Source organism: Streptomyces sp. NPDC100445, from assembly GCF_044759735.1.
In the GTDB taxonomy this organism is placed as follows: domain Bacteria; phylum Actinomycetota; class Actinomycetes; order Streptomycetales; family Streptomycetaceae; genus Streptomyces.
In genome coordinates, this window is the sequence record NZ_JBIVZV010000001.1 from 172,044 (window position 1) to 287,386 (window position 115,343).

The 115,343-nt window shown below is 71.5% G+C and carries 90 protein-coding genes and 7 pseudogenes (2 of these 97 cut by a window edge); 35 read left to right on the forward strand and 62 right to left on the reverse strand.

The features are described 5' to 3' along the window. Window positions 1–55: the 5' portion of a hypothetical protein gene (locus ACIQVT_RS00725; RefSeq protein WP_403745603.1), read on the reverse strand. The gene continues 284 nt to the left of window position 1, outside the view; only the first 55 of its 339 coding nucleotides appear in the window; the start codon lies at window positions 53–55; the stop codon falls past the left edge of the window. Window positions 56–228: 173 nt separating this feature from the next. On the opposite strand from ACIQVT_RS00725, the pseudogene ACIQVT_RS00730 reads away from it, so the two are divergent. Further along, window positions 229–546, forward strand: a pseudogene (locus ACIQVT_RS00730) (transposase); the annotation flags it as partial. A gap of 13 nt (window positions 547–559) precedes the next feature. Here ACIQVT_RS00730 and ACIQVT_RS00735 read toward each other — a convergent pair. From ACIQVT_RS00735 to ACIQVT_RS00765, 7 genes and pseudogenes are all read right to left on the reverse strand, one after another. Then, window positions 560–1,299, reverse strand: a pseudogene (locus ACIQVT_RS00735) (inositol monophosphatase family protein). A 151-nt stretch (window positions 1,300–1,450) separates the two neighbouring features. Then, window positions 1,451–1,819: an STAS domain-containing protein gene (locus ACIQVT_RS00740; protein ID WP_403745604.1), complete on the reverse strand. Its 369-nt coding sequence runs from the start codon at window positions 1,817–1,819 to the stop codon at window positions 1,451–1,453. Beyond that, complete coding sequence (locus ACIQVT_RS00745; RefSeq protein WP_403745605.1) at window positions 1,816–3,261, reverse strand: PP2C family protein-serine/threonine phosphatase; 1,446 nt, start codon at window positions 3,259–3,261, stop codon at window positions 1,816–1,818. The genes ACIQVT_RS00740 and ACIQVT_RS00745 overlap by 4 nt, the downstream gene beginning before the upstream one ends. A gap of 322 nt (window positions 3,262–3,583) precedes the next feature. Then, a complete protein-coding gene (locus ACIQVT_RS00750) occupies window positions 3,584–3,931 on the reverse strand; it encodes a hypothetical protein (protein ID WP_403745607.1) in 348 nt (115 codons plus the stop codon). After that, window positions 3,928–4,608 (reverse strand): annotated as a pseudogene (locus tag ACIQVT_RS00755) (DUF5753 domain-containing protein); the annotation flags it as partial. The gene ACIQVT_RS00750 and the pseudogene ACIQVT_RS00755, both read right to left, overlap by 4 nt. A 92-nt stretch (window positions 4,609–4,700) precedes the next feature. Next, entirely contained in the window at window positions 4,701–5,633 is a 933-nt protein-coding gene (locus tag ACIQVT_RS00760) for an anti-sigma factor RsbA family regulatory protein (RefSeq protein ID WP_403745608.1), read from the reverse strand. Further along, window positions 5,633–5,875, reverse strand: coding sequence for an STAS domain-containing protein (locus ACIQVT_RS00765; protein ID WP_403745610.1), 243 nt, complete (start codon window positions 5,873–5,875; stop codon window positions 5,633–5,635). Before ACIQVT_RS00765 ends, ACIQVT_RS00760 begins: the two co-directional genes overlap by 1 nt. 976 nt (window positions 5,876–6,851) lie before the next feature. Between ACIQVT_RS00765 and ACIQVT_RS00770 the strand changes: the two genes are divergently transcribed. Continuing rightward, a complete protein-coding gene (locus ACIQVT_RS00770) occupies window positions 6,852–7,013 on the forward strand; it encodes a hypothetical protein (protein WP_403745611.1) in 162 nt (53 codons plus the stop codon). A 478-nt stretch (window positions 7,014–7,491) separates the two neighbouring features. Here ACIQVT_RS00770 and mscL read toward each other — a convergent pair whose 3' ends face one another. Continuing rightward, window positions 7,492–7,935, reverse strand: a complete 444-nt coding sequence (gene mscL, locus ACIQVT_RS00775) for a large conductance mechanosensitive channel protein MscL (RefSeq protein WP_403745613.1) — start codon at window positions 7,933–7,935, stop codon at window positions 7,492–7,494. A 73-nt stretch (window positions 7,936–8,008) separates the two neighbouring features. Beyond that, entirely contained in the window at window positions 8,009–8,152 is a 144-nt protein-coding gene (locus ACIQVT_RS00780) for a hypothetical protein (RefSeq protein ID WP_403745615.1), read from the reverse strand. Between the two features lie 1,224 nt (window positions 8,153–9,376). Between ACIQVT_RS00780 and ACIQVT_RS00785 the strand changes: the two genes are divergently transcribed. Beyond that, window positions 9,377–9,904 carry a hypothetical protein gene (locus ACIQVT_RS00785; RefSeq protein WP_403745617.1) on the forward strand — a complete coding sequence of 176 codons (528 nt, stop codon included), beginning with the start codon at window positions 9,377–9,379 and terminating at the stop codon, window positions 9,902–9,904. A 396-nt stretch (window positions 9,905–10,300) separates the two neighbouring features. Here the strand turns inward: ACIQVT_RS00785 and ACIQVT_RS00790 are convergent, their stop codons facing one another. The 3 genes from ACIQVT_RS00790 to ACIQVT_RS00800 all read right to left on the reverse strand — a co-directional run bounded on the left by ACIQVT_RS00790 (window position 10,301) and on the right by ACIQVT_RS00800 (window position 11,569). Next, complete coding sequence (locus ACIQVT_RS00790; RefSeq protein ID WP_403745619.1) at window positions 10,301–10,507, reverse strand: hypothetical protein; 207 nt, start codon at window positions 10,505–10,507, stop codon at window positions 10,301–10,303. 19 nt (window positions 10,508–10,526) lie between these two features. Beyond that, on the reverse strand, window positions 10,527–10,730 hold the full coding sequence (locus ACIQVT_RS00795) for a hypothetical protein (RefSeq protein ID WP_403745620.1): 204 nt from the start codon (window positions 10,728–10,730) through the stop codon (window positions 10,527–10,529). A gap of 215 nt (window positions 10,731–10,945) precedes the next feature. Beyond that, window positions 10,946–11,569, reverse strand: a complete 624-nt coding sequence (locus ACIQVT_RS00800; protein ID WP_403745622.1) for a TetR/AcrR family transcriptional regulator — start codon at window positions 11,567–11,569, stop codon at window positions 10,946–10,948. Window positions 11,570–11,773: 204 nt separating this feature from the next. Between ACIQVT_RS00800 and ACIQVT_RS00805 the strand changes: the two genes are divergently transcribed. The 6 genes from ACIQVT_RS00805 (at window position 11,774) to ACIQVT_RS00830 (ending at window position 17,158) form a co-directional block, all read left to right on the forward strand. After that, window positions 11,774–12,589 (forward strand): oxidoreductase, encoded by an 816-nt coding sequence (locus tag ACIQVT_RS00805; protein WP_403745624.1) that lies wholly within the window; start codon window positions 11,774–11,776, stop codon window positions 12,587–12,589. 213 nt (window positions 12,590–12,802) lie between these two features. Further along, complete coding sequence (locus ACIQVT_RS00810) at window positions 12,803–13,825, forward strand: NAD(P)/FAD-dependent oxidoreductase (protein ID WP_403747816.1); 1,023 nt, start codon at window positions 12,803–12,805, stop codon at window positions 13,823–13,825. Window positions 13,826–13,919: 94 nt separating this feature from the next. After that, window positions 13,920–15,551, forward strand: coding sequence for an MFS transporter (locus ACIQVT_RS00815; protein ID WP_403745626.1), 1,632 nt, complete (start codon window positions 13,920–13,922; stop codon window positions 15,549–15,551). Between the two features lie 718 nt (window positions 15,552–16,269). Further along, entirely contained in the window at window positions 16,270–16,644 is a 375-nt protein-coding gene (locus tag ACIQVT_RS00820; protein WP_403745627.1) for a hypothetical protein, read from the forward strand. 20 nt (window positions 16,645–16,664) lie between these two features. Next, window positions 16,665–16,949, forward strand: a complete 285-nt coding sequence (locus ACIQVT_RS00825) for a hypothetical protein (protein WP_403745628.1) — start codon at window positions 16,665–16,667, stop codon at window positions 16,947–16,949. Continuing rightward, window positions 16,946–17,158, forward strand: a complete 213-nt coding sequence (locus ACIQVT_RS00830) for a hypothetical protein (RefSeq protein WP_403745629.1) — start codon at window positions 16,946–16,948, stop codon at window positions 17,156–17,158. Before ACIQVT_RS00825 ends, ACIQVT_RS00830 begins: the two co-directional genes overlap by 4 nt. 79 nt (window positions 17,159–17,237) lie before the next feature. Here the strand turns inward: ACIQVT_RS00830 and ACIQVT_RS00835 are convergent, their stop codons facing one another. After that, window positions 17,238–18,743: a SulP family inorganic anion transporter gene (locus ACIQVT_RS00835; protein ID WP_403745631.1), complete on the reverse strand. Its 1,506-nt coding sequence runs from the start codon at window positions 18,741–18,743 to the stop codon at window positions 17,238–17,240. A 403-nt stretch (window positions 18,744–19,146) separates the two neighbouring features. Here ACIQVT_RS00835 and ACIQVT_RS00840 point away from each other — a divergent pair, with 403 nt between their 5' ends. Then, complete coding sequence (locus tag ACIQVT_RS00840; RefSeq protein WP_403745633.1) at window positions 19,147–19,554, forward strand: MerR family transcriptional regulator; 408 nt, start codon at window positions 19,147–19,149, stop codon at window positions 19,552–19,554. A 265-nt stretch (window positions 19,555–19,819) separates the two neighbouring features. Here the strand turns inward: ACIQVT_RS00840 and ACIQVT_RS00845 are convergent. Then, window positions 19,820–20,610 (reverse strand): annotated as a pseudogene (locus tag ACIQVT_RS00845) (transposase); the annotation flags it as partial. 688 nt (window positions 20,611–21,298) lie between these two features. Here ACIQVT_RS00845 and ACIQVT_RS00850 point away from each other — a divergent pair. Together ACIQVT_RS00850 and ACIQVT_RS00855 are read left to right on the forward strand one after the other, a co-directional pair. Then, window positions 21,299–23,482 carry a SpoIIE family protein phosphatase gene (locus ACIQVT_RS00850; protein WP_403745635.1) on the forward strand — a complete coding sequence of 728 codons (2,184 nt, stop codon included), beginning with the start codon at window positions 21,299–21,301 and terminating at the stop codon, window positions 23,480–23,482. 82 nt (window positions 23,483–23,564) lie between these two features. Beyond that, window positions 23,565–23,987, forward strand: coding sequence for an STAS domain-containing protein (locus ACIQVT_RS00855; protein ID WP_403745637.1), 423 nt, complete (start codon window positions 23,565–23,567; stop codon window positions 23,985–23,987). 302 nt (window positions 23,988–24,289) lie between these two features. On the opposite strand, the gene ACIQVT_RS00860 is transcribed toward ACIQVT_RS00855, so the two are convergent. From ACIQVT_RS00860 to ACIQVT_RS00870, 3 genes are all read right to left on the reverse strand, one after another. Continuing rightward, window positions 24,290–24,658: an STAS domain-containing protein gene (locus ACIQVT_RS00860; RefSeq protein WP_403745639.1), complete on the reverse strand. Its 369-nt coding sequence runs from the start codon at window positions 24,656–24,658 to the stop codon at window positions 24,290–24,292. A gap of 5 nt (window positions 24,659–24,663) precedes the next feature. Continuing rightward, window positions 24,664–26,124: a PP2C family protein-serine/threonine phosphatase gene (locus ACIQVT_RS00865; protein ID WP_403745641.1), complete on the reverse strand. Its 1,461-nt coding sequence runs from the start codon at window positions 26,122–26,124 to the stop codon at window positions 24,664–24,666. Window positions 26,125–27,026: 902 nt separating this feature from the next. Next, on the reverse strand, window positions 27,027–27,467 hold the full coding sequence (locus ACIQVT_RS00870) for an ATP-binding protein (RefSeq protein ID WP_403745642.1): 441 nt from the start codon (window positions 27,465–27,467) through the stop codon (window positions 27,027–27,029). A 226-nt stretch (window positions 27,468–27,693) separates the two neighbouring features. Here ACIQVT_RS00870 and ACIQVT_RS00875 point away from each other — a divergent pair, with 226 nt between their 5' ends. The 3 genes from ACIQVT_RS00875 to ACIQVT_RS00885 all read left to right on the forward strand — a co-directional run bounded on the left by ACIQVT_RS00875 (window position 27,694) and on the right by ACIQVT_RS00885 (window position 31,827). Continuing rightward, window positions 27,694–28,074 (forward strand): STAS domain-containing protein, encoded by a 381-nt coding sequence (locus ACIQVT_RS00875; protein ID WP_403745644.1) that lies wholly within the window; start codon window positions 27,694–27,696, stop codon window positions 28,072–28,074. Between the two features lie 1,325 nt (window positions 28,075–29,399). After that, on the forward strand, window positions 29,400–30,518 hold the full coding sequence (locus tag ACIQVT_RS00880) for a YncE family protein (RefSeq protein ID WP_403745646.1): 1,119 nt from the start codon (window positions 29,400–29,402) through the stop codon (window positions 30,516–30,518). 391 nt (window positions 30,519–30,909) lie between these two features. Then, window positions 30,910–31,827: a hypothetical protein gene (locus ACIQVT_RS00885; protein WP_403745648.1), complete on the forward strand. Its 918-nt coding sequence runs from the start codon at window positions 30,910–30,912 to the stop codon at window positions 31,825–31,827. A gap of 197 nt (window positions 31,828–32,024) precedes the next feature. On the opposite strand, the gene ACIQVT_RS00890 is transcribed toward ACIQVT_RS00885, so the two are convergent. From ACIQVT_RS00890 to ACIQVT_RS00955, 14 genes and pseudogenes are all read right to left on the reverse strand, one after another. After that, window positions 32,025–32,207 carry a hypothetical protein gene (locus ACIQVT_RS00890; RefSeq protein WP_403745650.1) on the reverse strand — a complete coding sequence of 61 codons (183 nt, stop codon included), beginning with the start codon at window positions 32,205–32,207 and terminating at the stop codon, window positions 32,025–32,027. Between the two features lie 222 nt (window positions 32,208–32,429). Further along, window positions 32,430–33,293: a hypothetical protein gene (locus ACIQVT_RS00895; RefSeq protein ID WP_403745651.1), complete on the reverse strand. Its 864-nt coding sequence runs from the start codon at window positions 33,291–33,293 to the stop codon at window positions 32,430–32,432. A 212-nt stretch (window positions 33,294–33,505) separates the two neighbouring features. Further along, a complete protein-coding gene (locus tag ACIQVT_RS00900) occupies window positions 33,506–34,486 on the reverse strand; it encodes a polyprenyl synthetase family protein (RefSeq protein ID WP_403745653.1) in 981 nt (326 codons plus the stop codon). 18 nt (window positions 34,487–34,504) lie between these two features. Further along, a complete protein-coding gene (locus ACIQVT_RS00905) occupies window positions 34,505–35,512 on the reverse strand; it encodes a phytoene/squalene synthase family protein (RefSeq protein ID WP_403745655.1) in 1,008 nt (335 codons plus the stop codon). Window positions 35,513–35,682: 170 nt separating this feature from the next. Continuing rightward, entirely contained in the window at window positions 35,683–36,576 is an 894-nt protein-coding gene (locus ACIQVT_RS00910) for a phytoene/squalene synthase family protein (RefSeq protein WP_403745656.1), read from the reverse strand. Between the two features lie 119 nt (window positions 36,577–36,695). Further along, window positions 36,696–37,538 carry an ABC transporter permease gene (locus tag ACIQVT_RS00915; RefSeq protein ID WP_403745658.1) on the reverse strand — a complete coding sequence of 281 codons (843 nt, stop codon included), beginning with the start codon at window positions 37,536–37,538 and terminating at the stop codon, window positions 36,696–36,698. Further along, complete coding sequence (locus ACIQVT_RS00920; RefSeq protein WP_403747818.1) at window positions 37,535–38,140, reverse strand: ABC transporter ATP-binding protein; 606 nt, start codon at window positions 38,138–38,140, stop codon at window positions 37,535–37,537. The genes ACIQVT_RS00915 and ACIQVT_RS00920 overlap by 4 nt, the downstream gene beginning before the upstream one ends. Before the next feature lie 518 nt (window positions 38,141–38,658). Beyond that, a pseudogene (locus tag ACIQVT_RS00925) lies at window positions 38,659–38,763 on the reverse strand (ATP-binding protein); the annotation flags it as partial. Window positions 38,764–38,966: 203 nt separating this feature from the next. Beyond that, complete coding sequence (locus tag ACIQVT_RS00930; protein WP_403745660.1) at window positions 38,967–39,515, reverse strand: hypothetical protein; 549 nt, start codon at window positions 39,513–39,515, stop codon at window positions 38,967–38,969. A gap of 509 nt (window positions 39,516–40,024) precedes the next feature. Then, window positions 40,025–40,160, reverse strand: a pseudogene (locus tag ACIQVT_RS00935) (IS701 family transposase); the annotation flags it as partial. A 134-nt stretch (window positions 40,161–40,294) separates the two neighbouring features. Continuing rightward, window positions 40,295–41,503 carry a serine hydrolase domain-containing protein gene (locus ACIQVT_RS00940; protein WP_403747821.1) on the reverse strand — a complete coding sequence of 403 codons (1,209 nt, stop codon included), beginning with the start codon at window positions 41,501–41,503 and terminating at the stop codon, window positions 40,295–40,297. 263 nt (window positions 41,504–41,766) lie between these two features. Beyond that, window positions 41,767–42,432: a response regulator gene (locus ACIQVT_RS00945; RefSeq protein ID WP_403745661.1), complete on the reverse strand. Its 666-nt coding sequence runs from the start codon at window positions 42,430–42,432 to the stop codon at window positions 41,767–41,769. Beyond that, a complete protein-coding gene (locus tag ACIQVT_RS00950; protein ID WP_403747824.1) occupies window positions 42,425–43,609 on the reverse strand; it encodes a sensor histidine kinase in 1,185 nt (394 codons plus the stop codon). The genes ACIQVT_RS00945 and ACIQVT_RS00950 overlap by 8 nt, the downstream gene beginning before the upstream one ends. A gap of 357 nt (window positions 43,610–43,966) precedes the next feature. Beyond that, window positions 43,967–44,647: a TetR/AcrR family transcriptional regulator gene (locus tag ACIQVT_RS00955; protein WP_403745662.1), complete on the reverse strand. Its 681-nt coding sequence runs from the start codon at window positions 44,645–44,647 to the stop codon at window positions 43,967–43,969. 138 nt (window positions 44,648–44,785) lie between these two features. Between ACIQVT_RS00955 and ACIQVT_RS00960 the strand changes: the two genes are divergently transcribed. After that, window positions 44,786–45,427 (forward strand): NAD(P)H-binding protein, encoded by a 642-nt coding sequence (locus ACIQVT_RS00960; RefSeq protein ID WP_403745663.1) that lies wholly within the window; start codon window positions 44,786–44,788, stop codon window positions 45,425–45,427. Further along, the gene (locus ACIQVT_RS00965; protein WP_403745664.1) at window positions 45,427–46,392 is read left to right on the forward strand and encodes an amidohydrolase family protein; all 966 of its coding nucleotides are present in this window, start codon (window positions 45,427–45,429) and stop codon (window positions 46,390–46,392) included. The genes ACIQVT_RS00960 and ACIQVT_RS00965 overlap by 1 nt, the downstream gene beginning before the upstream one ends. Window positions 46,393–46,516: 124 nt before the next feature. Here ACIQVT_RS00965 and ACIQVT_RS00970 read toward each other — a convergent pair. Then, window positions 46,517–46,886 (reverse strand): annotated as a pseudogene (locus ACIQVT_RS00970) (hypothetical protein); the annotation flags it as partial. A 275-nt stretch (window positions 46,887–47,161) separates the two neighbouring features. Next, complete coding sequence (locus ACIQVT_RS00975; protein WP_403745665.1) at window positions 47,162–48,100, reverse strand: LysR family transcriptional regulator; 939 nt, start codon at window positions 48,098–48,100, stop codon at window positions 47,162–47,164. Window positions 48,101–48,192: 92 nt separating this feature from the next. Here ACIQVT_RS00975 and ACIQVT_RS00980 point away from each other — a divergent pair, with 92 nt between their 5' ends. From ACIQVT_RS00980 to ACIQVT_RS00995, 4 genes are all read left to right on the forward strand, one after another. Beyond that, window positions 48,193–49,038, forward strand: coding sequence for an alpha/beta hydrolase (locus ACIQVT_RS00980; RefSeq protein ID WP_403745666.1), 846 nt, complete (start codon window positions 48,193–48,195; stop codon window positions 49,036–49,038). Continuing rightward, window positions 49,035–50,432, forward strand: a complete 1,398-nt coding sequence (locus ACIQVT_RS00985; RefSeq protein ID WP_403745667.1) for an MFS transporter — start codon at window positions 49,035–49,037, stop codon at window positions 50,430–50,432. Before ACIQVT_RS00980 ends, ACIQVT_RS00985 begins: the two co-directional genes overlap by 4 nt. Before the next feature lie 152 nt (window positions 50,433–50,584). Then, window positions 50,585–50,845 (forward strand): hypothetical protein, encoded by a 261-nt coding sequence (locus ACIQVT_RS00990; protein ID WP_403745668.1) that lies wholly within the window; start codon window positions 50,585–50,587, stop codon window positions 50,843–50,845. A 247-nt stretch (window positions 50,846–51,092) separates the two neighbouring features. Then, a complete protein-coding gene (locus tag ACIQVT_RS00995) occupies window positions 51,093–51,305 on the forward strand; it encodes a hypothetical protein (protein ID WP_403745669.1) in 213 nt (70 codons plus the stop codon). Window positions 51,306–51,478: 173 nt separating this feature from the next. On the opposite strand, the gene ACIQVT_RS01000 is transcribed toward ACIQVT_RS00995, so the two are convergent. The 4 genes from ACIQVT_RS01000 to ACIQVT_RS01015 all read right to left on the reverse strand — a co-directional run bounded on the left by ACIQVT_RS01000 (window position 51,479) and on the right by ACIQVT_RS01015 (window position 54,574). Beyond that, window positions 51,479–51,730 carry a hypothetical protein gene (locus ACIQVT_RS01000; RefSeq protein ID WP_403745670.1) on the reverse strand — a complete coding sequence of 84 codons (252 nt, stop codon included), beginning with the start codon at window positions 51,728–51,730 and terminating at the stop codon, window positions 51,479–51,481. 224 nt (window positions 51,731–51,954) lie between these two features. Then, window positions 51,955–53,034, reverse strand: coding sequence for a hypothetical protein (locus ACIQVT_RS01005; protein WP_403745671.1), 1,080 nt, complete (start codon window positions 53,032–53,034; stop codon window positions 51,955–51,957). Window positions 53,035–53,429: 395 nt separating this feature from the next. Further along, on the reverse strand, window positions 53,430–53,561 hold the full coding sequence (locus ACIQVT_RS01010; RefSeq protein ID WP_403745672.1) for a hypothetical protein: 132 nt from the start codon (window positions 53,559–53,561) through the stop codon (window positions 53,430–53,432). 23 nt (window positions 53,562–53,584) lie between these two features. Beyond that, window positions 53,585–54,574, reverse strand: coding sequence for a helix-turn-helix transcriptional regulator (locus ACIQVT_RS01015; RefSeq protein ID WP_403745673.1), 990 nt, complete (start codon window positions 54,572–54,574; stop codon window positions 53,585–53,587). Between the two features lie 93 nt (window positions 54,575–54,667). Between ACIQVT_RS01015 and ACIQVT_RS01020 the strand changes: the two genes are divergently transcribed. After that, complete coding sequence (locus ACIQVT_RS01020) at window positions 54,668–55,066, forward strand: glyoxalase/bleomycin resistance/extradiol dioxygenase family protein (RefSeq protein ID WP_090932844.1); 399 nt, start codon at window positions 54,668–54,670, stop codon at window positions 55,064–55,066. 397 nt (window positions 55,067–55,463) lie between these two features. Here the strand turns inward: ACIQVT_RS01020 and ACIQVT_RS01025 are convergent, their stop codons facing one another. Next, window positions 55,464–56,741: an MFS transporter gene (locus ACIQVT_RS01025; protein WP_403745674.1), complete on the reverse strand. Its 1,278-nt coding sequence runs from the start codon at window positions 56,739–56,741 to the stop codon at window positions 55,464–55,466. A gap of 231 nt (window positions 56,742–56,972) precedes the next feature. On the opposite strand from ACIQVT_RS01025, the gene ACIQVT_RS01030 reads away from it, so the two are divergent. The 3 genes from ACIQVT_RS01030 (at window position 56,973) to ACIQVT_RS01040 (ending at window position 60,475) form a co-directional block, all read left to right on the forward strand. Continuing rightward, a complete protein-coding gene (locus ACIQVT_RS01030) occupies window positions 56,973–58,907 on the forward strand; it encodes a prolyl oligopeptidase family serine peptidase (RefSeq protein ID WP_403745675.1) in 1,935 nt (644 codons plus the stop codon). Then, on the forward strand, window positions 58,904–59,086 hold the full coding sequence (locus ACIQVT_RS01035) for a hypothetical protein (protein WP_403745676.1): 183 nt from the start codon (window positions 58,904–58,906) through the stop codon (window positions 59,084–59,086). Before ACIQVT_RS01030 ends, ACIQVT_RS01035 begins: the two co-directional genes overlap by 4 nt. 81 nt (window positions 59,087–59,167) lie before the next feature. Next, window positions 59,168–60,475 (forward strand): cytochrome P450, encoded by a 1,308-nt coding sequence (locus ACIQVT_RS01040; RefSeq protein ID WP_403745677.1) that lies wholly within the window; start codon window positions 59,168–59,170, stop codon window positions 60,473–60,475. 320 nt (window positions 60,476–60,795) lie between these two features. On the opposite strand, the gene ACIQVT_RS01045 is transcribed toward ACIQVT_RS01040, so the two are convergent. Beyond that, window positions 60,796–61,305, reverse strand: coding sequence for a transglycosylase SLT domain-containing protein (locus ACIQVT_RS01045; RefSeq protein WP_403745679.1), 510 nt, complete (start codon window positions 61,303–61,305; stop codon window positions 60,796–60,798). 844 nt (window positions 61,306–62,149) lie between these two features. Here ACIQVT_RS01045 and ACIQVT_RS01050 point away from each other — a divergent pair. Beyond that, on the forward strand, window positions 62,150–63,094 hold the full coding sequence (locus tag ACIQVT_RS01050) for a type II toxin-antitoxin system PemK/MazF family toxin (RefSeq protein WP_403745680.1): 945 nt from the start codon (window positions 62,150–62,152) through the stop codon (window positions 63,092–63,094). Window positions 63,095–64,102: 1,008 nt separating this feature from the next. Here the strand turns inward: ACIQVT_RS01050 and ACIQVT_RS01055 are convergent. Next, on the reverse strand, window positions 64,103–64,606 hold the full coding sequence (locus tag ACIQVT_RS01055) for a hypothetical protein (RefSeq protein ID WP_403745681.1): 504 nt from the start codon (window positions 64,604–64,606) through the stop codon (window positions 64,103–64,105). A 135-nt stretch (window positions 64,607–64,741) separates the two neighbouring features. On the opposite strand from ACIQVT_RS01055, the gene ACIQVT_RS01060 reads away from it, so the two are divergent. After that, window positions 64,742–66,016, forward strand: coding sequence for a sensor histidine kinase (locus tag ACIQVT_RS01060; RefSeq protein ID WP_403745682.1), 1,275 nt, complete (start codon window positions 64,742–64,744; stop codon window positions 66,014–66,016). Then, window positions 66,004–66,654: a LuxR C-terminal-related transcriptional regulator gene (locus ACIQVT_RS01065; protein ID WP_403745683.1), complete on the forward strand. Its 651-nt coding sequence runs from the start codon at window positions 66,004–66,006 to the stop codon at window positions 66,652–66,654. Before ACIQVT_RS01060 ends, ACIQVT_RS01065 begins: the two co-directional genes overlap by 13 nt. A gap of 263 nt (window positions 66,655–66,917) precedes the next feature. Here the strand turns inward: ACIQVT_RS01065 and ACIQVT_RS01070 are convergent, their stop codons facing one another. The 5 genes from ACIQVT_RS01070 to hemA form a co-directional block, all read right to left on the reverse strand. Beyond that, complete coding sequence (locus tag ACIQVT_RS01070) at window positions 66,918–67,226, reverse strand: hypothetical protein (protein ID WP_403745684.1); 309 nt, start codon at window positions 67,224–67,226, stop codon at window positions 66,918–66,920. Between the two features lie 22 nt (window positions 67,227–67,248). Beyond that, the gene (locus ACIQVT_RS01075) at window positions 67,249–67,434 is read right to left on the reverse strand and encodes a hypothetical protein (RefSeq protein WP_403747955.1); all 186 of its coding nucleotides are present in this window, start codon (window positions 67,432–67,434) and stop codon (window positions 67,249–67,251) included. Between the two features lie 75 nt (window positions 67,435–67,509). Further along, window positions 67,510–68,784 carry an acetyl-CoA hydrolase/transferase family protein gene (locus ACIQVT_RS01080; protein WP_403745685.1) on the reverse strand — a complete coding sequence of 425 codons (1,275 nt, stop codon included), beginning with the start codon at window positions 68,782–68,784 and terminating at the stop codon, window positions 67,510–67,512. A gap of 451 nt (window positions 68,785–69,235) precedes the next feature. Then, on the reverse strand, window positions 69,236–70,792 hold the full coding sequence (locus tag ACIQVT_RS01085) for a long-chain fatty acid--CoA ligase (RefSeq protein WP_403745686.1): 1,557 nt from the start codon (window positions 70,790–70,792) through the stop codon (window positions 69,236–69,238). Then, window positions 70,789–72,030, reverse strand: a complete 1,242-nt coding sequence (gene hemA, locus ACIQVT_RS01090) for a 5-aminolevulinate synthase (RefSeq protein WP_403745687.1) — start codon at window positions 72,028–72,030, stop codon at window positions 70,789–70,791. Before hemA ends, ACIQVT_RS01085 begins: the two co-directional genes overlap by 4 nt. An 80-nt stretch (window positions 72,031–72,110) precedes the next feature. Between hemA and ACIQVT_RS01095 the strand changes: the two genes are divergently transcribed. Beyond that, window positions 72,111–72,323 (forward strand): hypothetical protein, encoded by a 213-nt coding sequence (locus tag ACIQVT_RS01095; RefSeq protein ID WP_403745688.1) that lies wholly within the window; start codon window positions 72,111–72,113, stop codon window positions 72,321–72,323. A gap of 89 nt (window positions 72,324–72,412) precedes the next feature. Here the strand turns inward: ACIQVT_RS01095 and ACIQVT_RS01100 are convergent, their stop codons facing one another. The 3 genes from ACIQVT_RS01100 to ACIQVT_RS01110 all read right to left on the reverse strand — a co-directional run bounded on the left by ACIQVT_RS01100 (window position 72,413) and on the right by ACIQVT_RS01110 (window position 76,479). Next, the gene (locus ACIQVT_RS01100) at window positions 72,413–73,381 is read right to left on the reverse strand and encodes a zinc-binding dehydrogenase (protein WP_403745689.1); all 969 of its coding nucleotides are present in this window, start codon (window positions 73,379–73,381) and stop codon (window positions 72,413–72,415) included. A 156-nt stretch (window positions 73,382–73,537) separates the two neighbouring features. After that, window positions 73,538–74,671 (reverse strand): acyl-CoA dehydrogenase family protein, encoded by a 1,134-nt coding sequence (locus tag ACIQVT_RS01105; protein WP_403747827.1) that lies wholly within the window; start codon window positions 74,669–74,671, stop codon window positions 73,538–73,540. Window positions 74,672–74,844: 173 nt separating this feature from the next. Further along, window positions 74,845–76,479 (reverse strand): acyl-CoA carboxylase subunit beta, encoded by a 1,635-nt coding sequence (locus ACIQVT_RS01110; RefSeq protein ID WP_403745690.1) that lies wholly within the window; start codon window positions 76,477–76,479, stop codon window positions 74,845–74,847. A 231-nt stretch (window positions 76,480–76,710) separates the two neighbouring features. Here ACIQVT_RS01110 and ACIQVT_RS01115 point away from each other — a divergent pair, with 231 nt between their 5' ends. Then, complete coding sequence (locus ACIQVT_RS01115) at window positions 76,711–77,502, forward strand: putative protein N(5)-glutamine methyltransferase (RefSeq protein WP_403745691.1); 792 nt, start codon at window positions 76,711–76,713, stop codon at window positions 77,500–77,502. 198 nt (window positions 77,503–77,700) lie between these two features. On the opposite strand, the gene ACIQVT_RS01120 is transcribed toward ACIQVT_RS01115, so the two are convergent. The 10 genes from ACIQVT_RS01120 to ACIQVT_RS01165 all read right to left on the reverse strand — a co-directional run bounded on the left by ACIQVT_RS01120 (window position 77,701) and on the right by ACIQVT_RS01165 (window position 104,078). Continuing rightward, the gene (locus ACIQVT_RS01120; RefSeq protein WP_403745693.1) at window positions 77,701–78,987 is read right to left on the reverse strand and encodes a condensation domain-containing protein; all 1,287 of its coding nucleotides are present in this window, start codon (window positions 78,985–78,987) and stop codon (window positions 77,701–77,703) included. A gap of 85 nt (window positions 78,988–79,072) precedes the next feature. Beyond that, complete coding sequence (locus ACIQVT_RS01125; protein ID WP_403745694.1) at window positions 79,073–79,891, reverse strand: arylamine N-acetyltransferase; 819 nt, start codon at window positions 79,889–79,891, stop codon at window positions 79,073–79,075. 60 nt (window positions 79,892–79,951) lie between these two features. Beyond that, window positions 79,952–95,572 carry an SDR family NAD(P)-dependent oxidoreductase gene (locus tag ACIQVT_RS01130; RefSeq protein ID WP_403745696.1) on the reverse strand — a complete coding sequence of 5,207 codons (15,621 nt, stop codon included), beginning with the start codon at window positions 95,570–95,572 and terminating at the stop codon, window positions 79,952–79,954. A 727-nt stretch (window positions 95,573–96,299) separates the two neighbouring features. After that, window positions 96,300–97,010: an O-methyltransferase gene (locus ACIQVT_RS01135; RefSeq protein WP_403745697.1), complete on the reverse strand. Its 711-nt coding sequence runs from the start codon at window positions 97,008–97,010 to the stop codon at window positions 96,300–96,302. A gap of 172 nt (window positions 97,011–97,182) precedes the next feature. After that, the gene (locus tag ACIQVT_RS01140) at window positions 97,183–98,424 is read right to left on the reverse strand and encodes a cytochrome P450 (protein ID WP_403745699.1); all 1,242 of its coding nucleotides are present in this window, start codon (window positions 98,422–98,424) and stop codon (window positions 97,183–97,185) included. Beyond that, window positions 98,421–98,744, reverse strand: a complete 324-nt coding sequence (locus tag ACIQVT_RS01145) for a hypothetical protein (protein WP_403745700.1) — start codon at window positions 98,742–98,744, stop codon at window positions 98,421–98,423. Before ACIQVT_RS01145 ends, ACIQVT_RS01140 begins: the two co-directional genes overlap by 4 nt. Before the next feature lies 1 nt (window position 98,745). Beyond that, on the reverse strand, window positions 98,746–100,308 hold the full coding sequence (locus ACIQVT_RS01150) for a class I adenylate-forming enzyme family protein (protein WP_403745702.1): 1,563 nt from the start codon (window positions 100,306–100,308) through the stop codon (window positions 98,746–98,748). Between the two features lie 878 nt (window positions 100,309–101,186). Beyond that, window positions 101,187–102,206, reverse strand: coding sequence for an LLM class flavin-dependent oxidoreductase (locus tag ACIQVT_RS01155; protein WP_403745704.1), 1,020 nt, complete (start codon window positions 102,204–102,206; stop codon window positions 101,187–101,189). Window positions 102,207–102,218: 12 nt separating this feature from the next. After that, complete coding sequence (locus ACIQVT_RS01160; protein ID WP_403745706.1) at window positions 102,219–103,457, reverse strand: 3-deoxy-7-phosphoheptulonate synthase class II; 1,239 nt, start codon at window positions 103,455–103,457, stop codon at window positions 102,219–102,221. 168 nt (window positions 103,458–103,625) lie between these two features. Next, window positions 103,626–104,078 carry a type II 3-dehydroquinate dehydratase gene (locus ACIQVT_RS01165; RefSeq protein ID WP_403745708.1) on the reverse strand — a complete coding sequence of 151 codons (453 nt, stop codon included), beginning with the start codon at window positions 104,076–104,078 and terminating at the stop codon, window positions 103,626–103,628. Between the two features lie 395 nt (window positions 104,079–104,473). On the opposite strand from ACIQVT_RS01165, the gene ACIQVT_RS01170 reads away from it, so the two are divergent. Then, the gene (locus ACIQVT_RS01170; RefSeq protein WP_403745710.1) at window positions 104,474–105,808 is read left to right on the forward strand and encodes a LuxR C-terminal-related transcriptional regulator; all 1,335 of its coding nucleotides are present in this window, start codon (window positions 104,474–104,476) and stop codon (window positions 105,806–105,808) included. A gap of 250 nt (window positions 105,809–106,058) precedes the next feature. Here the strand turns inward: ACIQVT_RS01170 and ACIQVT_RS01175 are convergent, their stop codons facing one another. Together ACIQVT_RS01175 and ACIQVT_RS01180 are read right to left on the reverse strand one after the other, a co-directional pair. Next, window positions 106,059–107,294: a CaiB/BaiF CoA transferase family protein gene (locus ACIQVT_RS01175; RefSeq protein WP_403745711.1), complete on the reverse strand. Its 1,236-nt coding sequence runs from the start codon at window positions 107,292–107,294 to the stop codon at window positions 106,059–106,061. Window positions 107,295–107,300: 6 nt separating this feature from the next. Next, a complete protein-coding gene (locus tag ACIQVT_RS01180; RefSeq protein WP_403745712.1) occupies window positions 107,301–107,798 on the reverse strand; it encodes a hypothetical protein in 498 nt (165 codons plus the stop codon). 414 nt (window positions 107,799–108,212) lie between these two features. Between ACIQVT_RS01180 and ACIQVT_RS01185 the strand changes: the two genes are divergently transcribed. The 3 genes from ACIQVT_RS01185 to ACIQVT_RS01195 are packed head-to-tail and all read left to right on the forward strand — an operon-like array spanning window position 108,213 to window position 111,129. Further along, window positions 108,213–109,373 carry a DegT/DnrJ/EryC1/StrS family aminotransferase gene (locus ACIQVT_RS01185; RefSeq protein ID WP_403745713.1) on the forward strand — a complete coding sequence of 387 codons (1,161 nt, stop codon included), beginning with the start codon at window positions 108,213–108,215 and terminating at the stop codon, window positions 109,371–109,373. Continuing rightward, complete coding sequence (locus tag ACIQVT_RS01190) at window positions 109,370–110,467, forward strand: Gfo/Idh/MocA family protein (RefSeq protein ID WP_403745714.1); 1,098 nt, start codon at window positions 109,370–109,372, stop codon at window positions 110,465–110,467. The genes ACIQVT_RS01185 and ACIQVT_RS01190 overlap by 4 nt, the downstream gene beginning before the upstream one ends. Next, window positions 110,464–111,129, forward strand: coding sequence for an HAD-IA family hydrolase (locus ACIQVT_RS01195; protein WP_403745715.1), 666 nt, complete (start codon window positions 110,464–110,466; stop codon window positions 111,127–111,129). The genes ACIQVT_RS01190 and ACIQVT_RS01195 overlap by 4 nt, the downstream gene beginning before the upstream one ends. A gap of 881 nt (window positions 111,130–112,010) precedes the next feature. Here the strand turns inward: ACIQVT_RS01195 and ACIQVT_RS01200 are convergent. Next, window positions 112,011–113,336, reverse strand: coding sequence for a LuxR C-terminal-related transcriptional regulator (locus tag ACIQVT_RS01200; RefSeq protein WP_403745716.1), 1,326 nt, complete (start codon window positions 113,334–113,336; stop codon window positions 112,011–112,013). Between the two features lie 563 nt (window positions 113,337–113,899). On the opposite strand from ACIQVT_RS01200, the gene ACIQVT_RS01205 reads away from it, so the two are divergent. Beyond that, window positions 113,900–115,343, forward strand: partial view of a bifunctional 3-(3-hydroxy-phenyl)propionate/3-hydroxycinnamic acid hydroxylase gene (locus tag ACIQVT_RS01205; protein WP_403745718.1) — the 5' portion only. Its footprint extends 164 nt past the window's final position; only the first 1,444 of its 1,608 coding nucleotides appear in the window; it begins with the start codon at window positions 113,900–113,902; its stop codon lies beyond the right edge, outside the window.

Genomic DNA, 115,343 nt, shown 5'->3' on the forward strand with positions numbered 1-115,343 from the left:
GCCTCGGTTGGTCCGATGCCTGCGCCGCGCTGTCGAGCAGGTCGTGCCGCCACATGAGTTCGAACAGCGGGAAACGTAGACAGTGTCTACTCGCTTGGGTAAGTGATCATTCTCCTCAGCAGGTCGGCCGCACGCACGCGTACGACAGCGGTGGTGTGCAGCTGTTTCGGCGGCCCCGCCGGTGTTGCAGGCCCGGGGCTCGTGCGGTGCGACTGCCGCGGGGATCGCTACGTCATCCTCGACAATTTCTCCGCCCACAAGGGCGAGCAGATCCGCCGCTGGGGGAAGAAAAGCCGCGTCGAGCTGTGCTTCACCCCGACCTACGCGTCCTGGGCCAACCCGATCGAGGCCCACTTCGGACCCTTGCGGCAGTTCACCATCGCCAACTCCCACCAACGCAACCACACGGTCCGGACCCGGGCCCTGCACGCCCACCTCCGCTGGCGCAGCACCAACGCCCGCCACCCCGACGTCCTCGCCGCCCAGCGGAAGGAGCGTGCCCGTATCCGCAGCGGGGAAGGCATCCGCTGCGGCGGACGCCCACTTGCCTGGCAGCCCGTCACAGTTCATTGCGGGCCCAGCCTCGGCCGCGGATCACCGACATCAGCATCCCGTGAGTCTCCTCGTCGGCGGCGGCCACAAGCCCGCGGCCTGCTTCACCTATCGGGCCGCCGTCGATGCCTGTGACAACACAGCCGGCAGCACGGCACAAGGCGATGCAAGCGGCGAAGTGAACGCTCCCGGAAAGATCTCCACCATCGGTGACATACGCGGCACGCTTGCCGGCAGCGACCCAGGCCACCGCCAGGGTTGAGGACACCACCCGTGGCCGGAAACGCTGGACGAAATCAGGATGGGCCAGCAGATCCACCGCTCGGAAACCGGGCGCACTCGGAAACGGTGGATCCAGGTTGACGTCCACCAGCCGGGTGGCCGCCGTGGGCGTCAATCGCGCGTCCTCAACTCCCTCCCGGCGCACCCAGGCGGCCACCCCGTCCGTGAAGAAAATCTCGCCACCGAACGGGTCAGCCACCGCTGCCGGCCCTTCGCGCGCAGCGCTACGTTGACGGCCACCAGCATGCTTCCGACGGCGTAGTTCAACGTGCCGCACAGGGGGTCCACCAGCCACTGGCGCTCCGCGTCGGCAGTTCCCCGCTGTCCGCCCTCCTCGCCGAGCACCGCATCGTCGGGTCGTGCAGCACGGATGACGTCAAGGATCCTCTGCTCGGCCATCACGTCGGCAGCCGTGGCGAAATCCCCCGCCCCCTTGTCGGTGCGGGCAAGCCTCTGGCCGTACATGCTGCGCACAACGTCCGCTCCGGCACGTGCGCCGGCTACGGACACCTCGACATCAGCGGGACCCACGTACGAGTGGATCACGTTGCCCGGACTATCGAGGCAAATCTACCTACCCGGCGAACCTACCCGGTCAGAGCACTAGCGAGGGGTTTCAGGCGGTGGTGCGGTTGCCTTGGCGTGCGGCGAGCGCGGCGTCGGCGCTGGAGTAGGCGGGCAGGAAGGTGTCCATCCCGGTGACGCTGAGCAGGCGGCTCAGCCGGTCAGGGATGGCCGCCAGGGTCAGGGAGCCGTCGGCGTCCTTGGCGCAGCGCCAGATACCGATGAGGGCGCCCAGTCCTGAGGAGTCGCAGAAGGTGACGCCTGAGAGGTCGGCGACCAGGTCTGGGTGGCCGTTCTCGATGAGTTCCAGGGCGCGGGCCCGTACGGCGGGTGCGGCGGCGATGTCGAACTCGCCGGACAGGGCGATCACGGCCAGGGCACCGTCGGTGTGCGGGACGTCGATGTGGAATGCGTCGGTCATGGGCGTAGGTTCTCCTGCCCGACGGAGACGTCGGCGGTTGGGGCGGCGGCGCTGTGGGCGGTGGTGGTGATGCCGGCGGGAGCAGCATCGGGGGTGGGGACGGACAGGGCCAGCAGGGCCACGTCGTCGCGTTCGGTGTCGGGGAGGGTGTCCAGGAGCGCGACGGTGTCGTCGATCAGGGCGCCGGCACTGACCGGCGCCGGGCGCCGGGCCAGGAAGTCGGTCAGGCCCGTGTCGGCGAGCATGCGGCCATCGGCGGTGCGGGCTTCGGTCAGCCCGTCGGTGTACAGCAGCAGTCCCTCGCCGGGTGCCAGGTGCAGGGTGCGTGAGGCGAAGACGGCTTCGGCCAACGCGCCGACCAACATGCCCCCCTTGGCGCGGACCGCCTCCACCCGCACGCCGCCGCCCTCCACGGGGCTCAGGTGGTAGGCGGGCGGGTGACCGCCGGTGGCCAGCGTGAGCGTGAAACCGCCATCCCGGGCCGGATCGAGCAGGCCGAAGACTGCGGTGCAAAAGCGGGTACCGACCGCCGCGTCCAGCAGCAGCGCGGTGTTCAGGGCCTTGAGCGCAGCCGTGGGGTCCGCATCGACGAGAGCTGCGGCCCGCAGCGTGTAGCGGGTCAGGGACGTGATCGAGGCGGCTTCGGCGCCCTTGCCGCACACATCGCCCAGGAAGAACGCCCACCGGCCCCCGCCCACGGGGAAGACGTCGTAGAAGTCACCGCCCACTTCCTGCGGGGAGGCGGTCTTGTAATGGCAGGCCAGCTCCAGACCCGGTACCGCGGGTAGTGCCGGGGGCACCAGGGTGCGCTGGAGGGTGGAGGCGAACGCGGCGATGGCCGCCTTGTCCCGCTCCGCACGCTGGCGGGCCTCTTCCTCCGCCTGGCGCTTCTCCTGCTCGACCTTGCGGCGCTCCTGCTCGGCGCGTACCGCGTTCAGCGCCGACAGCCGCAGCTCAAGCTGGTCACGCACTACCGCGGCCAGGTCCCCGAGGGTGGAGGCGTCGGCCTCGCTGATCTCGCGGGGGCGGGTGTCGAGGATGTTGACCGTGCCCAGCCGGTACCCGTCGGCGGTGATGATCGGAGCGGCGGCGTAGAACCGTACCCCCATCGGGCCGGCGACCAGCGGGTTGGAGCAGGCGACCGGGTCCAGCAGAGTGTCGGGGATGACGGTGGCGTCATCGGTGAGCACCGCCGAGGCACACAGGCCCGGATCGCGGCCGATCTCGCTGACGCCTTCCAGGCCGTGCGCGGCCTTGAACCAGATCCGGTCCTCGTCCACGATCGTCACCGTCGCCACCGGCACCTCGAACAACCGTGCCGCCAGCGCCGCGACTCTGTCGTAGGCGCCGTCGGGCGGAGTGTCGAGGATGTCGTAACGGCGCACCGCCGCCATCCGCGCCGCCTCGACCGGCGCGGCCACAGGCCCGCTCGGTGCTGTCACAGGCGGCCTCGCTTGCTCCGGCATGTTCCTCGTCTCGTCATCCCCCCCAGGAAGGCACCGACCAGACAGCCAGCACACCAGAACCCTACCGAACGCCCTCAGCGTCACCGCTCAGGAGGCGCCGCCGAGCGGCCGGCCCAGAAGCTTGCGGAAGAAGCCCGTGCCCCACGGACGTACGCGTTCACGGTCAGCCGACGTGACAGGTGCCCACGCACTCCCCCACGATGTCGTCCACTTCCGGCCGGTGGACTCATCTCGGCGGAGTGGATGCCGGGCATCCTCGGTGCGCACCACGGCATCGGGTGCGCGGCATCGGATCCGCTCAGTGGCCGGCCTCCCGGCCTCGGTGCGGTCCGGGCTCCTGCGGGCGGTGCGCCCGCTGGTCGCCCTGACGCACCGGACGCGGATGCGCCGCGTCGGCATCGTCCTGTTCGGGGTAGCGGTCCATGGTGGCGCGGGCTCGGTCGGCCGCCGCGGTGAAGGCGGCACCGAGGTGGCGTAGCCGCTCGGCCATGAGATCGACGGCTTCCACGTCCGTGCGGGACTCCCTCAAGGCCCGCAGCGCCGTCAGGTCGACCGCCTCCCGGTGTCCGGCCTCCGGCTCCTGGTCCTCGTGCTCGGAGACGGTGACGTCATCGCGCGGGCGGACGGTCACCGCCGGGGTTCTCATGCCGCCAGCGCCGTTGTCCTGGCGATCACGGCCCGGATGAGCGCGCGGGCGGCGTCGCCGTACACGGCCATCTTCGCCAGGCCGGTGAACGCCTTCTCGTAGTCGACGAGCTCGCGCGGCCGCTTCACCTTCATCTCAGCCGTCAGCGTCTCCACCACGATCTGGACGTCGTCGTGGAGGTAGAACGCCTTCAGCGGCCACACGGTGCGCTGCGCGGTGAACGGGATGATCCCCAGCGAGACCGAGGCGAGCGGCATCACGGCCAGGAGGCGGCGCAGCTGCCCACGCATCGCGTCGGGACCGGCGGCGCGGTAGCGAGAGGACGGACTCCTCCATGAGGACGACGTAGCGGTTTCCGCCCTCGTAGAGGAACCGGGAGCGGGCGACGCGGGCGGCGACCGCTTCGGCGACATCGTTCGGGGTGCCCCGGAGGCGGTGATCCGCTCCATGAGGGCGGTGGCGAAGCCGGGAGTCTGCAAGAAGCCCGGCGGCACGTTGGAGACGTAGACCTGGCAGACGCGGATCCGCTCGTGCGGGGCGTACCAGCCCTCTTGGACTGTGCGCATCCCGTTGCGGTGCAGGCGGCGCCACTGCGGATACATGGAGTCGACCGCGCGGGCGGCGGCGATCAGGTCCTCGGTCTGGTCGTGGGCGCCGCACGCCGAACACCGGAGGCGGGCAAGCCGTGAGAGGTCGACGTTGCGCCGCCTACCCGTCCTCCCGCACCTGTAACTGTGCTGTGTTGAGCAGGGCCGCCACGTTGTCGTGGTCAGCTGGGGAGGTAGCAGCGGATGGTGGTGCCGTCGGGGCCGGTATGGACACGGACGAGGTCGGCGAGTTGGTGGACGAGGAGGAGTCCGCGGCCGCCTGGCTGCGTGGGATTCGGCGGGCGGCGGCCGGCCAGGGGGTCGGTGAGCTGTCCGCCGTCGTGGACCTCGCAGACGATCCGGTCGTTCTCGGTCCAGATCCGCAGTGTCCCCGTGCCGGCGCCGTGGACGACGCTGTTGGTGGTCAGCTCCGCCACCACGAGTTCCAGGTCTCCCAGGCTTATGCCGGACACCCCCAGGGACCGCGCCTGGGACACGGCGAAGTCGCGGGTGTCGGGCAGTGTCTGGGCGGCGAAGGGGCAGGACGCAGCTTCGAAGGGGGCGAGCAGGCGCTCGTTGTAGCGGGCGATGGCCTCCTCGGGGCTGTAGGCGCTGGATCGCGTCTCGCCGTCGGCGTCGATGACGACCGGATGAGTCGCCAGGGCATCGCTGAGGGCCTGCTTGTTCAGTTGTCCGGCGTCGTAGGGACACAGGATGGTTACCGGGCGCCCGGTGAACGCGGCGTTGATCAGCGCCTCGTGCTGGACGCATGCCGGGTACTCGTCGGCGGAACGGCCCTGCCAGATCGGCTCGCCGATGATGCGGACCCGGCGGGCGCCGGGTTGGGCGTCGGCGAACTTGCGCAGAACGTTGGGGATGATGCGGCCGGGGTTACGGCCTGCCTGCGTCATGTCGATGAAGCGGACTTCCGCTGCTCGCTCGCCCAGTCCCTCCCGGATCAGCTCCAGGCGGTCCGGCGGCGCGGCGACGGCTGCGGGCTCACAGGCGTCCAGCCCTTCCCGCAGGAAAGGGACCGTTCCCGCGATGTACTGGTCCGTACTGCGGTAGAAGAGCGCCGGGTGAACGAAGGGCTCGTACGAGGTGGCTGTGCTCATCACGCAGCCACCTCGATCGCGGCGATCCCGGGCCAGAAAAGCTCGAGGATGTGGGGTAGCTGCGGCGGTGGGCGGTGAAGCACGATCCGCTGCCCCTCGGGAAGACACTGGGCGGTGACCGCCAGGTCCGTCACGCCGGCCACATCCACGAACCTCACCCGGGACAGATCCATATGCAGCACATCCGTGCGACGCTCGACCAGCTGCTTCAGCGCCTGCTGCCAGACGGACCGTGTGTTCATGCTGATCTCCCCGATCGCCCCCAGCCCCGAACTGTCAGGCAACGGATTGATCTGCAGTACTGCGCCACGCGGCACGACGGGGGACCCGCCCACACCAGGTGCGACATCCACGCTCTTGCCCTCAGTTCCCTGGGCCCGGCCGCACGGCGGCCCACATCGATCACCTTGCACGATACGCGATCGGGCACGCGCAGGCCCAGTCCGGCCAAGCGAAGGGATGCAGTGCGGTCCTCTCAGGTCTGACGGCCCGAGCCTCTCACCCCGCTGAGGGCTCCTGGTCGAAGGTGAACAGGCCGCAGGGCCCGGCACAGCCGGCACGGGGCCCGGATGAGGCGAGCTGGTGGCAGCTCATGCCGAGTCGCGTCCTCCCGTAGTGGCAACCATGCCGATCCACACCAGAGGGAGGACGATCTCAGGGAGCGAGGCTGAGTTCGGCCCAGGCCGTTCTTCCGGGCTGGCGCGCGGTCGACGCCCCAGCGGTGCGTGAGCCGTTCGAGGAGCTGCATGCCGAACCCGCCGGGCTCCGTGTTCCTGGTGGCACGCATGCGCGGCCGGCGGTCACTGTCATCGCTGACCGCGATACGCAGCATCCGGCCGTTCCAGGAGAGTCGGATCAACGGTGGGCCGGCGCCGTGGCGGATGGCGTTGGTGATCAGTTCGGAGACGAGCAGTTCGGCGGTCTGCGTCGCCCGCTGCTGGTGCAATGGGCCGCCAATTACCTTCCACACAGTCGCGGACCCAGTGCCGGGCAGCCGCGATGCTCGGCGTCGCGGAGGGGAAGCGCGACTCGCAGGATGGGATGGTCGGTTCGCCGTCCACGAGGTTCCTCCAGCCTGGGTGGCGGCCCTGCTCCGCCGCCGGCTGGTTGTGTACAACCGGTCGCAGTCGTCTGTCGGGCTACCCCTGCCTGCCCGGTGAACCGTCTGTGTCCGTCGGGTGACGGGCTGATCCTGTGAAGGGTTGATCGGCGCACTACGTGGTCTTCGGCCTGGTGCACGCGGGAGCGGGCCTGACCGGCCGGCCCGACGAGCGGCGGCGCGCAGCGTCGGAGACGCTGTTCGCGGACCACTGGGTGGCCGCGCCGTTGACGCTGTGCCCGTCGAGCACCGCGGCCCCGCTGTGGAGCAACAGTGGCTGACGTGGACAGCGGCCGCGCTGGAGGGCGCGTGCTTCAAGTAGCTCGATGAGCCCTACCGGCCCGCGGCGCGCTCTTGGCGGAAGCGCAAGATCCATGAGACGGCCGGGGCGATCGTCGGCGCGGTCATCGGCCCCCCTGGCCGCCCCCACCAGTCTGCTGCTCGGCAGGTACGGCGACGACAGCTGCTGTACACCGGCCGCACCACGCGGCTGCCACGCCATCGCCCTTCCGCAGGCCGGTGCCACGGATCACGCCGCTGACGCCAGGACCGAGCCCTGCACGGGCCGGCGCCCGCCGTGGGCGCCGCCGGGGTCGTCAGCCAGAGCGACCCGGGCGGTGATGTGTCTGCCGACCGGCTCGCGGCCTTGTGGCTCGCCGCACGGTGGTTGTGGGATGCCGCTTCCCGCCTGCGGGAAGCGGCAGAGTTGGCGCACGGGTCGAGGTTGTCCGGCTGCCACTGACCGATAGGAGGGGCCGGTCACCCGGCCCGCTGGGTTGTCTCCCCGGCCTGGGCGGGTACCGCGGGCAGGGGGACGGTGCAGGAGGCGCAGCGTCGGGCCTCGGCCGGGACGGGGCTGAGGCACTCAGGGCAGTCCCGCTTGGGGGCTTGGACGTCATGGTGGGGAGCGAGGCGCTCGTGCAGCTTGTTGATCGGGAGTACGACGAGGAAGTACAGGGCGCTGGCGATGAGGAGGAAGCTGATCGCCGCGTTGATGAAGGCTCCGTAGGGGAACTTGGTGGCGCCTACTGTGAAGGTCTTGCGGGCCATGTCGCCGGTGGCGCCGGTGGCCAGCCCCACAAACGGGGTCAGAAAGGCGCTGACGAAGCCGTTGACGACTGCGGTGAACGCCGCTCCGATGACGATGCCGACCGCCAGGTCGACCACATTGCCGCGCAGGATGAAGCTGCGGAAGCCCTTCACCTTTTCACCCCTTCAGGCCCATGACATCGACGGGCGGCACCCCGACCCCTCACCCCGGATGCCCTGCCACGTCTCACCCATACCTGCTGGGCGGCGGCACCACGGCCGCCGCCGGCTCGCCGAGGCCATCCTCGGCATCGGTGTCGTCCGTCTCACCCAGCTCGGACCAGTGGCTGAACGGTCCCCGCTGGCCGGTCAGCACACCGAGGGCTGGCACGCCCGGAGGATCCCCGCAGTACGTGGACGGCGCAGGTAGCGGGCCAGGCCCCGGTCGGTGATCGATGTGAGCTGTGCTTCCCAGGCGATGCACCTATGGCCGTCGGGTGAGGACGTCATCACGTCCGCCATGCGCCGTCACCTCCCGCCACCTACTCGGGCCCAGCCCGTCGCGCACCCGAGATCGGGCTGGGTGGCATCGAGTCGGCCGGCACCAGGGTGCACCACCGCCGGTGGGGACACCTCATTCGCCGCCACTTTGATCATCAGATATGGGATGCCCCGGACCGCTCCTGTCAAGGAGAACAGGAACCGGCAGCGCGCAGTCCTGGGGTCGAGTCTCGGCCGGTGCGCCCTGACCCGGCGGAACGGGGTGGCCGAGGCCGGCGGCGAAGCGCCACCGGAAGCGGGCACCACTGCTTTCGCCGCTGAGGTGGAGCAGGCAGGCGAGGACGAGTGCGCCGGCCTCGTCGGCGTAGCGGTTGTGATGGACGCGGCGAGCTCCTTGTCGGCGTCGGGGTCGGCCCGTCATCGCAACCGCGTCACCGCCATCACTGCGTGCCGCGTTGTCCCGGCGAGCACCTCCATCCAGGCATCCACCGTCGCCGCGGTGTAAGCATCGCCGGCCGACGTCCACGCTCGGCTCACCACCGCGCCGTCAGCAACGGGGCGCCAAAGCGGGCCTGTTCGTACGGCGGGGCCTTCCAGGAGGAAGCGTCTGACCGGGCCCGCCGCCTCGAGCCGGTGGTCGGCGCGCGGTCCCATCGGAGTGCGCCCAGCCTGCCTCAGACGACCATGCCGACGACGACGCCAGCGGCCGTACGCCCCACACCGTCGGTCGTGGCAAAGGGAGCCGCCACTGAAGAAGCACCCCCGGCCCGGTACTAGCAGGTGCTCCGCGATCTCTTCCTTCGGGCGTGTGAGCAGCCAGTGGACTCTGGCGCGGCCAACCGCCTCCTAACACGACTCACCTCCGCATGCCCGCCCGACGCGCCGAACTACAGGAGTGAGTAAGCATCAGAACATCACTCAGAAGGCCTAATTATATGTCAATCACCTTTAACCCAGACATATCTGATGTTGCGTCACTTCAAGAAGAAGGCTCATGAATGCGCTGATCGGAGCCTTATACCTAAGTTTCCGACATGCCTGTCATGCGAGCTGTGGATACGTTCATCCACGAGCCGGCTGACAGGCCGGCATCTCTGAGACAGGAGATCGCGACATGCAGCTTCGCTCCACGGTGATCACCGCCGCCGTTTCGGCCGCCGCCGCCCTGGCCGCGACGGGCATCACCTACGCCTCGGCCGCCTCCGCACCCCAGCAGGCCCCGGTCACCGCCGCACCCCACGGTGGCAGCAACGGACAGAACAACAACAGCAAGGGCGATGAAGGCAACAACAGCAAGGGCAACGAGGGCAACGAGGACCACGAGAACAACGGCGGCAACGGGCACCGGGGAGAGGACGAGGGCCGTATCCAGATCAACGAGCGGTCGTACTCCACCCACCCCGGCGACTGCATCACCGTGGTCAGCGGCCTCGGCGCGAAGAGCCTGAACGTCCGCAACGACAGCCGCAAGACCGTCGAGGTCTTCCGCGGAGCCGTCTGCGACAACGGCGCCCCCATCGCCACTGTCGGACCCCACAGCTCCAGCGACGGCGTACGCCCCGGACACATCGAAGGCATCGACATCGACAAGGGTGTGGTGGCCAGCTTCCGGGTGATCAAGCGCCACCACGACGAGGACTAGTCCGCGGCCGACCCCGTACTGACGAGGACTAGTCCGCGGCCGACCCCGTACTGTGGAGCCCCGGCCCGCCGGAATCGGGCCGGGGTCCCAGTTTGCCCCAATGTGTGATGGCCATGCCCCGCGCACGCCCCTGCCGGTACCGGATGCCAGGCGTACGCCATCCGGTGTCCGCTCGGCCGCCCCTTAGCGCGTCGGTGTCTATGCACAGGTCATCCACGAACTCCGCACCGAGCTGGACCGGCGCACCGACAACAGCACCCAGCGCAGCCCCGTCCGGAGCCTCCCTACCAGCGTCACCTGACGCCTGGGGCGGTCTCGACGTTGACCGCTTCCCCATCCTGCTACGGACGCACGGGGGCTGAGCCGGTCCTCCAGGGAGCGCCGGGTGGGGTGCCGTTAATGAGCGGCGAACCAGGTGACAAATAGCTCGCCGGCAACTGTGGGAGCCGGATCTTCCTCGTCGGTCTCGTCCTGGTCGTCGGTCTCGTCCTGGTCGTCGTCCTCGCGCGAATCGGGCCAGCGGCCGAACGGCCCGATGGGCTGCTCGGGGGTGGCGCCGAGCACGCCGGGGCTCTTCGTACGGTGCGGCGGCAGCGGGATCACGCCGCGCCCTCGACGATCTTCAGGTGCAGCGGCACGGGCCGGGCGCGTACTTGCGGGCGTTGGTAACCAGCTCGCTCACGACCATCTGCACCATGCCCATCGCCCGCGCCGACACCGGCAGCCCGTGCACGACGTGCACCGAGGTGAGAAAGTCGCGGGCCATGGCGCGGGCCTCGGCGATCTCCGCACTGCCCTCGAACGCGGCACCGGCCCTGATCGGCAAGCGGGTCCTGGCCCTCATTTTGGGCAGCAGCATCCATGGAACCGCCTCACGTCCGAAGCACCGAGCAGTGCCCACCCGGCATACCCCCGGAACACCACAGCACGCACCAGCACACGAGGTTACGGCGGCGCGTAGACCTACGGGCCGTGTCTCCGCGGCGTCGAAGTGGGCCGACAGCATCAGATGCCTGTGCAACGAGGCTGGCCGTGCCCTTCTCAGGTGTGGCGCGGGCGAGGCAGCAGGGCGAACGCGCTCTCCGCAATGGAGGTCAGGCGGTCGGGACTGTGGCCGTACGCGCCTATGACATCGGTCCCGCGGATGATGGTCAGCAGAAGGTAGGCAAGGTCGTCGGGATCCGCGTCGGGGTCGATGTCGCCGTTGCGCTGGGCCGCTCGCACGCACTCGGCCACCGCCGTGGCGACCACGGAGAAGCACTCCTTGGCCAGGCGTTTCGCCTCGGGGTCGGAGGCGCCGATTTCCAGGGCCATCTTGGCGGCGAAGCAGGCCGCCGCCGCCCGGTCAGGGGCGGGGGGGACGTCGGGGGCGAGTGGCACCCCGTGGACGGCGCGGAGCAGGTATGCGTGCAGTCGTTTCAGGGCGCCCTCGTCCGGTCCGGCGAGCATCTTCCGCGGACCCTGCGCCAGCCGGGCGAAGTAGCCGGTCATCGCCTCCAGCAGCACGCCGTGCTTGCCGTCGAACGCGCTGTAGAGGCTGCCGCGGCCCAGGCCGGTGGCGGCGCTGATGTCGTCGACGCTCGTGCCGTTGTAGCCCGCGGCGCGGAACTGCCGCTCGGCGGCATGTAGGACGCGGTCGCGGTCGAAGCTTCGTGGTCTCGCCATACACAGAAGGTAATGCCGACCTGCCGTAATTGACAACTCAGTACAGAACTGCCTAGATTGTTGACTGTTCAGTACATAACCGATCTGAGCTCACCAGACAGGGTTGGTCTGGGCTTGCAGGGCCGGTGCGGACGGTGTCGACCTGAGCACAGGCGACCCCGCGCAGCGCACGACGAAGTCATGCCCACAACCGAAGGAAGCACCATGCAGACAGCTCCCCCTGTGGCCCTCGTGACGGGCGCCTCCTCCGGGATCGGGCGGGCGGCAGCGCTCGCCCTGGTGGGCGCCGGCTTTGCGGTGGTCGGCACGAGCCGCAATGCGGCGAACGCCGAGCCGCTCGCCGGGGTGACGTTCCTCGATCTCGACGTGGCCGGCGACGAGTCGGTCCGCTCCCTGGTCGAGGAGGTGATCGAGCGGTTCGGCCGGATCGACGTCCTGGTCAACAACGCAGGCGTGGGCGCGGTCGGCGCCAGCGAGGAGAGCTCGATCAACCAGGCCATGGAGGTCTTCGACATCAACGTTTTCGGCGTGATTCGGATGACAAACGCAGTGTTGCCCCACATGCGCGCCCAGGGCAGAGGCCGCGTGGTCAACGTTTCCTCGGTACTCGGTCTGATCCCAGCCCCCTTCATGGCCGTCTATGCCGCCACCAAGCATGCGGTCGAGGGCTACTCCGAGTCCGTCGACCACGAGCTTCGCGAGCACGGCGTCCGGATGCTGCTCGTCGAGCCGGCCTGCACAAGCACGAGTTTCGAGGCGAGCAGCATGGAACCCGACTCGCCTCTGTCGATCTACGCCGCACAGCGGGAGGTCTCCCGAGACGTGCCGGCCACGGCCGTGCGCAACGCCGACGACCCGGACGTTGTCGCGAAGATGATCGTCGCGGCCTCCACCGATTCCAAGCCCAGGCTCCGGTACACCGCCGGCTCGATGGCCAAACAGGTCAGCGTCCTGCGCCGGATCGTGCCCTCGCGCGCCTTCGACAGACAGATGCGCAAGCTCAACCGACTGGCGGGCTGACTTCGCAGTACACCCGGCGCCTGAGGAGTCGCATGTGTCCAGAACCAGAGGCACCGAAGCCAGCATGAGCATCTCTCTCGGGGCCGGACTCTCCACGAGAGCCCAAGACGGTCGCCGACCACATCCTGGCTCTATGAACAGCAGACCCTCCTCCGACCACCCAGAACTCGAAGGGTTGACCGAACCATGACTGACAAGGAAAGGCAGGAGACCATGGCTGTGGCAAATCCTCCGTACGCGAGCGACGCACTGGTCGAGGGGACCGTCGACGCGGTGGTGATCGGCGGGGGCGCCGCGGGGCTGAACGGTGCACTGATCCTCGCCCGCTCCCGCCGCTCGGTCGTCGTGATCGACAGCGGCTCCCCGCGCAACGCGCCCGCGGAGGCCATGCACGGCTTCATCGTCCTGGACGGCACCCCGCCGTCCGAGATCCTTCGACGGGGCCGGGAGCAGGTGCGCCAGTACGGTGGACGCGTCGTGTTCGGCGAGGTGGTCTCGGCCGAGTCCGCCGCCCCGTCGGCGGACGGGGACCTGCGGTTCACCGTCACCCTGGCCGACGGCCGAAGCATCACCGCCCGCCGCATCCTGGTGGCCACCGGCCTCACGGATGTGCTGCCACAGGTGCCCGGGCTCGCCGAGCACTGGGGGCACAGTGTGGTGCACTGCCCGTACTGCCACGGCTGGGAGGTGCGCGACGAGTCCATCGGTATCCTCGCCACCGGACCGTCCTCCATCGGCCACGCGTTTTTGTTCCGTCAGCTGACCGAGGACCTGACCTACTTCACCCACGGCACCGACCTGGACGAGGACAGCCGCGCCCGCTTCGCCGCCCGCGGCATCCGCATCATCGACACCCCGGTCACCGAGGTCGTCAACGACGAGGACGGTGCCCTCGCCGGGGTGCGCCTGGCCGACGGCCAGGTCGTGGCCCGCCGCGTCCTCGCGGTCGCCCCGCAGATGCAGGCCCGCACCCGGGGCCTGGAAGGTCTGGGCCTGCCGGTGCAGGACCTGCCGAACAACATGGGCCGCGGTTTCGCCTCTGGCATGGCCGGCACCACCGAGGTGCCGGGTGTGTGGGTGGCCGGCAACGCCACCGATCCGGTCGCCCAGGTCGGGGCCTCCGCAGCGGCCGGCGCACTGGCCGGCGATTACATCAACAGGATGCTGGCCACCGCGGACACCGACGCGGCCCTCCAGGGGATCGCCGAGGCAAGCCCACACGGGACCACAGGATGATCTCGAAGCCCTGAGATCTCAGCCCGTCGCCCGTTCCCCTCACGGGCAATCAAGTGATTCCGCTCGTCCGCCCCGTCCCTCTCAGGAGCTACTGATGCCCTTCCCAGCGGACACCCCCGTGGAGAAAATGACCGGGCCTTACGCGCGGCGCTGGTGGGCGCTGCTCGTGCTGTGCCTGAGCCTGCTGATCACGGTGATGGCGAACACGTCGCTGATCGTCGCCGCCCCCGACATGACTACCGACCTGGGCCTGAGCAGCAGTGATCTGCAGTGGGTCGTCGACAGCTACACCGTTCCGTACGCGGCGCTGATGCTGGTGCTGGGCGCGATCGGCGACAAGTACAGCCGGCGGGGCGCGCTGGTGCTGGGTCTGCTGATCTTCGCCGGCGGTTCGGTGATGGGGAGCATGGTCGACGAGACCTCGCTGGTCATCGTGGCCCGCGCGATCATGGGTGTCGGTGCCGCGGTCGTGATGCCGGCCACGCTGTCCCTGGTGGTCGCGACCTTCCCCCGGAGCGAGCGGGCCAAGGCCATCACCGCCTGGGCCGCGACCTCCGGGGTGGCGGTAGCCGTCGGCCCGCTGGTCTCCGGCTGGCTGCTCGAGGACCACGCCTGGGGCTCGACCTTCCTGATCAACGTGCCGATCGCCCTCCTCGCCGTGTTCGGCGCGCTCGCCCTGGTACCGCCGTCCAAGGCGGAGGGCATGGGCCGGATCGACTACGTCGGTGGTCTGCTGTCGATCGTCACCGTCGGCTCCCTGATCTACGCCGCCATCGAGGGCCCGCACTCCGGCTGGGGCGTCGGCCCCGTCACCGCCGCCGTGGTCGCCGGGGTCGGTCTGGTCGTTTTCGTCGCCTGGGAGCTGCGGCACCCGCAGCCGATGCTGGACGTCCGGAAGTTCGCGGTGCGGCCCTTCAGCGGTTCGATGCTTGCGGTGATGTTCTTCTTCTTCGGTATGTTCGCCGTGATCTACTACGCGACGCAGTTCCTGCAGTTCGTCCTCGGCTACGGCGCCCTGGACACGGGTGTACGGCTGCTGCCGCTGGGCGGTGCGGTGTTCCTCGGGTCCGCGCTGACCGGGATGCTCACCCCGAAGCTGGGGGTGAAGGTGATGGTCGTGACCGGCCTGGCCGTCGGCACGGCGGGCATGTTCCTGCTCACCCAGATCGACAAGGGGTCGACGTACGGGGACTTCCTGGTGCCGCTGATGATGCTGGGCCTCGCGCTCGGACTGGCCATCTCCCCGGCGACCGACACGATCATGGGCTCCTTCCCCGAGTCCGAGCTGGGCGTCGGTGGCGGTGTCAACGACACCGCGCTGGAGCTGGGCGGGGCGCTGGGCATCGCGGTGCTGGGCTCGCTGCTGGGCACGGCCTACCGGGACGAGCTGACCGACCTGGTGGGCAACCGGCTCCCGGCGGAGGCGATGGAGGCCGCCAAGGACTCGGTCGGCGCCGGCCTGGCCGTCGCTGAGCGGGTCGCGCAGGATCCCTCCGTCGGGCCCCAGCAGGCCCAGGCCGCCGTGGACGCCGTCCACCAGGCCTTCGCCCACGGCGTTGCCCAGACCAGCCTCATCGGCGGGATCATCATGGCCGCCGGAACACTGATCGTCCTCGCGGTCCTGCCGGGCCGGCGCGGCTTCGCGAAGCAGAGCGCCGAGCCGGGGGCCGGGACGACGGAGAGCGAGGCGGCGGCTGTGAGGGAGCACGCCGAGTCCACCCGCTAGATCGCCGGGGACGCGCCCGCCGGAGCGACGGGCAACGCCTCCGCCGGATCGCCCACCAGGCGCGTCGGGCAGGAGCCCGGCGGCGCGAGACGCGCAGGGCGCGGGCGTGGTCCACGGTCCACAGCCACGCGGATCCTCTGCCGGAACACCTCACCGTCCTCGGCCTCCGGGCCGCCCCGGGGCTCTCCTCCGGGGCGGCCCGGAGGCCAAGGGCCGTGAGGTGACAGAGGCGGTCACCGCAGACGCCGCCCTGCGCCTATCCCGATGCCTTGACGTCACCGTACTGGCGGTGACGACGGCGGTATGCGCGGTCTCGGCAGCGCACGGAACAGTACCTTGCGTCCCGGCGCACTGACGTCACGCAGCGTCCATCTGTGTGCGAAGTCGTCCCAGGTCAGCGCTAGCGCCGCGAGCCTACCGAGGGGTTCCATGATGCCCTTCAAGATCACCCCGTGGCCTTTGTTTGCTCACCTCGGCGATACCCGGAACCGGGACGGCAGACGAACCGTGCTCGATTGACGGTGGAAGCAACAGCTCGCAATAGGCGAGAGAACCGGCGGCAAGCATCGTGCCTGCGGCCTCACCGAACTCCTTGCCCGAGCACTTCGCGACCGCGGCCGCGAAGTCGAAGTCGAGCACCTCACCGCCATCTGCCGCGCGTGCTCAAGACACCCGACAACGGCACCGCCCACCCCACCACCAAGCAGGAGGCCACCCGATGAAGCGCCTCTTCCGCCGCTGCGGCCACGCGCCCGGCGCCCTCACCCCCGAGGACCAGGCCGCCGTCGACCAGTCCCGCGCGCTGCTCGCCGCCCTGCGCGACACGGAGTTCTGGACGCCTGGCGCAGGCCAGGACATCGCCGTCCGGATCGGCCCGTTCATCGAACGCGCCCAAACCCGACCGGGCGACGACCACGGCCCCGACCTCATCGCCGTCACCCTGGTCCACCCCGACACCCCGCACGCCGCGGCCTACCTCCACGGCCACCAGCTCGGCTACACCGGCAAGGGCTGGCTGTGCTGCGAGACGAACGCGATCATCGGCGTCTGGAACCCGGCCTTCTCAGTCCTCACCATGCCGCAGCGGGCCTGAACCTCCCTGACGACGTCGGCATGCCGCCGGCGAACTACGCCGTCCACGTCGAAGCCCGCCGGCAGGACAACACCGGCTACACCCTGCTCCGCCTCGGCCCGTACACCCAGACCTGGCTCGCCTCCCGCGACGCCGACCGCCTCAACACGAATCTGGCCGGGAAGGCTGCCACCGTCATCCCCGGGTTCACGCTCACCGCGAAGGGCGCGCCGTTCGACGTCAGCGACCACGAGAGCCACGCCGACCCGTACGACGCCGACGTCACCGCGCTGCTGGCCGACGCCGTCGCGGAGGTGAACGCGTGACCGCCAAGGCCCTGTACGAGATCGAGACCAGCGAGGGCGACGACGGCACGATGCACCCCGTCGAACAACTCTGGACGCCCTGCGCCGACGACGCCGCCGACAGCGGGTTCATCGCCCACCACGGGCTCCACGTCACCGGGATCGACGACCCCACCGACGACCACCTGTGTCCGATCGCTTTCCTCTTCCTTGGCAAGTCAGCGTGTTGAGCAAAGCCGGGAAGAGATGGGAAGATCCCCGCCCGTGGGGCCGGGGTCCTCTGCTCGGAGGGTGTGGTGTCGCCGGGGGTCAGTGGCTGCCGACGAGTTCGCCGGTGAGCTTCCCGTGGAGGTCGGCGCTCAGGTCGTTCAGCCCGATGATCTCGACTGTCTTGCCGCGTTGGGCGTACTTGGTCTCGATGGCGTCCAGGGCGGCGACGGAGGAGGCGTCCCAGATGTGGGCGGCGGACAGGTCGATGACGATCTTGTCGGGGTCGCCTGTGTAGTTGAACTGGCCGACGAGGTCATTGGAGGAGGCGAAGAACAGCTCGCCGGTCACGGAATACACCACCGTGCTGCCGTCGGGGTCGGTGACGGTGGTGACGGTGGCGAGGTGGGCGACGCGCTTGGCGAAGATGACCATCGCGGTGACGGAGCCGACGACGACGCCGATGGCGAGGTTGTCGGTGGCGACCACGCAGATCACGGTGATGACCATGACGGCGATCTCACCGGCCGGTATGCGCTTGAGGGTCTTGGGGGCGATGGAGTGCCAGTCGAACGTTGCGAAGGACACCATGACCATGACGGCGACGAGCGCGGCCATGGGGATGTCGGAGACGACCGGGCCGAAGACGATGCACAGCACCATCAGGAACGCGCCCGCGAGGAAGGTCGACAGGCGGGTGCGGGCTCCGGACACCTTCACGTTGATCATGGTCTGGCCGATCATGGCGCAACCGCCCATGCCGCCGAAGAACCCGGTCACGATGTTGGCGACGCCCTGGCCGATGGACTCGCGGGTCTTGGAGGAGTGGGTGTCGGTGATCTCGTCGACGAGCTTGGCCGTCATCAGGGACTCCATGAGGCCGACCAGGGCCATCGCGAACGCGTACGGCGCGATGGTGGTCAGGGTGTCCATCGTGAACGGCACATCGGGCAGTCCGGGCACCGGCAGGGAGGAGGGCAGAGCGCCCTTGTCGCCGACGGTGGGCACGGCGATCGCGGCGGCGACGGTGATGACGGTCAGGATGACGATGGAGACCAGCGGGGCCGGGATCACGGTGGTGACCTTCGGGAAGAACACCATCAGCGCGAGGCCGCCGATGATCAGCGGGTACACCGCCCAGGGGACGTCATGCATCTCGGGGACCTGGGCCATGAAGATCAGGATGGCGAGGGCGTTGACGAAGCCGACCATCACCGAGCGCGGCACGAACCGCATCAGCTTGGCGACGCCGAGGGCGCCGAGCGCGACCTGGATGACGCCGGCCAGGATGACCGCGGCGACGAGGTAGCCGAAGCCGTGCTCACGGTTCAGCGGGGCGATCACGAGGGCGACGGCGCCGGTGGCGGCGGAGATCATCGCGCGGCGGCCGCCGACGATGGAGATGACCACGGCCATGGTGAACGAGGCGAACAAGCCGACCGCGGGGTCGACGCCGGCGATGATCGAGAACGAGATCGCCTCAGGGATCAGCGCGAGGGCGACGACCAGGCCGGCCAGGACCTCGGTGCGCCAGACCTTCGGGTCGCTCAGCCAGTCCGGGCGCAGGCCACGCAGTCGCGCGGCGGGGGACACAACGGAAGAAGACAAGGAAGCAGGTACCTGTCGTGCTCGGGCACACCGCGCGAAGGCCGGGGATGTGCGGGAGGAGGCGCGGGAGACCGGCCGGCATCCCGCGGGCGGCCCGAGGCGGGCCGGCAAGTCGTGGAGGGACGCGAGTCGGGGGGCCTGGGCGGTGCCCGGCCGGGTGGGTCACGTCCGAGGGCGAAGGGTCACGGCGGGCAGGGGGCGGCGATCGGCGTCATGGTCTCGCGCACGCTCTCTCCTGCAAGAATCGGATCTTCGCCGGGGGCGCCATTGGCCCCGGAACGGCAGTAGCGGGGCAGCCGGACCGCCCCCGCCGTCAGCAACTCTACCCTAACGTTAGAGTAGAGGTTGGTGGGGTCGCACGGGACGCGGCCCCGGCAGGATGAGAAGGGCCAGGACCACGGGCGTGGACGACAAGCACATGCAGATCGGCGAGGTCGCCACGCGGACCGAGCTGTCCCTGCGCACCATCCGGCACTACGAGGAGACCGGCCTGGTCATCCCCTCCGCCCGCTCCCAGGGCGGCTTCCGTCTCTACACCGAGACCGACGTCGCCCGCCTCATGGTCATCCGCCGCATGAAGCCGCTCGGCTTCACCCTCGACCAGATGCGCGACCTCCTGGACGCCACCGACCGCCTCGACGGCGACGATGCTCTCGACGTCGGCGAGCGGGAGGCGCTGCTGGAGCGCGTACGGACCTACCAGCAGGCCGCCGGCGAGCAGGTGGAGAAGCTGCGGGTCCAGCTTGAACGCGCTGAGGACTTCGCCGCCACCCTTGCCGTACGCCTGGAACAACCGGTGCTTAACCTCTGACTCCGCATGTCGGCTGGAGCCGGACGGCTTGTACGACTCAGGCGTCCCGGCCTGGGCGGAGGGGAACGACGGTCGGTGTCGGTAGTTGCAGTTGTTCGCGCAGTGCCTCGTTCTCGGCGGTGAGTTGGCTGAGCGCTCGAACGAGGGCGGGAACGTCCTCGCGCAGGCGGGCGAGTTCCTCAATTCGTTCGCGATGTCTCTTTCAGCTTGACGATCGTTGAGCGCAGTCGCGCTTCTGAGTCGGGGACGGCGCCTAGCTTGATCTTTAACCTGTGTGGCGAGGCTTCGAGATGGTTGTCTTCTTCTTCGGTCGTTTTGCTGGCTGTGATTTCTTGGGTGTGTGCACGTCGTGGCGGGGTGCGGGACGAGTGTTTTTCCGACCTGGTGGCCGGCCGGGGCCCGGGAGGGTGGGTTTCGGTGCTCTGGCCGGACAGGCGGCCTGTGGGCGGATGTGCCGGAAGTCCCGGCGGACGCGGGCGGGAGTGAGCCTGTTCGGAGGGCTGGGTTGCTCCCAGGGACGGCGCCGGTCGGCTGCGAGTGGGCGAGCCAGACGCAGTTGGGTGTAGGCGGCGAGGATCACGTCCAGCGGTCGGCGACCTCGGGCGTGCGGATCGTTGGGCAGGTCCAGCCGAGGGTCTGCTTGAACAGGCGGAAGGTGTGCTCGATGTCGAAGCGTCGCAGGTATGCCCGCCAGAGACGGTCGGCGTCTGCCGCAGTGGCGTCGGTGCCCGACCACCACAGCCAGACCGGCTCCGGTGTTGCGCCGCTGGGCAGGTGGCCGATGTCCAGGCGGATCAACGTGCCCTCGACGACCGGGAGGGTGCCGTCGGCGCTGGCCCAGGAGGAGCGGTGGGTGAGTCTGGGGTGCAGCCGGTCCCAGGAGCGGGCCCTGACGGTGCCGTGAAGACGTGCGTCGGTGACAGGCACGGTGTCCGGGACGCCCCAGGTGTCGGGCTGCCCGAAGACGAATTCGCCTCCGTGCCGCGGTGGACGGCCCATCGTGTGGGGCTGGCGGGGTGGAACAGCCCGGCGTAGGACCCGGTCCGAGCGCATCCGGTACGGCGCCGGTCACAATGCAGTGAGGCGGGAGAGGCCCGACGGATGGATGTACCGCTGGGGCTGCCTGCGTCAGTGGGCCGGCGGCAGGTGGGGGACATCAGCGGGGGAAAGGTCCGGGTGGGCACGGTGCCACCGCGCGGGATGCCGCCATCGGCCGGAGGCGTCGCGGGCGACGTCGACGCCGACTTCCCCTACCAGCTCGGGCCCGACGAGCGGGCCTGCTCGGCGTCCGCTTCCCCGTGCGGTGAGCCGACCCCGGCCTCCCTGCGGAGGACGGGGGGCAGACGGCGCAACGGGCATCGCATCCACACGGGACGGCCGGGTACTGGTTCGGCAGGGTGGATCAGGACGATCGGGAATCGGCCAGCGGCTAATCTTGATGCCCGTGGTCCCGGTGCTCCTCCATGGCGCCTCTCTCTTCAGGTATCGAGGTGTGCTCAGCGTGCAGGACGTCCGGTTCGATCTGTCGGCCTTCGGTCTCAGCGAAACCGCCCGCTGTACTGGCCGCTTGAGGACGGCCGTCAGCCGTGCGCCCTCCCAGGACGCGGCGGCGCAAGCGATCGCCGACTTCTTCTACGACAGCCTGGTCGATGGCCGCGGCGGGCGCGCGTGTGCTGCGGTAGGCGTTTTCCTCACCGGGCCCTGGAATGCCGTCGCCGCAGTGTCCGAGCGTCCAGGGCGGCGTATGTTTCTGACCGGTTTCCGTGGCCCGCACGTCCACTCGCCCGGCACGGAGGGTTCCAGCCTGTCGGTCGTGCCGTCGCTGTCGCTGTCGCCTGGCACCTTCGAGAAGACACCGTCGCTGTACCCGCTGCTGCAACGCCTGGGAGTCACGGCCGAGGACACGACCGGCTCGGCGCCCCCCGTAAGCGATGTCGACGTCGTGCACCTGCCCGGGAGTCAGCTGGACGGCTTGGAGGAACTTCTTCCGGGACAGGACGTCCGTTCCGTTCTCGTCTTCGGGGGAACCTTGTCGCCGGGCGAGCGGTTCGCGGTGGTGCTGTTCTCTCATGTTGCGCTGTCCGGCGAGGTCGCTACGGTGTTCCGCACCATCACCGGCAGCACACGCCTGGCACTTCTGTCCGCCGGGCAGCCGTCGCCCACCGTGGAGGCGGACGTGGCTCGCTCCGTCCTGGAGAGCATGGAACATCTGGTCGAACAGCGGGCCGGGCACCTGCAGACGGTAGTGGCCCGGCTGCGCTCCACCACGACAGACTTGCAGCGATCCCAAAGGGAGCTGGAGCAGCGGGAACGTGAACTCCGGGAGGAGGCGGCGATCGTCGAGCTGCTCCAGGAGGTCGGGAGCATCCTGGCCGCGGAACTCGACCTCGACGCACTGGTCCAGCACGCGGTCGACGCCGCCACCCGCCTGGCCGGGGCGGCGTTCGGCGCCTTCTTCTACAACGTCCTGGGCGAGACCGGCGAGTCATACCTGCTCTATGTGATCTCCGGTGTCGACCGGTCGGCCTTCGACAAGTTCCCCATGCCGCGTAATACCCAAGTCTTCGAGCAGACGTTCCGAGGCTTCGGCGTGGTGCGGTCCGACGACATCACCCGGGACCCGCGGTACGGACACAACGCACCGCACCACGGCATGCCGGAAGGGCACCTGCCGGTGTGCAGCTACCTGGCCGTTCCGGTGATGTCCCGGGGAACCGTGCTCGGCGGCTTCTTCTTCGGCCATCCGGAGCGCGCGATCTTCACGGAGCGACACGAGCGCCTGATCACCGGTGTCGCCGCGCAGACCGCCGTGGCGCTGCAGAACGCGCAGACGTACCGGCAGGAACGAGAAGCGGCCGCAACACTGCAACGCCACCTGCTGCCGGCTCTGCCACGCGTCGAAGGGGTGGCCAGCACATGGCGATACCTGCCCGCCGCGCGGGACCGCGGTGCCGGTGGTGACTGGGTGGACCTCATACCGCTCCCGGACGGTGAAGTCGCGCTGGTCGTCGGTGATGTCATGGGCAAGGGCGTCAGAGCGGCGGCGGTCATGGGCCAGATCCGCACCGCCTGCCGGGCCTACGCGCAGCTTGGTCTCGCCCCCGCCGACGTGCTCCAACAGCTGAGCGTCCTGGTGGACGACATCGCCCCCGGGTCCATCGCCACCTGCGTCTACGCGGTCCTCGACACACGCCGGGACCGGCTGCGCGCGGCCGTCGCCGGGCACCTGCCACCGGCCCGGCGCGACCCGGGAGGCAGCGTGACGTTCCTGGACGAGGAGGTAGGACCGCCACTAGGCGTGGGCAGGCACCGCTATACGGAGCAGGAGGCCCCACTGCCGCCCGGAGCGCGCTTGCTGCTGTACACGGACGGCCTGGTCGAACGCCGCGGACGCCCCATCGACGACGGCCTGCGACAGTTGCGGGAGCTGTTGGCCGGGCCCGTGGGTGAGATCGAGGCGGACTGCGACTCGTGGCTGGACGCCCTGGCCGGCGGGCAGCACGACGACGACATCGCCCTGTTGTACCTGCACCGGCCGGAGGACGCCTCACACCAGATGGCGACGGTCGTACGGGACTACGCCCCGGTATCCAGCGCGGTCCCCGACGCCCGCGACCTGGTGGCCGACGTCATGCGCCAGTGGGGCCTGCTGCACCTGGCGAACGACATGATGCTGATCGCGGACGAGATGGTCGCCAACGCCGTCCGTCACGCCAGGACACCGCTGCGCGTCGAGCTGCGGCGAGCCGGTGAACGTGTCGTCCTGGAGGTCACGGACAGCAGCCCTCAGGAGCCACGTCTCATCGTGTCCCAACCCGGGGAATTCGGACACCGGGGCATATTCCTGATCGACGCCATCGCGACACGGTGGGGCACCCGTTGGATCGACGGAGGCAAAGTGGTGTGGGCGGAGATCAAGACCTCGTGACGACCCACCCCGGCCGGCTCCTCGGCCGGCACAGGGACAACCAGCCGACCCGTTCGCCCCGGACACGGAAGAGACGCCCTCGATGACCCCCACACCCGGCCCCGAGGCTCGCCGGCCCGCCGACAGCTCCCCACCGGGCGGCTCCCGCAGCCTGGTCCCGCCCGGTCCGACACTGACCCTCGCATCGCACCGCGGCCCACGACACACGGTCGTCGCCGTGGACGGCCCCATCGACTACCACACCGCGCCCCAGCTACTGGGACATCTCACCACCACGGAGCTCCAGAATGTGCCTCTGCTGATCCTGGACCTGACCCGTGTGGACTTCTGCGACTCCAGCGCTCTGGGAGCCTTCGTCGACATGCACCGCCGCCGTGCGGACGCGGGGCACCGGTTCGCGTTGACCGGGATACACCCCGAGGTCAGACGCATCCTCGAACTCACCCGTCTCGCCTCCGTCCTGCCGCTGCACGAGACGGTCAAGGACGCGCTCTCAGGGGACTGAATCGCCCACCTGTCGGTCGGCCACCCACCGAAGAAACCCGAAGGACAACTCCGACGAGAAGGCCGGCGTTTCCGTCGTGCTCGGGCGGGTGGTGAAGCGGCGGGTGCCGGTCAGCTCGTCCTAGACCGACAAGGGACCGCGGCCGACCTCGATCCGCGTGACCGCGGCCAGCTGGCGAGGATCCGGCTGGATCCTCGGGAAGTCGCTCGCGTCGAGGCGGGCTGACAACGTCGTTGTATCCCTGCGCTCCCCGGGCTTTGCCGCCCGGGGAGCGACGCGAGAGGCTGGCGGAGGAGCCGGTTTCAGGCGACGTCGGGGGCGCCCTGGTGGGCGCTGAGCGCGTCGGCGGTGGTCGGGTAGTGGGGCAGGAGGCTGTCCACTCCGGTGAGGGTGAGCATGCGCATCAGCCGGCCGGGGACGGCGGCCATGGCTAGGGAGCCGCCCGCTTCCTGGGCGCCGTGCCAGATGCCGATCAGTGCGCTGAGCCCGGCGGAGTCGCAATAGCCCACACCGGACAGGTCCAGGATCAAGTGGTGGTGGCCCTGGCCGATCAGCTCCAGCGCGCGCATACGCAAGCCGGGTGCGGTATGCAGGTCGATCTCACCGGTGACGGTGGCGACCGCTGCGGGACCGGGGGTGGCTGTCAGGGTCAGCTCGATGTCGTCGGTCACGGCGGTCAGTGCTCCTCGCCGGCGGGCGCGGCGGTGGTGTGGGCGGTGAATCCGGCCCCCGTCGCGGCGGCGGCCTGGTCCGGAGCGGGAACCGACAGAGCCAGCAGGGCGACGTCGTCACTCGCGCCCTCGGGCAGGGCGTCCAGCAGAGCGACGGTGTCCTGGACCAACTGCGCCGCCCCGCACGAGGCGGAACGAGCGGTGAGGAAGGCCGTCAGACCCTCGTCACCGAGCATGGTGCCGGCGCTGGTGTGTGCCTCGGTCAGGCCGTCGGTGTAGAGGAGCAGGGCCTGGCCCGAGGCGAGGTGGAGGGTGGTGGAGGCGAAGCGGGCGCCGGGGAAGGCCCCGATGAGCATGCCGCCCTTGGGACGGACCGCTTCCACCCGCGTGTGCGTGGCAGGCCCGGCTTCGGGCGGGGCGGGGCTGAGGTGGTAGGCCGGTGGGTGCCCACCGGTGGCCAGCACCACGGTGAAGCCCCCGGCCGCATCAGGGGTGAGGGTGGCGAAGAAAGCTGTGCAGAACCGGCTGCCCGCCCACACATCGGCCAGCAGGGCACTGTTCAGGGCCTCAAGTACCGTGACGGGATCGTCCGTGTGCTGGGCGGAGGCCCGCAGGGTGTAGCGGGCCAGGGAGGTGATGGTGGCCGCCTCGGCGCCCTTGCCGCACACGTCCCCCAGGAACAGTCCCCACTTCCCGGCGGGCAGAGGGAAGACGTCGTAGAAGTCGCCGCCCACGTCGTGCACGGACGCGGTGTGGTAGTGACATGCCAGCTCCAGACCGGGCACCGTCGGCAGCGCCGGCGGCAACAGAGTGCGCTGCAAGGTGGAGGCGAAGGAAGCGATCGCCGCCTTGTCCCTCTCCGCCCGCTCCCGGGCCGCCCGCTCAGCCTCGGCGGACTGCTGCTCCTGGCGCACGGTGCGCAACGCGGACAGGCGCAACTCCATCTCGTCCATCACGATCGCCGCCAGATCGGTCAGGGTGGCGGTCTGTTCGGAGGTGATGGAGCGGGGCTTGGTGTCCAGGACGTTGACCGTGCCCAGCTTGTGCCCGTCCGTCGTGGTGATCGGCGCGGCGGCGTAGAACCGCACGCCGAGCGGCCCGGTGACCAGCGGGTTGCCGCAGGCGACGTCGTCGAGCAGTGTGTCGGGAATGACCAGCGCATCGTCCCGCAGGACCGCGGAGCCGCACAGGCCCGGGTCCCGGCCGATCTCGCTGACCCCGTCCAGGCCGTGCGCGGCCTTGAACCAGATCCGGTCCTCGTCCACGATCGTCACCGTCGCCACGGGGACATCGAACAGGCGGGCTGCCAGCGCGGCCACCCGGTCGAACGCGCCGTCGGGCGGCGTGTCGAGGATGTCGTAGCGGCGCACCGCCTCCATCCGGCCGACCTCGACGACCTCGTCGGGCACCAGATACAGGCGCTTGTCAGTAGCGCCGTCCTCGGATGCCGAAGCCTGCTCGGGCATCGGCCTTCTACCTCCTTGACCTCCCACAGCCACCGGGCGCGGCGCGGGCCAGTGGAAAGCGTAAGCGAAAACGGAGTGTGCACGAAAAGGGAGTGTGCAAAGGCCCAGGCCCTTGGGTGCCACCTCACACTCACCACCGATGTCGACGCCCAGTGCTGCCCGGTGAAACCTGGCGACGGCACCGGGCTGGACTGCGCTCCCCCTCAGCCGCCTCACGCGCGGGCACCGAACGGGCGACCGGGGCTGTACCTGCCCTCCGTGGATGCCTGGCGGTGAGGACCACAGCCGGTCCTGGCCGCCCTCACCGACGACACCCTTGACGACGCCGAGCGCGAGGAGATCGTGGCCCGCGGCGCCGCCCAGCCCGCCGTCCGCCGTCCGCCCGAGGGACAGCAGACCACCACCGACGAGGTGCTGAACGTGGCGTTCAAGGGTTCTCCCCGCTCCTGGACGCCGATCAGGCCCGCGCCGCTCCGCGCGAAGTCGACCGCTATGGCTGACCCCGGGCAGCCCAGGCGGCGTGGAACCCGGTGTGACCACCACGATGCGGCTCACGTCCGCCATCGGCGGACAGCGCACCGGGAGCGAAACGATTCCCCGCCCGGAGCGGCGCGCGACCACCTCGGGCGGGCTTCTCATCAAGTTCCGGGCCACCCTCGGCTCTCTCGGTCTTCGCGCGAGTGCTGCACCTGGGACAGTTCGATGCCCCGCTGAGACCGAAGCTTCGGCGAGATGGCGGTCCACACGGTGACCGCTATCTGAACGGGGGGATCACTCACCCCGGGCTTCTCAGCACCCCCTCCCGCAGGAGCCCCAGGGGCAGACCCCAGCCCCTGCTCCGTCCGCGACGGGTGCGATGCCCGTTCGTGCCGCGCCGCCACCGCCTCGTGACGCGGCCGGGGTCATGCCAGAGGGATGCAGGCGTGGACGCGCTTGCCGCCTGGTACGCGCTCTGCTCGGAACCGTGAGCACAGCGCCGTCACGATTTCGATGCCGTGGCCGCCGATGCGGTGAGGGTCGCGGGGCAGGTGTGTGGGGAGCTGAGCGCTGGTGTCCCAGACGGTCACCTCCACCTCGTGCTTGGTGCAGGTGAGGTCGAGCAGCCGGGGACCGCCGTCGTGGCGTGCGGCGTTGGTGATCAGTTCGCTGACGACGAGCATGATGTCTCCGGCGGTCCGGTCCGACAGCACGCCGGTGTGGCGGGAGACGTCCGCCAGGAAGCCACGGGTCAGATCGCGGGCGACCCCGATGCTGTCGGGGACGTTGTCGTAGTCGGCACGCCGGTGCAGCACGACACCCGGCCTGGCGGGCAGGGGAGCGTCGACGAAGGGACAGTCGCTCACCGGCGTCTCCTCAGCCATCTCGTCCGGAATGTGTGATTGCTGTCATGTACGTGTACCCACCAAGGGCTGCTTTGCCACCGGGAGCGGTGAGCAGCTCGACTGCGAATCGCATCACCACCCCGCCTCACCGAACTAGCGGAACGAGTGAACGAGTTCGGACGGTCGGCCACGCTGTAGAGTTACCGGTGAAAGTTTCATGATCAATACGTGAAGGAGAATGTCTCCAATGGCGCATGCCGACGCCTCGGGTCCGGCGGAGGCTTGCGGACAGCTGACCGTTTCCGACAGCACCACCCAGGATGGTGCCCGGGTGGTCTCCGTGGCCGGAGAGCTGGATCTCGACGGTGAAATGGCCCTCGGACCCGCCCTGTTCAGCGCGCTGCGTGCGGATCCGCCGCCCCGCCTGGTGGTCCTCGACCTCAGCGGTCTGACGTTCTGCGACTCCAGCGGCCTGAACCTCCTCCTGCGCGTCCGTCTGGAAGCCGAACATCGATCGATCACACTGCGCCTGGTCTGCCCCGGGGCCACTGTGCTGCGCCTGTTGAAGATCACCGGCATGGACACTCTCTTCGACATCCACGACCGGCTGGAACAAGCCCTCGCGTAGCCGCCTCGCACCACCTCCCGCGGCGGGCAACCGGCCGGTGCGCCAGGTGATCCTGTGTCGGCAGCCATGGCCTCGGGCGAGAACTTCGACCTGATACAGCGCACTGGCCCACTTCCCGGTTTCGCCGAGCGATGTCGGTGGACTCGCGGCGAGGTCTACGTCGACGGCCTCGATGCCGCCCGGACGGACCACCCACCGCCGGGGGCCGGGGCGTACCCCCTCGCTCGAGGCAAGACCCGTCCGCTGTCGATGACTCATCCGGGCGAGGGCCTTCGACTGTTGTCCCATAGGGCCTCCGATTCCGTGTCCTGGTCCCGACGGCACGCGGGTGCAGCTCGGTCCGGCGGTCCGAGCGAGGTAGCCGGCGGCGGCGTCGGCGAACTGATCCCCGGTTTTCCCTGTGTGCACGGATCTGCGTCCACGCTTGTCGGCATACGCGTGCGCACGGGCGGTAGCGGCGCCGAGTGCCGGGAGGGAGAGTTGGGCTGGTGGCTCCGGAGACGGATTGCGGAGCCGCCGGCGGTGGCTGCTGAGGTGGCCCACCGTGTGCCGCGCGTGAGGCGGGCTGCTCCGCACGGTCACTGCCGGGTGTCGGTCGTCCCGGGGACGGGCCGGCGCCCAGGGTGCGGCGTCCGGCCGGGCGTGCGGGCCGGGGGTCGGTGGCCGGGCCGGCGGGGAGGTGCTCGGCGGCGAGCGGGGCGCGCGGTGCGGGCGGCAGCTCGGTGTCCGCACCGGGAGTGGTTCGGGCGGGTCCGGTGCCCAGCTGATCACGCTCCACAACAGCGGCACCGGGGGCACGTTCTGCCTGTCCGCCGTGCCGGACCCGGCGCTCGCGCCGATCCTGGAGCGGGCCTCCGTCCGGCACGGGCTGCCGGGGAGACCGAGCCGTCGGACGCGATCGAGTGGCCCCCGCCCGGCCCCGGCGTCCACGTCCTCCCGCTGGCCGACCAGATCCCCCGCGCCCGGCAGCGTTCGGCGGCCGTTCGGCGCCAGCAGCGTGCACCACGCGCACGCCCACGCGCGCGGGGCCGCCCTCGCCTTCCCCGGCAGGTCGCCGATGCGGCCGGGCAGGGCCTCGCCCACCTCGGCCCGCTGCGAACCGCCGGGATGCTCCTGCGCGCCTGCGACGCCGCGCTGACCCCGGGGCACCGGCCCGGCGCTCAAGTCCGCGTTCCCATAGGGATGTGCCGCATCGCGGCGGCCGTTTCCCCACGCCGGACATATGTGACTCATTGTGTTCGAACTAATACACAGTGTGTTTGCGTGTGCGGAGTGGGAGCAGATGCTGAAGCGCCATAAAGTCGCGTGGAAGGACGTCTAGGTTCATGGCTCACTGCAAGGTGTATCTCGCCGTCGGCAGGACCAGCACCCGGATCTACCGCTTCGACCCCATCGACGGCGACACCCGCGTCGTCGACAATGTTGCGCCCTATGAGAGCGGCTACACCGCCATGGGGGCGCAGTACCGCGGCGACGGCAAGGAGCCCGTGTTGCTGGCGGTGAGCCGCAACAAGCTCATCACCATCGACGTGGCGGCCGGCACCCTGAAGGAGCAGGCCATCGACGGGCTGCCGGAAGGTCCGTGGTTCGACGGCGACACGGATCCCGACGGCAAGACCCTCTTCGTCGTCAGCAACCCCGACACACCCAGCTACGCCATCGACGTGGCAGCCGGCACGGCCACACCCCGCAACGCACCGGGGGGCGGCCGGTGGGACGACTTCGCCTACCACCCCAAGGACGGGCGGCTGTACTCGGTGGAGGGCGACAACGGCGACCTGCTGCTCATCGACCCGTCCCGGCAGCCCATGAAGACCGTCCTCAAACAGGGGGTCTTCCCCCCGGCTCAGGCCAGCGCCGCGGCAGGCTCACGCAAGGCGTACGCGGCCACCTTCTTCGACCAGGACGGCAACTTCTACGCCATCGACTCTGCGGGCAACGTCAACCACCTCGACCTGACCACAGCAAAGATCCCCGACCACTCGCAGCGCATCGGACACGGAAGGGTGCCCGTCGGCGACCTGGAGATCGTGAACGGGGCCGGGCGCATCACCTCTCTGCCCGCCCCGCCCAGTTACGACGAGATCGCCGTGACGAAGAAGTTCAACCGGACATGGGAGAACAGCGAACCCCGGGGCCGGGTCTACAGCTTCGACCTCACCCTCACCGCCGTCAGCAAGGACAGCGGCACGGCGGAGGACGTCAGGAAGTTCCGGATCTCCTTCGACCTGCCCACGGTCAAGGGCGCGAAGGCCGAAGCATCCGGCGTCGACGTCATCACTCAGGACGGCAAGGCCTACCTGAGCTCGGTGGGCGACCAGTTCCTCGCCGCGGGCACGTCCCGGCCGGTCACCGTGCTGATCACCGTGCCGGGCGACCCGGCCCGCCTGCCCCAGGAGTACCCCCTCGACGGCCTGCGGGCCGCACGCCTGCCCAGCCACTGATCACACCGCACGGACACCGCCGTGGGCTGCGCACCGAACATGCATGGTGTCACCTGGCGCCCCTACAACCGCCACTTCGCCGCAAAGCGGGCGTGCCACTGACCGGCGCTGGCCTCCCCCCAGGCCCGCACTCGCGGACGGGCACTGAACACGCGCACGGGCTGTCGAGCACATGGGCTGGAAGAGAACACGAGCACCGCATTCGCTGCTGATGAGCCCGACTGCACAAAGGCGTCGGACCGCTCGACGGAGTGCGCCGCAACGTGCACTCACCCCGGTGCGCCGGCCCCGAACAGCCGCCTGTCCAATCCAGCCCGCCCTCAGCTCGGCGCGACGCGCACGTCTGCCGCGCCGAGCCGTGGCACACCTGAACACGAAGGAGTCCTCACTTATGAGCCTGACCGCCGCACAGACGCCTGCCGGACAGCCGGAGTACGGCGAGGCGAAGTATCCCTTCCACATCACCAAAGAAGAAGAACGGCAGTTGCGCCTCCAGGGCGCCGAGACCGCCCCGTCGCTCGTGATCGGGCAGGCCACGTCCTTCGACGAGTACGCCCGCCAGCTGATGATCCCGCCAGCCGTCATGGACCTCGCGCGCAAGGCGCAGGACCTGCGCCTGTCGGCGTGGGAGGTCGAAGCGATGCGCAAACACCTCGCCCCCGCCACCGAACCCGGCCAGAAGGTGGGACTGCTGCGCCAGATCCTGGTGGAGAAGTACAGCCACGACCCGTCCCACCCGCCGTACATCCGCGTCGCCTGCACCGGCCGGGGCGACTACGACCACCTGGCCGCCGAACACGGCCACCTCCACCCCGACGACCACCCCAAGGGCGACATCGGCTCGCCCGTCGTCCTGGAAATCTGGCCGGCGCAGCACTACTCGCCCATCCACTCCCACGGCCACACCACCGGGATCGTCTTCTGCCTCGCCGGCCAGCTCGACGTCATGGTCTACGAGCACCTCAACTGGAACGCCCGTAAACTCGGCCTGATCACCCTCACCCCCGGCCAGTGCGCCTGGCTGTCCAGGGACAACTACGCCGTGCACCGGGTGTACTGCCCGATGGACGGCGGCGGAGGCTCCACCGGCCCCGGCTACATGAACGCCACCGCCGACTTCGGCGCCAGCTTCCACGTCTACCTCAACCCGGAGCAGACCGGCGTTCAGGACGACGACGGCGACAGCTACAGCCGCGACGCCTTCAACTACATCGACGAGGAGTCCAAGGAGCGCCGTCCCTTCACGACCGAGTCCGACCTCTCCTGGAGCATCCTGCGCCGGGTCCTGGCCAACACCCCGCTGACCTGAACCCAGCAATGACCTGGCCCGCTTCGAGGCGGCTGCGTCTATCCGCTGCTCGACCGCGAACTACGACCGACGCTCGGTGACTGCCCGAACAGCAGCGGCCGGCAAGGTAAGTTCTCGGGGCACGGCGAAGGCCCGGGCGCCTGTTCCGGGCTTTGGGCTGTCAAAGTCCTTCAGCGGGTCGAATGCCGGTAAGGCAGTCAGCCTTCCGTCCACTCGTACTCTCCCGGGGAGTGGCTGGCGACCCAGCCCAGATCGCGTACGGGCGCCGGCACCCGCGGCTCGGTGGCCGGGCCGCGCACCACGCGCCAGCTGGTGCGCGGCGCGGTGACGACGTGGACCAGGAAGACGGCGCCTGCCGCCCGACCTCCCCTATCCGTCAACGGCGGTGACCGTTTGGCCAGGCAGTGACGTGCTCGTACCACGAGCTGCCTCACGGCCCTCACGGCCGGACTGGCCGCCGACCCCGCTGGGAGGGATGACGTGCATCTTCGGTCGTCGTTGCTGTCCGTAGGCGCTGGACGCGGTCGGGGTTGGTCGGCCCACGCGGATCCGTCGGCAAGGTGCCCCGTGCCCCTCTGCCCGGGGCATGGGGGCTGGGGGTATTACCAGGTGATGATGACGGCTCGGTCGCCGCCGTCGGGGCCGTGGGCTCCGCTGCGGCCGGAGGGTCCGTAGCTGCCGTCCAGGCCCTTCCAGTCGTCGCCTGCGGCGCTGCCGACATTGGGGTCCCACTCGCCTCCCCGGCCACCGTTGCCGCCCGATGTGCCGTGTGCGCCCGCACCGCCGTAACCGCCGGCGCCGTGGGAGACGCCGTGTGCCACGGTCGGCTGGACGGCCTGGCCGGGGGCGCCGCCGCTGCCTCCTGATCCGCCCGCTCCGGCGTCACTGACGCCGCCCTTGTCGTACTTGCCGGCGCTGCCGTTGCCGCCTGGCCGGCCGGCGCCTCCGGGCTGGCCGGGATCGCCCGGCACTGTCCTGACGGGTTCTACCTCTTTGTTGCCGTAGGTCCTGCCGCAGGCGTCCTGTGCGGGGGTTTTGCCTCCGACGCCGGTTCCGTCCGCACCGCCGGCCTTACCGGCGACTCCACCGCCACCACCGGCGCCGCCGCCGATCTTGCCGTTGGTGCCCCCCGTGCCCCCCTTGCCACCGCTGCCGGGCCGCCCCGCCTCCCCGGTGAGCCCACCCGGCGCACGCGCGACTGTCTGTAGGTAATCGTTGTTCGCCTTGCGTACCTCGACAGTAGGGGCGCCGGCGTTGCCTCCGCCGTATCCGTCACGGCTGCCCGTGCCTCCGGTGCCGCCACCCCAGGTGGTGGCACCGCCCTGCCCCCAGGAGGCCTCCGAGCCGCCGGGGCCGCCCGCTGCGCCCGAGGTTGCGCCCCCGACGTTGATCCGCAACTTCCAGCCCGGCGTCACGTTCAGCTTGCACTCCAGGAAGCACCGCACCATCCAGGCTCGACGTCTCACCGCTTACCGTGCACGAGCTCGTTAGAGAGAGCGGGCCGTCACGCGACGACGCCGAGTTTTTGCGGATGCGGTGGATGAACTCGTGGACGGCTGGCTCGCGCCGCCAGGGGGCGAGGGCGCATTGAACTCGCGGACGTAGTCCTTCGTGGCCCGTCCGCTGACTGAGTGCCGTCTTCGTAACTGGCCGCCCGTGGGAAATTGCTGCTTGCCGGTCAGCGCTGGCGGTCGGCTGCTGATGTGGCCAGCTCGACGAGTCGCGTGGAGTCCGGCAGGCCAGCGAGTGCGGCGTGTGCTTGTTCGGCGCAGGAAGAGGCCATCTGGGCTGCCTTGGTGAGAGCGCCGGTGCGTGTCAGCATGGCGAGGAGGTCTCGGTGTGCGGTGACGGGGTCGGTCTCGATGCCGCCGTGGAAGACGGTGGCCAGGCGGTCGCGGTCGGTTTCGTCGGCCGCTTCGTAGGCGAGCAGGACGGGCAGGGTGGGTTGGAGGTTGGCGATGTCGCTGGTGGCTGTCTTTCCGGTGGTCTGGTCCTCGGCGGTGTAGGGGAGCAGGTCGTCACGGATCTGGAAGGCCATGCCGAGTTGTTCTCCGTACTGGCGTAGGGCCTGGTTCTGCTCCGGGGATGCTCCGGCCAGGATCGCGCCGGCCTGGCAAGCGGCGCCGGTCAGCGCGGCGGTCTTGGCTCGCATGACGTTCAGGACGGTCGGTACTCCGCAGGTCAGGTCGCCGCGGATTTCGGTTTCGCGCATGATGCCCTGGCACATGTGGCGCAGGGCCTCGATGGTGATGCGTGCTGCGTGCAGTACGCGCTCGGCGGGGCCGCCGCTGAGCAGGGCCGCGATTCCGGCCATCGACAGTCCGTCTCCTGCTACCAGGGCTTCGGCGAGGCCGAACTGCTCGGCGGTGGAGGCCCGCCCGCGGCGTACCGGGTCCTGGTCGACGATGTCGTCGTGGACGAGGCTGGCGACGTGCAGGCATTCGATGCCGGCCGCGAATGCCAGCACCTCGTCGGCGGTGCCGCCGACGGCTTTGGCCGACTCCATGCACAGGATGGGGCGAAGGAACTTGCCCGGGGGGAACAAGGCGTCCAGGCAGGCCAGCTCCAGCAGGCTGTCGCCGCTGCCCACCCAGCGCAGCAGTTCGGCCTCCAGGAGCGGAATGTGTGTGCTGCCGACTGAGGTCACGGCGATGGACATGGCACGTCCTTTCGGTGGTCAGCAGGGGATGACGGCGCGCATAAGGGGGCGGTACACGTTGAGGAAGTCGCCCACTGGTGGCTGGACCGGCCGGTGCAGCACGTCCTGACCTGCGGCCAGCAGGCCGGCCACGAGCAGCCTGCAATGCTCATCCAGTACCTGGATGAAGGGGCCGACGGGGGTGCGTTGCAGTTCAGGGGCCACGGCGGGCAACCGGTCGGTGACGCGCGCGGCCTCAAACGCGATGAGGTCAGCCATGGCCGGTGTCCACCGTTTGGCCTTGACGTCCTCGGGGTGCACCCCGAACTGGTTGAGATCCTCGAGAGGGAGATAGAGGCGGCCGTCGTCGAGGTCCTCCGACAGGTCGCACAGCACATCGGCCAGCTGGAAAAGTTCGGCGAACTCACGCAACAGTGGCTGCGCTTCCGTGAGTTCGGTGCCAGCCATGGCCCACGTGATCCCGTAGGCCGGGCTGCCGGTCATCTGCGTGGCCCACTGGCGCAGCTCCGCGTAGGTGGCGAAGTCGCGGAAGTCGACGTCGCGCTGCATCGCGGTGAACATGTCCTCGATCAGTGACAGCGGCATTCCGAAGGTCCGGTAGGTGTGCACTGTGGCATGCAGGACGGGGTCGTGGGATCCGCCGGCGGCGAATGCTGCCCAGGTGGCCTCCGCGAATGAGGCGAGCCGACGCTGACGCTCCTCTATCGGCCCGCTGTCGGCCCGGGCATCGGCACGGCACGCGTGTGCCACCAGCGCCGCCGTGTGAGGCCGTGCCGCTGCGGGCGCGATGCGCAGCGGCACCCAGCGGCCGTGCCCTCCGTCGATACCGGATACCTCGCGCGCGCACACCGTGTAGCAGTGCCGAATGACGGGATCGGTGATCCCCGCCGCGTCCAGCCATCGATTTACCAGCATCTGTGAACCCTTTCTGCTCAACCGGCCTTTTTCCGGGGCCAGTGCTTCGCCTGCGGGCGCGAATGCCAGCACCTCGTCGGCGGTGCCGCCGACGGCTTTGACCGACTCCATGCACAGGATGGGGCGAAGGGACTTGCCCGGGGGAACCGGGCGTCCAGGCAGGCCAGCTCCAGCAGGCTGTCGCTGCTGCCCACCCAGCGCAGCAGTTCGGCCTCGAGGAGCGGAATGTGTGTGTCGCCGGTGCGGGTCACAGCAATGGGCATGACGCGTCCTTTCGCAGGTCAGCAGGGGATCACAGCGCGCATCAGGGGACGCCACACGTTGAGGAGCATCCTCAGGGGTGGCTGTACCGGTCGGCGGAGGACGTCCTGGCCTGCGGCCAGGACTGCGTCGATGATCAGCGCGAGGTGCTCGCTGCGGGCCTGGAAGAGGGTGCTCGCGGGGCCGTCTTCCACTTCAGTGGCATTGCGCAACTGGTCGGTGACACGCTCGGCCTCGAACGCGATGAGGTCGGCCATAGCCGGTGTCCAGCGTTTGGCCTTGATGTCCTCGGCGCGCACTTTGAACTGGTCGAGGTCCTCCAGCGGCAGGTAGAGACGCCCGTTGTCGAGGTCTTCCGACAGGTCGCGCAGCACGTCTGTCATCTGTTCGAGCACGGAGAACTCACGTACCGGCAGCTCCGCTTCCGCGAGTTCGGTGCCCAGCGTCACCCGAAAGAACATGACCCCCAAGCCGCCGGTCATCTGCATGCACCACTGGCGGAGTTCCTCGTAGGTGGCGAAGTTACGGAAGTCGACGTCGCGCTGCATCGCGGTGAACATGTCCTCGATCAGTGACAGCGGCATGCCGAAGGTCCGGTAGGTGTGGACCGTGGCGTGCAGGACAGGGTCGTCGGAGCCACCGGATAGGAACGCTGCCCGGGTGGCCTCCGCGAATTCGGCGAGGCGGTGCTGACGGTCCTCGACCGGGCCGCTGTCCGCGCAGCCATCGGCACGAGCGCCGTGGGCCAGCAATGCTGCCATGTGAGTCCGGGCCGCCGCGGGAGCGCTGCGCAAGACCTGCCAGCGGGCGGTCCCTCCGTCGATACCGGCTAACTCGCGCACGCACACCGTGTAGCAGTGCCGAAGGACGGGATCAGCGATACCCGCCGCGTCCAGCCATCGCCTTACCAGCATCTGTGAACTCTTTCTGCTTAACTTCGGAACCCCTATTTGTGGCCAGCATTTCGCTCTGCGATGAGGGCGCGGCACGCCCCTCGCAGGGATCGTGTGAGCCGTCTGTAACGGGGCGCCGCTCAGCGGGACGTCGACGTGGACCCGGCCGGGCGCGCTAGTCTTCCGTGCCTGGGCAGCCACGGCAGACGGAAGGGTGGCTTTGCGGTCAGGGCGTCTTTGGTGCGGTGGTGGAAAGCGAGCAGGCCCAGGAGCGCGGCGCCGGCGAACCACAGGAACTGAACGGCCAAATCGCCGGGCAGCCACTCGGGGGTGAAGCCCGCGGCCGAGGCGGCCTGCATGGTGCCGTAGGTGGGTAGGAACCGCACGACCTGGCTTCCGGCACCGCCGCTGGCCAGGGGATTTTGCAGGCCGACGTCCACGAGGCTGGTCATGACCAGGGCGAACATGCCTTCCACCTCCCGGCGCAGCAGCGAGGCGAAGACGACGCCGAGCGCCCCGTAGGTCATCGCTCCGCAGAACAAGGCAGCGGCGAGCAGCAGGGGCCGGCGAGGACTCCAGGTTGTGCAGATCACCGCGGTGGCGTAGGCGGCGATGGCGCCGGAGGCCAGGGTGAGCGAGGTGGTCTTGGCCAGGACGAGATGGATGCGGGGATAGCCGGCCATGGCCAGACGGCGGTCGAAGCGCCCGCCGTTGAACGTGACGGCGAACATCATGAACCCGGTGATCAGGGTGACGGCGTTGATGGCACCGGTGATCTGCGTGATCTGGTTGCCCGCCGGTGCCAGGAGCTGGCCGGTCGAGCGCAGCCTGAAGGTCAGGTGCCTGCTGGGGATGACGGCGTAGGCCAGGCTGATCCAGAAGGGGATGAACAGTGCGACCAGGACCATGGCGAGCCTGTTGCGGGCGTGTTCGACCAGGTCGAAGCGGGCTGCTGTGACGAACAGGTTCAGGTGCCGCCTCACGCCGGCACCTCCTCAGCGGAGCGCAGCACGCCGCCCTGAAGGCGCCACAACTCGTCCAGGCGCTCAGCGTCATAAGCCAGGTGGGAGACGACGAGGACAGAGCGGCCCGCCTCACGTAATCGGGCCGCCAGGTCCCAAAAACGCTGGTAGGTCTCCCAGTCGAAACCCTGGTACGGCTCGTCCAGCAGCAGCACCTGCGGGTCGTGCATCAGCGCCAGGGTCAGGTTCAGCTTCTGACGGGTTCCGCCGCTGAGCGCCCCGGCACGCTCATCGACGTACTCCGACAACCGCAACGCCTCCATGACCTGCCCGGCGTGCCGCAGATCCGACAGCCCGTGTGCGACGCGGAAGAACTCCAGATGCTGGCGCACGGTCAGAGCCTCGTTGACCACCACGTCCTGTGGGCAGTAGCCGAAACGGCCCGCATGGCGGATCGTGCCGCCCAGCGGGCGCAGCTCACCCGACAGAATTTTCAACAGCGTCGACTTGCCCGCACCGTTCTCCCCTACGATCCCGGCCAGCACACCAGGCCGCAGATCAAAGTCGAGGCCCCGCAGGACCTCACGACGACCGTACGCGTGACGCACATCCCGAACCTCCACCACACCCCCGGACCCGAAGGCGGTGGCACCAACTCGCTGCTGACCACTCGCCGTCACAGCAACGCTAGGCATCACATACGATCAAAGCTCCGATGTGATCGTTAATTAGCACGCACGAGTGAAGACCGCGCTGTAAACCTCGCGGACTCCTGAGTCCTGAACCAGAGATGGGGCCTCAGCACAGGGGGTGGGCACCGTGACCATCAGCGCCCGGGCGGCCGGTGAGCTTGCGACGGCCTGCTGGGCCTGGGCCTTGGTGTGACGAGGCGGTAGTACTCCGTGCCGGTCTGGATGATTGCCCCATTGATAGTGAGGCGCAAAACCGCGACCCGTATGCGGCGTTCGGAGCGGTCCGTGCCCGGTTGTCGCACTCGGTCATCAGATCCCGGGAATTTGAGAAATGTGGGCCGCTTCAAAGAATCCGGGTGCGTGGGGCATCAGCGAAGAACTGGGAGCCGCCCACCACATGTTCAACTTCATCGGGAACATGGTCGGCGGCGAGCACACACGGGTTCAGCGATCGAGCCCTTCTCGTAACGCTTCGAGATCACCTGGAAGACCAGGTTCGCTTCAGCGCGTTCGAGGGGCTGGTAGCCGACCTCATCGACCACGAGGACGCTCGGCCGTCCCTGGCGATCTCCGACAGGCTCATCGCCCCGGATTCCAACAGGCCACGGAAACGTCGCAGTTCCAGCCAGCGATGCGGGTCCAAGACCATCGTCGACCGCCCTTCTGCCGCCCCGTACCGACCAGCAGCAGAGTGCCGACCCACGTTCCTCAACGCATCAGGAACTGGCCACGTTCATCCGTACGCAGGTGGGGACGTTCAGATGTACGCCGACAACCACACCACCCGCGTCGCCAGTCCCACCGGGCGGGCCGACGAGCGGGTCGTCACCGCGAGGCGCTGCGCCGCCGCCGCGGCCGCTCCCGCGGCACCATCAACGGCCTGTTCCCGCTCATCAACCAGATCCTCGCCGACCGACACGGCCCCGGCACAGTGCCCGCACCGTCCCAAGCCACGCTGTACCGGCTCGTCACCAACCTCGCACGGCCCGGTGAACTGCCCACCGGGCCGGTGAGGCAGGTGCCGGCGAGCGTCGACGGGCGGGCCTTCACCCCCGCCACGGCGCTGCGGCCCGGCGAACAGATCCACGTCGACACCACCCGCCTGGACGTCCTCGCCCTCTTCGACGACGGCCGTCTGGCCCGGCCCGAACTCACCATCGCCGTCGATGTCGCCACCCGCTCCATCCCCGCCGCCGTGCTGTGCCCGAGCGCGACCAAAGCCGTCGACGCGGCGCGGCTGCTCGCGGAGATGGCCGTCCCGCACCCCGCCCGGCCCGCTTGGCCCGACATCCTGCGCATGGACCACGCCCCCGCACTCCCCCACCAGCGGCTGACCGCGTTGGACGAGCGGCTGGCCGGGGCTGCGGCCGGCCCTTCGTCCTGCCCGAGACGATCGTCGTCGACCGCGGCAAAGTCTTCGTCTCCGCCGCATTCACCGCCGCCTGCGAACACCTCGGCGCCAGCGTCCAGCCCGCCCCGCCCCACGCTCCGACTGCGAAAGGCATCGTGGAGCGCACCTTCGGCACCATCAACGCGCTGTTCTGCCAGCACCTGCCCGGCTACACCGGCTCCGACGTCACCCGCCGCAGCCCCGACACCGAGAAGGACGCCTGCTACAGCGTCCCCCAGCTCCAGGACCTCCTCGATGAGTGGCTGGTGCACTACCACCACCGGCCCCACGAAGGACTGCGCCACCCTCTGGCCCCGCAAAGCGCTCACGCCGAACCAGATGTGGGCCGCGCTGGTCGCCGTCGCCGGACACGTCCCCGTCCCGCTCACCGGCCGCGACTCCTCGAACTACTGCCCCTGCGCCGGCAGCAGCCGGTGGATGCGATCGGGCGCGTGTGCCCGGTTACTCGGCCGGCGCCCAGCCGCTCTTCCGCTCCAGCGGCGCTATCAGCCCTCGCATATAGGCCAGCGCCGACTGCCGCGGCTCCTTCCGCGTTGAACGTGCGGAACGCGCGTGACCCCAGCCGTCACATACCGGTCGTCAGCGAGGCTGTCGCCGGCGGTGATGGCGAAGGCGGGGGCAGCGTCGGCTGGTGTGTGCGACCGTCAACCGGCCGAGCTGTCCGAGGGCTGGGGCTAGCCGAGCATCTGACACGTGGCCGCTTCGACGAGGGCTTTGTTCGCGGTGGCGGCGGCCTTGTCCTTGATGCCGAAGTTCGTGCTGCTGAAGACGGCGACGCTGCGAGTGCCGGTGGCGTCGGTGTAGATCTCGCTGGAGTAGCCAGGCAGCCCGCCGGTATGCCCCCAGACGGTCCCGCAGGCCGTGTCCACCCTCATCAGCCCCAGCCCGTAACCGCCGCCCTCCTCGGGCGCGTCCACGGTGGTGCGCATCTGCTTCAGTTGGGCCTTCGGCAGCAACTCACCCGAGTTCAGTGCGGTGAGGAAGGTCTGCCAGTCCGCCGCGGTGGAGACCATGCCGCCCGCCGCCCAGGACCAGCTCGGGTCGATGGCGGAGGTGTCGACGTTGTCGTCGGGACGTTCGGATCCGGCGAACCCGACGCCGTCGGGCAGGTCCACGGTCCCGGACAGGATCTTCTTCAGCCGCGCGGCGTCTGGCTCATAGCCGGTCACGTGCTGCTTGCCGCTGTTCTTGCCGGTGTCCCAGTCGGCGTCCGCGGCGAGGAACGAGTCATTCATGCCGAGCGGCCCGGTGATCTTCTCCTTGATCAGCTCGGTCAAGCTGCTCCCGGTGGCCTTCTCGAGGATCAGTCCGAGGGCTTCGTAATTGGCGTTGCTGTAGGAATACGTCTCGCCGGGCTCGGCCGGCGGGTCCTGCCCGGGCGTGATGGCGAGCAATTCCTGCGGCGTCCAGGTGCGCTTCTCCTGGCCCGTGAGGGAGGGCAAAAATTGCGGTGTCAGCAGGAAGTCACCCAGGCCGCTGGTGTGGTTGAGCAGCATCCGTACACTGATGTGCGCGCCGCCCTCGACCACGCCGGGCAGCCACTTCTCGACCGTGTCGTCGAGGCGGATCGTCTTCTTGGCGACCTGTTGCAGGACGAGGGTCGCGGTGACCGTCTTGGTGTTGGAGCCGACCCGGAACCGGTCACCGACCGCGAGGCTGTGGTCGTCCTTGGTCCAGGCGGTCTGCTTGGCGATCTCCACGGGCTTCCCGTCGCCGGAGTCGACCCGGACGATGACGCCCAGGGAGCCGGTGTCCGCCGCCTGCTGCGCGAGGCGGGCCAGCCGCGCGTCGGCCGCCGGGCTCGCGGCGCTCTGCCCGGCCGCCGGTTCGGCCCCGCCCGAGCAACTCACGAGCGCCACGCCCACGCAGGTCGCCAAGGCCATGCTCAGCGCTGTGCGGCGGATCCGGTGACGGCGGGACAGCGTGTGTGCGGACATGGAAGTTCCCTTCGGCGCGTGACGATGTGCTGCGTGCGTCGAGGGCCGGGCAGTCACCTGACAAGCGGCCGTTCGGCGGGTCCCGCGCACAACATCCATTCAGTCAGTGGCACGCAGCCGGTACATCGCTCGATGGAGGGCTTCCCCCCGGCGCCGGGTCACTCCAAGGAGTGACCCCGCGGGGTGCGCAGCCCCGCCGGCCCGGTTGGTCAGGGCAGGGTGTTCCTCGCCAGTACGGCCGCCTGCGCCCGGCTCTGGCAGCCGGTCTTCGTGAGCACACGGCTGACATGCGTCTTGACCGTGTGCAGGCTCACCACGAGCCGGTCGGCGATCTCTGCGTTGCTCAGCCCGTCCCGGATCAGACGCAGTACGTCGACCTCCCGCTCGGTGAGGTCCCTCAGCCGGGCCAGCTCCTGGTCGCTGGGGCGGCGCCAGCCACTGAGGTGGCCCTCGATGATCCGCTGGGTCACCGCGGGGCTCAGCGCGCTGTGCCCTGCGGCCGCGGCACGCACGGCCCCGGTCAGCTCTTCGTACGAACTGTTCTTCAGGAGGAAGCCGGACGCCCCGGCCGCCAGCGCGTCGTCGACGTATGCGTCCAGGTCGAACGTGGTCAGCATGAGCACCCGGCTGCGTCCCGGCCCGAGCAGTCTTCGGCGGCCCAGCTCGGCCAGCCCCCACAGGCCGTCGCGGCGCGGCATCCGGATGTCCATCAGCAGCACGTCCGGCCGCAGCCGTGCGCACATCTCGACGGCTTCCTCACCATCGTTCGCCGTACCAGCCACGGTGATGTCCGCCTGGCTGTCCAGGATCACGCTCAGCCCGGTGCGGATGATCGGCTCGTCGTCCACGACGAGCACGCTGATCTGCTCAGGCATCCGCACGCTCCCACGGCATCGTGACCGCGACGCGGAAGCCGCCGTCACCCGTCGGGCCCGCGGTGAGTTCGCCGTCCAGCGCGCCCACCCGCTCCTCCATGCTGACCAGGCCGAGCCCGATGCCGGCGCCCGCCATGGCCTGCCGCACCGCGCGGCCGTTCACGATCTCGCACCGTAGCTCTCCGCCATCTCCGCCGTCGACGGTCACTTGGACGGGCGCCCCAGGCGCATGCCGACGGGCGTTGACCAGTGCCTCCTGCACGACGCGGTACATCGCCAGCCGCACCGGCCCCGGCACGGACTCCAGCGTAACGTCCATCGTCAGCTCGACCGTTCCTCTCGCGGCACGGTGGCTGTCCAGCAACGCGTCCAGCTCACTGAGGTCCGGCACGGGCCGGAGCGGGACGGCGTCCGCGGGGTCGCGCAGCATCCGGAGCAAGTCACGCAGCTCGCCGCTGCTCTGGCGGCCCGCCGCAGCCAGTCCGTCGACCTGGGCACGGGCCCAGTCGGGCAGCTCGCCGCCGCGGGCCCGCAACGTCTCCGCATGCACGACGAGCAGAGTCAGCGAGTGCGCGACCACGTCGTGCATCTCACCGGCGATCCGTGTCCGCTCGCGTTGCGTGACCTGCATCGCCTCCAGGGCCTGTGCCCGCCGCGCGTCGGCCGCCCGCCGCTCGGCCGCGGCCAGCAGTTCCTGCCGGGTGTGCGCGGCGAACCCCATCACCCACGCCAACGGCATCGGAGCCAGAACGGCGAGGACGTCCAGGCCGCCCTGGAAGTCGCCGGAGTCGGTCGTCATCCGGTTCAGCCATAGACCGGCCACGCTCAACACACCGGCACCGAGGACCGCCGACACGGTCCGCCGCCAACTCGCGCCGTGGTTGCCCAGGTTGTAGAGCAGCACCGCCAGCGGCAGAAAGACCAGTGGCGACAACTTGGCTCCCGCGCCCGCACTGCCCACCAGCGCCGCCAGCAGGGCCGCGAAACCCACGACGAAGGCGGTGGCCGGCAGCCGCCGCCGCAGCAGCAGGACCGCCACGCCCACAGCCTCGTACACCGTGAGCGACGCCCAGGCCGGCCCGGAGGCGTCCACGTACGGCTGCGACAGAAGCGCCGGCAGAAACGTCAGTACGACCAGCCCGGCGTCGGCGCCCCACCCGGGCCACCTGCCGTCCATCACTCTCATCCGTCAGACACTATGGCCTCGCGCACCGGACTTCGTCACTCCAAAGAGCCACTCGCACGCGGCGGACCCGGCGGCGCGGCCTCAGGCAGCCTCGGCGTCCAGCCGTTCTTCCTCGCCGGCAGCCCCCCTCACTCCGGCACGCGCCGACGCCACCGCGTGAACGCCCAACTCGTCACCGAATCGGTGCGTTCGAGGCCGCCTGCAAGAACGTGCCCAGACGGCGTGAACCCGACCCAGGGCCCGTCCGCGCTCGACCAGATTTTAGCTACGGGGCGAACACGGAGCCGGAGGCACCGGTCGAGATGGCCGCCCAGCCGAGCGGAAACGCCACGCAAAAGCGCCCAGTTGTCATGCTCGATGACCGCTTGAGGGCCCCACCGCTTCGACGAGTTTCGCGATCTCGGCGGCGGGCTCCCCAGTGTGCAGGCTGAGCGTGTCCGTGATGAGGTCGTTCAGGGGTGGCCAGGGGAGGTTCCCGTGGTCGTTGTACAGGGCGACGAGGCCGTGCAGTGCGGTCCAGAGCAGCAGTCCGGCCTGCCAGCTCGGTTCCGGGCCCACCGACCTCGCGGTGCGTTGCCTGACGCTCGCCAGGGAGGCGATGACGGAGCCGAGGAGTTCCTCTCCCGCTCCGTGTGCCGTCAGCGGGACGAGTTCCGTTGGCATCCGGCCGCCGATGAGCGTCCCGTACTCGCCGGGGTGAGCGACCCCCCAGTGAGCGTATGTCGCACACCGTGCGACGAGGTCCGCAAGCGGCCCCGTGGCTGATGCCGCGGCATCGTCCATGAGCCGTGCCAGCTCCTCGTACCGGAGTCGGAGTACGTGCCGGATGAGCGCGCCGAGGTCCGGGAAGTGGCTGTAGATGCTGGCCGGCGCGACGCCGACCTCGCGCGCGACCTGCCGGAGGGTCAACGTCTCGGGGCGGTCGAGTGTGGCCAGCAGCCGCGCGGCGGCCTCGACCAATTCCGCCTTGAGCGTCTCACCCTGCCCGCGGGGATTGCGCCGCCGCGGTGCGGTTCGTTCGTCCGTCATACGTGCGCTCCTCCCGTTGGCAACAGCTGTTCACCTTACCGGCCGCTCCTCGCCGCACCGGATCGCCCTGCCTTGACATCCATAACCAACAGTTGTTCACTCATGTCACCAACACCTGTTCAGTTACATCGTCGACGGGTGTTTACCCACGAGAGGGGAACCATGCGCATCGCAGTACTCGGCGCGACCGGCAGGGTCGGTCAGCTGGTCGTCGGACAGGCCGTCACACGAGGCCACGAGGTGGTCGCGCTCGTCCGCGTCCCCGAGCGTTACAGCCCACCCGCACCGGAGACCGTCGAGGTCCGTGCGGCGGACGTGACCACGCCGCAGGTGTTCCCGGACCTGAGCGACGTGGACGTGGTCGTCTCCGTGCTCGGCATGAGCAAGGGAGACAGGCCGGGGGTGCTCGTCGCTGGTGCGACGATCCTCGCCGCCCTGTCCGTTCGTACGCTCTGGCTCGGCGCTCTCGGCTCAGGACCTTCCGTCGGCGCCGGCGGCGGGATGTATCAGAAGATCATGAAGATGTTCGTCGGCAAGGAACTCCAGGAGAAGGCCGAGGCCGACAAGATCGCACTTGCCGGCGGGGCCACCGTGTTCCACGCGCCCGACCTCTGGGTCGGCGACGTCAGCGCGAAGCGCCGCAATGTACCGCTGGCGGACTATCCGAAGCCGCTGCTGCCACCGCACGTGTCACGGGCCACCGTCGCTGCGCTGCTGCTCGACGAGGCCGAGCAGCCGGCACGCGAAGCGCAGATACTCGTCCCGGTGGGGAGCCTGTGATGGCTGGCTACATCGCCGTCGAAGAGGCGATCACCCTCCCCGGGCTTACCGAGCGGCGTCCGCCGTTTCCCATGCCGGACAACATCGCCCCGGAATTCTATGCCGACATGGCCGCGCGGCTCCTGGACGTCACCGAGCTGCGCCTGCCGGACATGGATGCCAACGGCGTCGCGATGCAGGTGCTGTCGCTGACCGTCCCGGGCATCGAGGCCGATGCGGACCCGGTCCGGGCGGTGGAGAATGCCCGGTACGTCAACGACTCTCTCGCCGACACCGTGGCGGCGCACCCCGACCGCTTCGCGGCCTTCGCGGCGCTCCCGCTCCAGGATCCGGCCGCGGCTGTCGCTGAACTCCACCGAACGGTGCGCGAGTTCGGGTTCAAGGGCGTACTCGTCAACGACCACGTACAGGGGAAGTACCTCGACGATCCCTCGTTCGACGCGGTCTGGGCCGCTCTGGCCGAACTCGACGTACCGCTCTACCTGCACCCGGGCATGCCGCCGGCCGACTCGTGGCATGTGCTGTCGGGGCATCCAGAAATGGACGGCGCCTTGTGGAGCTGGCAGGCAACGACCGGCGGGCACGCCATGCGCGTGATCCTCTCCGGCGTCTTCGACCGCCACCCGACCGCGCGGATGATCCTCGGCCACGCAGGAGAATTCCTTCCCTTCCAACTCTCCCGGTTCGACTCGCGGTACGCCACTGTCACCGTACCGACCCCATTGCGGTGCCGCCCGTCGGAGTACTTCGGCCGGAACGTGCTGGTCACGACCAGCGGTGTGCTCTCTGCGGCTGTCATCGAAGCGCTCGTGAGGGTGCTCGGCGCGGACGCCGTTCTGTTCGCGGTCGACTACCCGTACGAGCGGACCAGCGCCGCTGTCGCCGCTCTCGAAGACACCGCCCTCGCGCCGGCCGACAAGAATAGGATCGGCTCAGGCAACGCCCGGCGTCTGCTGCGCCTGTGAGCACACGGAGCTGGTGTCCCCAAGCGCGGGCAGAAAACTCAAGCGGGGCCGGACCTATCTCGCTTGGCCTGCTGCCCTCGTCTAAGGGGCCGAAGGAATCGTAAGGCCGGTGATCAGCGAACGCTCACGCACCGCGCGAGCGCGGTGCCACGCTCTGCGACATCGCCGCCCGCAGTGGGCCTCGTCTACACCATGCCCTTCTGTGGCTTCTACGGCTTGGATCCGCTCGACGTGGTGCGGGGTGGTGTGGCCGAGGGGCGGTGGGTGCTGTGCCGGGGGTGGGCCTGGCGGGGCGGGGCAGGCGCCTGAGGGTGATCTGGCGCACCAGATGCTGGAAGCAGGCCAGCGTCGGCAGGGCAGCGCCGGCTGCCTCCAGGGTGATGCGCGGCCTTTGACACACATAGCACCATCGCCATGAGTGAGAACAGCAGGATCACGGCCCAGGAGTGGGCGGCGCGGCGCCGGTGCAGGACCGCCCGCAGGACGGAGAGGGAGGCGACGCGCAGCCCGGTGCGGGTGGTGGTCGCGGCGAGTGTCGTCCCGGATGCGTCAATCTCGTCAGTTTCTTCACCCCCGTCTCCCCGGCCGCCCTCGAGAAGTTCGCTCGCTGAGGACTGCGCGGCCGCCTGGCAGCCACACGGCTTGACCATCGGTCCCACCTCGTTGGCAAACGGTTCAGAGTCGTGTCAGAGGGCACCGGCCTTCTGGAGTACCTCACACTCGTCCGGCGAGGCGAAGTCAGGTAGGAGTCGAGGCGCTGTCGCCTTCTTCATTGTGGTCCGAGTGGGCCGAGCCGGTGGTCGAGCGCGACATCGACCTCGGTACAGGTCCGGCGGATGACGTCGAGGAAGGCGTTCAGTGCCGGCGAGCGGTCCCGGGCTTGGAAGGACAGGACCAGATCGGGCAGAGGTGTGTGCGGGGTCACCTCGCAGAACCAGGTTCCCCGTCGTGGGGCCGTCAGCATGCGGGAGGGTCCCAGACCGACGCCCACCCCGCAGGCAGCGAGGCCGATTATGGTGTGGACGTCCCTCGCGACGGTCGCGCCGGAGAGCGCCGGGGAGTCCTTGCCCAGCAGAGTCCGCAGGCCGGTGACGACGGCGGGCTCGTCCTCGCCCGGCGCCACGATCAGCGGCTGTCGCCGCAGTTGGTCCACGTCCACCGAGGACTGCCCCGCGTACGGATGCGTGCTGCTCACGACCGCGACCAGGTGGTCGTGCCCGATCGGGACCGATACCAACTGCTCGGCCCCGACGCCTCGTGGACGGCCGAGACCGATCGCCACGTCAAGTTCGCCGGCGACGAGCGCGGCCGTGCTGCGGTAGGTCGCCATCTCGTGCAGTTCCAGCCGCACGTCGGGCCGTTCGCGGCCGAACCGGCCGAGGACGTCCGGCAGGGGTTCGAGCAGCGCCGAGGCGATGAACCCCAGGCGCAGCCGTCCCGTCTCGCCGCGTGCTGCCCTGGCCGCGTCGACGGAGGCCGCCGTGATCTCGTCGAGCGCCCTGCGGGCCCGGGAGAGGAAGGCCGCACCCGCAGCTGTCGGGAACACCCCCTGGCGGGTGCGGTCAAACAAGCGGGCGCCCACCTCTCGTTCGAGGTCGGCGATCTGCTTGGACAGCGGAGGCTGCGCGATGCCCAGCGCACCGGCCGCCCGGCCGAAGTGTGCGTACTCGGCGAGGGTCAGTGCGTATCGCAGATGCCGCGCCTCCATGTCAGCCTCCCATTCATATCTCATATGTATCGCGGGCCAGCTTGTCAGATCTTTCGATGGATGATCGCAGTCGCCTCGCGTGGAATGCGGTCATGACTGCTTCTTCCTCCACAGACACCGTCTTCGTCTTCGTGCACGGGGCCTGGCACGGTTCCGGGCAGTGGGCGGCGACGCAGCGCGCACTCGCCGCACTCGGTGCCGCGAGCATGGCTGTCGACCTGCCGGGACACGGCTTCGACGCGCCACTGCCCAGCGGATACCTCCAGCCGGGCCAGCCGGGCCTGTCGACCGAGAAGTCCGCGCTCGCCAACGTGACGATGGACGACAGCGCCGAGGCGGTTCTGGACGCGCTGCGCCAGGCCCGCCACCACCGTCGTGTCGTGCTCGTCGCGCACAGCGCCGGCGGCGGCCCCGCCTCACTCGCCGCCGAGCGGGCACCCGAACTTGTCGACGAGATCGTCTACCTCTCCGCCTTCGTACCCGCCGGACGGCCCCGGTTCTTCGACTACCTCGGCTCGCCCGAGAACGCCACGGCACGAGGCCAGAGTCTGAACCTCGGCGCCCCCGGGGAACTGGGCGCCGTGCGGATCAACCCGCTCTCGCAGGACCCCGCCTACATCGAGGAACTGAGGCAGACCCACTATCACGACATCCCCCTGGACCGTTTCGACCGCTGGCGCTCGGCACTGAGCCCCGATCTACCTCTGGCGATCCCCACCACCCCGGTCATCGTGACCGCGGCCCGGTGGGGGCGTATCCCGCGGACCTTCCTGCGCTGCGCGGACGACCGGGCACTGCCGACGGCCGTGCAGGATCTGATGATCGCGGAAGCCGACCGGGCCATGCCCGGCGACCCGTTCACCGTGCGCACCCTTGCGGGCAGCCACAGCCCGTTCGCCGCGCGGCCCCATGAGCTCGCCGCGGCGCTGCTGCCGTGAGCGGCGGACGTCTCGTGCTGCCGGTGGTGCTCAGCGCCACTTTCGTGCAACTGCTCAACGTCACTGTCGCCCAGGTGGCGGCGCCGGCGATACAGGCCGGCCTGGGCGCCGGTCCGGGCGCCGTGCAACTGGTCCTCGCCGGATACACCCTGACCTACGCGTGCCTGCTCATCCCCGCCGCACGGCTCGGGGACCGATACGGCTACCGCCGCCTGTTCGTGACGGGCACCGTGGTCTTCATCGCGGGCTCGGTGGCCGGCGCGTGTGCCCCCGACGCCGCAGCACTGATCACGGCCCGGCTGGTGCAGGGCGCGGGCAGCGGCCTGGTCGCTCCCCAGGTCCTGTCGCTCATCCAGGCCGCCACTCCCGCGACACGCCGGCCGCGTTCCCTCGGCCTGTACGGCGCCACCATGGCCGTCGCGTCACTGGCCGGGCCCTTGATCGGCGGCCTCGTACTCAGTGCCGATCTCTTCGGCCTCGGCTGGCGGCCGGTGATGCTCCTCACCGTGCCGATGGCGCTCGCCTCGCTGGCCGGAGCGACCGCGCTGCCCCGCACCCGCGGGGCAGCCGGACTCCGCGTCGACAAGCTGGGTGCGTTGCTGGTCAGCGTGGGCGCCGGCGCGCTGGTCCTGCCCCTGGCGCTGGGGCGGGAAGCAGGCTGGCCCTGGTGGACTTGGGCCGGATTCGCCGTGGCTGCTGCCGCCCTCGGCCACTTCGTCCACAGCCTCCCGCACCGACCCGACCCGCTGATCCATCCCGCGGTGCTGCGTGACCGGTCGGCGCGCCGGGGCACGCTGCTGGTGTTCGTGTTCAACACGGGCGTGCCCTCCTTCACCTACCTGCTCTTCCTCCACCTTCAGTCCGCCGTCGGGTACTCGGCCCTGGCGGCCGCGCTGACCTCAGCACCGTTCGCCGCCACCGCCGCCGTCGGCAGCAGGGTCGCGCCCGCTCTCACCCGTCGGCACGGGCCGACGGTGCTCACCGTCGCGTCCCTGCTACTGGCCGGGATGTGCCTGGCGCTGGCCCCGCTCATCGGCTCGGCAGCGGGACGCCAGGCGGCACTGCCCGTGCTGGCCATCGGTGGAGCCGCGTTCGGCGCCTTCACCGCCTCGGTGTTCACCCTGATCCTGGCCGAGGTGCACGGCCCCGCCGCCGGTTCGGTCTCCGGACTGCTGCCCACAGCACAGCAGCTCGGCGGATCCATCGGAGTGACCGCGGCCGGACTTGCCTACTATGCCCCCGCCGCTGATGCGGACACCGCGTTCCGGCACGCCATGCTCTACCAGGTCGCCTCCTTCACGATCACCGCGCTGATCAGCCTCCGGCTCCGCGACCGGCCTGGCACCGAGCCCGTGCACGGCCAGAGCATTCACAACGAAAGGGCACCCATGTAGGACGCGCAGCTGAGCTCCGACAACGGAGTGTCCTTCCGCGTCGACGCACTCATGGCCATGGCCGACCGGTGGAAGAGCCACCCTGACTTCCCCGCCGCAACCCGCGCCGTCCGCGCTGTGCACGGCGCGGACACCACAGCGGAGCGGTGATCATGAAGGGCTTCTGGTTTCTCATGTCGGGCGCGGTCGTCGTCATGCTGCTCCTCACGCCCCTTGTGATCCGCCTTCGCATCACTTCGTGGACAGTGGGTTGGCTGGCCATCCTGCTGGGCTCCATCGCCGTGATGGCCCTGCTGGGTCTGACCGCACGCCTCACGTTACGGATGGCCGACCGGCGCTCGTTGACGACCTGGAATCCTGACTCGGTACGCACCGCGGGAAGAACCTGCTCGATCAGCTCGTCCAGGTCTTGATCTGAGCGGCGATCTCCCGCACCGGGAGCCCATCCCGGACCGCGCGGGCCAAGGGGACAACAGTGTCCAGACCGGGGCTCACCGGAAGGCCACATGCCGAGAGGTAGGCCGCGGTCACCGTGGCCGCGTAAAGAAGGTTGCGCGCCTCGAGACTGGGGATCCCCGCCAGCTCGCACAGCAATGCGGCGGCCTTGTGATGGGGCTCGGATAGCGAGCCCACGCCTCCTACGTCGACTACGAGGCGTTCATGTACGTCCAGGGCTCCAGTAGCTGGACGAAACTCGGCAACGGGCGCACGGTCGTTCAGCGGCGTTCCACGATCAGCCCCTTCGAGATCGGCTCCGCAACCCGCATCTGCGGCCCGGTCAACGCAAAAGTCACCATCCGCGTCCACATCCGGCCGGCCGGAGGTTCCTGGTCAAACTGGAGCAGCGCCGCGACGTCGCAGTGCCAGACCTGATCTCACGTACGACGAAGCCCCGGGGTTCCGGGTGGCTTGGGGCGGGTGGCTGCCGGGGGCCTTCGCCGGCCCCCGGGCCCCCGCTACCCCGGCACCGCCCGGCGCGGACAGCGCTCCCGGCCCCGAGCTTCCCTGAGCTGCGCTCCGGCGCGCTCCCCCCGGGGCCCCGCGTGCTACCGGAGGCGTGCCAGCGGGAACAGCCGAGGCACCCCCGAGCCGAAGTACACACCGTGCTTGACGAGTGTCTCGACCCAGAACGCCTGTGGGTGCTCCGCCAGGAAGTCTTCAAGGCCCCGCATCAGGTTGTCGTCCGTGTCGCCATCCTTTGGGGGGCACCATGACCTCTTCTTGCCGTTCAGCAGAGTGACCTGCTGCCACCCGTCGCCGATCCAGACCTCAAGGTGTAAGCGCTGCATGGCGTACAAGGTCCCACAGCGTGGGCTGTCCCGGGGTACGGGCGACCATGATCAATCTCAGCGTTGACCGCTGCACGCCTACTACTCGGGGGCGGGCCTGCTGCCCGGACACGTAACTCGGCCTGCTCGACTGACGGCGGACCGCGCCCGCGTGGAAGGCATGGGTCCATGCCCGGCGGTCCTGGATAACAGACCGTCCTCATGCGCCTTTCACCGCGCCTCGCCGGAAGGGGTCATCGGCAGGGGCTGAGAGGCTGGGGGCCGCCGCAGTTCGCCGGGACGTTGCTGTCGATGGTGGCGAGGCCGTCGCTCTTGACGGTGCCGCTGTTGTGGAGGCCGCCGACCTTCCCGGTTGTGCCACCGGTCTTGAACGGTGCGGTGGTGTTCCCCGTGATCCGCGAACGGCCGTCGAGCGTGAGGGTGCCTGCGTTGTAGATGCCGCCGCCTTCCCCGCTGTCGGGATATGTCTCTTCTTTCTCCTCGCTGGTGGGCCGGTGGCCGGTTTCCAGGGAGAAGTCGCCGCTCGGCTCCGGCTTGGGCTCGTTGAGGGCGCTATGGCGGCTGGTGTTGTTGGTGACCGTGGAGTTTTTCAGGGTGAGGGTTCCGCGGTTGTAGATGCCGCCGCCGTTTCCGCCCTGAGGGAAGTTGGCGGTGGTCTGCGGGTCGCCGGTCGCGCTGTTGTTCTCAACCTGGGAATCGATGAGAGTGGCGCTTCCGCCAGGATTGACAGCCACTCCACCGCCGTTGCCGAACTGGGTCGTGTTGCCGGCGATGCGGCTGCGGTGGGCCTGCAGCTTGCCTCCGGCTGCAACCCAGACGCCGCCTCCGGCCGTGTGGCTGCCCGTGTTCCCGGTGACCGTTACGTCCGTCATCTCCAACGTCCACTTATTGCCGTTGAGGTCTCCGATGGCGATGCCGCTGTAGGTGCCGCCGGTGACCGTCACGTTCTCCAAGTGCAGGTTGCCGCGGACGACAAGGACCCCGGCCTTCTGGGTTCCGGACCACTTCAGGGTGGCGCCGTTCCCGATGACGGTCTTGTCCCCTTGGGCCAACAGGCCGAAGTACGTGGAGGTTCCGGAGTATTTGTTGTACGCCCGTTCGGTGAGGTTGTAGGTGCAGTTCTTCTTCAGGACGAGCCGCACCTTCCCCTTGGTGCTCAGTGCCTTCTGCAGCGCTGAGGCCTCGCACGCGACGTTCTTTGTGCGGATCTTTGGCTCCGCGTGGACGACACCGGGTACCGCCACCGCCATCACGGCCGCCGCCAGCGCCGGCGCCACGACCATCGCGCCCGGCCTGAGTGCCATTCGGCTCATCAGCAAGTTCCTCTCACTTCCCTCGCCCGATGCGGGCATCCCACCCCACAACGGCACAGCTCGGGGAAGGTCACGCTGGCGGCCAGGCAGTCCTCACAGCAAGGTCGCGGAGGTCTGCCAGTGCCAGGACCTGGCGCACCTGGTCGCCGCCATCACCCCGCTCGGACCCGAGCAAGCCGCCGCCCGGCTCCGGGTACGCCGTCCGCGGCGTGCCGGCCCGTATGCCCGGACGCGCGGTCACGAACCGCACGGAACCACGAGACACTGCTGGGTATAGCGTGGTCGGGGGATTCCCGGCACCATCACAGAGGCGAGCGCCGCCGGCCGCAGATCCTGGGGCCGGTGGTTCGGCCACCGCCGTCTGCCGGGATGGGCCGCCAGTGGCTGCCCGCCCGTCACAGGACCGTGAAGAAGAACGGCTCGTCGCCGGCGGCCCCCTCGCGACCGGTGAGACCGGTCTCCACGTCCGTCCCCGAGAAGGACTCTCCGACATAGATCTCGCTGCCCCAGTGCGTTAGCTGTGCCATCTCATGACATTGGTTCCTCGGGGTCAGGCTTGGCGGGCGTAGGACGCGAGGCGATCGGCGAGCGCGATGACGAGGTCGCGCAGTTCATCGGGGCGCTCGATGACGAACGGCCGGTCGAGCGAGGCGAGTACCGGAGGCAACCAATCGAGCTGCTCCGCCCGCAGCTCGACGCGCCGCCAGCGCTCGGTCGCCCGGTCCTGGCCTGCCGCGGGCTCGTGCTCCTCCAGGCTCGCGACGCTGACGGGAAGGTGGGCGCGGATCTGCTCAACTGTCCCGTGGATCCGCAAGGTCACCTCATGCCGGTACTCGGCCGTGGCGAACCCTGACAACACGCGCTGTGCCGGACCGGGCCCCACGGGCGCTTCGAATGAGCCGGGCAGGGTCCGCGCGTCTGCGATGCGATCGAGCCGGAAGGTTCGGTCCTCGCCGATCCGGGCGTCCTTGCCCGTGACGTACCACCGGCCCGAATGGGCGACGATCCCGTACGCGTGCAGCGTGCGTTCGCTGGGCCGTCCGTCGCGATCGGTGTAGCGGATCGAGACCGGCCGGCGGTGGCGCACCGCATCGGCGATGGTGAGCAGGACCCCAGTGTCCGGGGTGTCGAACTTGCCAGGCTGGTCCGTGAAGGCGAGAGCCTCCAGAAGTGTGTCGAGCCGGCGGGCGATGTGCCCCGGCAGCACCCGCCGGATCTTCGCTGATGCCGTCTCGTTTGCCGTGTGCTGCGTCGTCGTCAGCCCTGCTCGGCGGCCGGCGACCAGGCCGAGCAGCACGGCCAGCGCCTCGTCGTCGCTGAGCATGAGCGGAGGCAAGCGGTACCCGGGGGCGAGCCGGTACCCGCCGTAGCGGCCGCGCACCGATTCCACGGGCACGTCCAGGTCGATCAACTGATCCACATACCGCCGCACGGTTCGCCCTTCGACGCCGAGCCGGTCGGCTAGTTCGGCCACCGTCCGGGTGCCGCCCGACTGCAGCAGCTCGAGGAGTGTCAGCACGCGGGCAGTGGGTCGGGGCATGTGCACAACCTAACGCGAATACAGGACCGATTCTGTCCACTATTTCTCCTAGCCTGCGCAGTGCACGCCTCCAGCACAACCAAGGAGATCCCCATGGACTTCGTCTCGATCCGCATCATCACCAGCGACGTAGCGCGCCTCGTCGAGTTCTACGAGCGGGCCACAGGGGCGCGGGCGACGTGGGCCACCGAAGACTTCGCAGAACTGAAGACCGCGGGCGCTACTCTCGCGATCGCCGGCACCCGCACCGTCCCGCTGTTCGCCCCGGGCTCTGCCCGCCCGGCGGACAACCACAGCGTGATCACCGAGTTCCTCGTCGACGACGTGGACCGCGTTCACCAGAACCTGACCGGCTTCGTCACCGACTTCGTCACCGAGCCCACGACGATGCCCTGGGGCAACCGGTCGCTGCTGTTCCGTGACCCCGACGGCAACCTGGTCAACTTCTTCACCCCCGTCACCCCAGCGGCCATCGAAAAGTTCGCACGCTGACGCCACGCACAGTCACTCACGCGGGAGCCCTGAGATCCCAGGGCTCCCGGTGAACGCGGCCGCCGAGTCCAGGAAAGCGGTGGCGGCCAGGTTGGCGGAGAGGCCGTCCGGCGGCGGCTGGGCGTGTGGCGTAGTGATCTGCCCGGGGTCTCGGCTGCGGGACGTGTCGGGCTGTGCAGAGGAGATTCGCCCGCGTGCCCAGGCGGCCCGCCTCGGTGCCGGCCGCTACCGCATCCGCGAGCTCACGCGCGTCGGCCCCGCCGTGTTGTACCGGTGGCTGGAAGCCGAAGGGCTTGCCGTCCGCGGACGGCAAGGAGGAGTCCTGCGCTCGGCGACGTCCACACCCACCAGGACCAAGCGGTGCGCGCCGCGGCTGACGAGATGATCACCCTGACAGTCAGTCCGGGTCGCCGGTGGCCTGGAGGCGGCGCAGGGCCAGGATCAGATTGCCGCTGCCGAACGTCGCGAGCGCGGCGACGCCCCACAGGGTCGCCGCGACACCGGCCCGGTCCAGCACGGCGCCCGCGGCCAGGAAGCCCAGCGGCCCGGCCAGGGTGCTGATCGTGACCACGGCCTGCAACACCTTGGGCCCGAAGCCGTCCGGCAGCCGGGCGGAGAGCAGGCCCATCAGCGGCGCGTTCGCCAGGGGCGCGGCGGCCGATGACAGGCCGACGGCGACGACGAGCACGCTGGCTGGCACGGGCACCAGGAGCGTCCATAGGGGCAGAGCGACGCAGACCAGGGCCGTACAGGCGAGTCGTACGGGGGCGACCCGTGCCGCCAGTACATAGGCGGCCACCGAGCCCACCAGGCCACCGGCGCCATCGGCGGCGATCAGCAGGCCGCCGACCCTGGCGTCCCCCTGGAACCGGGCGAACGCCAGCACCGGCATGGTGATCATCAGGGTCCGCAGCATCAGCCCGAACACCACGGTGGACAGCATCGCCCGGCTCAGAAACCAGTCGCCGCACAGATACCGCACCCCCGCCCACAGTCCGCGAGGCCCGGCCGCGGACCCTCCGGCCCCGCCACCCCCTGCCGGGACGCGGCGCAGCAGCAACAACCCGGAGAAGGCGAACGTGGCCGCGTCCAGCCACACCACCGATGTGGTCCCCACCAGCGGGATCAGCGCGCCCGCGAGCGCCGGTCCGGCGAACGCCGAGCCGTTCTGCACACCTGCCAGCGCGCTGTTGGCGCGGGCCAGGGAACGGGCGTGCGGGCTCAGCAGTTCCATCGCCAGCACCCGCTGTGCCGCGTGGTACGGAACGGCCAGCGCCCCGAGCGTCGCGACGATCGCCACGAGGACGGCCAGATTGAGCGCGCCCAGGGTCTGCAGCAGCGGGATCAGCGCCACCACCGGAGCGCGGGCGAGATCGGAGACGACCATGGTCCGGCGGGCGCCCAGGCGCTGGATGACCTCTCCGCCCGCGAAGCCGAGCAGCGCCATGGGCAGCACCTGGGCCGCGAAGACCAGGCCCGCCCGGGTGGCCGAGCCGGTGGTCTCCAGCACCAGCCAGGGCAGCGCGAGCATGGTCATCTGGGTGCCCAACGCCGTCACCGCGCCGGCGACATAGACCGCCGTCAGCGCACGGCTCGGCCTGCCACCCGGTGTGCCGTTCGGCGCTCCGCCGGGTGGGACGGGGGCTACGCCGGGCCGGGTCGCCGCGATCGTCATCGGGTCGCCTCTTTCTCCTCGGTGGGTCCGGGCCATGTGGTCGCCCCCGCACCCTGTCGCCCGCCCACCGTCCGGTGCCAGGGAAGGACCGGCAGTAGCTCACTGCCGGTGCCGCTGCGCTTTCTTCCCTGCCACGCAGCCCGCCCGTCCGGCAGTGTGATGGCCGTCGGAGCCGACCACAGCCAAGGCCACCGGCGGCGGAAGCGGACACCAACGAAGGGAGGGACGGCGATGAGCGGCGGTATCGGAACGGCGGTGCACGTCCCGTCCTTCGCCGCCCGCGACGGACGGCGAGCGGTCGAGACCCGGTATGTGGACGGTCTCCCGCAGATCGTGGCCTGGGACCTGACGACGGGTCAGCGCCGCCAGGTGACCACCGCACCGCTGGGTGTGGAGACCGCCGCCATCGAACCGGACGGCCACGGCCTGTGGTGGTTCGACGCCGCTCCCGGCGGTCAAGGCCGCTGGCTGCGCGGGCCGTTCGAGGGCGGCCACCCGCGCCCGGCGCTCGACGGCGTACCCGCCGGGCGGATGCACGGCCTGGCCTTCGACCCCCGCAGCGGCCTCGCCGCCGTCGGCGTCGGGGTCGCGGACCGCTCGCGGTACTACCTCGGCCGACCGGGCGAGCGCGCCCGCCTGGTGGCCGAGGAGCCCGGCTATGCGGCAGTGGTGGGCCTGGCCCCCGGCGGCCGGCTGCTGGCCACCGCGGGGTGCCCGGCCGGACCGGCCGCGGTCCGGCTGTGGTCACCGGCCTCCGGCGTCCTCGTGGACGCCATCCCCGGCGCAGCGGGGGACGGCGGCGCGGTGTGGGCGCTGGGCTTCCGCCCGGACCTCACCACCGCACGGCCGGAACTGCTGCTCGTCCTCGAACGCGCGGACCGCTACACCCTGGCCTTCTGGCGGCAGGGCGAGGGGATCCGTACGCACGGCCCCGGCTCCGCCCTCGACTTCGATACGGAGATCACCGCCTGCTGGTACGGGCCCGGCCGCACGGCGCTGGTCCAGCAGGACCGGGCGGGACGCAGCCGCCTGCTCCGCGCCGACCTCGACCGCGGTACGACGACGGTGCTTCCCACGCCCGAGGGCACGATCATCGACTTCTCCTGCGCACCCGACCGCACGGTCCACTGCCTGTGGAGCCGCGACGGCGAACCGCCCCGGCCACTGGTCTGCCGCCCGGAAAGCCCGGAAAGCTCGGAAAGTGCGGAGCACCCGGAACCCCCGGAACGTCCCGACCGCTCCGGCCACTCCGGCCGCTCCACGACGGCGTCACGCGGCACGGCGTCCGGCGGAACGACCGGATCCAGACGCCGCGAGCTGTGGACACGCCGGCCGTACGGGCAGATCCACAGCTTTGTGGCCACCCCGCCCGGCCGCAGGGCGGGCCACCGCCCCTGGCCGACGGTCTTCCTCGTCCACGGCGGGCCCCACACCCACGACCGGGACGCCTATGACGCCCGGACCGAGGCCCTGGTCCGGGCCGGATTCGCCGTGGTGCGCACCAACTACCGCGGCTCGACGGGCTACGGCCCCCGCTGGCGGGACGACTTCGGCCACCGGGTCGGCCTCGCCCAGCTCGAAGACCTCGCCGCGGTGCGCGGCCACCTCATCGACGCGGGAGTCTCGGAGCCGGGCCGTACCGGCCTGTGCGGCTACTCCTGGGGCGGCTATCTGACGCTGCTGGCGATGGGCGTCCAGCCCCGGCTGTGGGACGTGGGGCTGGCCGTCGCCCCGGTGGCCGACTACACGGCGGCGTACCGGGCGACGACGCCGGCGCTGCGGGAGGTCGACGACCGCCTCTTCGGCGGCACCCCCGAGCAGGTGCCACACCGCTATCGCGCGGCCTGCCCGATGACCTATGTGGGCCGCGTACGCGGCCCGCTCTTCCTCGCCGCCTCGGCGGACGACGAGAAGTGCCCTCCGGAACAGATCGAGCGCTATCTCGCCGCGCTGCGGCGCCGCGACGTCCCGCATCGCGTCTGGTGGCTCGGCGGCGGACACGACGTGGGCCGTGACCCGGCCGGACACGCCGCCGCCTGGGCCTCCATGGTGCGCTACGCCGACGACACGCTGCGCGCCTCCCCCAGAACCGCCGACCGCCGCAACAGCGGGCGGACCGGCTCGCACCACCCCGTCCACCACACCGAAGAAAGGTCAACCCCATGAAGCGTCACGGACTGCGCGTCGACCCCATCAGCGCCACCGAGCGGGAGCGCGGGCTCATCATTCCGCCGCACACCCAGGCCGCCCTGGACAAGGCGGTCCCGGTCCGGCCGAACGGCCCGGCGCGGACCTGCACCAACCGCACGAAGAAGAACACGGAGAAGAAGTCGCCTCTGCAGTGAGCCCAAGCAGCGCCGTAGCGGGGTGCCACGCCCGGCACCCCGCCGCGGCGCCGGCCGTACCGGTGAGGACAGGAAAACATCATGACCACAGCTACGGCAGCGACGGCAGCACCCCGGACGAACAGTCCCCGGCCCGTGAAGCACCGGCCGGACAAGCCCGAGACGACGGAACCGCGCCAGAACCCGCCGACGTTCCTCAGCGACCCGTACCCGACCCTGGCCAGGATGCGGCAATCGGCCCCGGTCTCCGTGCTGCACAGCGACGGCGGCCTGCGGCTGTGGATCATCCCGCGCTACGTCGATGTCCGGGCCGCGCTCTTCGACCGCCGCTTCGCGCAGGATGCGCGACGCGCCCAGGCCCTGGCCGACAGCCGGGTCGAGGGCGTCAACCTGGGCAGCGAGATCACCCATATGCTCAGCAGCGATCCGCCCGACCACACCCGCCTGCGCCGCGTGGTCCAGGCGGCGTTCAGCCGCAAGCGGGTCGAGGCGATGCGGCCGATGGTCGAGCGCATCACCCTCGAACTCCTCGACGGGCTGGACGCGGCAGCCGCGCGCCACACGACCCGCACCACCACCGCCACAGTGGACCTGGTACGTGACTTCGCCTTCCCGCTGCCGATCCTCGTCGTCTGCGAACTGCTCGGCTTCCCGCCCGAGGACCGCGACCTCCACCGGAAGTGGTCGACCGCCATCGTCACCCAGGAGGGCGACCACGCGGCGTTCCGGCGAGCCGTCCAGGAGATGGGCTCGTACGTCCTGGCCATCGCCGACCGGCGTATCCGCCGCAATGACCGTCCCGCCGATCTGCTCACCGAGCTGCTGGCGGCCCGCGAGCGCGGGGAGCTGACGGACGACGAGATCGTGGGCATGGTCGCCCTGCTGCTGATCGGCGGGCATGAGACCACCGTGAACCTGCTAAGCACCTCCTGCCTCGCGCTGCTGCGCGATCCCGGCCAGGCCGCCTGGCTGCGCGCCGATCTCACCCGGATGCCCGGGGCCGTCGAGGAGTTCCTGCGCTACGACTCCCCCATCTGTATGGCCACCACCCGCTTCACCACCGAGCCGGTGGACGTCGGCGGGGTGGAGATCCCGCAGGACGAGTTCGTGCTGCTGTCCCTCGGCGCGGCCAACCGCGACCCGGCGCGCTTCCAGGACCCCGACCGCCTCATCCTCGACCGCCGGGACGCCGGTCATCTCGCCTTCGGCGGTGGTATCCACCGCTGCCTCGGGGCCCTGCTCGGCAAGCTGGAGACCGAGATCGCGCTCACCGCGCTCCTCGCCCGCTTCCCCGGAACGACCCTGGCCTGCCAGGAGCGCGACCTGCGCTGGCGCAACACGATGATGCTGCGCGGCTTGGAGGCGCTGCCCCTCACCCTGCGCCGCTGACCGCGGGACGCATGCTGATCAGGCTTGCGACGAGCCCCCGGCAAGTGACACCGTGGAGTCACCCCCCGCCCATCGACCGGGGTGACCTCACCCCGCCCAAGCGGGTGTGAGCGCGGGAGTTGGGGCCGCCTATCGGTAGCAACCGTTGGCGCACAGCGGGGATACGGTGCCACTGTTGCTGGCCGCTGTGGAGGTGTGATGGGTGACGGCCGTGGGGGCCTTGCTGGTCTCCCATCGACCCGGGCATGCCCGAGGGCGGGTAGCTGCTGGAGATGCTGTACGCGGAACTCGATCCGGACGGGTGACGAACGCCGGGTGGCTCAGTACGCGGAGTTGACGTTGTCGATGGAGCCGTAGCGGTGGGCGGCGTAGTTGGCGGCGGCGGTGATGTTGGCGACCGGGTCGGTGGAGCTGTTGGCGGTGCCGTCGACGTGGAATGCCTTGAATGTGGGGTCGATGACCTGGAGCAGGCCCCTGGAGGGGGTGCCGTTCTTGGCGTTGACGTCGTAGTTGTTCTGGGCGTTGGGGTTGCCGCTGGACTCGCGCATGATGTTGCGGTGCAGGCCCTCGTAGGTGCCCGGGATGCCCTTGGCCTTCATGATGGTCAGGGACTGATTGATCCAGCCGTCGAGGTTGCTCGCGCCACCCTTGGCGCCGGCGGGGTCGGCGGCCTTGGAGGCGATGGCGGGGGCGGCCTTCGGGGCCTCGGCGGCGTGGGCGGTGGCCGGCGTCAGCGTCAGGGCCGCGGCCGCGGCGCCGGTGGTGAGCAGGCCGGTGACGGCCAGGTTGCGTAGACGGGCGAGGCGGGGCGCAGCGGTGATCGCGGTCATGGGGGTCTCCTACGGGACGTCTTTGAGGCGCCGGCCGGATCATCCGGTCGCGGCCTGTCGGGCGTCGGGGCGGGGCCCCGCACAGCGCGGCGAAACAAGGACGGCCCCGGCGATCCCGCCCGGTCCGACCCGCTGCTTGCGGCGACAAGAGACATGGTTAGCGACCGCGAGAATGGGAAGCAAGAGTGTGACCTACTACCCATAGACGTAGAAGCTGCCTAATTCGGTCATTCGGTAGCTTTCCTGGGCGCCGGACCGCTGTGCGGCTCTACGATCCCGCTTAGGACGTGACCTGCCTCTCGTGGGTGGCGTCACGCGGAGAGCCGCAAAACCAGGCCTGTGGGGCGGCCCCGCCCCACCCGTAAGAGGGCAGCTCGGGATTGTGCACACGTGATCGATCCAGTCCTCTCCAGGGTGACTACGGGATGTTGATGCAGGCTCGGTGGGGCCCGCCGGTAGGAGCCTGCGTACTTCTTGGCCCAGGCCTGGCTCGACGCCGTCGCACAGGACGACCTCCCCAGCCTCCACACGCTCGCCGCAGGCATCGACCGCGACCGGTAAAGCCGTCATCGCCGGGCTCACCCTCCCCTGGAGTTCGGGTGTCGTCGAAGCACATGTCAAACGGATCAAAATGCTGGACCCGAAGGCCTGGTGGCCGGGCCGGCGGGCATTTCGGGTGCCCGCGCCGTGGGCCGTGTCATCGGCTGTCGCCGGCAGGTCGCGGTCCCGTCGTTGCAGGTGGTGGTACCGCGGCGCCGACCGGTCAACTGCCCATCTCTGTAAGCGGGTTGCGTCCACTCCCGGGCTCGGGGGTACAGTCGGCGGCGGTCGGGGGGAGGTGTCCGTGAGGGAGACCGTCGGGCGGTACGGCGACGCGGCGTACGCCTTCCTGGGCGTCGCCCTGCTCGTCGCATGGCTCCCCCTCACCGGCCTGACCGGGGTGGTCCTGTTCGTCCTGGGCTACCGGAAGGAGTTCCAGGACGACGGCGGCTTCGGGTTCTCCGACGCGCTGGAACTGGTCGTCGTCCTGCTGATCGCCCTGGGCATCGCCTACGCCCGCGCCCGCACCCGCGCTGAGGGGCCCGCGCGGCTGCCGGCGACACCCGGGGCTGCGAGGACCGTGTCGGCGCGAGCGGGGAAGGGCGGCTCGGTGCGCGTCCAGGGATGGCTGGTGGCGGCCGAGTGCCTGGGCGGTGGGCTCATCGCGGCGGCGACCGGCGCTGACCTCGTCGCCTCCGCAATGACCGGTGCCGGCGTATCGCTGCTGATCACGGGGCTGCTCCTGGGGTCGTGGATCCGCACCCTGCCACGCCCCGCTCCGGCACCGCCGCGCCGGGGCACAGGGTGGGGCCCGGGGTCCCCGCCCCGAGGGGGCGCGGGTTCCGGATTCGTACGTCGGCCCCGCAGGCCCGCGTCCGCGCCGCGCCAGGGCTCGGAGTCGGTGCCACCGGATCCCGGCCTGTTCCGCGGGCGTCCTCCCGCGCCGGGCGACGTCTGGTTCGCCGAACTCCCCTTCGACGGCGGCACCAGTTCCAAGGACAGACCGTGTCTGGTGGTGCGTACCTTCCGCCGTCACGCCCAGGTGCTCAAGATCACCAGCGCGAACAAGAGCGGCCGTCCCGACTACGTCCGGATGCCCGTGGCGGCCTGGGACCCGACCGCCGTACACGACAGCTGGCTCGAGTCGGCCCCACTGCGCGAACTGCCCTACACGGCGTTCCGGCGGCTCGCCGGTCCGTGCGACACCGGTGTCTGGGAACAGGTGAGGCGCCGCCACGGCCTTTGCTGAGCGGATGACGGTCGGCTTCGTGGCCCATCTGCTCGCTGCGTGGCTTCCCGGGAGCCAGGGCGCCCTGGGCGTACCGCATCCCCGTAGGCCCCCATGGGCCCAGGCCCCCATGGGCCCATCAGCGTGCCGGAGGGGCGCCGGCCGCAGGGCCCGAAAGACCGCCCAGGCGACCGAGACGAAGGGCACCGCCACGACCGCGCCGATCAACGGGCCACGGTGCCGCCCACGAGGACGGACACGGCCACGACGAGCGGGGGGACGCGGACGGCCAAGTCCACACCGTCGGGGGTGGCCCGTCCTCCGAACGCCAGGGGCGGGCCGGCTCTGGCTCCGGGATCGTGCTCATGCCCCCAACTGCCGCTGGGCCGCCGTGGGCGTGCGCGTACAGCAGTGATGCAGGCATCTTGGACACATCGAAGGGGCGTGATGGGAGTGGTCCTGGTCGGCGGCTTCATCGCCTCCGCGGGGCCGGTGCACGCTGACGTCATCGGAGGGTTCGGCAATGCCGCCTTCGGCAACACGTGCGCCAATCACACCTCAAGGAACCCTGTCAGTACGACGGTGGACGGCACCGGCCTCCTGGCAGGCAACGCCGGACAGACCCCACTGGCCGCGCCGCGTCCCGCAACAACCGCGGCAGCCTAGGCTTCCGAGGCGGCCAGCGGTAGAGGCATGATCTTGACCCACTGTGGAAGCTGCTCGGACGGCGACGCAGATCTGAACCCCAGCGACATTCGTGCCGGGCCGGTGTCTGCAACCTCAAATCCCGGGAATGCCGTCCAGGATCCCGCATGATCATTATGTGAGACGTATGCCGAAGCGAGCAGGATTGCTCTACGCCGCGCTTGTTGCGGCGTTTCTGGCGTTGTACGTCGCAGGCGGCCACAAGGTCGACTATCTGGTCACCGTGGTCTCCGCGATCACTGCCCTGTCCTGCAAGAGGGCCGCTGGCCTCCGGGCCCGGCATGACTGTTGCCCCCTGTCGAACGGATGACCTGGGGGGTGGTGTCACGCGGGCCGGCTCAGCGTCCGCAGCGCCAGCCGGCCGCACAGCGCGGCGAGCGGCAGCTCGGCGCCGAGCGCCATGGCGACCGCGGTGGCGAAGTCGCCGCCCGGGGCCGCGGTCGTGGTGTCGAACCAGGCGTCCACCACAAGCAGCGTCGCCGTTGCGGCGGCTGCCAGGGCGTGCCGCCGGTCGCCGCGGGCGGCGAGGAGGCCGGTGGCGATCAGGCCGAGTGCCTCCAGCGCGTCGAGCCCGACCCAGGCGACCGGCCAGTGCGCCGCGGACGCGGTGGCCGGCAGGCTGGTGGCCAGCACGTACAGCCACGGCAGCAGGGCGAGCCCGCAGGCGACCAGCAGCCACCCGGCCCACCGCATGCCCCGAGCCGAGCGCGGCTCCTCCGTCTCTTCGTGGAGCGGGATGACCTCGGTGCGGTCGAAGCCCTCCGCTGATTCGTCATTGCACAACACCAGTTGACGCATCGTCTTCCCCTGCTCCCCATCGGCTTTCATGTGCTCCACCCTCCGCCGCACACCAGGGCGCCGTCAGTCACGCAGGGTTCCGACCCAGGCTGGAGACAAGTGCACCCCCGAACCGGGCGAGAGCGTCATGGCACGGGGATGGCCTGCGGCTTTACCGTTTGACGCATGCAACTCACAACGTGGCTGCGGCAGCTGGTGCTGGGTCGGCCGTTCCGCAGGGCGGGACACCGGACCTCGCTCGTCGCCGCCGGCCTGCCGCTCCACCTCGCCGTGGTGCCACTGTGGCTCTGGCTGCTCGGCACGATGGCGGCGTTGGTGCGCGCGCCCGGCGCGGTGGCCGTGACTCCGTTGCCCGTGCTGCTCACGCTCGTGGTGACACCCGTGCTGACCGTCGGGCAGCGGCGGCGCTACCGGGCGCTCGTCGGTAAGGACCTCCCGGGCCCCGCCGTACCCGAGCCGGGACGCAACTGGAAGTCAGCGGTGCGCCGGCTGGCCACGCGGGCCTTGTGGCGGCAGGTCTGCTACCACGCCGTGGCGGGTCCGCTGCTCGCCGTCCTGGACCTCGCCGTCCTCGCAGTCTGGGCCGCCGCTCTCGTGGCCGCCTCCATCTACGTATGGATCTGGGCGCTGCCCCCGCAGTGGCGGGTCACCGACCTCGGGTACACCACGCAGGCCGCGTACATCACCGCCGGCGGCCTCGCCCTGCTGCTCCTCGGGCCCCGGCTGACCGGTGCTCTGGTGCGGCTGGAGACCCGGGCGGCCGAGGTCCTGCTCGGCCCCAGCCGCACGGAGAAGCTCGCCCGCCGGGTCGCCGACCTCGCCGAGAGCCGGGCCGGCGTGCTCGACGCCGCCGACGCCGAGCGGCGGCGGATCGAGCGCGACCTGCACGACGGCGCGCAGCAGCGCCTCGTCTCACTCGCCGTCAACCTGGGCCTGGCCAGGGCCACCCTCGGCGACCTGCCGGAGGACGCCCGCAAGGTGATCGACGAGGCGCACCGCGAGGCGAAGGAGGCGATCGCCGAGCTGAACGACCTGGTGCGCGGCCTGCATCCGGCCGTCCTTGAGGACCGCGGCCTCGACGCCGCGCTGTCCGGGGTCGCCGCCCGCTTCCCGATCCCGGTACGCGTGGCGGTGGACCTGCCGCAGCGCCCCTCACCCACGGTCGAGGCCGTCGCGTACTTCGTGGTCTCCGAAGCCCTGACGAACGTGGTCAAACACGCCCAGGCGACCCAGGCGGACGTGACCGTGGAGCGGATCGGGGAGACACTGCTGGTGGTCGTCGCGGACGACGGAGCGGGCGGCGCGGATCTCGCGGCGGCCTGCGGCACCGGGCTCGCCGGGCTCGCCAAGCGCGTCGCGTCCGTCGACGGCACGTTCTCCTGCCGCAGCCCCGCCGGGGGCCCGACCGTCATCACCGTGGAGCTGCCGTGCGCGCCGTGATCGCCGAGGATTCCCTCTTGCTGCGCATCGGCGTGGTCAAGGTGTTGGAAGCGGCCGGCTTCGAGATGTGCGCGCAGGTCGCCGACGCAGAAGGGCTGCTGGCAGCCGTCGAGGAGCACCGGCCCGACATCGCCGTGGTCGACGTGCGCATGCCACCCGGCTTCACCGACGAGGGAGTACGCGCCGCGCTGGTGATCCGCCGCCAGTACCCGTGTACCGCCGTGCTCCTGTTGTCGCAGTACGTGGAGGAACGGTACGCCGCCGATCTGCTCGCCACCAACACCTCGGGCGTCGGCTATCTACTCAAGCAACGTGTCGCCGACGTCGAGGAGTTCGCCGAGGCGGTACGCCGGGTGGCGGCCGGCGGCACCGCGCTCGACCCCCAGGTCGTCGCGCAGCTGCTGGTGCGCCGGCACAGCGATCCACTCGACCGGCTGACACCGCGCGAGCGGGAGGTGCTGGAGCTGATGGCGGGCGGCCGGTCCAACTCCGGCATCGCCGCCGAGCTGGTCGTGAGCGAGAGTGCGGTCGCCAAGCACATCAACAGCATTTTCACCAAGCTCGACCTGCCCAAGGCCGACGCCGACCACCGCCGTGTACTGGCGGTGCTGCGCTTCCTGGGGGTTGCGACCGCGTAGTGCGCGATCACGCCCGCCTGCCCAGTCGACAACGGTGCTGAGCAGCACTTGGTGGACGAGGGTCTCGCACAGAGCCCTCAGATCTTCGGCGGCCTCCGCAGCCGCCCGGCGCCTACCGGACACCGTCGGGCGGTCGTGGGTGTGGGCCGAGGGCGGCGCAGTGCGGGCGGGGCGGGAGTGGGTGTCGACGATGTCGCGGGGCATGGTGCGTTCTGTGGCGAGGCGGGCCCGGGCGAGGATCTGTTCCCTTCGAGATGCGGCGGTCACAGGCTGTCGTCGAGGAAGCGGGTCGCGTGGCGTTCATCGGACAGGACGGTGGCCAGTGGAAGGCCCAGGAGTTGGGAGACGTCCTCGGCGGCCATGCCGCGCCGGGCGCGCAGCACCATGACGTCGAGCTGGTTGTGGGGCAGCCGGCCCATCGCCTTGAACAAGGCGATGGGCTCGGCGATCCGTTCCGCGGCCTCGTCCTCATCGGTGAGTGATCGCAGGGCGACCGTGTCGAACGCGGCGGCGCTGAACTCGGGGCGGCCGTCGATGTGCGGGGTGCGGGTCATGACCGCGGTGCGCAGCACGGTGAAGGCGTAGCGCAGGGCGTCACGGCTGGCGAGGGCCTGGTCCCACGACAGCCAGAGCTGTTCGACGGCCGGCTTTCACCGACACGCACGCCGGCGCGGACAGGAACCAGCCCGCTTCGGCGTGGGCGCGGTGGAAGAGGCGGGAGGCGAGGACGTTGCCCTGGCCGGCGGCGGCCATCGCGGTGTCGTCCAGGACGATGTGCACGATGTTCGTTGCCCGCTCGCCAGGGTCCGGCGCCGTCCCCGCTGCCGAAGCGGAGGCCGGCGATCGCCGCTCTCCTCAGCCCTGACGCGCTCTCCTCGCGTTCGCGAGGACCGCCTCTGCCGAGCGGTCGAGTTCCACCCGGTTCTCGGGCGCGGCGAGCGCGATCATGCGCTCGACGCGTTGGCTCAGCGACAGTCCCCGCAGGTCGGCGGAGCCGTACTCGGTGACCACTACGCCCGCGTCGCTGCGCGGCGTGCTCACCGGGCCGCTGAGTCCGGCGACGATCCGGCTGGCCGACCCTGCTCGCGAGGGCAGCATGACCACGGGCACCCCGCCCTCGGAGCGGGACGCGCCCCGCAGGAAGTCGACCGCGCCGCCCACGGCCCCCACATAGCGGCCTTCGGCCACTTCGGCGTTGACCTGGCCGGTGAGGTCCACCTCGACGGCGGAGTTCAGGGCCACGAACCGGTGCTGCGCGGCCAGCACCGCCGGGTGATGGGTGTAGCTGGTGGCGCGCAGTTCCACCCGGGGGTTGCGGTGGACGTGCTCGAACAGACGGCGGGTGCCCAGGAGCATGCCGCCCACCGTCCTGCCGCGGTCGACCGACTTTCGTTCGCCGGTGACGACGCCGCCCTCGATCAGCGGAACCAGTCCGTCCGGCAGCAGGCCGGAATGGACGCCGAGATGCCGGCGGTCGTGCAGTTCGCCGAGTACGGCCTCGGTGAGGGCACCGACGCCGAACTGCAAGGTCGCCCCGTCCTCGATCAGGGCGGCGACGTTCGCCGCGATCGCCTGGTGAACGGGTTTCGGGCTGGTCGGCGGGCTTTCCGCCGGAGGGTACCGGGCGGGGACCACGGCTGCCAGGTCATCGGCGGTCAGCGTGGGGCCGCCGTGGGTCCAGGGGACGTCCCGGTGGAGCTCACCGATCACGGTGCGGGCCGTGGCGAGCGCGTCCGCCAGATATTCGCGCGCGAGGCCCAGGCTATAGCGCCCGGTGCTGTCGGGGGGCGAGAGTTGCACCAGTACCACGTCAGCCCTGATGACGCCGTCCCGGATCAGGTCGGGGAAGGAGGAGTAGTGCGCGGGCACGATGTCCAGGGCGCCGGCGGAGATCAGGTCGGCGTTCGCGCCCGCACCGGTGTACGAGTGGAGCGTCAACCATCGGGTGTTCTCCCGAGACAGCGTCCGGGCCACCGGTATGCCGACGAACGCCTTGAGGTCCGTCGCCGGCCGCTGCCGCAGCAGATGCTCGACGAGCGTGCGGGGCTCGGCGCACGCCTGGGCCCACATCACGCCGTCGCCGTCACGCACGTACCGCGTGAGGTCCAGGTCCTCCACCGATCCGAGCATGGGCGCTCCCATCACCGCGGAACCTCAGGGCGGAGCGGGTCGAGCGCGATGACGAGTTCCCGGATCTCGCCGGCGCCCGCACCGAGCCGGTACGGGCGGGAGCCGCGGACCGTACGCACCACCGTCCTGCTCCCCGTCCGGCCGATGCCCCGCGGTCCGCGACACCCCGAACCGTCCCGCCACGGAACGGCCCGGCGGACCAGGAGCCGGCCCACCGGGTCCTCGCCCGTGTCGCAGGCGTCGGCTGCCGCACGAATACGGGCCGCCCGGTTCGCGCCCCGGCGGGCGTCGTCCGGGAGGGGCCCGGTCGGGCGGGACGAGCGGGTGGACGCGGCGCGGGCTCGCCGACGCACGGCTTCGTCGACCGCTCGGCGCTCCACCTGCGACCGCGGCGTGGCCATGGCACCCCGGGCCACACTCGCCGCGGTCGGGGCACCGGACACCGCCCTGCTCAAGAAGTGACCCGTGCGGTGTCCGACGCGCGGAGCCGCGCGTCCAGCTCCCGCTTGAGCACCTTGCCGCTCGGGCCCAGCGGCAGTTCCCGGGCGAACTCGATCCGGCGCGGGCACTTGTAGCCCGCCAGACGCTCACGGCACCATGCCACCAGGTCGGCCGCCGACTCGTCGTCCGGCGCGAACCCGTCCCGGACCACGACGACCGCGCACACGTCCTCGCCCTGCCGGACATCGGGTACGCCGACGACTGCAGCCTGTTCGACGGAGGGATGCCGCAGCAGGACCTCCTCGACCTCCCTCGGATAGACGTTGTATCCGCCGCGCAGGATGACGTCCTTCTTCCGGTCCACGACGGACAGGTATCCGTCCGCGGCGAGCACGCCCAGGTCGCCGGAGCGGAACCAACCGTCGACCAGGACCGCCGCGGTCGCCGCGGGCAGCCCGAGATAGCCGGCCATCACGTTGTGGCCGCGGATCACGATCTCCCCGATCTCGCCCGCTCCCAGCAGCTCGACGGTTCCCTCTACGTCGGCGCGGGCGACCGCCACTTCCACGCCGGTGACCGGCAGGCCCACGGTGCCGGGACGGCAGGGGACGCCGGGCTGGTTGTAGGCGACGACCGGTGAGGTCTCGGTCAGGCCGTAGCCCTCGTACACCTCGCATCCGAGGGTCTGCCGCACCTGTTCCAGGACCGGCACGGGAAGGGCCGAGCCGCCGCTGTAGGCGCGCCGCAGCGTGGGCGGAGCAGGGGTGCCGGCCGCCACCGTCTCCAGCAGTGCGTGGTACATCGTCGGCACGCCCATGAAGACGGTGCAGCCGTACCGGGCCATCAGCTCCAGCGCGGGCGCCGCGTGGAACCTGCGCATCAGCACGAGCGTCGCGCCGGCCGAGAAGCAGGTGCCCATGACGCAGGTCTGCCCGAAGGTGTGGGACAGCGGCAGGCACCCGAGCAGCACGTCGTCCGACCGGACGGCGAACGGGGATACGGCGCTCACCTCGATGTTCGTGACGATGTTGCGGTGTGTGAGCATCGCCCCCTTGGGGCGGCCGGTCGTGCCGGAGGTGTAGAGGATCGCGGCGATGTCCTCGGGGTCGACGGCGACGAGGTCCGCGAGCGCGGGGCCGGAGTCCGGGGCGTCGAGCCTTACGGCTGTGGGGTGTTCACCCGCGACGGTGAAGAGCGCGGTCCCGGTGGCGGTGGCCGCCGGGGCGCCCTGCTCCAGTGCGGACGCGTCGCAGACGAGGGCCCGCGCGCCGCTGTCCCGCAACACGAATTCGATCTCTTCCGTGCGCAGTTGCGTGTTCAGCGGGACCACGGTCGCACCCAGTGCGAGTACTCCGTAGTAAGCGGCGGGAAAGTCGGTGGTGTTGGGTATCAGCACGGCGATCCGGTCGCCCTGTCCGATGCCGTGGCGCCGCAGGGTGCCGGCCGCATCGCGGACCCGCTGCCACAGTCGGCCGTAGGTGACCGCGGTCGAGTCCCAGATCAGAGCCGGACGGTCCGGACATCGTGCCGCCGTGTCGGCGAGCACGGCGGCGAGGGAGCGGGTCACGCCGCCTCCTCCCCGGCCGCGTCCCGCCGGTCGGAGGCCGTCCGGAGCTCCAGGTCGCGCCAGATCCCCGCCAGGGCCTCGGCGAACTTCTGCACGTCCGCCGGGGTGTGCGCCGCCGAGGGCGCGATGCGCAGCAGTTCCTCTCCGAGGCGCACGCTGGGCGAGTTGATGGCCTGGACATAGATGCCGTGCCGTTCGAGCAGCAGATTCGAAGCCTGCTTGCACAGAGCGTCGTCACCGACCAGCGCGGAGACGATGTGCGAGTCCGCGGACAGGTACGGGATGTCGGCGTCGTCCAGCAGCCGGTGCAACAGCCCGGCGTTCCGCGCCAGTCGGTCCCGCTCGGCGTCGGACGTCCGCAGATGGCGTACGGCGGCCAGGGCGCCGGCGGCGATGGCGGGCGGCAGGGAGGTGGTGAAGACGAACGCGCGGGAGAACGTGCGGACGGTGTCGACCACGTCGGCGGGCCCGGTGATGTAGCCGCCCGCCGTGCCCAGCGCCTTGGCGAGGGTGCCCATGACGATGTCGAACCGGTCGGTGATGCCCTCGCGTGCCGCGATGCCCGCTCCCTGGGGGCCGTACATGCCGATCGCATGCACCTCGTCGAGGAAGGTGGTGGCGCCGTAGCGGTCCGCGAGGTCGGCGATCTCGGCCAGGGGGGCCACGTCCCCGGACATCGAGTAGACCGACTCCAGCACGATCAGCTTGGGCGCGTCGGGGTCGGTGTCCGCGAGGAGTTCGGCCAGGTGGCCGACGTCGTTGTGGCGGAAGATGCGCTTGCGGGCACCGCTGCGCCGCAGCCCGTCGATGATCGAGGCGTGGTTCCGCTCGTCCGAGAAGACCACGGTGCCCTCGGGCCGGCCGGCGATCACCGCCAGCGCCCCGTCGTTCGCGGTGTAGCCGGAGGTGAACAGCAGCGCCGCGTCCTTGCCGTGCCAGTCGGCCAGTTCACGCTCCAGCTCCACGTGGCGGTGGTTGGTGCCGCCGATGTTGCGCGAGCCGCCGGAGCCGGCCCCGAAGCGGGCCACGGCATCGTGCACGGCGGCCAGGACCAGCGGGTGCTGGCCCATGCTGAGGTAGTCGTTGCTGCACCAGACGCTCACCTCGCTCTCCGACGCGTCGGTCCGGGCGACGGCACGGGGGAAATTCCCCGCGCACCGGCCGATCTCCAGGAAGGTGCGGGTGCGGCGCTGCTCCTCGGAGACGCCGTGGGTGAAGTACTCGAGATGCGTGGGCATGCTGCGTCCTTTGCGGGTGAAGAGGTGCGCGACGAACAGATGTGGGGGAAGTCGGGCGGGCGCGGCGCCGCGAGGAGTCCGTGTACGTCGAGCCCTTCGCCGCCGACGGCAACGGCAACGGCAACGGCAACGGCAACGGCAACGGCAACGGCACAGACGGAACCGGGTACGGCGACGGTCCACCGACGCAGTCACCGCAGGCAGGTGGGCCCGACGGGTCGGGCCACGGGGGGCACGGCGGCACCGCCCGACCGGCAGCCGCCCAGCTGCCCGCATCCGGTCCGGCATCGTGACGATCACGGCCGCGTTCCCCGCCGCGCCGGGCGGTGCCGGGCGTGATCGGGGCGCCCGGGAGGTACCGCCCGGGCGCCGCGCCCGCGCCTTACGGCCAGCTCAGTACGAGGTTGCCCCGGACGTCCCCGTCCAGCAGGCGTTTGAACGCCGCTCGCGCGTCCTGTGGCGGCATCACGTCGTCGACGAGGGGCCGGATGCCCGTGGTGCGCATGAGCGCCAGCATCCGCGCGTACTCGTCCCGTGTGCCGCTGAACGATCCGACGATGTTGATCTGGTGGAAGTAGACCCGGTGCAGCCGGGCCGGCGACACGTCGCCGGAGGTGGCGCCGGCGACGACGATCGTGCCACCGGTGCGCACGCTGTGCAACGAGTGCGTCCACGTCGCCCGGCCCACGCTGTCGATGACGGCGTCCACCTGTTCGGGCAGTTGCGCCCTGGGCTCCAGCACCTCGTGGGCGCCGAGGCGCCTGGCCAGCTCTCGCTTCTCGGCGGTGCGGCTGGTGGCGTACACGCGGAGTCCGCCGGCCGCCCCCAGCGCGATCAGCGCGGTGGAGAGTCCGCCGGCGGCGCCCTGCACGAGGACCGAATCGCCGGGTCGCAGAGCGGCCTTGGTGAACAGCATGCGGTACGCCGGCAGCCAGGAGCAGATCAGGCAGGCCGCCTCTTCCCAGGTCAGCTGGTCCGGGACCGGCAGCAGGCTGGCCGCGGGCACCGCGATGTACTCGGCCATCGTGCCCGGCCGGGCGCCGACGAGCTGCGCGGCCGGCAGGATCAGGGTCTCGTCCGTAGTACCCGGCGGGGACTCCAGTACGGGATAGAGCGCCACGCGCCGGCCGTCGGGGTCCTCCCCCGCCGCCTCGCAGCCGAGGATCCGCGGATACTTGTCGTGATTCAGGCCGACACCCCGCAGGGTCCACAGATCCTTGTGGTTGAGGGAGACGGACCTGACCCGCACCCGCAGCCACCCGTCGGGCACCTCGGGATCGGGGCGCTCACCGACGGTCAGGGCGGCCAGCGGGTCCTCGGCGTCAGGGCGTGCCGCGTAGACAGCCTTCACCGTCCCGCCCTCCCACCCCGGCTCATGTCCCGCGGGCGATGACCCGTGGCTCGAAGATGTGGTGGGATGTCGTGACGCCGCATGGCAGCTCCTCGTCGTACGAGAGTTTCGGGTGTCGCGCGCCGCCCGGTGGCAGAGTCGCGCCGCTCGGGACCGTCAGCGGAATGCCTGAAAGCCGGTGACCGCCCGGCCGATACTGAGGGTGTGGACCTCTTCGGTCCCCTCGACGGTGAGCACCGCCTCCAGGTTGGACATGTGCCGCATCACCGGGTATTCGAGGGTGATGCCGTTGGCGCCGAGGATGCTGCGGGCCGTGCGGGCGACCTCCGTCGCGGCGCGCACGTTGGCGAGCTTGCCCAGGCTGAGCTGCGTGGGCACCAGCCGGCCGGCCTCCTTCAGCCGGGCCAGCCGCAGCGCGGTCATCTGGGCGTGCGTGAGGTCCACCACCATGTCCGCGAGCTTGCGCTGAGAGAGCTGGAAGGAAGCGAGGGACCGGCCGAACTGCTCTCGGCCGACGGCGTAGTCGAGGGCGCTGGCGTAGCAGGTGCGGGCGGCGCCGACCACGCCCCAGATGATGCCGAAGCGGGCCTCGTTCAGGCACGAGAGCGCCGACTTCAGGGCGTGCGCCCCGGGAAGGGCGGCCGAAGCGGGGACCCGCACCCCGTCCAGGGTGAGCCCGGCGGTGTTGGACGCCCGCAGAGCGAGCTTGCGGGTGATCTCCTGGGCGGCGAAGCCCGGCGTGTCGGTGGGCACGAGGAAGGCGCGTACCCCGTCTTCCGTGTGTGCCCAGATCACCGCGACGTCCGCGAGCGCGCCGTTGTTGATCCACGCCTTGGTGCCGTTCAGTACCCAGTCGTCGCCGTCGCGACGGGCGAACGTACGCATCGAGCCCGGGTCGGAACCCGACTCCGGTTCGGTCAGGCCGAAACAACCGAGTACCTCGCCCGCAGCCATGCGGGGCAGCCATTCCTGCCTCTGTTCCGCACTGCCCCAGCGGTGGATGGCGCACATGGCGAGGCAGCCCTGCACGGACACGAAACTGCGCAGTCCGGAGTCCACCGCTTCCAGTTCGCGGCATGCGACGCCGTAGGCGGTGGCCGAGAGACCGGCGCAGCCGTAGCCTTCCAGCTGCATGCCGAGCAGGCCGAGCGCGCCGAGTTCCTTGGCGATCGAGCGGGGCAACTCCGCGCGTTCGTACCAGTCGGCGACATGGGGCAGCAGTTCGGTCGTCGCGTAGGCCCGCACGGTGTCGCGCGTGGCCCGCTCGGTGGCGTCCAGTTCGTCGTCCATGGCCAGGAAGTCATGGGGGTCGGGTGTCCGTGTCTTCACTGGCTCGCAGTGCTCGACGCTTTCGGGGAGAGTCACGTGCTTCCGCCCTCTTCGATCCGTCAACTGTCCGGTCTCGGTCCGCTGTGCTTCCGGTCGTGCCGTCGCGTCCCCGCCCCGGGGGGCGGGTCCCCCGCTCAGAGCGGGATGTTCCCGTGCCTGCGGGGTGGCCCCTCCGCGCGTTTGGTCGCCAGCAGCCGCAGCGCCCACCCGACCTGTGCGCGGGTCTGCGACGGCTGGATGACCGCGTCGACGTAACCGCGGTCGGCCGCGGCGTAGGGCGTGGCCCGATCCTCGTACTCCCGCACCAACTGATCGCGGCGCTGGACGAGTGCGTCGCCGTCCAGCCGCGCCAGTTCCCTGCGGTAGAGGATCCCGACGGCTCCCGCCGCGCCCGTCACGGCGATCTGGGCGGTCGGCCAGGACAGGTTGACGTCGGCGCCGAGGTGCTTGGAGCCCATGGCGCCGTAGGCACCTCCGTACGCCTTCCGCGTGATCACCGTGATCTTGGGGACGACCGCCTCGGCATACGCGTAGATCAGCTTGGCGCCCCGCCGGATGATCCCGTCCCACTCCTGGTCGACGCCGGGCAGGAAACCCGGCACGTCCACGAACGTCAGGACGGGCACGTTGAACGCGTCGCAGGTGCGCACGAAGCGTGCCGCCTTCTCCGAGGCGTCGATGTCCAGGCAACCCGCCACGTGCATGGGCTGGTTGGCGACGACCCCGACGCTGCGCCCGTCCACCCGGCCGAAGCCGACGACGACGTTCGGTGCGAACAACCTCTGCACCTCGAGGAACTCACCGTCGTCGAGCACCCGGGTGATGACCTCGGACATGTCGTAGGCCTGGTGCGGCGAGTCCGGGACGATCGTGTCGAGTTCGAGGTCCGTGGCCGTGGGCCCGTCGGCACTCGAACCCGACGGCTCCGGCGGGGAGAAGACCGGCGGCACGGAGAGGTTGTTGCTCGGCAGGTAGCTGAGGAGGTCCTTGACGTAGGCCAGGCCGTCGTCCTCGTCGGAGGCCAGGTAGTGGGCCACCCCCGACCGGGTGTTGTGCGGGCGGCCACCGCCGAGCGTCTCGAAGTCGACCTCCTCGCCGGTGACGGTCCTGATGACCTCGGGCCCGGTGATGAACATATGGCTGGTCCGGTCGATCATGACGGTGAAGTCGGTGAGCGCCGGCGAATACACCGCGCCCCCCGCGCACGCGCCCATGATCAGCGAGATTTGCGGAACGACGCCGGAACAACGCACGTTGCGGTAGAAGATCTCGCCGTAGCGGCCGAGCGTGCCCACGCCCTCCTGGATGCGCGCGCCCCCTCCGTCATTGATGCCGACCAGCGGGCAGCCGACCCGGGCCGCCAGGTCCATCAGCTTGACGATCTTGTCGCCGTGCACCTCACCGAGCGTTCCGCCGAACACGGTGGCGTCCTGGCTGTAGACGGCCACCGGCCGGCCGTCGATCGTGCCGGTGCCGGTGACGACGCCGTCCCCCATGACGTGCCGCGCCTCGGTGCCGGCGGTCGGCGTGTGCCGGGCCAGCGCGTCGAGTTCGACGAAGGAACCGGGGTCGAGCAGGGCGTCGATGCGTTCGCGCGCCGTCTGTCGTCCCTTCGCGCGCTGGCGCTCCACGCCGGCCGCGCCGCCGGCGCACATCGCGGTGTCGATCCGCTGCTGGAGGTCGGCCAGCTTGCCCGCCGTCGTGCGCGGGGTGGAGGTGTCGGGGGCGGTGACGGTGGAGACCCCCGCGGGACCGGTGGCCGTACTCATGATCGCCCGACCGCCCGCCGGCGTGCGGTCCTCGGAGCCGCGGACCTGCGGCCGGCGCCGACTTCCCTGGTCACAAAGTCCATCGACCTCTCCTGCTAAGCTGGCTGAACTCTTCGCTGGTCACCGTAAGTTGATATCCCGCACGCCACATCCCCCGGTCTGACGGCACGTGACGCATTCGCGGCCGGCGGATCGGCGCGGCCGGCCGGGGTGCTTCCTCGAAAGGCTTCGATGTCGATCACTCCCACTGATGAGGTGCTGTCGCACACGGTGGCCACCCTGCGAGGTGCCGGATGCGTGTTCGCGGAGGAGGAGGCTGCGCTGCTCCTCGACGCCGCCGCGACACCCGCCGAGCTGGACGGGCTGGTGCACCGCCGTGTGGTCGGCGAACCGCTCGAAGTCATCCTCGGCTGGGCCGAGTTCTGCGGCCTGCGGATCCGGGTGGACGCCGGGGTGTTCGTCCCGCGTCAGCGCACCCGGTTCCTGGTCGACCTGGCGGTGGCTTCGGCCCGGCCGGGCTCGGTCGTCGTCGATCTGTGCTGTGGAACCGGAGCGATCGGCGCCGCCGTCGCCGCGCGGGTCCCCGGGATCGAGCTGTCGTGCGCCGACATCGACCCGACCGCGGTCCGCTGCGCCCGGCTGAACGTGGGCCCCGACGCCCCCGTGTACGAGGGCGATCTGTACGACGCGCTGCCCGGATCGCTGCGCGGCCGCGTGGACGTCCTGGTCGTCAACGCCCCTTACGTGCCGACGGACGAGATCGCGATGATGCCGCCCGAGGCACGCGACCACGAGCCGAGGTACACGCTCGACGGGGGCGCCGACGGTGTCGAGCAACACCGCCGGGTCGCCGCCGGAGCACTCGCGTGGCTGACTCCGGGCGGCAGGCTGCTGATCGAGACCAGCGAGGACCAGGCCCCGCTCACCGCGCGGGCGATGGCCGACCACGGCCTCGTCCCGGACGTGTCCACGAACGACGAGATGTACTGCACGGTCGTCGTCGGAACACGCGCGGGCGCCTAGGGTCTTTCGTTCGGGTCATGCCGGGCCGGGTCAGGGAGCGGGCCCGATCCGAACGAAAGACCCTGGGCGGACATCCCCCCGGCAGTCGTCGTGCGCCGTCGATGTGGCATCTCCGCCGCCGGGCAGCCGTCGCACCGGCACCGCCGGAAGCTTCACGGATTCGCGGCGCGGGACACCGGGGAGGTGTCCCGCGGCTCCTCACCCGGCCGGGATCGGCGCCTGGTCGGCGAACTCCCTCAGCGTCGACCGGACATGGTCGTGGACCGCGTCCATCTGTTCCTCCGTGAAGCACTCCGTGCTGTAGGGCATCTCGATACGGAAGCGGTCACGGACCGTCATCAGCACGGCGAGCACCGGGCCGTGCTGGAGGAACGACGGCGCCTTGCTGGACACCGCGAACCCTCGCATGTCGACTATCTCCAGTCCGGGCGGGGACGGCGGGAGGGTGACGCGTCCGATGTTGGTCATCACCACGCTCGCCGCCAGCAGGTGCGGGGTGGCCAGCAGCCGGTCCAGCGACTGGAGTTCCAGGGCGGGGTCGCCGCGGCCGACCGCTGCGCCGAGGCCGGTGGCGAGCCGGCGCCCGAGCGCGACGAGGTCGGCCCCCGCCGGTACGTCGACCAGATCCTGGTACCACGAGGCCGCGGGGACCATCACCTCACGGCTCAGCTCGGGCTCCACCCGCTCGCGCAGGTCCACCGTGGAGACGCAGGCCAGCCGGTGGTCCGCGTACTCCGCCGGAAGGCCGGAACGCACGGCCGCGAGAACCGCCGCGCCGACCAGCCCGTGTACCGACACACCCGTGCTCCTGGCGAAAGCCAGGAGATCCGCGGTCTCGGAGACGTCCAGCTGGAGCCGGCGCGACTGGGTCCGGCCCTGCTGGGGCGCCACCTCGCCGGACCGGGCCGCGAGGTACGGGAGAGCGCCGACCGTGGCGCCTTCGGCCCGGTCGAGCCGCGCTTGGACGTAGGCGGCCACTTCGGCCTCGGTGGCGGGTGCGAGGCGGTCGTCGATCGCCGCCGGCCAGTCCTCGCGGACGGGCCGGTCGACCGGGTGCGTGCCCGCCTCGATGTCGGCGTAGTACTGCCACAGGCGCACGCACAAGGCGGTGGCGCTGCGGCCGTCACAGATCGCGTGGTCGGTCCCGAGGACGAGCGTGTCCTCGTCCTCGCCGGTCAGCAGCACCGCGCGGACCAGCGGGCCGCCCAGCGGCAGCGGCGTGTTCCACTCCCGCACCAGGGCGTCCGGGCCGTCGGCACGCACCACCAGGCGCGGCAGCTCGTCAGGCTTCATCGGGCTGAGGAAACTGCCCTCGGCGTCCTGTTCAAGGCGGCTGCGCAGCGACGGGTGGTCGGCCAGCACCGCGGCGAACGCCGCGCCGAGCGCGTCGGGGTCGACGCCGCCGCGCACCGTGATCGTGCGCACGGCCTGGGTTCTCATCTCCCCGGCGTACAGGTTCTCCGAGCGGGATAGGTTGCGACGCATGTCCATCCTGTTCTGTCGACGGTGATGAGGGTGACGAGACGGGCGGTGTGCGCCGCGTCGAGCGAGGGGAACGAGGCGGCGTGGTTCAGGCGAGCGTGCCGCCGAGGATCCCGTCGCGCACCGCACGCAGTTCCTCGTCGTCGGTGACGGTCCGGGACCTCTCGATACCGGCCCGCACCGTCAGCAGGCGTCGGCCCTTGAGCACCACCTGTCCGTCGGCGACGGCCCGGCTGTGGAGCTGTGGCGCGCTCTCCTGGGTCACAGCTGCCAGCTTCACGTTCGCCAGGTCCTGGAAGGCGTACCACTCGGCCGGCTCACGAACCTCGGGAGTGAAGCGGAAGACCACACTCCAACGCCCCAGCCTCGGCCTGCGCTGTAGGAGCAGGCCGTCGCCGTCCTCGACGAGGCGGTACCGGCAGCCGTACTGCACCTGCTCGCGCCCGTCGGTGGCACCGTCGAGCCGCAGGGGTTCGAGGAACGACGGTCCGGCGTAGCCCACGTCGACGAGCCAGCGCACTCCGTCGACGCGGGCCACCATCAGCATGTGCTCGACATCGACGCCGTACTCCGCCTCCCCCTCGGCCGTGGTACCGGCGATCAGGTCGACGTCGTATCCCAGGTCGCGCAGCAGGCGCAGGAACAGCCGGGTCATCTGGACGCAGCCGCCGCCGTGGCCGGCGGCGACGACGGCGTCGAAGGTGGCGTTCTGGTCGAAGTCGACCAGATCCACCACCTCGCCGCCGGCGGTCGGCACGGCCAGGGATCCGGTGCTGCTGAACGGCACGGTTTCCATGTGCCGCTTGTGCAGCCGGACGAGGGTGGTCAGGTCGGGCGCGGGACGCCCGGCCCGTTCGCTGTCGTGGCCCAGGCGCCGCAAGTAGATGTCGGTGTCGAACACGGTCACTGCCTCTCTGCTGCGGGGAGTCGCGCTGTGCCTCACGGCGCTGCCGCGGGTGTGAAGCCGTCAGGCATCGGCCGTCGCGCCGTCCAGGCGTGCCAGCAGGTAGCCGGTGAGCGAGGCCGGCGTCGGGTGGCCGAAGACGGCCGCGGGAGTCAGCGCGGTACCGGTACGCCCGCCGAGCCGCCGGGCCAGCTCGATCGCCAGCAGCGAGTCGAGACCCAGCTCGAAGAACCCGCGGTGCGCGTCGACGGGATCGGCCTGATCCAGTTCGAGCACCCCGGTCAACTCCGTTCGTACCAGGTTCAGTACGGTCCGCTCCCGCTCGTCGGGGCTCTGCCCGGCCAACCGGTCCGTCCACCCGCTCTCGGCGCCCGCGGCGGACTGCGCCGCGTGGGCGGCCGACCGCCGGCCCGACCGGACCAGACCGCGCAGCAACGGCGGCACGGGACGGCCGGCCGCCGGAACGGCCCACTGTCCGGGCCGACCGGGCACCGGGAACGGCTCGCCGGAGCGCAGCGCCTCGGACACCGCCGACAGCGTCACATCAGGGTCGGTCGCACCGCCCGTCCCGGCTCCGGCGGGCAGCAGCACCGGCGCGCAGCCGGCCAGCCCGGCTGTCCGGCGGCGGGCCACGACCGCCCGCGCGAAGCCGTCGGCCGCGGCGTTCGCCGGATGATGCGCCGACCCCAGCAGGGCCGTTGCCGACGTGACCACCAGGAACAGGGTGAGGCGGTGGTCGGCGGTGAGGTCGCAGAGGTGGCGCAGTGACCCGGTGCGCGCGGCGATCACCTCGGTGAGCCGGTCCGCGTCCAGTTCCGCGAGCCGGTTGTCGTCCGGCAGCCCCGCGGCGTGCACCACGCCGGTCAGCGGGTGCTCGTCCGGGATGGCGTCCAGCAGCCGTCGCAGCGCGTCCCGGTCGGTGACGTCGCAGGCCCGGACGGTCACGGACGCACCGAGCGCGGTGAGGTCGGCGGCCAGTTCCGCGGCGCCCTCGGTACCGGGCCCGCCCCGGCCGACGAGGACGAGATGGCGCAACCCGTGCTCGGCGGCCAGGTGCCGGGCAACCCGGGAGCCGGCCGTGCCGGTGCCGCCGACGACCAGGACGGTGCCGTCCGGGTCGACGGCGGGGGCCGAGGTGTCCGTCGTGTCGACCGGTACCAGCCGCGGGACGTGCACCCGCCCGGCGCGCACGGCGGCCTGCGGTACGGCCGCGGCCAGGACCCGGTCCAGGCCTGCCGCACCGCGGTTCCCGGGTGCGGTGCCGGGGTGTTCCGGTGCGACGTCGAACAGTATGAACCGTCCCGGGTACTCGGCCTGGATCGCGGCGAACATCTCCCACACCGCCGCCGCGGCCGGGTCGACCGCCACCGCGTCGGTGCCCCGGGGACCGGCCGGCACCGCGGCCCGGGTGCGCACCACCAGGACCCGGCCCTCCAGGCCCGGCTCGTCCAGCCACGCCTGTGCGACGCTGAGCGCTCGACGACAGGCCTCCGCGGGCTCCCGGTCGGCGCCGACGTCGAACACGGCGACCGCGGCCGGCCCCAGGACCGACGGATCCACGGCGAGTTCGCACACGGCGTCGTCGCTGTCGACGGTGACGGTGACGGTCTCGACGGCGGTACCCGGCCGCCCGCTGTCGAGCCGGACCCACTCGGCCCGCAGGGCACGGCCGCCCCGTCCCGTCGGCGCGGCGGCCGCCGGCCCCGACGTGACCTGGGCCGCGGTGAGCACCGGCAGACCCGTGTGGTCGGCCGCTTCCAGGCTGACTCCGTCGCCGGTCCGCCGCAGCCGGACACGCAGGCCCGAGGCGCCGGACGCGTGCAGTACGACCTGCCGCCAGGCCGACGGGACGTGGCCCGCCGGGAAGCCCGCCGCATGCGCCGCGGCCTCCAGCAGCAGCGGATGGACACCGAAACGGCCTGCGGCATCGCTCTGGTCGGCCGGTACTGCCACGTCGGCGTAGGTGTCCTCGCCGCGCCGCCACACCGCGCGCAGGGCCGGCGGCACGGTGGCACCGGTCGCCACCGGCAGTGCGTCGAGGGCGATCGGTTCGGCGCCGGCCGGCGGCCAGGGGGCCGGGTCCGGCTCGGGCGCGGCGGTGGTGGCGGTGGGTGACAGCACGCCCTGGGCGTGCACGGTCCACACGGGTCGCTCACGATCCGTCGCCGCGGGGGACGACCGCACGGTCACCGGACGGCGGCCGGCTGCGTCGACGCCGTCGACGCAGATCTGAAGCCGCGCCGCGTCCCCGGGGCCGAGGACCAGAGGCGCTGTCAGCTCCAGCTCCTCCAGGCAGCCGCAGTCGACCTCGTCCCCGACCCGGATGGCCAGTTCGGCCCAGAGCGAGCCGGGCACCACGGCCGGACCACCGTCGGTGCCGGCGGTGAGCCAGGGCTGATCGTGCGCCGAGAGCCGCGCGACAGCCATCAGCCCGTCCGTGCCCGGCAGTTCGATCATCGTGGCGAGCATCGGGTGCTCGGTGCGGGACAGGCCGAGGGCACCGGTGTCGGTGGTCGGCGAGCTCCGCAGCCAGTAGCGGCGGTGGTCGAACGGATAGGTCGGCAGTTCGTGGCAGAGTTCCCGCCAGCCGGCCTGCTCGGTCGGGAGGGTCGTCGCCCAGGAGACCGGCAGGCCGGCGGCGAAGGCTTCCGCGAAGGCTGCCGTCAACCGCTTGCCGCCGCCTTCCCCGCGCCGCAGGGTGGCGAGCACCGGCGTGGTGCGGCCGGTGTCCTGGACGATGTCGAGGAGTGACGGCACCAGCCCGGGATGGGCGGAGACCTCGACCAGGGCGCGCGCGTCGGCACTCACGGCGCGGACGGCGCCGTCCAGTTCGACCGGCCGACGCAGGTTGCGGAACCAGTAGTCGGCGTCCAGGAGTTCGCCGGGGCCGATCCAGCGGCCGTCGACGGTGGAGTAGAACCGGCAGCCCGGGACGAGCCCCCGAGCCGGCCGTTCCCCGATCCCCTCCAGGGCGGCCAGCATCGGCTCCCGCAGTTCGTCGACGAGGAACGAGTGGGAGGCGTAGTCCGCCCGGATCCTGCGGAACCAGAGCTGCTCGTCGGCCGCGGCGGCGGCCAGCTCCTCGATGGCGGCGCGTTCGCCGGAGACGGCCACGGTCGCCGGGCCGTTCACCGCGGCGATCTCCACCCTGCCCCGATGGCCGGCGAGCATCTCCGTCATCCGGGCGCGGCTCACGCCGACCACGAGCATCCCGCCGGTGGACGGGAGCGCCGCGGCCATCCGGGAGCGCAGCACGATCGCGCGCAGCCCGTCCGCCACGGACAGCAGACCAGCGACGCATGCGGCGGCGATCTCGCCCTGCGACGCGCCGAGCACCACGTCCGGCACCACACCGGCGGACGCCCAGAGCTGCGCCAGACCGGTCATCATGACGAACGAGGCGGGCTGGATCACGTCCACCCGGGACAGGTCGTTCTCGCCGCCGAGCGCCTGCTCCAGGGTCCAGTCGAGGTCGTACTCGGCGAGCAGTTCGTCGCATCGCCGCACCCAGGCCCGGAACTCGGGCGAGTGATCCATCAGTTCGCGGCCCATGCCGACCCAGTGGCCGCCCTGGCCCGGGAAGAGGAACACCGTCTGGGTGCCCGGGGCGGACGACCCGCCGGCCGGCGCCCGCTCGGCGTCTCCCGCGGCCAACGCCCGCAGCCCGGCCACCAGTTCGGTGCGGTCGGCCGCGATCACCGTGGTGCGCGTCTCGTGCCTCGTACGGCCGCGGGCCAGAGCGGTGGCCAGCGCGGGCAGGGGCGCGGTGCCGCGCTCGGCGAAGTCCGCCAGCCGGTCCGCGAGCACGGCCAGCCGGGCCGGGCTCCCGGCCGTCAGGACGAAGGGCAGCGGGGTGTCCTCGGCGGGGCTCTCCACCGGCTCCACCGCTCGCTGCGGCGGCTCCTCCAGGATGAGGTGGGCGTTGGTGCCGCTGAGGCCGAACGCGGAGACGCCCGCGCGGCGGGTGCGGCCGGGCAGGGACGGCCACGGCCGGGCGTCGGTCAGCAGCTGGACCGTGCCGCTGGACCAGTCCACCTCGGGTGTGGGCGCGTCCACGTGCAAGGTGGCCGGCAGCGCCTGGTGGCGCAGCGCCAGCACCATCTTGATCACGCTCGCCACGCCCGCGGCGGCCTGGGTGTGCCCGATGTTGGACTTCACCGAGCCGAGCCACAGCGGCTGCCCGGGATCGCGCCGACCGTAGGTGGCCAGCAGCGCCTGGGCCTCTATCGGGTCGCCCAGCCGGGTGCCCGTGCCGTGCGCCTCCACGACGTCCACGTCGGCGGGCGCCACCCCGGCGACCGCGAGCGCGCGCCGGATCACCCGCTGCTGTGCCGGCCCGTTGGGCGCGGTGAGTCCGTTGGAGGCACCGTCCTGGCTGATGGCCGAACCGCGGACCACGGCACTGACGTCGTGTCCGTGGGCGTGTGCGTCGGCCAGGCGTTCCAGCAGCACCACGCCGACGCCCTCGCCGTTGCCGGTGCCGTCGGCCGAGGCGGCGAACGCCTTGCAGCGGCCGTCGGCCGCGAGGCCGCCGTTCTTGGCGAACTCGACGTAGGCTCCCGGCGTGGCCATCACGGTGACCCCGCCGACCACGGCCAGCGAGCACTCCCCGTTGCGCAGCGCCTGCATGGCCAGGTGCATCGCCACCAGGGAGGAGGAGCAGGCGGTGTCCACGGACACGGCCGGGCCGGTGAAGCCGTACACGTACGACACCCGGCCGGAGACCACGGAGACGGCGCCACCGGTGCCGCGCAGGCCGTCGGACTGCGCGTCGCCGCCGAACATGCCGTACCCCTGGCCCATCACGCCGACGAACACGCCCACGTCGGTCCCGCGAAGGGCGGCCGGGTCCAGGCCGCCGTCCTCCAGGGCCTCCCACACCACCTCCAGCAGCAGCCGCTGCTGCGGGTCCATCGCCGTGGCCTCGCGCGGGGAGATGCCGAAGAACCCGGCGTCGAACTCCGCGGCCTCCGCCAGGAAGCTGCCCGCCTCCACGGGGAGCGTGGACAGGTCCCAGCCGCGGTCGGTCGGGAACGGCGATCGTCCCTCCCCGCGGCGGATCAGCAGCTCCCACAGGTCGTCCGGTCCCCGTACACCGCCCGCCAGCCGGCAGCCGAGTCCGACGACGGCGATGTCGTCGTGCGCTCCGGCGGCCACCACCGGCGCCTCGGCGGGCGTGGCGGTGCCGGCCAGCTCGTCCCGCAGGAACCCGGCCAGCTGCCGGGGGGTCGGGTAGTCGTAGACCAGGGTGGTGGGCAGGGGCAGCCCGGTCGCGGCGGCCAGGCGGTTGCGTAGCTCCACGCCGCCGAGCGAGTCCATCCCGACGCCCTGGAAGGCGGTGTCCGGCTCGATGTCGTCGGCGGACTTGTGGCCCAGGACGAGGGCGGCGCGGGAGCGGACCAGGGTCAGCAGCCGCGTCTCCCGCTCGGCCGGGGGCCGGCCGGCGAGCGCGGCGAGCAGATCGCTCGCCGCGGCCGTGTCCTGGGCACGCCGGCGCACCCTGACCAGCTGCCGCAGCAGCGGCTGGACCGGGCCGCCGGCGGCGGCGTCGGCGCGGGCGGCGACGAGATCGAGTCTGATCGGCACCAGGTGTGCCTCACCGCCGTCGAGGGCGGCGTCGAACAGGGCGAGCCCTTCCTCCGGTCGCAGCGGCAGCACACCGCCGCGGCGCATCCGGGCCTGGTCCGTGGCGTCCAGATGGCCGGTCATGCCGCCGTTCTGGTCCCACAGGCCCCAGGACAGGGACACCCCAGGCCGGCCGGCCGCGCGGCGGGCCGTCATGAGCCCGTCCAGGTAGGCGTTGGCCGCGGCGTAGTTGGCCTGTCCGGCGGAACCGAGCAGGCCGGCGGCCGAGGAGAACGCCACGAACGCGGCGAGATCGCGGTCCCGGGTCAGCTCGTCCAGGTGCCGCGCGCCCTCGGCCTTCGGACCGAGGACCGCGGCGAGGCGGTCCGGGTCCATCGCGTCGAGCAGACCGTCGTCGAGGACGCCGGCGGTGTGCACGACGGCGGTGAGCGGATGCGCGGTGGGGATCGCGGCGAGGAGCGCGGCCACGGCGGCGCGGTCCGAGACGTCGCAGGCGGCCACGGTCACCGTGGCGCCCAGCCGGGACAGTTCGGCCACGAGTTCCTCGGCCCCCTCGGCCGCCGGTCCCCGTCGGCCGGCCAGCAGCAGGTGCCGGGCACCCCTGGCGCGGACCAGGTGGCGGGCCACCAGCGCGCCGAGCGAGCCGGTGCCACCGGTGACCAGGACGGTGCCGTCGGCGTCCAGCGCGGGCTGCCCCGCACTCGGCTCCGCGAGCGGTCCGGCGGGGACCAGGCGCGGCACCAGAAAGGTGATGCCGCGCACCGCCGCCTGCGGTTCGTCGGTGGCCAGCGCCGTCGCGACCGCCGCCTCGGGGTCCGCCCCGGGATCGAGGTCGAGCAGCAGTACCCGGCCCGGCATCTCGGCCTGGGCGGCGCGGACCAGGCCCCAGACGGCGGCCGAGGGGGCGTCGGTGACGGTGGCCGGGCCGGCGGGCGCGGCGCCCCGGGTCACCACGACGAGCCGGGCGTCGGCGGGAGCCTCGCGCTGCCAGGCCTGGAGCACGGCGAGCACGTCCGCGAGCAGCGGCTGCGTGTCGCGGCCGGCGGCGACCTCCAGCACCGCGGCAGCGGGTGGGCTGTGCCGCGGTTCGTCGTGCGGGGTCCCCTCCTCGGCCGTCCGAGTGGGTCCGGGTGCCGGTGCGGTGGCCCGTGCCGCGAACGCCGTCACGTCCGCGGGGTTCGCCACCGGAGCCGTCGCGGTCTGCCCGGACGGTGCCGCGGCGGGTTCCGTGGTCGTCCAGACGACCCGGTACATCGCGTCCGCGGCGGTGCCGGCGCCCAGGTCCTCCGGCCGGATCGGCGCTGCCGTCCAGGACCGGGCGGACAGGACCGGGGCCCCGGACCCGTCGGTCGCCTCCAGACTCCATCGGTCGTCGCCGAGCGGGGTCAGCCGGGCGCACACGCGGCGCACGCCGCTCGTGTGCAGCACGACCTCCTCCCACACCGTGGAGGCCGTGGAGCCGGTTGTCACCGCCCTCGTCACCGCGTCCAGCAGGGACGGATCGAGACCGAACTCCGGAGTGCCGTCCGGGCCGGTGCCGTCGTCGGTGAGCGCGACCTCCACGTACGTCTCGCCGCCCCGGCGCCACACGCCCCGCAGCCAGGGGCTCTCCTCGGGCGTCTCGACCGGCTCGGCCCCGGCCGGCGGCCACGCCCGCGGCGCCGGGTCGGGGGCGGCCGGCGTGCGCGGGGACAGTTCGCCGGCGGCGTACCGTACCCAGGTGCCGGAACCGTCCTGGGCGCCGTGGACGGTGACCGGACGGCAGCCCCGCTCGTCGGCCGCGCCCACGGTGACCTCCAGTCGTACCCCGGCGTTCGGCGGAACGACGAGCGGGGTCTCGGCGGCGAGGCGGGCCACCACCCCGCAGCCGACCTCGTCGCCGGCCCGGACGGCCAGGTCCAGGAGCGCCGCGGTGCTCACCACGGTGGCCCCGTGCACCTGGTGCCGGTCCAGCCACGGGTGGGTGGCCGACGACAGCCGGGCCGTGCCGACGAACCCGCCGGTGTCCGGTGCGGGGATGATGGCGGACAGCAGCGGGTGGTCGGCGGCCAGCTGCCCGAGGCCGCCCGCGTCGGTGCGCCCGACGGCCGTCTTCACCCAGTAGTGGGTGCGGTCGAAGGCGTACGTCGGCAGCTCGACGGCGGACGCGCCGGCCGGGAGCAGTGCCTGCCAGTCGGCCGGTACGCCCCGGACGAACAGCTCGGCGAGCGCGCCGATCGCGGTCTGTGCCTCGTCGTGTCCGTCGCGCAGCATCGGTGTGCACACCGGCTCCGCGCCGGAGGCGGCGGCCGTCTCCAGCATCGGGGCGGTCAGGGCCGCGCCCGGTCCCATCTCCACGAACAGCCTTCCGCCCTGGTCGAGCGCGGCGGCCATGCCGTCGGCGAAGCGCACGGTGCGGCGCACATGCTCGACCCAGTAGTCGGTGCTGGTCATGTCGCCGTCCTGGTGGGCGACGATGCGGATCCGCGCCGGCTGCCAGGTGACGTCGGAGATCGCCGCGCGGAACTCGGCGAGCATCGGGTCCATCCGGGCGGAGTGGAAGGCGTGGGAGACCTGGAGCCGCTTGGTCTTTCGGCCCCGTGCGCGCAGGGCGTCCGCGGCGGCGAGCACCGCGTCCTCGTCGCCGGAGAGCACTACCGAGGAGGGCTGGTTCACGGCGGCGATGTCGACACCCGCACCGAGGAAGGGGCGGACGTCGTCCTCGGTGGCGGCCACGGCGACCATGGCGCCGCCCGCGGGCAGCGCCTGCATGAGCCGGCCCCGGGCGGCGACGACGGTCGCCGCGTCGTCCAGCGAGAGCATTCCGGCGACGTGCGCCGCCGTTATCTCGCCGATGGAATGACCGAGCAGCAGCCGCGGACGGATGCCCCACGACTCGGCCAGCCGGAACAGTGCGGTCTCGACCGCGAACAGCGCCGCCTGGGTGTGGACGGTCTGGTCCAGCAGCGCCGCCTGAGGGCTGTCCGGTTCGGCGAGGACGACGTCCCGCACGGAGGTGCCGACCGCGCCGCGGAGCCGGTCGTCCAGGTGGGTGCAGGCCTCGTCGAAGGCGGCCGCGTACACCGGGAAGCGGGTGTACAGCTCGCGTCCCATGCCGAGTCGCTGCGATCCCTGTCCCGGGAACACGAAGACGGTCGAGGCGGCGGCACCGACCGCGGCCGTCCCGGCGGTGGTGCCCGGGGCGGGCTCCCCGGCGGCGATCGCGTCGAGGCGGTCGAGGAGGGTTTCCCGGTCCGCCGCGGCGACGACGGCCCGATGGGTGAGCAGGGCGCGGCCGTCGAGCAGGGTCCGTGCCGTGGCCGGCAGGGGCAGTCCGGTCGCGACGGCCGCGCGCAGCCGCCTCGCCTGGCCCGCCAGGGCGGCCGGGTTGTGCGCCGAGACGACGAAGGGCAGTACGGCGCCGGCTCCGTCGTCCGGCGGTTCGGAAGCGGTGGCGACGGCGTGCGGCGTGGCCGTGGTGCCGGGCGCCGCGGCCGGTTCGGCCGGGGCCTGTTCGAGGATCAGATGCGCGTTGGTGCCGCTGATACCGAACGAGGAGATGCCGGCCCGGCGCGGCCGGCCGGTCTCGGGCCAGGGACGTTCCTCGGTGAGCAGGGCGACGGTGCCTGCGGACCAGTCGACGTGCGGTGTCGGCTCGTCCACGAAGAGGGTCGCGGGCAGTACACCGTTCGTCAGGGCCCCCACCATCTTGATCACCGAGGTCACGCCGGCCGCGGCCTGGGTGTGGCCGAGGTTGGACTTGACCGAGCCCAGCCACAACGGCCGGTCGGGCGAGCGGTCCTGGCCGTAGGTGGCGATGACCGCCTCGGCCTCGCTGGGATCGCCGAGCGTGGTGCCCGTGCCGTGCGCCTCCAACGTGTCGACCTCGTCCGGCGCGATCCCGGCGGCGGCCAGCGCCGCACGGATCACCCGCTGCTGCGACGGGCCGTTCGGCGCGGTGAGGCCGTTGGACGCGCCGTCCTGGTTCACCGCGGAACCGCGGATCGCCGCGAGGACACGGTGGCCGTTGCGCCGGGCGTCGGACAGCCGTTCCAGGAGGACGACGCCCACGCCCTCGGACAGCACGGTGCCGTCCGCCGCCGCGGCGAAGGCCTTGCACCTGCCGTCCGCGGCGAGTCCGCGGGCACGCGAGAAGCCGGTCACGCCGACCGGGGAGCCCATGACGGCCACGCCTCCGGCGAGGGCCAGTTCGCACTCGCCCAGGCGCAGCGCCTGGGACGCGAGGTGGATCGCCACGAGGGACGACGAGCACGCGGTGTCCACCGTCATGGCCGGGCCCTCCAGCCCGAACACGTAGGACACCCGGCCGGAGGCGACGCTGCCGGCGGTGGCGGTGGTGGTGAAGCCCTCGAGTTCGGCGGGCACGTCGGTCAGTGAGCCCAGGTAGTCGTGGATCGACATGCCGGTGTAGACGCCGACGCGTTCGCCGCGCAGCGACGTCGGGTCGATGCCCGCGCCCTCCAGCACCTGCCAGGTGGTCTCCAGCAGCAGCCGCTGCTGGGGGTCCATGGCCAGCGCCTCGCGCGGGGAGATCCCGAACAGGGCGGCGTCGAAGTACCCGGCGTCCCGCAGGAATCCGCCCCGCCGGGTGTAGGCCGTGCCGACGCGGTCGGGGTCGGAGTCGAAGAGACCGTCGAGATCCCACCCGCGGTCGTCCGGGAACTCCGAGATGCCGTCGCGGCCGTCGGCGACCAGCTGCCACAGCTCGGCGGGCGAGGTGACCCCGCCGGGCAGCCGGCACGCCATGCCGACGATCACGACGGGGTCGTCGTCCGTGGGTTCGGCCGGCGCGGCCGGGCGCAGGGGGGTGACGGCGTCGACCGTGCCGCCCAGCTGTTCGAGCAGGTGCCGGGCGAGCACGACGGGCGTGGGGTAGTCGAAGACGAGGGTGGCGGGCAGCTTGACGGCAGTGGCCGCGGACAGCCGGTTGCGCAGTTCGACGGCGGTCAGCGAGTCGAAGCCGATGTCGCCGAACCGTTCGGAGTCCATGGCCGGGTCGGCCTCGCCCAGACCGAGGACGGCCGCCACCTCGGTGCGGATGACGTCGAGCACCAGCTCGGTCCGCTCCTCGCCGGAGAGCCCGGCGAGCCGGCGGGCCAGGGCGCCTTCCGCGCCGGCGGCGGCCCGGGCCGCCCGCCGCGGCGGGCGCACGAGGGCGCGGAACAGCGGGGGCACGGTCCCGTCCGCGGCTGCCTCGGCGCGTACGGCGTCGAGATCGAGCCCGATCGGCACGAGGAGCGGGTTCTCCGAACGGATGGCGAGGTCGAAGAGGCCGAGTGCCTCGGCCGTCGGCATCGGGCGGACGCCGCCGCGGCTCATCCGGGTACGGTCGACGTCGGCGAGCTGTCCCGTCATTCCGGTGACCGGGCTCCACAGGCCCCAGGCCAGGGACACGGCGGGCAGTCCCGCCGCTCGCCGGGCCGAGACGACGGCGTCGACGTAGGCGTTGGCCGCCGCGTAGTTGCCCTGGCCCGCCGAGCCGAACACGCTCGCGGCCGAGGAGAAGGCGGCGAAGACCTGGGGCGGCCGTTCGCGGGTCAGTTCGTCCAGCAGGCGCAGCGCGCCCGCCTTCGGCGCGAACACGCCGGCCATGCGGTGCGGGTCCAGGCCGGCGACGACTCCGTCGTCCAGGACACCGGCGGCGTGGATGACGCCGGTCAGCGGATGCGCGGACGGGATGGCGGCGAGCAGTTCGGCGAGGGCGTCACGGTCCGACACGTCGCACGCGGCGACGACGACGGACGCGCCCTGCCCGGTCAGTTCGTCCACGAGCGCGGTCACGCCTTCGGCGGCCGTGCCGCGCCGGCTCGCCAGCACCAGCCGGCGCACCCCGTGCTCGTGCACCAGGTGCCGGGCCAGCAGCGCGCCGAGCACTCCGGTACCGCCGGTGATCAGCACGGTACCGTCCTCGGCGAACCCCGAGGGTGCGTCGGGTTCGGTGAGCCGGGCGCGGCCGAGTCGCGGAGCGAGGACGGCGTCGCCGCGTACGGCGGTCTGCGGCTCGCCGGTGGCGAGGGCCGCCCCGACAGCCCGGTCCAGGTCGGCACCGGGCTCCAGGTCGGTCAGGACGAACCGGCCGGGGTTCTCGGCCTGCGCGGCACGCAGCAGTCCCCAGACCGCGGCGCCGCCCGGGTCGGTGACCGGACCGGGTACCGGCACCGCGCCCCGGGTCGCCACGACCAGCGGCACCGTGGCGAGGGCGGCCTCCTCCAGCCAGGCCTGGAGCACACCGAGCACCCGGCACAGCATCGGCAGGGGATCGTCCCCGGTACGGTTTCCGGCGTCGGATCCGGGGGACGCGGTGAGGTCGAGCACGGCGAGGTCGGGCAGAGGCTCGCCCAGATCCTCGGCCAGCGCGATCCGCGCCACGTCACCGGAGGTGGTGACGACGGCCCGGTTGTCCGCGGGCTGCCCGGCCGCGGACGGCACCCGCGTCCAGTCGAGCTGCCAGAGCGCGTCGGGGGCCTGGCGGGCGGGATCGGCGCCCAGGTCGGAGATCGGCAGGGAGACCAGGGACTCCATGGTCAGGACCAGAGCCCCGGTCTCGTCCGCGGCGTCGAAGGAGAGGGCGTCCGGACCGCACGGTGCGACCCTGACGCGCAGCGCGCCGGCGCCGGCCGCGTGCAGCTGGACACCGTTCCAGGCGAAGGGCAGGACGTTGCGGTCGTCGTCGCGCCGGTGGAAGGCGTTCGCGTGCAGCGCGGCGTCCAGGAGCGCGGGATGGATGCCGAACTTCTTGTTGTCCTCGCGATGTTCGGCCGGCAGCACGGCTTCGGCGAAGATCTCCTCGCCGCGCCGCCAGACGGCGGTCAGTCCGGCGAAGGCCGGCCCGTAGTCGTATCCGCGTTCGGCGAGGCGGGCGTAGAAATCGCCGGTGTCCTCGCGTCGTGCGCCGGGCGGCGGCCACTGGCCGAAGTCGAACCCGCTGCCGCCGGTGTCCGTGTAGGAGTCGGACAGCACGCCCGCCGCATGGCGGGTCCAGCCCTCTCCGTCCCGGGAGCTGTACACCTCGACCGGGCGCCGTCCGGTCGGGTCCGTGCCGCCGACCGCGACCTGGACCCGGACGGCGCCTTCGGCGGGAAGCGTCAGGGGTGCCTCGATCACGAGTTCGTCGAGCACTCCGTGGCCGAACTCGTCGCCGGCCCGGATGGCCAGGTCGACGTAGGCGGTCCCGGGCACCAGCACGACGTTCTGGATGCGGTGGCCGGCCAGCCAGGGATGGGTCGCGAGGGACAGCCGTGAGGTGAAGACCAGGCCGCCGGTCTGCGGCAGTTCCACCGCCGCGCCGAGGAGCGGGTGGTCGCTGGTCACCTGGCCCAGTGACTCCGCGCCGGCCCCGGTGCCGGGCATGGTGATCCAGTACCGCTGGTGGTCGAACGGGTAGGTGGGCAGGTCCACCGGGGTGGGCCCGGGGTCGGGGACGACCGTGGTCCAGTCGACCGTCACCCCGCGCACGAACACCTCGGCCAGCGAGGCGAGCATCCGGTCCATGCCGCCCTCGTCGCGGCGTGTCGAGCCGACCGCGAGGACATCCGCGTCCAGTTCCTCGGCGATGTCGGTGACGGCCGGGACCAGGACGGGGTGTGCGCCGAGTTCGACGAAGACCCGGTGGTCCTCGGCGATCAGCTCCCGGACGGACGACTCGAACAGGACCGGCTGCCGCAGATTGCGGTACCAGTAGTCGGCGTCGAGCCGGTCCCGCTCGTCGAGCCACCTGCCCTCGACGGTGGAGTAGAAGGGGATGCGCGACGCTGACGACACCAGCCCGCCGAGGTCGGCCTCCAGGGTGGGCCTGATGCTCTCGACGTAGTGGCTGTGCGAGGCGTAGTCGACGGGAATCCGGCGGAACCGGAAGTCCTGTTCGCCCGCGCGAGCGGCCAGTTGGTCCAGGGCGGCGCCCTCGCCGGCCACCACGACCGCGGACGGGCCGTTGACCGCGGCGACCTGTAGCCGTTCGGCCCAGGGTTCGATCAGCGCGCGCACCTCGTCCAGCGGTAGCCCGACGGAGGCCATGCCGCCGCCGCGCGGCAGGACCTCGGCGATGGCCTGACTGCGCAGGGTCACCACCCGCGCGGCGTCGGCGAGGGACAGCGCGCCGGCCACGCAGGCCGCCGCGATCTCGCCCTGGGAGTGGCCGATCACCGCGTCCGGGACCACGCCCACGGACTTCCAGACCTCGGCCAGGGCGACCATCACGGCGAAACACACGGGCTGGACGACGTCGACGCGTTCCAGCTCTGTGCCGTCACCGCGGAGCACGTCGGTCAGCGACCAGTCGACCCACCGCTCGAACGCCTCCTGGCATTCGGCGATACGGGCGGCGAAGACCGGGGAGACGTCGAGCAGTTCACGCCCCATGCCGGCCCACTGGGTGCCCTGCCCCGGGAACGCGAAGACGATCCTGCCGGGCCCCGTCTGGCCCGCGGCACCGGTGACCACGCCGGTGCCGGTGCGGCCCTCGGCCAGCAGCGCGAGTCCGTGGCGCAGCTCGTCCCGGGTGTGGGCGAGGAGTACGGCCCGATGACTCATCAGCGCGCGGCCGGTCACCAGCGCGGAGGCGAGGTCACCGAGTGCGGTGCCGTCGTCGACGGGACCGCCGAGCCGCCGGGCCTGGCCCGCGAGCGCCGACCGGGTACGGGCCGAGACGACGAACGGCAGCGTCCGCTCCGGCTCCGACGGCGTGACGGCGGGGGTTTCGGCCGGCAGGGTGCCGGGAGCCTCCTCCAGGATCATGTGGACGTTGGTCCCGCTTGCGCCGAAGGCGGAGATTCCGCTCCGGCGGGGCCGGTCGTTCTCCGGCCACTCGCGCCCCTGGGTGAGCAGCTCGACGGTTCCGGAGGACCAGTCGACCTGCGGGGTCGGGCTGTCCACATGCAGGGTCGCGGGCAGGTAGCGGTGGCGCAGTGCGAGCACGGTCTTGATCACGGCGGCCACGCCGGAGGCGGCCTGGGTGTGGCCGAGGACGGACTTCACGGAGCCCAGCAGCAAGGGCCGTTCGGGGTCGCGGCCCTGTCCGTAGGTGGCGATGAGTGCCTGCGCCTCGATCGGGTCCCCCAACGTGGTCCCGGTGCCGTGGGCCTCGACGGCGTCGATGTCGTCGGTGGACAGCCCCGCGGCCGCCAGCGCGCTGCGGATGACGCGTTGCTGGGACGGACCGTTCGGGGCGGTCAGCCCGTTGGAGGCCCCGTCGGAGTTGACGGCCGAGCCGCGGATCACGGCGAGAACCCGGTGTCCGTTGCGCTCCGCGTCGGAGAGCCGTTCCAGCAGGAGGACGCCGACGCCCTCGGCCCAGCTGCTGCCGTCCGCGGCCGCGGAGAAGGACTTGCACCGTCCGTCGAAGGCGAGGCCGCGCTGGCGCGCGAAACCGACGAAGCCGCCCGGGGTGGCCATCACCGTGGACCCGCCGGCGAGGGCCAGCGAGCACTCGCCCCGGCGCAGCGCCTGGGACGCCAGGTGGATGGCCACCAGCGACGAGGAGCACATGGTGTCGACGGTGACGGCCGGACCCTCCAGCCCGAGGCAGTAGGCGACACGGCCGGAGGCGATGCCGCCGGCGCTGCCGAGCGCGCGCTCCAGACTGAGGAAGTCCTCCGCTCCGGGGAGGTCGGGCGCGTAGTCCTGGTGCACGATGCCGGCGTAGACACCGGTGTCGGAGCCGCGCAGGCTCTGCGGGTCGATCCCCGACCGCTCCAGCGTCTCCCAGCACACCTCCAGGAGCTGCCGCTGCTGGGGGTCCATCGCGAGGGCCTCCTGCGGGGAGATCCCGAAGAACCTCGCGTCGAACTGGGCCGCGTCATGGAGGAAGGCGCCCTGGTTCACGTAGGTCGTGCCGGGAGTGTCCGGGTCGGGGTCGTAGAGCCCTTCGAGATCCCAGCCGCGGTCGTCGGGGAACGGCGTGTACACGTCCGTGCCCTCGGACACGACCTTCCAGAAGTCCTCCGGACCGGCGATCCCGCCCGCGAACCGGCAGCCGATCGACACGACGGCGATCGGCTCGGAGGCGGCGGCGAGCAACTGGGCGTTCTGCTGCCGGAGGCGCGTGCTCTCCTTGACCGACGCGCGCAGCGCCTTTACGAGATCCTGTTCCGGCGTGCTCAAGTCCGTCCTCCAGGCTTGTCGATGCGAACGCGTCGGGGCGTCGGTGCGGTGGCGCCCCGGGCCGTGTGCCGCGGGACGCGGCGGGTCGGCCGGAGTTCCCGGCCCGCGGCGGTGGTCGCCGTGGGCCCGGGAGCTGGTACCAGCGAATGCGTGGGTGGTGTGCGGGCGTCGTCCGCACCGTGGCGGCCGTGCGCCGCTACCGCGCCGATCGCGCCGTGCGGGGGTCCGCCGTGTCCGTGACCGGCAGGTGCACCGGTCCGCAGCACAGCGGGGACGGGCCGCCGCCGGGGCGCCCCGGCGGAGCGCGGCGCCTGTCCTCGGTGCGGCACCCCGGACACGGTCTCGCCCAGCGGCTTCGCCGTCGACGCGCCGAGGCGGTGGTGGATGCCCGCGCCGAACGCCGGTGACCCGGTCCCGGGCGCTCGGTGTCCAGTTGCTCCGGCCGGGCTAACGCCCCCGGGTCGCGGTTCGCCCCTGCCGGGAGGAGCACACCACGACCGATCCCGTCGCGACACACGCGCCCCGCGGTCTCGGTGTCGCCCGTCGCGCAGCGGCGGGCGGTGGGGGGCCGTCGCCGTGCCGGAACGCCTCGGCGGCCGCCCGTGCGGCCCACGCCGGGTCGCGGAGGCCCGATGCGGCCGGTCGGGGTCGGGCGGCAGGGGGTGCAGGTGGTCGCCGGGGGTGTCGCCGGCCGCCTCGTCGGTGCCGTAGGTCTGCCGCCCGGTCCTCAGGCCGTACGCCGCGCGACCCAGAGACCGTCACGCACCGGCAGGATCACGCCGTCGAAGTCGGGGTCCTCGGCGAGCGCCGTGTTCATGTTCCGTACGCCGATCAGTTCGTTGGAGTGCTCGCGCGTCTCGCCGGCGACGACGCCGCCTCCGCAGAAGGCGTTGTCGATCATCAGGATGCCGTTCACCTCGAGATGCGCCTTGGACAGCTTCAGCAGCTCGGTGGCGAGGGAGGGGTCGCTGCCGAAGTACCGGTGTTTCATGATGTCCTGGAAGACCAGGTCGTAGGTGCCGAGTTCCGGGACCAGCTCGAACGCGTCACCGACGAGGATCTCGATGCGGTCCGCCATGCCCGCGCGGTCGATGAAGTCCGCGGCACGTGCCGCCCGTTCCGGGTCGAGTTCGATGCTGGTGACCTTGCCGCCCTCGGGCAGCGCGTACGCCAGCCACAGTGCCGAGTAGCCGATCGCGGTGCCCAGGTCGAGCACCCGTGTCACGGTGTCGCCGCGCAGCGCGGTGAGCATGCGGACGATGGCGCCTTCGAGCCGCCCGATGACGGGGATGCCCTCGTCCTTCGCGACCTTCTCCACCTCCAGCAGGACGGTGTTCAGTCGCTCGGGCAGCGGCGCCCGGCGGACCAGAGCGGTGGCGAAGATCTCCCGCTGGTCGGTGCTGTCCTGCGGGACGATGGGCAACGATGTGTTGATCACGAATCTATTCCGTTCTGCTGGGTTCGGTCGCCGGTCGCGGTGAGCGGAGCCGGCCGCGGATCAGGCCGGGCCCGGTCGGCGCGGTGGGGACCGGTACGGACGGTGGATCCCGGCACGGCCTGCGAGCCCGCGTCGTCGTCTTCGGACACAGGGCGCACGCCGTGCCCCTGTGTCATGGGGACAGGCCCGCCGGATCGGCTTCGAACGTGACGGGCAGGGTCTTCATGCCGTGCAGGACGCTGGACCGGATCCAGGTCTCCGGCGCGGTCTGCCGCACGTCGGAGACCATCCGGCGCAGGCTGTCCAGTACGGCCTCGATCTCGGCCCGGGCCAGGAGGTGACCGAGGCAGTGGTGCGCTCCGGAGGCGAAGGCCAGGTGCCGGTTGGGCGTGCGGGTGAGGTCGAAGCGGTCCGGGTCCGGGAAGACGTCGCCATCCCTGTTGGCCGAGGCGATCCAGGCGCTGACGATCTCGCCCGCCCGGATCGGCTGTCCGTTCACCTCGACGTCGACGGTGGCCGTCCGGCCGCCGTGCAGTGAGGGCGCGGTCCAGCGCAGGACCTCGTCGGCGGCCGTCCGAAGGTTCAGGGTGCCGCTCCTGAGCGCTTCCCACTGCTCCGGGTTCTCGATCAGTGCCAGCAGGCCACCGGAGACGGCGTGCCGGCCGGTCTCGTCACCGCCGGTCATGAGGCCGTGGCAGTTGGCCATCAGCTCGGCGTCGCTGAGCGGCTCGCCGTCGATACGGCAGTCGGCGAGCAGACTCACCACGTCGTCGCCGTCGCCGCCGCGCCGGGTCCGTGCCAGGTCGGCGAAGTAGAGCAGGATCTCGCTCTCGGCCGTCCAGGAGTCCTCCGGTGGGGCGTCGGCGTCCCCGGAGCGCCACGTCCGCGAGGCGAGGCCGAGCAGGTACTGCCGGTCTCCCCGTGGTACGTCGAGCAGGTCGCAGACCGCGCCGAGCGGAAGGTGCGCGGAGACGTCCCGGACGAAGTCGGCTTCGCCCCTGGCCACTGCGGCCGCCATGAGTTCGTCCACCGTGCGGCGGACACCCTCCTGGAGGGCGGCGAGCACCCGAGGGGAGAACGCCCTCGTCAGGATCGAGCGGATCTGCTGGTGGCGCGGTCCGTCGGTCACCGCCAGCGTCGTCCCCGCGTCTGTGTCCCCTCCGGTGAGCAGGGTGGGCAGGGCGTTGCCCTGCCCGGAGGTGAAGTCCCGGCCGCGGTAGACCTCCACCGCGTCGGCGTACCGGGTGATCACCCAGAACGCCGGCTGCGCGCCGCGCGCCGACTGGCGGTGGAAGGGGCGCTCGGCCCGCAGCCGGCGCCACACCTCGGTCAGGTCGCGCTCGGCGTGCAGCCGAGGGTCCGCGAAGTCGAGTTCGTCGAGCTCGTCGAACGAGGCCAGGGGTAGTGACGTCATCGGCTGCCGCCGTGCGCGGGGGTGGCGGGCACGCGCACCGCCGGACGGTTGACGATCTCCTCGGGCGTGGCGGCGGGAGCGGCGAGGCGGGCCCGCCGGATCACGGCGAGGGCGGACCGGTGCGGTCCGGTCTCGGACGGGGGCCCGTCGGCGGTGCCGAGGTCCGTGCCGGGCACGGGCGGTTCCGCGACCGGCGCCGGCCAAGGACACCGGTGGCGCCGGGCCGGTTCCGCGGCTTCCGGCCGCTGCACGCCGCTGTCCGGGGAGGCGCCGGCGTCGACCGGCGTGACCAGGGGAGCGGGGAGTGTCGCTCGCCCCATGTCACGCCGTCCCCGCGGCCCGCGCGGCCCGCGCCAGGAGCTCGGTGCGCAGCCGCACTCGGTCCGGCTTGCCGGGCCCCACCAGCGGCAGCGTCCTGCGCAGTTCCATCTCGGCGGGCACGTGGTTCGCCGACAGCGCGTCGGTGACGTGCCGTGCCAGCGCCGCGCGGTCCAGGGTCACACCGTCGCGCGGCACCACGGCGGCGCAGATCCGCTCGACGCGCTGCTCGTCCTCGACGCCGAAGACCGCGGCGGCGGCCACCCCAGGGTGCTCCAGGAGCACGCGCTCGACCGCGCTCGGATGGACCTTGATGCCCTTGACCTTGATGACGTCCGCGATCCGGCCGTGCAGATGCAGCAGGCCCGTCTCGTCCAGGTGCCCGATGTCCCCGGTGTGCACCCAGCCGTTCCGCAGCACACGTGCCGTCAGTTCGGGTTCGTTCCAGTAACCGGCCATCTGCCACCGGCCCCGCACGCACACCTCGCCGGACTCGCCGACCGGCAGCTCCCGGCCGTCGCTGAGGGACCGGACGCTCACCCGGTCGGCCTCCAGCGGACGGCCCACTGTGGCGCGCAGCTCCGGGGCCAGGTGGTCCTGTGGTGTCAGCAGGCTGATCATTCCGGTCTCGCTGGTGCCGTAGACCTGGAAGAGGACGGGGCCGAGTGCCTGCACCGCGTGGGCGAGCCGCTCGGGTGCGGCGGGACTGCCGGTGTAGAACACCTCGCGCAAGCCTGCCAGGTCGGTGTTCGCGACATCGGGGTGCTCGGCGAGCGCGTTCACCTGCGGAGTGCCCAGCACGAGGCGGGTGATCCCATGGCGGGGGACGGCGCGCAGCACCTCGGCGGCGTCGAAGCCCGGGTGCAGTACGACGGTGCCGCCGGCGACGATCGTGTCGTCCGCCGTGGCGCCGCTCGAGTGGGTGAGCGGTGCCGTGACCAAGCAGCGACCGCTGCCGCCGCGGGCCGCGGACGTGGCGATCATCTCGTTCTTGACCGCGTAGGGCCAGCTGACGCCCTTGGGCTTGCCCGTGGAACCGCTGGTGTAGGTCACGACGGCGATCGTGCCCTGCTCGGCGGTGGTGAGGTCGAGGTCACCGGGGGCCGACAGGTCCAGCGCGCCGGGGAGGCCGTCGGCGCCGTCGAGCACCGCGACCGGCGGGCGCTCGGGCAGGTGAGCCCCGAGGTCCCGGGCCCGTTCGATGTTGTCCCGGTCGATGGCGAGCAGGGCGGGCTCGACGTCCATGAGGACGCCGAGCTGCGCCTCGACGGAGAGCTGGTCGGAGGGGTCGATCGCGCTGACACCGCGGACGTGCACCGCGGTGGCGCCCACCAGGTTCGCCGCGTAGCGCAGTATCAGGGTCGCGGGCGTGTTCGGGTTCGTCATCACGGCCACCGTTGCGCCGGGGCCGATGCCGTGCTCGCGCATCCGGGCCGCCGCGCGGATGACGGAGTCCGCCAGCTCGCGGGCGGTGATCGGCGTGTCCCGGTGAACGAGCGGGATGCCATCGGGCTCGGCGCTCAGCTTGGCGAGGATCTGGCGCACGTAGTGGTCATGGCCTTGCACGTCCGTTCTCCAATGCGACTCGGTGGTCAACAGGCACGTTCGGCATGGCGTGTCGGCATGCCCGGACCGGGTGTGCGGGAATCCTCCGGCGGGGTTCATCGACCTGCGCCCTGATCCCGACCACCGTAGGTTCCGGCCGGCAGGGCCCGCATCCCTCGGGCTGGTAGCCCGGAAAGGCCACCGTGCGGTCACTGTCGACGGCTGTCGCAGATTGCCGACACACGGCTCCCGGCCGGGGAGAGCGTCGGCGGCTCTCCCGGTGGGCATCCCGGCGGAGAACTCCACGGCCGTGGGGGAACCGGCCCGCCCGGGTGCCGGTGTCCGAGGGCCTCACCCGGACTCCGGCGCTCGCACCGGCGCCGCCGGGCAACACGGCCCGCCGCCTCACCACGTCCCTCAACCGCGCCCCTCGTCGTCGGGCGACTCGCGGTTCGACACGCCCCGGCGGCCAGGAAGACCGCACGCGGCGGTACGGCGGTCGTGTCGGTCCGCGGTTCCCCGCGGAGCGGGGGCGGCTGCCCGGGGCCGGCCACGGGGACGACGGTGGGCGGGACCGCCGGGCCGCCGAGGCGAGCGCAGGCCGCTCGGTGGCGGCGCCGGCCGGCGCTCCGCCGGTCCGGTCGAACCACGTCGCCACCGTCCGGCGGCCCGGGTACCCGGCCGGGGCCGCCGTGGTGGTGCGGGCGGCTTCGTCCACGTCGAGCGGCGCCACGCCGAGTCCGCCCGCGGCCGGCGCGAGCGCCGCGGAACGGCTGAGCCGGTGACCACAGCCCGCGGCACTCCCCCGCCTCCCCCTGGCGCGGGCCGTTTCACCCGCGGGAGCCGGAGGTCGGGGCGGTCCGGGTCCGGGCGGCGTCGGACGGGCCGGTGACCGCCGGTCAGGTCATCTTGCGTACGGCGGGCAGCACTTCGGTGCCGAGGATCTCGATGATCTCGGCGACCCGCGCGAAGGGCATCCCGCCGAGGTCGATCTGGGCGAGCAGCCGGTCGTGGCCGAACAGCTCGTGCTGCCGCCCGATCCGGTCCACGATCTGCTGCGGACTGCCGAGCAGCAGCGTGCCGTCCTCGCCCCGGTGCAGGTCGAACACCTCGCGGTCGCCCTGGAGCAAGCCCCGGGAGTGGTGGGCGGCGTACGCGGCCCAGTGGGCGTGGAAGCGGTCCACCTCGGCGGGGGTGTTCGCGACATGGAGATAGTTCGCCGTGGCCACCGGCAGCTCCGCCGGATCGTGCCCCGCCTGTTCCGCGGCCCCCCGGTACACGGCGAACGTCTCGACGAAACGCGAGAGCGCGCCGCCGGTGGCGCCGACGAGGATGGGCACACCGAGCGATCCGGCCCGCTTCGCGCTCCCCCGGTTCCCACCGACGCCGACCCACACGGGCAACGGGTAGCGGTTGGCGCGAGGCACCACCCCGGCGCTGGTGAGCGGTGCGCGGTGGCGGCCCGACCAGCTGACCCACGGCTGGGCGGTGATCTTGCGCAGCAGCTCGAAGTGGTCGGTGAAGAGGGCGTCGTAGTCGTCGAACTCGTAGCCGAACAGGTCGAACGGCTCGGGGAACGCGCCGCGGCCCACCGTGATCTCGGTACGGCCGCCGGAGATCAGGTCCACGGTGGCGAAGTCCTCGTACACCCGCACCGGGTCGAGGACCCCGATCAGCGTCGTCGCGCTCGTGAGCTTGATGCGCGTCGTGGCCTGCGCGATCGCGGCGAGCACGACGGCGGGCGAGGACACCGCGTAGTTCGGGTGGTGGTGCTCGCCGACGGCGAAGACGTCCAGACCCACCTCGTCGGCGAGTACGGCGGCGCGCACGATGTCGGCGATCCGCGTGCCGGCGGGCGCGACGTCACCGGTCGCCGGATCCGGGGTGAGGTCGGTGAGGCTGATCAGTCCAAGCTCCATGCGGACATCCTGTCAGGACGCCCCGTGGCAGTGGCAGGCCGCTCGGGCGGCGCCCGGTGCCCGGCGGATCAGCTCCGCCAGGCGGGTGGCCACCGCCATCCCCTGACGGGTGTTCAGCCGGGGATCGCAGGCGGTCTCGTAACGGTCCGGCAGGTCCGCCTCGCCGACGCCCGCGCCGAGGCACTCGGTGACGTCGTCCCCAGTCAGTTCCAGATGGACGCCGCCGGGCCGGGTGCCGAGCTGCCGGTGCACCTCGAAGTACCCGGTGAGTTCGTCGACGATGTGCTCGACGCGCCGGGTCTTGTGGCCGCTCGACGCGACGAAGGTGTTGCCGTGCATGGGATCGCACTGCCAGACGACCTGATGTCCCAGTGCGGTCACCTTCTCGACGATGGGCGGCAGCACGTCGCGAACCCGCCGGTGTCCCATCCGGCTCACCAGTGTCAGCCGGCCCGCCACTCCGTCCGGGTCCAGCCGCCGTACGTACTCGACGGCCTCCTCCGGGGTGGTGGTGGGACCCAGCTTCACACCGACGGGGTTGGCCAGCAGTTCGGCGAACCCGATGTGGGCGCCGTCGAGCCGGCGGGTCCGCTCCCCGATCCACAGGAAGTGCGCCGAGCCGCTGTAGGGTCGGCGGCTGCCGGGCGGGCCCGATCGCAGCATCGCGCGCTCGTAGTCGAGCACCAGCGCCTCGTGGCCGGTGAAGACCTCGCCGCCCGTCCGGGCCCGTACGAGGTTCATGGCGACCGCCGAGGCGGCGTGGGCCCGGAGCATCCGGTCCGGGTCGGGCGCCCGTTCCGCCGGCGTCGCGGCGCGGCCGTTGACCATGTCACCGCGGTAGACGGGCAGCCCGTGGGCGTCCACCACGGCGGAGCGGGGCTTGGCGTACTGTCCGGCCATCCGTGCCAGCCGGACCACCGGCAGGCCGCCCGCGCAGGTGAGCACGGTGGCCATACGGGCCAGGAGGTCGAGATTCCCGCGCAGATGCGATTCGGTGTTGCCGGTGAAGGTCTCGGCGCAGTCCCCGCCCTGGAGCACGAAGGCCACACCGCGCGCGACGTCCCCGAGCCGGGCCGTGAGGCGGTCGGCCTCGGCGGGCAGGACCAGCGGTGGCGCCGTGCGCAGCGCCTCACGGACGGCCCGCACACCGGCCGGATCCGGCCACTCGGGCTGTTGCGCCACGGGCCGGGCGACCGCCACCGCGAGTGGCAGCGGAGCCGGGCCGGCACCCGGCAGCCCCAGGTGCATCATCGGTGGTGCGGGGACGCGGCGGCCTGCGCCGCCACGGTCCCCGGTCGCGCGCGGTGGGGGTTCCGGGCGTCCGGCGGCGGGGAGCCGGCCCCGGTTCGTTCGGCAGTCATCGCTGACCCCTCCCGGGGTGGTGGCAGGCGCAAGACGCGCTCGTGACGGCCCGGCGGGTCACGGCTGCCCGGCGCCGACCTCGCACAGCCGCACGAGCGCCTGTGCGGCCAGTCGGTAGCCGAAAGCACCGAGACCGACGACGACGCCGGAGGCGAGCGGTGCGAGAACGGATTCGTGCCGGAACTTCTCCCTGGCCCAGACGTTCGACAGGTGCACCTCGATCCACGGGTGACCGTAGGCCGCCAGCGCATCCCTGAGGCTCCAGCCGGCGATCATCAGGGCGCCGGGGTTCACGATGGCGCCGACGGTCGTGGCGCGGTGCTCGTGCACGGCCCGCACCAGCTCCCCCTCCCCCTCCCGCTGGATCGAGATCACGTCCCAGCCCGCTTCCTCGACTTCAGCCGCGACCATTTTCTCGATATCGCCGAGAGTCTCCCGGCCATATATTCCCGGCTCACGTTCGCCGAGAATTCCGAGATTGGGTCCGTTCAACAATAGAATGGTACTCATACCCGCCTCCACGCGGCAGAATCCGACCCTCGGGCACCATAAGGACCCGAGCCAAAAGGCTCGCCCGCCCCTGTGCCGCGCCACAACCGCACGACCTGACAGTCCTGGACGCCGCGGCACCGGTCGTCGGATCTGCGCAGCTCAAGAGCCTTTCCAGATCACGCCAGGCAAAACGTGCGACAGCCGAGCACCCCACCAGACATCCCATACTTCAAAAGTCAATCAATATCCAGCAAAAGATTCGCCAATCCCATGGAGCGTGAAATTACTCTTAAAAGGTCGAATTACCGCCTCACCCGTCCACCATTGACAACCGCTCGCAGCCGCTCATAGGCTCGCTCGAAGATGTGACATTTACATTTCCCAGGTGGGGGTTTGCTTTGCGAAATGGCGCATTGGCCGAATATAACACTCCCCGCACGACGGTAATCACGCTGAAGTGCGCGGCACCGTCGTGCCGTACCGCCTCGCTCGTCTCGTCGGCCCGGCGCTCCTGGCGCAACGGCCGGCTGGAGGACGGCATCCGCATCGCCGAACAGGCGCTGCACGGCGGTTGCCCGGTGGACAGCCCCTGCCGCATGGAGGCCACGTTCGTCCTGAGCCTCCTGCTCGCGCAGGTGCGAAGGACGGACCACGCACGCGCCGTACTGGACACCGTCGACGAACTCGTCCGGGCGCGCGGCGACGACCGACTGACCGCGACCGCGAAACTGGCTCGATCCGGTGTCATCCTCGCCACCGGCGACTTCGGGAAGGCGGCCAAGCTCGCCACCGCCGGACTCGGCGAAGCCGAGCAGTCCGGGCTCAAGGCCTGGACACCGCTCGGGCACTTCGTGCTGGCACAGTCCGCACTGCGCCAGGGCCACCTGTCCACGGCCGTCCGCTACACGCAGAAGCTGAAAGAGGACACCGTCTTCCGGCGTGAGATGCTCCATGTCGGCCAGGCCGCCTGGGCCGTGATCCAGATCGCCGAGGCCGAGAAGGGCTGGCGCCACGCCGTGCCGCTGGGCGCCGAACTGCTCGCCGCGGACACGACCGTACGGCAGCTCTCGATAGCCGAGCCCGCGGCGCTGCCCTGGCTGGTCCGGCTCATGATGAACAGCGGGCACAAGCAGCTCGCGGCACACGGCGTGCGGATCTGTCAGCAACTGGCCGCCGAGAACCCGCATTTCAGTACGGTGCAGGCGGCTGCGGCACACGCCACCGGACTGCACGACGAGGACCTCGGCAAGCTCCGCCTCGCCGCCGAGTCGCATGTCGATCCCTGGGCGAAAGCGTCTGCCAACGAAGACATCGCTGTCATGCTCGCCCGCGGTGCCGACGACCGGACCACCCCGGCCCGCGACCTCCAGCAGGCGCTGGACACCTACACGCGGACCGGGGCCTGGCGGGACGCCTCGCGCATCGAGTCCCGGCTGCACCACAGAGCCGCGGACACCGACGGAGCGGGCCGGCACCAGCGGAGGCGGGAGATCCCGGAACTGACCGACACCGAGTACGCCGTCGCGCATCTGGTCGCCCAGGGCTTCACCAACGGGCAGACCGCGGGCAAGCTCTTCCTGTCGCAGCACACCATCGCATTCCACCTGCGCAAGATCTTCCGCAAACTGGACGTGGAGTCCCGCGTCCAACTGGCCAGCCTGTGGAAGGACCTGGCCGGCAGGCAGTCGGGGATACGCGAGCACACGGCGAGTGCCCTCGCGACGGGCTGGCCCCGGCTGTCCTCCTAGCAGGAGCACCCGCCCGAGGAGACCGGACGGCGCCACCACCCTGTGGGGGCGGTCGCGCGACGTACCTGGCACCGATGGTCCCGGGCGGCTCCGTTTCCCGTGACCGGGGCGGACGGCCGCCCACCGGACCCGGTGTGCCGGTCGGCCGGGGCACCTCCAGGGATCGGGAGATCGAGTCACCTCCGTCGGAGGAACGGACCGGTGGCACCACCGGCACCGCGCTCCGTGCCGACTCGACAGGCCCTCCGGCTCAGGCCGGAGAATCCTCCGGCACACCGGAGACGGCACCGCAGCGCCGCAGACCGGCGATGTCCGCGGCCGAGTAGCCCAGCTCGCGCAGCATCGGCGCGGTGTGCTCGCCGAGGGCCGGGACCGGCCCCATCGGCAACTCCACACCTTCGACGGTGAAAGGCGGCAGCAGCCCGCGTACCGTGCCCCCGGGCGTCTCGACCGGACGCCAGCGGCGGCGCGCGGCCAGCTGCGGATGGTTCAGCAGGTCATCGACCCCGTTGACGCGAGCGGACGCGATGCCGATGTCGCTCAGGCGGGCCAGGAGCCGGTCCGCGGCCGTCGCCGAAGTGTGCTCCGCGACCAGCGCGTCCACCGCCTCGCGGTGCCGCACGCGGGCCACGTTCGTCGCCCAGGCCGGATCGGTCGCCAGATCGGGCCGGCCCAGGAACTCCGCGGCGAGCCTCGCCCACTCCCGGTCGTTCTGCACTCCGATGACCACGTCGGCGCCGTCGGCCGTGGGAAACGCGCCGTAGGGTGCCACGCTGGGATGCGACAGCCCCATACGACCGGGCGAACGTCCGGTCCCCTGGGCGTGGTAGATCTGGTAACCCATCCATTCGCTGGTCGCCTCGAGCATCGAGATCTCCAGCGCGGCGCCCTCGCCTCCCACCCCCCGCCCCACCAGGGCGGCGAGGGTCGCGGACAGGGCGTACATGCCCGCCGCGATGTCGGAGACGGGAACGCCCGCCTTCGCCGGAAGGTCGGCCGCCCCGGTCACCGAGACCACGGCCGCCTCGCACTGGATGAGCATGTCGTAGGCGCGCTTGTCCCGGTAGGGACCGCTGCCGCCGTATCCCGACATGTCGACGGTCACCAGCCGCGGGTGCCGGGCCCTCAGCCCGGCGGCCCCGAATCCGAGCCGGTCGGCCGCACCCGGGGCGAGGTTCTGCACGAAGACGTCGGCCGTGGCGACGAGTTCGGCGAGGATCTGGCGCCCGCCGGGCGACTTCAGGTCGAGCGTGACCGACTCCTTGCCCCGGTTGAGCCAGACGAAATGACTGGCCAGTCCGCCCACGCTGGTGTCATAGCTGCGTGCGAAGTCCCCGCCGTCCGGGCGTTCCACCTTGATCACACGGGCGCCGAGATCGGCCATGTGACGGGTGGCCAGCGGCGCCGCCACCGCCTGCTCGACGGCGACCACGGTGACGCCCGCGAGTGGCAGGCCGGTGTCCGCGAGCGGTCGCGTGCGGGGCATCGCGTGTCACCGACCCTCGGGGGCGAGTGCCACCGGCAGGCGACTCATGCCGTGCCGGATGCCCGGGTGGGTCCACCGCTCGGGGCCGGTCCGCTCGGCAGCGGGCAGGAGCGCACCGAAGCCGAAGGCCGGGTGTGTGTCGGGGCGGTGAGCCGGTGCGAAGCGGTCCGGGTCCGCCGACACCACGGCGTCACGGCCGGCCGAGGAGGCCCACACCGTGACGGTGCCGTCGCCCTCCTCGTCCGGGGCGACGGCGAGGAGGGCGTCGATCTCGGGGCGCGGGTTGTGGCGCGTCCGGGTGAGCGTCCCAGGCGCGAACGCGGCGGTGAGGACGTCGCACAGCCTGGTTCGTCCGGGGCGGTCCGCACCCGATGGCTGCCGGTGGAACGGCCGCTCCGCGCGCGGTCGACGCCACACCTCGGTGAGGTCCCGCTCGGCGTGCGGCCGGGGGGCGGCGGATTCCTGGGAGTCGAGCTCAGCTGGGCTGACGACGGGGCGGGTCATGATCCGGGCCCTTCCGCGACGGAGATGAGAGGTCGGCAGCACCGGCGGGCCGGCGGGGCCTGCGGTCCCGTCCCGGCGCCCCTTCCGGCTGCCCGCCCGACACCGTAGGCTCGCGACGGACGACCCGGCATCCTTCACCCGGGTAGAGCCGGCTCCCCGACGAACCCCCCGTACACGTGGGCCGGGATCCGCCGCGTAGGCCCTCCGACGGGCACTACCAGGTCGTGGGATGCGACGGTGCGACCGGCTGCCTACGGTGGATCGACACCTGATCGCCTCGCCCACGGAGGCCTTCCCGGATTCTTCCGGAGCCGTCCGCGAGACGGCGCAGAACCCCCTCTCCACGGTGGACGGCCGAGGCTGCTCGGAGGGACCCCACCGTCGCGGGCGGGAGACAAAAGGAGAGTAGCCAGTATGAATCCCCGGCCCGCACCGACCTTTCCGGACTGGCCCCAGTTCGACGGCACCGAACGCGCCGCTCTCGAACGGGCGCTGACGCAGGGCCAGTGGTGGCGTATGGGAGGCGGTGAAGTCAACGCCTTCGAGCAGGAGTTCGCCGAGTACCACGGTGCCCGGCACGCGCTGGCCGTCACCAACGGAACGCATGCGCTCGAACTCGCCCTGCAGACCCTGGGCGTCGGCCCGGGCGACGAGGTGATCGTGCCCGCGATCACCTTCATCTCGTCCTCCCAGGCGGTACAGCGGCTCGGCGCGGTGAGCGTGCCCGTGGACGTGGACCCCGGGACGTACTGCATCGACGTCGACGCGGTGGCCGCGGCCATCACCTCGCGCACCAAGGTGATCATGCCCGTGCACATGGCCGGACTGATGGCGGACATGGACGGGCTGGAGAAGCTCGCCGCCGACGCGGGCGTGGCGCTGCTCCAGGACGCGGCGCACGCGCACGGGGCGCGGTGGCGTGGCCGGCGGGTCGGCGAACTGGGCTCGGTCGCCGCGTTCAGCTTCCAGAACGGCAAGCTGATGACCGCCGGTGAGGGCGGCGCCGTCCTCTTCCCCGACGACGAGAGTTACGAGAGCGCGTTCCTGCGCCACTCCTGCGGTCGCCCCCGCACCGACCGCCACTACCGGCACCAGGTGGCCGGCACCAACATGCGGCTGAACGAGTTCTCGGCGGCGGTGCTGCGCGCCCAGCTCACGCGCCTGGACGACCAGATCGCGCTCCGTGAGCAGCGGTGGCCGGTGCTGTCCGCGCTGCTGGCGGACATTCCCGGCGTCGAGCCGCAGGCCGACGACGACCGCACCGACCGCAACCCCCACTACATGGCGATGTTCCGGCTGCCCGGCTGGTCCGAGGAGCGGCGCAACACCCTGGTGGATCGGCTGGTCACGGCGGGACTCCCGGCGTTCACGGCGTTCCGCGCGATCTACCGGACCGACGCGTTCTGGGAGATCAACGCCCCGGACGAGACGGTGGACGAGGTGGCCGCACGGTGCCCGAACGCGGAGGCCATCAGCGCGGACTGCGTATGGCTGCACCACCGCACGCTCCTCGGCTCCGTGCCGGCGTTGACGGACGCCGCCGCCATCGTCGCCGACCTGGTCCGCGCCGGATGACCGTGCGCACGTTCCTGGTCGGACTCGGCTGGTCCGGCCAGGAGATCTGGCTTCCCCGGCTGCTGGCCCACGACGGCTACGACGTGGTGGCCGCCGCCGACCCCGATCCGGCGCGCCGCGCCGCGTTCACCGCCGCCACCGGACGTCCGGCGTTCGCGGACACCCGCGCCTTCGACACCGGGCAGGCCGACCTCGCTGTCGTCGCCGTCCCCAACCACGCCCACGCCCCGATCGCCCGTGACCTCCTGCTGCGCGGGCTGGCCACGTTCGTGGAGAAGCCGGTGTGCCTCTCCGTCGGCGAGGCCGAACTCCTCGCCGACGCGGAACGACGCGGGGGCGCGACCCTGCTGGCGGGCAGCGCCTTCCGCCACCGGGCGGACGTCACCGAACTGGCCCGGCTGGTCCCGTCGCTCGGCCGGATCCGCCATGTGGACCTGTCCTGGATCCGGGCCCGTGGCGTGCCGCAGGCCAAGGGCTGGTTCACCGACCGCTCGCAGGCGGGCGGCGGCGTCCTGTTCGACCTGGGCTGGCACCTCCTCGATGTGCTCGACGCGGTCGTCGGCCCGTCGACGTTCGATCAGATCGCCGCGGTCACCACGGACGACCATGTGAACGAGGCGGGCTGGACGGCGGCCTGGCGGCACGAACCACCGGCCCCGGGCGTCACCGCGGACGTCGAGGACACCGTGCGCGCCTTCCTGGTCGCCGAGGGCGGCCTCTCCGCCGGGCTGCATGCCAGTTGGGCCTCGCACAGCGCGACGCGCGACGTCACCACGATCCGGGTCGAGGGCAGCGCCGGATCAGCGGTCCTGTCCTGCACCTTCGGGTTCAGCCCCCATCGCGTACCGCGGTCCGGGATCACCCACGTCCGTGCGGGCGAGGTCAGCGAGATCCCGGTGCCCGCGGAGCCGGTCGGCGCCGAGTACGACCGTCAGCTCTCCACGCTGAGCACGCTGTTGTCCGCGTCCTCGTCGCGGGGCCGGGCGATCGAGGGCGCCCATCGGATCGTCACGGCCATCGAGGCGGTCTACGCCGCCGCGGCCGCGTCCCAGATGCCGGCCGGGCCGGCCCAGTCAAAGGCAGGTGAGAGATGACGACGGTCGCGCCACGCAGCGCGGTGATCTTCGACCTCGACGGGGTCCTGGTCGACAGCCACGAGGTGATGGGCAGGGCTTTCGCCGCCGCGTACGCCGAGGTGGTGGGCGACGGGGCCGCCCCGTTCGCGGAGTACCAGCGGTACCAGGGCCTGTACTTCCCGGAGATCATGCGCATGATGAGCCTCCCGCCGGAGATGGAGGAGCCGTTCGTCCGGGAGAGTTACCGGCTGGCCGACGAGGTCCCGGTGATCGACGGGATGGTGGATCTGCTGGAGACCCTGCGGGCCCGCGGGCTGGGGCTCGCCGTGGCCACCGGGAAGGCCGGGGTGCGGGCCCGCTCGCTGCTGGAGACCCTGGGCATCCTCCAGTACTTCGACCATGTGATCGGCTCCGACGAGGTCGCGCGCCCCAAGCCGGCGCCTGACATCGTCCTCCGGGCCGTCGGGCTGCTCGGCGTCCGGGCCGATGAGGCGATCATGGTGGGGGATGCCCCCGCGGACGTGCGGAGCGCCCGGGGCGCGGGCGTGACCTCCGCCGCGGCGACGTGGGCGACGGTCGACGAGGCCGGTCTGCTGCATGCCGGACCCGACCTGGTCCTGACATCTCCCGCGGAGCTGCTGGCCTGGTGTCCTCCCGCTCCGGTCGGCGGCGTGGGGTGAGCCTGTCTTCCCAGGTCGCCGGCTCACGTGAGCCGGCGGCCTGGCTCGGCACGGACGTCGGCGGCACCGAGGCGGCCCCGCGCGCGCGGCCCCTCGGCGGCGCGGCCCGTGAGCGCGTCGTGCGCCGGCCCGGCCGCGGAGCCGCCTGCGACCTGGCCCGACCCGCCACCGACTGGGGCATGCCGAGCCGGGAGGTTCCGGGCGGGTTCGCCGCCGTGGGCATCGCGCTGCCGGCCATCGTCGGCTCGGACGGCCCCACGGTGGTCCGGCCGAGCCGCCCCCGGTGGGCCGGCCCGGACATCCGCCGCGCCATGGCGGAGCTGTTCCTGAGCATGCCTGTCGGCCGGGGCGGTGACGGAGACCCGGCCGCGCCGGCTGAGGCGACCGGCCGCGCCGACGTGCTGTGCACCGGGGTCGGGACCGGTGCCCGGGGTGGCCCCGACTCCGGCGGCGGCCCGGCCGCACCGGCCCGGACCGGCCGGCCGCACGGCGCCGACGTGACGTACCGGCGACTACGGCGGGAAGGACCCGCGCACGAGGAGCCGTGGGCCGCACGGGCCGTCGACCGTACCTGTCACCTGATCGCGCCGGAGGTCACCGGCGGCCGGGGACTGACGCACCCCGCGATGGTGGTCGTGGCCGGCGGGTTCGCCGCCGGGCCGCCCGGCTTCGTCGACACGATGGCGCACCATCCGCGCACCGCGGCCCGGCCGGACGTGCCCGCACCACCGGTACGGGCGTCGCGCCGAGGCGGACTCGCCTCGCTGTACGCTGCCGTGGCCCTCGCCCGCGCCGTGGAGCGGGACCCGGTGTGCGGCGCCACCCCGGGCGCGCCCTGTGCCACCGGGACGAGCGGGCGCGCGGCGCGGCCCGGCTTCCGGTCAGATGCGGCTCCAGTTCGGGACGGGCGTGACATCGGCGGCCGGGCCGGTGTCGAGTTCGTTCCAGATGACGGCCAGTTCGATCCGGGACTTGACCCCGACCTTCTGGAACACCTTGCGCAGGTGGAAGGCGACGGTGTGCCGGGACAGGAACATCTGTTCCGCCGTCTCGCCGTTGGTGAGCCCCTGGGAGACCAGCTTCGCCACGGCGTACTCCGTGTCGGTCAGTCCCCGGATGCCGCTGCGTGGCCGGCAGCGTTCCCGGGAGCGCGGACTGGCGTTGATGCTCCGCAGACGGCTCATCACCCGCGACGAGTCGCGCAGCGATCCCATGTGGGTGTAGGCGCGCATCGCACACTCGAAGTACCCGACGGCCTCCGGGGATTCCTCCCGTCCCTCGCAGAGCCGGACGCCGATGTCCTCCAGCACCGAGGCGCGTGCCCAGGGATCGGTGTGCGCCTCCGCGGCACGCCGCAACTTGTCGAGGTCGCCCTCCAGCAGGGCGGCGGCGTGCAGGGCGGCGGCACCGACGGACTCGACGTCCGGGTTCTCGGCCGCGAGCCGCCCGGCGAAACGGACTCCCGCACCGGCCGGGCCGCGCTCGCCGACCCGGAGCAACAGCCGCACCAGCCAGGGCACCGCCGCGGGTTCCGCCGCCAGCAGGCGTCGGGTGACCGTCTCGGACTCGAGCAGTTCCCTGGCGAGGGTCGCGGCCCTGTCCCGCCCCTTGCCCGCCTCGCTGAGCTGCACGACGGCCCACGCGGACTGCCCGATCGGGAACATCTCCCGGGCGAAGACCGCGTCCTCCTCCAGTTTGGCGCTGTAGTGCAGCGCCGCGGAGATGTCGCCCCCGCGGAGGGTCGTCGTGGCCAGCACCAGGTTGCCGACCGGGGTCCAGGCGGTCTGGCCGGTCTCGACGGCGAGTCCGAGGCCCCGCTCGGCCAGCGCGCCCGCGTCCGCGTGGTCGCCGGCGGCGAGCGCCACCTTCGCCCCCACGAGGGTGGTGCTCGCGATGAGTTGGGGGTCGCCCTGCACCTGCGGCGACGCGAGGACCCGACACTGCAGATCCGCCGCCGCCGCGACCTCGCGGATGCCGACCAGGAACAGGATCAGCAGCAGCTCGGCATAGACGGAACAGCACCTGTCGCAGCGGTCGCAGTCCGCCTGGACCGCCTCCTCGGCGAGGGCTATGGCACCCCTGAGGCGGCCGCTCTGCCAGCGCTCGTGGGCACGGGTCAGGAGTCCGGCGGTGACGCAGTCGGGCGCGACACAGGTCGGCAGTGACGGTTCTTCGCAGGCGTCCAGTTCGCATGATTGCCCGGTCATGGAATCTCCCATTCGACAAACTGTGCGGTGGGACCGGCGTCCGCTCTCGACGCCGTGTCGAACCGGCGGACCGGGATCCGTTCCTTGTGGGAGGGCACCATGGAGCCACCGGTGAGGTGCTGCGCGCAGCGCTCCATTGCGTGCGCACACGAAGGTGTGACAGCTCGATTCGGCCGGCCGGCCCGCGTCGCCGCGATCTCACGGCCCGGGCAGGACCGCGGGCCGGCGACTTCCCGTACCGCGGCGCCCTGGCCGGGACCCGGCGATCGCCCGGTCTACGTCACCGGTCGCGACGGCCGGCCGCGAAGGGCTTCATTCCACGCCGAATCGTGGGCGTGAGCGGCTTGGACGGCTTGTCGACATGTCTTCCCCCGTTGTTCGTGTGCGCACCGACCTCGTGCGGCGCATCAAGGCTAAGCGGACTGCGGCAATCCCAGCATCCCCAAGTCTGACAGTCACATCATTGATCCTGGTGGGGCCTTGACAACGGCACGCAGACCGCCGGTAGCGTTCCGAAGCCGTTGCCCGCCGCATCACCTGTCGCGGTACGGAGGCCTCTGGACATGCCCGCCACATCCCACTCGCCCGCACCCGGTCCGGACACCTCCGACACGGACGTCATCGTCGTCGGCCGGGGTCCGGTGGGTGCCGTACTCGCCATCCTGTTGGCCGCCGGCGGCCATCGGGTGTGCGTGCTCGAACACCGGCCGAAGCCGTATCCGCTGCCCCGCGCGACGAGTTTCGACGGAGAGACCGCGCGACTGCTCGCGTCCACCGGCATAGGCGCCGGCCTGGCCGGAATCTCCGAGCCGGCGACCGGCTACCGGTGGCGCACCGCGAGCGGCCGGACCCTGCTCGACATCGCGTTCAGCCGGACCGGCAGGTACGGCTGGCCCGACGCCAACACGATGCACCAGCCCGCGCTCGAGGAACTCCTCGCCGAACGGCTGGCGGCGCTTCCCGGCGTCGAGACGCACCTCGGCCACCGCGTGGTGGACATCGCCCAGACCCCGTCCGGTGTCACGGCCACCGCGGTCGCCGGGGACGGCACTGCGCGCGCCTTCACGGCCCGGTGGCTGGCGGGCTGTGACGGCGCCAACAGCTTCGTCCGCGAACACATCGGCGTGTCCGTCACCGACCTCGGCTTCTCCTACGAGTGGCTGCTCTGCGACGTGCGGCTCGACACACCGCGCGCGTTCACCCCGACCAACGTCCAGCTGTGCGACCCGGCACGCCCCACGACGATGGTCGGCAGTGGCCCCGGGCGCCGCCGCTGGGAGTTCATGCGCCTGCCGGGCGAGAGCGCCGCGGAGCTGGACACCACCGACACCGCCTGGCGCCTGCTCGCCCCGCACGGGGTCACCCCTGAGACGGCCACGCTGCTGCGCAGCACCACGTACCGGTTCCGCGCCATGTGGGCGGAACAGTGGCGTTCGGGCCGGGTCTTCCTCGCGGGGGACGCCGCGCATCTGATGCCTCCGTTCGCCGGGCAGGGCATGTGCGCCGGTATCCGTGACGTCGTCAACCTCGCCTGGAAGCTCGACCTGGTGCTGTCGGACCGCGCGCCGGACCGGCTGCTGGACACCTACACGCTCGAACGCCGACCGCAGGCCAAGGCGTCGATCACCGCCTCGGTCAAGCTGGGCCGGGTGATCTGTGTGACCGACCCGGCCGCCGCGGCCGACCGCGACGCGGCGATCCTGGCCAATGGCGGCGGCCGCGCGCCGCAGGGGCCTCCTCCCGCGGAGCCTCTGACCAAGGGCCTGCTGCGGCCGGCCCGGGACGGGCGCGGCGGCGCGGGCGAGGTCATGATCGCCGGTACGGTCGAGGCCGACGGCGTGCGCGGCCGTTTCGACCAGCTCGTCGGCGCCGGGTTCGTCCTGATCACCACCGAGGACCCGGATGAGTTGAGCGACGTCCACCGGGCGTTCCTGGACGGTCTCGGGGCACGCGTGGTCCGGCTCTCACCGCCCGGCTCGCCGGCCGGGCCCGGCCGGCTGCGGGACG

Excerpts from the sequence above, each read along its gene's own strand:
- ACIQVT_RS01110 (WP_403745690.1), bottom strand. The coding sequence starts at position 76,479 with ATGAGTACGGCCACCGGTCCCGCGGGGGTCTCCACCGTCACCGCCCCC.
- ACIQVT_RS00810 (WP_403747816.1), top strand. The coding sequence starts at position 12,803 with ATGGCTGTGGCAAATCCTCCGTACGCGAGCGACGCACTGGTCGAGGGG.
- ACIQVT_RS00965 (WP_403745664.1), top strand. The coding sequence starts at position 45,427 with ATGGCTGGCTACATCGCCGTCGAAGAGGCGATCACCCTCCCCGGGCTT.
- ACIQVT_RS01060 (WP_403745682.1), top strand. The coding sequence starts at position 64,742 with ATGCAACTCACAACGTGGCTGCGGCAGCTGGTGCTGGGTCGGCCGTTC.
- ACIQVT_RS00815 (WP_403745626.1), top strand. The coding sequence starts at position 13,920 with ATGCCCTTCCCAGCGGACACCCCCGTGGAGAAAATGACCGGGCCTTAC.
- ACIQVT_RS00880 (WP_403745646.1), top strand. The coding sequence starts at position 29,400 with ATGGCTCACTGCAAGGTGTATCTCGCCGTCGGCAGGACCAGCACCCGG.
- ACIQVT_RS01030 (WP_403745675.1), top strand. The coding sequence starts at position 56,973 with ATGAGCGGCGGTATCGGAACGGCGGTGCACGTCCCGTCCTTCGCCGCC.
- ACIQVT_RS00905 (WP_403745655.1), bottom strand. The coding sequence starts at position 35,512 with ATGGAGTCGGTCAAAGCCGTCGGCGGCACCGCCGACGAGGTGCTGGCA.
- ACIQVT_RS00855 (WP_403745637.1), top strand. The coding sequence starts at position 23,565 with ATGACCCCCACACCCGGCCCCGAGGCTCGCCGGCCCGCCGACAGCTCC.
- ACIQVT_RS00740 (WP_403745604.1), bottom strand. The coding sequence starts at position 1,819 with ATGACCGACGCATTCCACATCGACGTCCCGCACACCGACGGTGCCCTG.
- ACIQVT_RS01035 (WP_403745676.1), top strand. The coding sequence starts at position 58,904 with ATGAAGCGTCACGGACTGCGCGTCGACCCCATCAGCGCCACCGAGCGG.
- ACIQVT_RS00940 (WP_403747821.1), bottom strand. The coding sequence starts at position 41,503 with ATGGCCTTGGCGACCTGCGTGGGCGTGGCGCTCGTGAGTTGCTCGGGC.
- ACIQVT_RS00800 (WP_403745622.1), bottom strand. The coding sequence starts at position 11,569 with ATGGCGAGACCACGAAGCTTCGACCGCGACCGCGTCCTACATGCCGCC.
- ACIQVT_RS01020 (WP_090932844.1), top strand. The coding sequence starts at position 54,668 with ATGGACTTCGTCTCGATCCGCATCATCACCAGCGACGTAGCGCGCCTC.
- ACIQVT_RS00875 (WP_403745644.1), top strand. The coding sequence starts at position 27,694 with ATGGCGCATGCCGACGCCTCGGGTCCGGCGGAGGCTTGCGGACAGCTG.
- ACIQVT_RS00825 (WP_403745628.1), top strand. The coding sequence starts at position 16,665 with ATGCCGCCGGCGAACTACGCCGTCCACGTCGAAGCCCGCCGGCAGGAC.
- ACIQVT_RS00910 (WP_403745656.1), bottom strand. The coding sequence starts at position 36,576 with ATGCTGGTAAGGCGATGGCTGGACGCGGCGGGTATCGCTGATCCCGTC.
- ACIQVT_RS01010 (WP_403745672.1), bottom strand. The coding sequence starts at position 53,561 with ATGGCACAGCTAACGCACTGGGGCAGCGAGATCTATGTCGGAGAGTCC.
- ACIQVT_RS00980 (WP_403745666.1), top strand. The coding sequence starts at position 48,193 with ATGACTGCTTCTTCCTCCACAGACACCGTCTTCGTCTTCGTGCACGGG.
- ACIQVT_RS01160 (WP_403745706.1), bottom strand. The coding sequence starts at position 103,457 with ATGATGCACCTGGGGCTGCCGGGTGCCGGCCCGGCTCCGCTGCCACTC.
- ACIQVT_RS01005 (WP_403745671.1), bottom strand. The coding sequence starts at position 53,034 with ATGAGCCGAATGGCACTCAGGCCGGGCGCGATGGTCGTGGCGCCGGCG.
- ACIQVT_RS01045 (WP_403745679.1), bottom strand. The coding sequence starts at position 61,305 with ATGACCGCGATCACCGCTGCGCCCCGCCTCGCCCGTCTACGCAACCTG.
- ACIQVT_RS00850 (WP_403745635.1), top strand. The coding sequence starts at position 21,299 with ATGTTTCTGACCGGTTTCCGTGGCCCGCACGTCCACTCGCCCGGCACG.
- ACIQVT_RS00765 (WP_403745610.1), bottom strand. The coding sequence starts at position 5,875 with ATGAACACACGGTCCGTCTGGCAGCAGGCGCTGAAGCAGCTGGTCGAG.
- ACIQVT_RS00885 (WP_403745648.1), top strand. The coding sequence starts at position 30,910 with ATGAGCCTGACCGCCGCACAGACGCCTGCCGGACAGCCGGAGTACGGC.
- ACIQVT_RS00750 (WP_403745607.1), bottom strand. The coding sequence starts at position 3,931 with ATGAGAACCCCGGCGGTGACCGTCCGCCCGCGCGATGACGTCACCGTC.
- ACIQVT_RS01145 (WP_403745700.1), bottom strand. The coding sequence starts at position 98,744 with ATGGGGCGAGCGACACTCCCCGCTCCCCTGGTCACGCCGGTCGACGCC.
- ACIQVT_RS00975 (WP_403745665.1), bottom strand. The coding sequence starts at position 48,100 with ATGGAGGCGCGGCATCTGCGATACGCACTGACCCTCGCCGAGTACGCA.
- ACIQVT_RS01015 (WP_403745673.1), bottom strand. The coding sequence starts at position 54,574 with ATGCCCCGACCCACTGCCCGCGTGCTGACACTCCTCGAGCTGCTGCAG.
- ACIQVT_RS00805 (WP_403745624.1), top strand. The coding sequence starts at position 11,774 with ATGCAGACAGCTCCCCCTGTGGCCCTCGTGACGGGCGCCTCCTCCGGG.
- ACIQVT_RS00995 (WP_403745669.1), top strand. The coding sequence starts at position 51,093 with ATGTACGTCCAGGGCTCCAGTAGCTGGACGAAACTCGGCAACGGGCGC.
- ACIQVT_RS01105 (WP_403747827.1), bottom strand. The coding sequence starts at position 74,671 with ATGGACGACGAACTGGACGCCACCGAGCGGGCCACGCGCGACACCGTG.
- hemA (WP_403745687.1), bottom strand. The coding sequence starts at position 72,030 with ATGCCCACGCATCTCGAGTACTTCACCCACGGCGTCTCCGAGGAGCAG.
- ACIQVT_RS00950 (WP_403747824.1), bottom strand. The coding sequence starts at position 43,609 with ATGGACGGCAGGTGGCCCGGGTGGGGCGCCGACGCCGGGCTGGTCGTA.
- ACIQVT_RS00785 (WP_403745617.1), top strand. The coding sequence starts at position 9,377 with ATGCAGCTTCGCTCCACGGTGATCACCGCCGCCGTTTCGGCCGCCGCC.
- ACIQVT_RS01200 (WP_403745716.1), bottom strand. The coding sequence starts at position 113,336 with ATGACCGGGCAATCATGCGAACTGGACGCCTGCGAAGAACCGTCACTG.
- ACIQVT_RS01080 (WP_403745685.1), bottom strand. The coding sequence starts at position 68,784 with ATGCTCGGATCGGTGGAGGACCTGGACCTCACGCGGTACGTGCGTGAC.
- ACIQVT_RS00865 (WP_403745641.1), bottom strand. The coding sequence starts at position 26,124 with ATGCCCGAGCAGGCTTCGGCATCCGAGGACGGCGCTACTGACAAGCGC.
- ACIQVT_RS01180 (WP_403745712.1), bottom strand. The coding sequence starts at position 107,798 with ATGACCCGCCCCGTCGTCAGCCCAGCTGAGCTCGACTCCCAGGAATCC.
- ACIQVT_RS00760 (WP_403745608.1), bottom strand. The coding sequence starts at position 5,633 with ATGAGCACAGCCACCTCGTACGAGCCCTTCGTTCACCCGGCGCTCTTC.
- ACIQVT_RS01195 (WP_403745715.1), top strand. The coding sequence starts at position 110,464 with ATGACGACGGTCGCGCCACGCAGCGCGGTGATCTTCGACCTCGACGGG.
- ACIQVT_RS01175 (WP_403745711.1), bottom strand. The coding sequence starts at position 107,294 with ATGCCCCGCACGCGACCGCTCGCGGACACCGGCCTGCCACTCGCGGGC.
- ACIQVT_RS01155 (WP_403745704.1), bottom strand. The coding sequence starts at position 102,206 with ATGGAGCTTGGACTGATCAGCCTCACCGACCTCACCCCGGATCCGGCG.
- ACIQVT_RS01140 (WP_403745699.1), bottom strand. The coding sequence starts at position 98,424 with ATGACGTCACTACCCCTGGCCTCGTTCGACGAGCTCGACGAACTCGAC.
- ACIQVT_RS00900 (WP_403745653.1), bottom strand. The coding sequence starts at position 34,486 with ATGTCCATCGCCGTGACCTCAGTCGGCAGCACACACATTCCGCTCCTG.
- ACIQVT_RS00955 (WP_403745662.1), bottom strand. The coding sequence starts at position 44,647 with ATGACGGACGAACGAACCGCACCGCGGCGGCGCAATCCCCGCGGGCAG.
- ACIQVT_RS01165 (WP_403745708.1), bottom strand. The coding sequence starts at position 104,078 with ATGAGTACCATTCTATTGTTGAACGGACCCAATCTCGGAATTCTCGGC.
- ACIQVT_RS01190 (WP_403745714.1), top strand. The coding sequence starts at position 109,370 with ATGACCGTGCGCACGTTCCTGGTCGGACTCGGCTGGTCCGGCCAGGAG.
- ACIQVT_RS01120 (WP_403745693.1), bottom strand. The coding sequence starts at position 78,987 with ATGCGTCGCAACCTATCCCGCTCGGAGAACCTGTACGCCGGGGAGATG.
- ACIQVT_RS00990 (WP_403745668.1), top strand. The coding sequence starts at position 50,585 with ATGAAGGGCTTCTGGTTTCTCATGTCGGGCGCGGTCGTCGTCATGCTG.
- ACIQVT_RS01025 (WP_403745674.1), bottom strand. The coding sequence starts at position 56,741 with ATGACGATCGCGGCGACCCGGCCCGGCGTAGCCCCCGTCCCACCCGGC.
- ACIQVT_RS00820 (WP_403745627.1), top strand. The coding sequence starts at position 16,270 with ATGAAGCGCCTCTTCCGCCGCTGCGGCCACGCGCCCGGCGCCCTCACC.
- ACIQVT_RS01185 (WP_403745713.1), top strand. The coding sequence starts at position 108,213 with ATGAATCCCCGGCCCGCACCGACCTTTCCGGACTGGCCCCAGTTCGAC.
- ACIQVT_RS00945 (WP_403745661.1), bottom strand. The coding sequence starts at position 42,432 with ATGCCTGAGCAGATCAGCGTGCTCGTCGTGGACGACGAGCCGATCATC.
- ACIQVT_RS01115 (WP_403745691.1), top strand. The coding sequence starts at position 76,711 with ATGTCGATCACTCCCACTGATGAGGTGCTGTCGCACACGGTGGCCACC.
- ACIQVT_RS01055 (WP_403745681.1), bottom strand. The coding sequence starts at position 64,606 with ATGAAAGCCGATGGGGAGCAGGGGAAGACGATGCGTCAACTGGTGTTG.
- ACIQVT_RS01040 (WP_403745677.1), top strand. The coding sequence starts at position 59,168 with ATGACCACAGCTACGGCAGCGACGGCAGCACCCCGGACGAACAGTCCC.